109 protein-coding genes, 1 tRNA gene and 5 pseudogenes (1 of these 115 cut by a window edge) are annotated in these 111,555 nt (G+C 71.5%); 61 read left to right on the top strand and 54 right to left on the bottom strand.

Annotation, left to right across the window (positions count from 1 at the left end; translation table 11 throughout):
* From pstB to Saso_RS17480, 10 genes are all read right to left on the bottom strand, one after another.
* Positions 1–99, bottom strand: partial view of a phosphate ABC transporter ATP-binding protein PstB gene (gene pstB, locus Saso_RS17525; RefSeq protein WP_189921350.1) — the 5' end (the start) only. 678 nt of this gene lie to the left of the window's left edge; the window shows 99 of its 777 coding nt (coding positions 1–99); the start codon lies at positions 97–99; the stop codon falls past the left edge of the window.
* A 68-nt stretch (positions 100–167) separates the two neighbouring features.
* Positions 168–1,232: a phosphate ABC transporter permease PstA gene (pstA, locus tag Saso_RS17520; RefSeq protein ID WP_189921348.1), complete on the bottom strand. Its 1,065-nt coding sequence runs from the start codon at positions 1,230–1,232 to the stop codon at positions 168–170.
* Entirely contained in the window at positions 1,229–2,257 is a 1,029-nt protein-coding gene (gene pstC, locus Saso_RS17515) for a phosphate ABC transporter permease subunit PstC (protein ID WP_189921346.1), read from the bottom strand. Before pstC ends, pstA begins: the two co-directional genes overlap by 4 nt.
* A gap of 141 nt (positions 2,258–2,398) precedes the next feature.
* On the bottom strand, positions 2,399–3,526 hold the full coding sequence (gene pstS / locus Saso_RS17510) for a phosphate ABC transporter substrate-binding protein PstS (RefSeq protein ID WP_189921344.1): 1,128 nt from the start codon (positions 3,524–3,526) through the stop codon (positions 2,399–2,401).
* Between the two features lie 256 nt (positions 3,527–3,782).
* Entirely contained in the window at positions 3,783–4,178 is a 396-nt protein-coding gene (locus tag Saso_RS17505; protein WP_189921473.1) for an NUDIX hydrolase, read from the bottom strand.
* 244 nt (positions 4,179–4,422) lie between these two features.
* Positions 4,423–5,559, bottom strand: coding sequence for a CHAD domain-containing protein (locus Saso_RS17500; RefSeq protein ID WP_189921342.1), 1,137 nt, complete (start codon positions 5,557–5,559; stop codon positions 4,423–4,425).
* Entirely contained in the window at positions 5,540–7,771 is a 2,232-nt protein-coding gene (locus tag Saso_RS17495; protein WP_229901234.1) for an RNA degradosome polyphosphate kinase, read from the bottom strand. Before Saso_RS17495 ends, Saso_RS17500 begins: the two co-directional genes overlap by 20 nt.
* A gap of 340 nt (positions 7,772–8,111) precedes the next feature.
* Positions 8,112–9,122 carry an ABC transporter permease gene (locus tag Saso_RS17490; protein ID WP_189921338.1) on the bottom strand — a complete coding sequence of 337 codons (1,011 nt, stop codon included), beginning with the start codon at positions 9,120–9,122 and terminating at the stop codon, positions 8,112–8,114.
* Positions 9,119–10,102, bottom strand: a complete 984-nt coding sequence (locus Saso_RS17485) for an ATP-binding cassette domain-containing protein (protein WP_189921336.1) — start codon at positions 10,100–10,102, stop codon at positions 9,119–9,121. The genes Saso_RS17490 and Saso_RS17485 overlap by 4 nt, the downstream gene beginning before the upstream one ends.
* Entirely contained in the window at positions 10,099–10,569 is a 471-nt protein-coding gene (locus tag Saso_RS17480; RefSeq protein ID WP_229901233.1) for a GntR family transcriptional regulator, read from the bottom strand. Before Saso_RS17480 ends, Saso_RS17485 begins: the two co-directional genes overlap by 4 nt.
* Before the next feature lie 121 nt (positions 10,570–10,690).
* Here Saso_RS17480 and Saso_RS17475 point away from each other — a divergent pair, with 121 nt between their 5' ends.
* The 5 genes from Saso_RS17475 (at position 10,691) to Saso_RS17455 (ending at position 15,649) form a co-directional block, all read left to right on the top strand.
* Positions 10,691–11,242 (top strand): RNA polymerase sigma factor, encoded by a 552-nt coding sequence (locus Saso_RS17475; protein WP_189921334.1) that lies wholly within the window; start codon positions 10,691–10,693, stop codon positions 11,240–11,242.
* A gap of 67 nt (positions 11,243–11,309) precedes the next feature.
* On the top strand, positions 11,310–12,152 hold the full coding sequence (locus Saso_RS17470; protein WP_189921332.1) for a cupin domain-containing protein: 843 nt from the start codon (positions 11,310–11,312) through the stop codon (positions 12,150–12,152).
* Positions 12,153–12,444: 292 nt separating this feature from the next.
* Positions 12,445–13,326, top strand: a complete 882-nt coding sequence (locus Saso_RS17465) for an ABC transporter ATP-binding protein (RefSeq protein ID WP_189921330.1) — start codon at positions 12,445–12,447, stop codon at positions 13,324–13,326.
* On the top strand, positions 13,323–14,885 hold the full coding sequence (locus tag Saso_RS17460) for an ABC transporter permease (RefSeq protein WP_189921328.1): 1,563 nt from the start codon (positions 13,323–13,325) through the stop codon (positions 14,883–14,885). Before Saso_RS17465 ends, Saso_RS17460 begins: the two co-directional genes overlap by 4 nt.
* A 23-nt stretch (positions 14,886–14,908) precedes the next feature.
* On the top strand, positions 14,909–15,649 hold the full coding sequence (locus Saso_RS17455) for an ABC transporter (protein ID WP_189921327.1): 741 nt from the start codon (positions 14,909–14,911) through the stop codon (positions 15,647–15,649).
* 31 nt (positions 15,650–15,680) lie between these two features.
* On the opposite strand, the gene mshD is transcribed toward Saso_RS17455, so the two are convergent.
* Positions 15,681–16,607 (bottom strand): mycothiol synthase, encoded by a 927-nt coding sequence (gene mshD, locus Saso_RS17450; protein WP_189921325.1) that lies wholly within the window; start codon positions 16,605–16,607, stop codon positions 15,681–15,683.
* Positions 16,608–16,853: 246 nt separating this feature from the next.
* On the opposite strand from mshD, the gene Saso_RS17445 reads away from it, so the two are divergent.
* The 4 genes from Saso_RS17445 (at position 16,854) to Saso_RS17440 (ending at position 21,172) form a co-directional block, all read left to right on the top strand.
* The gene (locus tag Saso_RS17445) at positions 16,854–18,656 is read left to right on the top strand and encodes a bifunctional metallophosphatase/5'-nucleotidase (protein WP_189921323.1); all 1,803 of its coding nucleotides are present in this window, start codon (positions 16,854–16,856) and stop codon (positions 18,654–18,656) included.
* A gap of 240 nt (positions 18,657–18,896) precedes the next feature.
* A complete protein-coding gene (locus Saso_RS38775; RefSeq protein ID WP_268253211.1) occupies positions 18,897–19,031 on the top strand; it encodes a hypothetical protein in 135 nt (44 codons plus the stop codon).
* Between the two features lie 98 nt (positions 19,032–19,129).
* A complete protein-coding gene (locus Saso_RS38770; protein ID WP_267926694.1) occupies positions 19,130–19,264 on the top strand; it encodes a hypothetical protein in 135 nt (44 codons plus the stop codon).
* Positions 19,265–19,357: 93 nt separating this feature from the next.
* The gene (locus Saso_RS17440; protein WP_229901232.1) at positions 19,358–21,172 is read left to right on the top strand and encodes an ABC transporter ATP-binding protein; all 1,815 of its coding nucleotides are present in this window, start codon (positions 19,358–19,360) and stop codon (positions 21,170–21,172) included.
* Between the two features lie 63 nt (positions 21,173–21,235).
* Here Saso_RS17440 and Saso_RS17435 read toward each other — a convergent pair whose 3' ends face one another.
* The 7 genes from Saso_RS17435 to Saso_RS17405 form a co-directional block, all read right to left on the bottom strand.
* A complete protein-coding gene (locus Saso_RS17435; RefSeq protein WP_229901231.1) occupies positions 21,236–23,437 on the bottom strand; it encodes a pectinesterase family protein in 2,202 nt (733 codons plus the stop codon).
* 97 nt (positions 23,438–23,534) lie between these two features.
* Entirely contained in the window at positions 23,535–24,998 is a 1,464-nt protein-coding gene (locus Saso_RS17430) for a HAMP domain-containing sensor histidine kinase (protein ID WP_189921321.1), read from the bottom strand.
* Positions 24,995–25,729 carry a response regulator transcription factor gene (locus Saso_RS17425; RefSeq protein WP_189921319.1) on the bottom strand — a complete coding sequence of 245 codons (735 nt, stop codon included), beginning with the start codon at positions 25,727–25,729 and terminating at the stop codon, positions 24,995–24,997. The genes Saso_RS17430 and Saso_RS17425 overlap by 4 nt, the downstream gene beginning before the upstream one ends.
* A 131-nt stretch (positions 25,730–25,860) precedes the next feature.
* Complete coding sequence (locus Saso_RS17420; RefSeq protein WP_189921317.1) at positions 25,861–26,070, bottom strand: hypothetical protein; 210 nt, start codon at positions 26,068–26,070, stop codon at positions 25,861–25,863.
* 29 nt (positions 26,071–26,099) lie between these two features.
* Positions 26,100–27,314 (bottom strand): S1C family serine protease, encoded by a 1,215-nt coding sequence (locus Saso_RS17415; protein WP_189921315.1) that lies wholly within the window; start codon positions 27,312–27,314, stop codon positions 26,100–26,102.
* Between the two features lie 157 nt (positions 27,315–27,471).
* Positions 27,472–28,494, bottom strand: a complete 1,023-nt coding sequence (locus Saso_RS17410) for a LacI family DNA-binding transcriptional regulator (protein WP_189921313.1) — start codon at positions 28,492–28,494, stop codon at positions 27,472–27,474.
* Between the two features lie 105 nt (positions 28,495–28,599).
* Entirely contained in the window at positions 28,600–29,388 is a 789-nt protein-coding gene (locus Saso_RS17405; RefSeq protein ID WP_189921311.1) for a winged helix-turn-helix transcriptional regulator, read from the bottom strand.
* Positions 29,389–29,587: 199 nt separating this feature from the next.
* Between Saso_RS17405 and Saso_RS17400 the strand changes: the two genes are divergently transcribed.
* From Saso_RS17400 to Saso_RS17370, 8 genes are all read left to right on the top strand, one after another.
* The gene (locus Saso_RS17400; protein WP_189921309.1) at positions 29,588–30,427 is read left to right on the top strand and encodes an alpha/beta hydrolase; all 840 of its coding nucleotides are present in this window, start codon (positions 29,588–29,590) and stop codon (positions 30,425–30,427) included.
* Positions 30,428–30,465: 38 nt separating this feature from the next.
* On the top strand, positions 30,466–30,720 hold the full coding sequence (locus tag Saso_RS17395) for a MoaD/ThiS family protein (RefSeq protein ID WP_189921307.1): 255 nt from the start codon (positions 30,466–30,468) through the stop codon (positions 30,718–30,720).
* Between the two features lies 1 nt (position 30,721).
* A complete protein-coding gene (locus tag Saso_RS38285; protein WP_229901230.1) occupies positions 30,722–32,431 on the top strand; it encodes a hypothetical protein in 1,710 nt (569 codons plus the stop codon).
* Positions 32,432–32,562: 131 nt separating this feature from the next.
* A complete protein-coding gene (locus Saso_RS17385; RefSeq protein ID WP_189921305.1) occupies positions 32,563–33,300 on the top strand; it encodes an LmeA family phospholipid-binding protein in 738 nt (245 codons plus the stop codon).
* A 282-nt stretch (positions 33,301–33,582) separates the two neighbouring features.
* Positions 33,583–33,666: a putative leader peptide gene (locus Saso_RS39070; RefSeq protein ID WP_351766844.1), complete on the top strand. Its 84-nt coding sequence runs from the start codon at positions 33,583–33,585 to the stop codon at positions 33,664–33,666.
* Between the two features lie 137 nt (positions 33,667–33,803).
* Positions 33,804–34,643 carry a sulfurtransferase gene (locus Saso_RS17380; protein WP_062645528.1) on the top strand — a complete coding sequence of 280 codons (840 nt, stop codon included), beginning with the start codon at positions 33,804–33,806 and terminating at the stop codon, positions 34,641–34,643.
* Between the two features lie 47 nt (positions 34,644–34,690).
* Entirely contained in the window at positions 34,691–34,978 is a 288-nt protein-coding gene (locus Saso_RS17375) for a DUF1416 domain-containing protein (RefSeq protein ID WP_010351646.1), read from the top strand.
* A 154-nt stretch (positions 34,979–35,132) separates the two neighbouring features.
* Positions 35,133–35,405, top strand: coding sequence for a DUF3099 domain-containing protein (locus tag Saso_RS17370; RefSeq protein WP_189921303.1), 273 nt, complete (start codon positions 35,133–35,135; stop codon positions 35,403–35,405).
* Positions 35,406–35,436: 31 nt separating this feature from the next.
* Here the strand turns inward: Saso_RS17370 and Saso_RS17365 are convergent, their stop codons facing one another.
* From Saso_RS17365 to Saso_RS17350, 4 genes are all read right to left on the bottom strand, one after another.
* Positions 35,437–36,738, bottom strand: coding sequence for a hypothetical protein (locus Saso_RS17365; protein ID WP_189921301.1), 1,302 nt, complete (start codon positions 36,736–36,738; stop codon positions 35,437–35,439).
* Positions 36,735–37,262: an RNA polymerase sigma factor gene (locus tag Saso_RS17360; protein WP_189921299.1), complete on the bottom strand. Its 528-nt coding sequence runs from the start codon at positions 37,260–37,262 to the stop codon at positions 36,735–36,737. Before Saso_RS17360 ends, Saso_RS17365 begins: the two co-directional genes overlap by 4 nt.
* Positions 37,259–37,633 (bottom strand): hypothetical protein, encoded by a 375-nt coding sequence (locus Saso_RS17355; protein WP_189921297.1) that lies wholly within the window; start codon positions 37,631–37,633, stop codon positions 37,259–37,261. Before Saso_RS17355 ends, Saso_RS17360 begins: the two co-directional genes overlap by 4 nt.
* Positions 37,634–37,767: 134 nt before the next feature.
* A complete protein-coding gene (locus Saso_RS17350) occupies positions 37,768–38,130 on the bottom strand; it encodes a DsrE family protein (RefSeq protein WP_189921295.1) in 363 nt (120 codons plus the stop codon).
* 133 nt (positions 38,131–38,263) lie between these two features.
* On the opposite strand from Saso_RS17350, the gene Saso_RS17345 reads away from it, so the two are divergent.
* The 6 genes from Saso_RS17345 to ygfZ all read left to right on the top strand — a co-directional run bounded on the left by Saso_RS17345 (position 38,264) and on the right by ygfZ (position 43,059).
* Entirely contained in the window at positions 38,264–39,088 is an 825-nt protein-coding gene (locus Saso_RS17345) for a hypothetical protein (protein ID WP_229901229.1), read from the top strand.
* Positions 39,085–39,933: a hypothetical protein gene (locus tag Saso_RS17340; RefSeq protein ID WP_189921293.1), complete on the top strand. Its 849-nt coding sequence runs from the start codon at positions 39,085–39,087 to the stop codon at positions 39,931–39,933. The genes Saso_RS17345 and Saso_RS17340 overlap by 4 nt, the downstream gene beginning before the upstream one ends.
* Complete coding sequence (locus tag Saso_RS17335; protein WP_189921291.1) at positions 39,930–40,814, top strand: hypothetical protein; 885 nt, start codon at positions 39,930–39,932, stop codon at positions 40,812–40,814. Before Saso_RS17340 ends, Saso_RS17335 begins: the two co-directional genes overlap by 4 nt.
* A 230-nt stretch (positions 40,815–41,044) precedes the next feature.
* Positions 41,045–41,620 carry a heme-binding beta-barrel domain-containing protein gene (locus Saso_RS17330; protein WP_189921289.1) on the top strand — a complete coding sequence of 192 codons (576 nt, stop codon included), beginning with the start codon at positions 41,045–41,047 and terminating at the stop codon, positions 41,618–41,620.
* Positions 41,621–41,636: 16 nt separating this feature from the next.
* The gene (locus tag Saso_RS17325) at positions 41,637–42,083 is read left to right on the top strand and encodes a Fur family transcriptional regulator (protein WP_189921287.1); all 447 of its coding nucleotides are present in this window, start codon (positions 41,637–41,639) and stop codon (positions 42,081–42,083) included.
* 10 nt (positions 42,084–42,093) lie between these two features.
* The gene (gene ygfZ / locus Saso_RS17320) at positions 42,094–43,059 is read left to right on the top strand and encodes a CAF17-like 4Fe-4S cluster assembly/insertion protein YgfZ (protein WP_189921285.1); all 966 of its coding nucleotides are present in this window, start codon (positions 42,094–42,096) and stop codon (positions 43,057–43,059) included.
* 59 nt (positions 43,060–43,118) lie between these two features.
* Here the strand turns inward: ygfZ and dtd are convergent, their stop codons facing one another.
* On the bottom strand, positions 43,119–43,544 hold the full coding sequence (gene dtd / locus Saso_RS17315; RefSeq protein WP_189921283.1) for a D-aminoacyl-tRNA deacylase: 426 nt from the start codon (positions 43,542–43,544) through the stop codon (positions 43,119–43,121).
* Between the two features lie 159 nt (positions 43,545–43,703).
* On the opposite strand from dtd, the gene Saso_RS17310 reads away from it, so the two are divergent.
* From Saso_RS17310 to Saso_RS17300, 3 genes are all read left to right on the top strand, one after another.
* Entirely contained in the window at positions 43,704–44,270 is a 567-nt protein-coding gene (locus tag Saso_RS17310) for an RsiG family protein (protein ID WP_189921281.1), read from the top strand.
* Positions 44,271–44,336: 66 nt separating this feature from the next.
* A complete protein-coding gene (locus tag Saso_RS17305; RefSeq protein WP_189921279.1) occupies positions 44,337–45,602 on the top strand; it encodes a GNAT family N-acetyltransferase in 1,266 nt (421 codons plus the stop codon).
* 353 nt (positions 45,603–45,955) lie between these two features.
* Entirely contained in the window at positions 45,956–46,864 is a 909-nt protein-coding gene (locus tag Saso_RS17300; RefSeq protein WP_229901228.1) for a winged helix-turn-helix domain-containing protein, read from the top strand.
* Here the strand turns inward: Saso_RS17300 and Saso_RS17295 are convergent.
* On the bottom strand, positions 46,854–47,048 hold the full coding sequence (locus Saso_RS17295; RefSeq protein ID WP_189921275.1) for a hypothetical protein: 195 nt from the start codon (positions 47,046–47,048) through the stop codon (positions 46,854–46,856). The genes Saso_RS17300 and Saso_RS17295 overlap by 11 nt on opposite strands.
* A gap of 153 nt (positions 47,049–47,201) precedes the next feature.
* Here Saso_RS17295 and Saso_RS17290 point away from each other — a divergent pair, with 153 nt between their 5' ends.
* On the top strand, positions 47,202–48,086 hold the full coding sequence (locus tag Saso_RS17290; protein WP_189921273.1) for a winged helix-turn-helix domain-containing protein: 885 nt from the start codon (positions 47,202–47,204) through the stop codon (positions 48,084–48,086).
* The gene (locus Saso_RS17285) at positions 48,035–48,880 is read left to right on the top strand and encodes an HAD family hydrolase (RefSeq protein ID WP_189921271.1); all 846 of its coding nucleotides are present in this window, start codon (positions 48,035–48,037) and stop codon (positions 48,878–48,880) included. The genes Saso_RS17290 and Saso_RS17285 overlap by 52 nt, the downstream gene beginning before the upstream one ends.
* Here Saso_RS17285 and Saso_RS17280 read toward each other — a convergent pair.
* Positions 48,867–49,052, bottom strand: coding sequence for a hypothetical protein (locus tag Saso_RS17280; RefSeq protein WP_189921269.1), 186 nt, complete (start codon positions 49,050–49,052; stop codon positions 48,867–48,869). The genes Saso_RS17285 and Saso_RS17280 overlap by 14 nt on opposite strands.
* A 203-nt stretch (positions 49,053–49,255) precedes the next feature.
* Here Saso_RS17280 and Saso_RS17275 point away from each other — a divergent pair, with 203 nt between their 5' ends.
* Both Saso_RS17275 and Saso_RS17270 read left to right on the top strand, forming a co-directional pair.
* Positions 49,256–50,137: a GntR family transcriptional regulator gene (locus Saso_RS17275; RefSeq protein WP_189921267.1), complete on the top strand. Its 882-nt coding sequence runs from the start codon at positions 49,256–49,258 to the stop codon at positions 50,135–50,137.
* 203 nt (positions 50,138–50,340) lie between these two features.
* Positions 50,341–52,557, top strand: a complete 2,217-nt coding sequence (locus tag Saso_RS17270; protein WP_229901227.1) for an aminoglycoside phosphotransferase family protein — start codon at positions 50,341–50,343, stop codon at positions 52,555–52,557.
* 270 nt (positions 52,558–52,827) lie between these two features.
* Here Saso_RS17270 and Saso_RS17265 read toward each other — a convergent pair whose 3' ends face one another.
* A complete protein-coding gene (locus Saso_RS17265; RefSeq protein ID WP_189921265.1) occupies positions 52,828–53,826 on the bottom strand; it encodes a zinc-binding dehydrogenase in 999 nt (332 codons plus the stop codon).
* Between the two features lie 132 nt (positions 53,827–53,958).
* On the opposite strand from Saso_RS17265, the gene Saso_RS17260 reads away from it, so the two are divergent.
* The 6 genes from Saso_RS17260 to Saso_RS17235 all read left to right on the top strand — a co-directional run bounded on the left by Saso_RS17260 (position 53,959) and on the right by Saso_RS17235 (position 59,254).
* A complete protein-coding gene (locus Saso_RS17260; protein ID WP_189921263.1) occupies positions 53,959–54,588 on the top strand; it encodes a TetR/AcrR family transcriptional regulator in 630 nt (209 codons plus the stop codon).
* A 104-nt stretch (positions 54,589–54,692) separates the two neighbouring features.
* Positions 54,693–56,840, top strand: a complete 2,148-nt coding sequence (locus Saso_RS17255) for a HelD family protein (protein ID WP_189921261.1) — start codon at positions 54,693–54,695, stop codon at positions 56,838–56,840.
* Between the two features lie 68 nt (positions 56,841–56,908).
* Positions 56,909–57,418, top strand: a complete 510-nt coding sequence (locus Saso_RS17250; protein WP_189921259.1) for a GNAT family N-acetyltransferase — start codon at positions 56,909–56,911, stop codon at positions 57,416–57,418.
* Positions 57,419–57,480: 62 nt separating this feature from the next.
* Positions 57,481–57,921, top strand: a complete 441-nt coding sequence (locus Saso_RS17245) for a helix-turn-helix domain-containing protein (RefSeq protein ID WP_189921257.1) — start codon at positions 57,481–57,483, stop codon at positions 57,919–57,921.
* A 150-nt stretch (positions 57,922–58,071) separates the two neighbouring features.
* Positions 58,072–58,746, top strand: coding sequence for a hypothetical protein (locus Saso_RS17240; RefSeq protein ID WP_189921255.1), 675 nt, complete (start codon positions 58,072–58,074; stop codon positions 58,744–58,746).
* A 163-nt stretch (positions 58,747–58,909) separates the two neighbouring features.
* Positions 58,910–59,254 (top strand): DUF2516 family protein, encoded by a 345-nt coding sequence (locus tag Saso_RS17235; protein WP_189921465.1) that lies wholly within the window; start codon positions 58,910–58,912, stop codon positions 59,252–59,254.
* A gap of 92 nt (positions 59,255–59,346) precedes the next feature.
* On the opposite strand, the gene Saso_RS17230 is transcribed toward Saso_RS17235, so the two are convergent.
* The 3 genes from Saso_RS17230 to Saso_RS17220 form a co-directional block, all read right to left on the bottom strand.
* On the bottom strand, positions 59,347–60,852 hold the full coding sequence (locus Saso_RS17230; RefSeq protein ID WP_189921253.1) for a PP2C family protein-serine/threonine phosphatase: 1,506 nt from the start codon (positions 60,850–60,852) through the stop codon (positions 59,347–59,349).
* A 316-nt stretch (positions 60,853–61,168) separates the two neighbouring features.
* A complete protein-coding gene (locus Saso_RS17225; RefSeq protein ID WP_189921251.1) occupies positions 61,169–62,260 on the bottom strand; it encodes a C40 family peptidase in 1,092 nt (363 codons plus the stop codon).
* A gap of 240 nt (positions 62,261–62,500) precedes the next feature.
* A complete protein-coding gene (locus Saso_RS17220; RefSeq protein WP_189921249.1) occupies positions 62,501–63,319 on the bottom strand; it encodes a class I SAM-dependent methyltransferase in 819 nt (272 codons plus the stop codon).
* Positions 63,320–63,662: 343 nt separating this feature from the next.
* Here Saso_RS17220 and mshA point away from each other — a divergent pair, with 343 nt between their 5' ends.
* Both mshA and Saso_RS17210 read left to right on the top strand, forming a co-directional pair.
* Positions 63,663–65,000: a D-inositol-3-phosphate glycosyltransferase gene (gene mshA / locus Saso_RS17215; RefSeq protein ID WP_189921247.1), complete on the top strand. Its 1,338-nt coding sequence runs from the start codon at positions 63,663–63,665 to the stop codon at positions 64,998–65,000.
* Complete coding sequence (locus Saso_RS17210; RefSeq protein ID WP_189921246.1) at positions 64,993–65,541, top strand: type III secretion system chaperone family protein; 549 nt, start codon at positions 64,993–64,995, stop codon at positions 65,539–65,541. The genes mshA and Saso_RS17210 overlap by 8 nt, the downstream gene beginning before the upstream one ends.
* Here Saso_RS17210 and Saso_RS17205 read toward each other — a convergent pair whose 3' ends face one another.
* On the bottom strand, positions 65,542–66,351 hold the full coding sequence (locus tag Saso_RS17205; protein ID WP_189921244.1) for a helix-turn-helix transcriptional regulator: 810 nt from the start codon (positions 66,349–66,351) through the stop codon (positions 65,542–65,544).
* A gap of 196 nt (positions 66,352–66,547) precedes the next feature.
* Here Saso_RS17205 and Saso_RS17200 point away from each other — a divergent pair, with 196 nt between their 5' ends.
* The gene (locus Saso_RS17200) at positions 66,548–67,000 is read left to right on the top strand and encodes a DUF2000 domain-containing protein (protein WP_189921463.1); all 453 of its coding nucleotides are present in this window, start codon (positions 66,548–66,550) and stop codon (positions 66,998–67,000) included.
* Positions 67,001–67,061: 61 nt separating this feature from the next.
* Here Saso_RS17200 and Saso_RS17195 read toward each other — a convergent pair whose 3' ends face one another.
* The gene (locus Saso_RS17195; protein WP_189921242.1) at positions 67,062–68,369 is read right to left on the bottom strand and encodes an MDR family MFS transporter; all 1,308 of its coding nucleotides are present in this window, start codon (positions 68,367–68,369) and stop codon (positions 67,062–67,064) included.
* 163 nt (positions 68,370–68,532) lie between these two features.
* On the opposite strand from Saso_RS17195, the gene Saso_RS17190 reads away from it, so the two are divergent.
* Entirely contained in the window at positions 68,533–69,294 is a 762-nt protein-coding gene (locus Saso_RS17190; RefSeq protein WP_189921240.1) for a phosphoglyceromutase, read from the top strand.
* Between the two features lie 86 nt (positions 69,295–69,380).
* Here the strand turns inward: Saso_RS17190 and Saso_RS17185 are convergent, their stop codons facing one another.
* The 4 genes and pseudogenes from Saso_RS17185 to Saso_RS17170 form a co-directional block, all read right to left on the bottom strand.
* The gene (locus tag Saso_RS17185) at positions 69,381–69,569 is read right to left on the bottom strand and encodes a hypothetical protein (RefSeq protein ID WP_189921237.1); all 189 of its coding nucleotides are present in this window, start codon (positions 69,567–69,569) and stop codon (positions 69,381–69,383) included.
* Between the two features lie 485 nt (positions 69,570–70,054).
* Complete coding sequence (locus tag Saso_RS17180; RefSeq protein ID WP_189921236.1) at positions 70,055–71,287, bottom strand: tyrosine-type recombinase/integrase; 1,233 nt, start codon at positions 71,285–71,287, stop codon at positions 70,055–70,057.
* A complete protein-coding gene (locus Saso_RS17175; RefSeq protein WP_189921461.1) occupies positions 71,287–71,526 on the bottom strand; it encodes a helix-turn-helix transcriptional regulator in 240 nt (79 codons plus the stop codon). Before Saso_RS17175 ends, Saso_RS17180 begins: the two co-directional genes overlap by 1 nt.
* Positions 71,519–72,436: pseudogene (locus tag Saso_RS17170) on the bottom strand (replication initiator); the annotation flags it as partial. The gene Saso_RS17175 and the pseudogene Saso_RS17170, both read right to left, overlap by 8 nt.
* Before the next feature lie 191 nt (positions 72,437–72,627).
* Here Saso_RS17170 and Saso_RS17165 point away from each other — a divergent pair.
* Entirely contained in the window at positions 72,628–73,131 is a 504-nt protein-coding gene (locus tag Saso_RS17165; RefSeq protein ID WP_203833532.1) for a hypothetical protein, read from the top strand.
* 320 nt (positions 73,132–73,451) lie between these two features.
* On the opposite strand, the gene Saso_RS17160 is transcribed toward Saso_RS17165, so the two are convergent.
* From Saso_RS17160 to Saso_RS17150, 3 genes and pseudogenes are all read right to left on the bottom strand, one after another.
* Positions 73,452–74,099 (bottom strand): MAE_28990/MAE_18760 family HEPN-like nuclease, encoded by a 648-nt coding sequence (locus tag Saso_RS17160; RefSeq protein ID WP_189921231.1) that lies wholly within the window; start codon positions 74,097–74,099, stop codon positions 73,452–73,454.
* Between the two features lie 10 nt (positions 74,100–74,109).
* On the bottom strand, positions 74,110–75,228 hold the full coding sequence (locus Saso_RS17155; RefSeq protein ID WP_189921229.1) for a DUF262 domain-containing protein: 1,119 nt from the start codon (positions 75,226–75,228) through the stop codon (positions 74,110–74,112).
* A gap of 306 nt (positions 75,229–75,534) precedes the next feature.
* A pseudogene (locus tag Saso_RS17150) lies at positions 75,535–76,448 on the bottom strand (transposase).
* 157 nt (positions 76,449–76,605) lie between these two features.
* On the opposite strand from Saso_RS17150, the pseudogene Saso_RS39245 reads away from it, so the two are divergent.
* Positions 76,606–76,776 (top strand): annotated as a pseudogene (locus tag Saso_RS39245) (DUF7660 family protein); the annotation flags it as partial.
* A 44-nt stretch (positions 76,777–76,820) separates the two neighbouring features.
* Here Saso_RS39245 and Saso_RS17145 read toward each other — a convergent pair.
* From Saso_RS17145 to Saso_RS17135, 3 genes are all read right to left on the bottom strand, one after another.
* Positions 76,821–77,066 carry a hypothetical protein gene (locus Saso_RS17145; protein ID WP_189921225.1) on the bottom strand — a complete coding sequence of 82 codons (246 nt, stop codon included), beginning with the start codon at positions 77,064–77,066 and terminating at the stop codon, positions 76,821–76,823.
* 569 nt (positions 77,067–77,635) lie between these two features.
* Positions 77,636–77,911 carry a ribosomal protein L7/L12 gene (locus Saso_RS17140; RefSeq protein WP_189921223.1) on the bottom strand — a complete coding sequence of 92 codons (276 nt, stop codon included), beginning with the start codon at positions 77,909–77,911 and terminating at the stop codon, positions 77,636–77,638.
* A 70-nt stretch (positions 77,912–77,981) separates the two neighbouring features.
* The gene (locus Saso_RS17135; RefSeq protein WP_189921221.1) at positions 77,982–79,697 is read right to left on the bottom strand and encodes an FAD-dependent monooxygenase; all 1,716 of its coding nucleotides are present in this window, start codon (positions 79,695–79,697) and stop codon (positions 77,982–77,984) included.
* Between the two features lie 333 nt (positions 79,698–80,030).
* Here Saso_RS17135 and Saso_RS17130 point away from each other — a divergent pair, with 333 nt between their 5' ends.
* Entirely contained in the window at positions 80,031–80,780 is a 750-nt protein-coding gene (locus Saso_RS17130; RefSeq protein WP_372442449.1) for a DUF4232 domain-containing protein, read from the top strand.
* Between the two features lie 27 nt (positions 80,781–80,807).
* On the opposite strand, the gene Saso_RS17125 is transcribed toward Saso_RS17130, so the two are convergent.
* From Saso_RS17125 to phoU, 3 genes are all read right to left on the bottom strand, one after another.
* Positions 80,808–81,056, bottom strand: a complete 249-nt coding sequence (locus Saso_RS17125) for an SCO4226 family nickel-binding protein (RefSeq protein ID WP_189921219.1) — start codon at positions 81,054–81,056, stop codon at positions 80,808–80,810.
* 154 nt (positions 81,057–81,210) lie between these two features.
* The gene (locus tag Saso_RS17120) at positions 81,211–81,369 is read right to left on the bottom strand and encodes a hypothetical protein (RefSeq protein WP_189921217.1); all 159 of its coding nucleotides are present in this window, start codon (positions 81,367–81,369) and stop codon (positions 81,211–81,213) included.
* A gap of 309 nt (positions 81,370–81,678) precedes the next feature.
* Positions 81,679–82,386 (bottom strand): phosphate signaling complex protein PhoU, encoded by a 708-nt coding sequence (gene phoU / locus Saso_RS17115; protein ID WP_189921215.1) that lies wholly within the window; start codon positions 82,384–82,386, stop codon positions 81,679–81,681.
* Between the two features lie 277 nt (positions 82,387–82,663).
* Here phoU and Saso_RS17110 point away from each other — a divergent pair, with 277 nt between their 5' ends.
* Together Saso_RS17110 and Saso_RS17105 are read left to right on the top strand one after the other, a co-directional pair.
* Positions 82,664–84,067 carry a sensor histidine kinase gene (locus Saso_RS17110; protein WP_189921213.1) on the top strand — a complete coding sequence of 468 codons (1,404 nt, stop codon included), beginning with the start codon at positions 82,664–82,666 and terminating at the stop codon, positions 84,065–84,067.
* Positions 84,064–84,744, top strand: a complete 681-nt coding sequence (locus tag Saso_RS17105; RefSeq protein WP_015659563.1) for a response regulator transcription factor — start codon at positions 84,064–84,066, stop codon at positions 84,742–84,744. Before Saso_RS17110 ends, Saso_RS17105 begins: the two co-directional genes overlap by 4 nt.
* Positions 84,745–84,863: 119 nt before the next feature.
* On the opposite strand, the gene Saso_RS17100 is transcribed toward Saso_RS17105, so the two are convergent.
* On the bottom strand, positions 84,864–85,520 hold the full coding sequence (locus Saso_RS17100) for a copper chaperone PCu(A)C (protein WP_189921211.1): 657 nt from the start codon (positions 85,518–85,520) through the stop codon (positions 84,864–84,866).
* A 664-nt stretch (positions 85,521–86,184) separates the two neighbouring features.
* Between Saso_RS17100 and Saso_RS17095 the strand changes: the two genes are divergently transcribed.
* The 6 genes from Saso_RS17095 (at position 86,185) to Saso_RS17070 (ending at position 92,639) form a co-directional block, all read left to right on the top strand.
* Positions 86,185–86,667, top strand: a complete 483-nt coding sequence (locus Saso_RS17095) for a CarD family transcriptional regulator (RefSeq protein WP_003953493.1) — start codon at positions 86,185–86,187, stop codon at positions 86,665–86,667.
* 347 nt (positions 86,668–87,014) lie between these two features.
* Positions 87,015–87,767, top strand: a complete 753-nt coding sequence (gene ispD, locus Saso_RS17090; RefSeq protein ID WP_189921209.1) for a 2-C-methyl-D-erythritol 4-phosphate cytidylyltransferase — start codon at positions 87,015–87,017, stop codon at positions 87,765–87,767.
* Complete coding sequence (gene ispF, locus Saso_RS17085; protein WP_189921207.1) at positions 87,757–88,275, top strand: 2-C-methyl-D-erythritol 2,4-cyclodiphosphate synthase; 519 nt, start codon at positions 87,757–87,759, stop codon at positions 88,273–88,275. The genes ispD and ispF overlap by 11 nt, the downstream gene beginning before the upstream one ends.
* Positions 88,276–88,382: 107 nt before the next feature.
* Positions 88,383–89,783, top strand: coding sequence for a cysteine--tRNA ligase (gene cysS, locus Saso_RS17080; protein ID WP_189921205.1), 1,401 nt, complete (start codon positions 88,383–88,385; stop codon positions 89,781–89,783).
* 102 nt (positions 89,784–89,885) lie between these two features.
* Positions 89,886–90,827 (top strand): 23S rRNA (guanosine(2251)-2'-O)-methyltransferase RlmB, encoded by a 942-nt coding sequence (rlmB, locus tag Saso_RS17075; protein ID WP_189921203.1) that lies wholly within the window; start codon positions 89,886–89,888, stop codon positions 90,825–90,827.
* 135 nt (positions 90,828–90,962) lie between these two features.
* Positions 90,963–92,639 (top strand): DoxX family membrane protein, encoded by a 1,677-nt coding sequence (locus tag Saso_RS17070; RefSeq protein WP_189921201.1) that lies wholly within the window; start codon positions 90,963–90,965, stop codon positions 92,637–92,639.
* A gap of 146 nt (positions 92,640–92,785) precedes the next feature.
* On the opposite strand, the gene Saso_RS17065 is transcribed toward Saso_RS17070, so the two are convergent.
* The 3 genes from Saso_RS17065 to Saso_RS17055 form a co-directional block, all read right to left on the bottom strand.
* Positions 92,786–93,517: a nucleotidyltransferase family protein gene (locus Saso_RS17065; protein ID WP_189921199.1), complete on the bottom strand. Its 732-nt coding sequence runs from the start codon at positions 93,515–93,517 to the stop codon at positions 92,786–92,788.
* Between the two features lie 97 nt (positions 93,518–93,614).
* Positions 93,615–94,085, bottom strand: coding sequence for a hypothetical protein (locus tag Saso_RS17060; RefSeq protein WP_189921197.1), 471 nt, complete (start codon positions 94,083–94,085; stop codon positions 93,615–93,617).
* 236 nt (positions 94,086–94,321) lie between these two features.
* Positions 94,322–95,410, bottom strand: a complete 1,089-nt coding sequence (locus Saso_RS17055) for an ABC transporter ATP-binding protein (protein ID WP_189921195.1) — start codon at positions 95,408–95,410, stop codon at positions 94,322–94,324.
* Between the two features lie 273 nt (positions 95,411–95,683).
* On the opposite strand from Saso_RS17055, the gene Saso_RS17050 reads away from it, so the two are divergent.
* The 3 genes from Saso_RS17050 to Saso_RS17040 all read left to right on the top strand — a co-directional run bounded on the left by Saso_RS17050 (position 95,684) and on the right by Saso_RS17040 (position 97,919).
* Positions 95,684–95,757 (top strand) — tRNA-Thr (locus Saso_RS17050).
* Between the two features lie 80 nt (positions 95,758–95,837).
* Positions 95,838–96,503 (top strand): rhomboid-like protein, encoded by a 666-nt coding sequence (locus Saso_RS17045; protein WP_229901226.1) that lies wholly within the window; start codon positions 95,838–95,840, stop codon positions 96,501–96,503.
* Between the two features lie 9 nt (positions 96,504–96,512).
* On the top strand, positions 96,513–97,919 hold the full coding sequence (locus Saso_RS17040; RefSeq protein ID WP_189921193.1) for an NAD(P)/FAD-dependent oxidoreductase: 1,407 nt from the start codon (positions 96,513–96,515) through the stop codon (positions 97,917–97,919).
* Positions 97,920–97,946: 27 nt separating this feature from the next.
* Here the strand turns inward: Saso_RS17040 and Saso_RS17035 are convergent, their stop codons facing one another.
* Together Saso_RS17035 and Saso_RS17030 are read right to left on the bottom strand one after the other, a co-directional pair.
* Complete coding sequence (locus tag Saso_RS17035; RefSeq protein WP_189921191.1) at positions 97,947–99,446, bottom strand: MFS transporter; 1,500 nt, start codon at positions 99,444–99,446, stop codon at positions 97,947–97,949.
* An 82-nt stretch (positions 99,447–99,528) separates the two neighbouring features.
* A complete protein-coding gene (locus Saso_RS17030; RefSeq protein ID WP_189921190.1) occupies positions 99,529–100,500 on the bottom strand; it encodes a zinc-binding dehydrogenase in 972 nt (323 codons plus the stop codon).
* A 148-nt stretch (positions 100,501–100,648) separates the two neighbouring features.
* Here Saso_RS17030 and Saso_RS17025 point away from each other — a divergent pair, with 148 nt between their 5' ends.
* Positions 100,649–101,353, top strand: coding sequence for a pentapeptide repeat-containing protein (locus Saso_RS17025; protein WP_189921188.1), 705 nt, complete (start codon positions 100,649–100,651; stop codon positions 101,351–101,353).
* A 52-nt stretch (positions 101,354–101,405) separates the two neighbouring features.
* Here the strand turns inward: Saso_RS17025 and Saso_RS17020 are convergent, their stop codons facing one another.
* The gene (locus Saso_RS17020; RefSeq protein ID WP_189921455.1) at positions 101,406–101,906 is read right to left on the bottom strand and encodes a hypothetical protein; all 501 of its coding nucleotides are present in this window, start codon (positions 101,904–101,906) and stop codon (positions 101,406–101,408) included.
* A gap of 58 nt (positions 101,907–101,964) precedes the next feature.
* Here Saso_RS17020 and Saso_RS17015 point away from each other — a divergent pair, with 58 nt between their 5' ends.
* Complete coding sequence (locus tag Saso_RS17015; RefSeq protein ID WP_189921186.1) at positions 101,965–103,416, top strand: M1 family metallopeptidase; 1,452 nt, start codon at positions 101,965–101,967, stop codon at positions 103,414–103,416.
* Between the two features lie 67 nt (positions 103,417–103,483).
* Here Saso_RS17015 and Saso_RS17010 read toward each other — a convergent pair whose 3' ends face one another.
* Together Saso_RS17010 and Saso_RS17005 are read right to left on the bottom strand one after the other, a co-directional pair.
* Positions 103,484–103,666, bottom strand: a complete 183-nt coding sequence (locus Saso_RS17010) for a hypothetical protein (RefSeq protein WP_229901225.1) — start codon at positions 103,664–103,666, stop codon at positions 103,484–103,486.
* A gap of 146 nt (positions 103,667–103,812) precedes the next feature.
* Entirely contained in the window at positions 103,813–104,388 is a 576-nt protein-coding gene (locus Saso_RS17005) for a TerD family protein (protein ID WP_057579155.1), read from the bottom strand.
* Positions 104,389–104,600: 212 nt separating this feature from the next.
* On the opposite strand from Saso_RS17005, the gene arfB reads away from it, so the two are divergent.
* A complete protein-coding gene (arfB, locus tag Saso_RS17000; RefSeq protein WP_189921185.1) occupies positions 104,601–105,038 on the top strand; it encodes an alternative ribosome rescue aminoacyl-tRNA hydrolase ArfB in 438 nt (145 codons plus the stop codon).
* A 131-nt stretch (positions 105,039–105,169) separates the two neighbouring features.
* A pseudogene (locus Saso_RS16995) lies at positions 105,170–106,039 on the top strand (sigma-70 family RNA polymerase sigma factor).
* Positions 106,040–106,075: 36 nt separating this feature from the next.
* Here the strand turns inward: Saso_RS16995 and Saso_RS16990 are convergent.
* A complete protein-coding gene (locus Saso_RS16990) occupies positions 106,076–106,567 on the bottom strand; it encodes a flavin reductase family protein (protein ID WP_372442472.1) in 492 nt (163 codons plus the stop codon).
* 441 nt (positions 106,568–107,008) lie between these two features.
* Here Saso_RS16990 and cdgB point away from each other — a divergent pair, with 441 nt between their 5' ends.
* The 3 genes and pseudogenes from cdgB (at position 107,009) to Saso_RS16975 (ending at position 110,916) form a co-directional block, all read left to right on the top strand.
* Complete coding sequence (gene cdgB / locus Saso_RS16985) at positions 107,009–108,676, top strand: diguanylate cyclase CdgB (protein ID WP_189921183.1); 1,668 nt, start codon at positions 107,009–107,011, stop codon at positions 108,674–108,676.
* A gap of 120 nt (positions 108,677–108,796) precedes the next feature.
* Positions 108,797–109,762, top strand: a complete 966-nt coding sequence (locus tag Saso_RS16980; RefSeq protein WP_189921182.1) for a CBM35 domain-containing protein — start codon at positions 108,797–108,799, stop codon at positions 109,760–109,762.
* Between the two features lie 290 nt (positions 109,763–110,052).
* Positions 110,053–110,916 (top strand): annotated as a pseudogene (locus tag Saso_RS16975) (IS5 family transposase).
* The last annotated feature ends 639 nt before the right edge of the window (positions 110,917–111,555 follow it).

Raw genomic sequence — 111,555 nt, 5'->3', positions numbered from 1 at the left:
CGTCACCGAGCGGGGTTCGACCGTCATCGAGATGTCGTCGATCGCCTTGTGGGATCCGTAGTAGGCGGTCAGTCCGCTTACGTCGATTCGCTTCGCCATTTTCTCTACTTCACTTCCAGTCGGTCGCTGAGGGTGTCCCGTGCGGCTCCGGGCCGCGGATCGCTGCTTCAGCGACCGGTCTTCGGGGCCTTCCAGCGGGCGATGCCGCGGGCCACCAGGTTCAGGATCATCACGAAGGCGATCAGCGTGAGCGACGCCGCCCAGGCACGGTCGTAGGCCGCCGTCGAACCCGCGCTCTGCGAGTACTGCTGGTAGATGTACAGCGGGAGCGAGGCCTGCGCGCCCTCGAAGGGGTTCGCGTTGATGAACGGGTTGCCGAAGACGAGGAGGAGGACCGGCGCCGTCTCGCCCGCGATACGGGCGATCGCCAGCATCACGCCCGTGATGATGCCTCCGATCGAGGTCGGGACTACCACCTTCAGGATCGTGCGCCACTTCGGGACGCCGAGAGCGAGCGACGCCTCGCGCAGCTCGTTCGGGACCAGCTTCAGCATTTCCTCTGTAGAGCGTACGACGACCGGCATCATCAGGATCGCCAGCGCGAGGGAGCCCGCGAAGCCGAAGGGCTGCATGTCGAACATCAGCATCAGGCTGAGGATGAACAGGCCCGCGACGATCGACGGGATGCCCGTCATGACGTCGACGAAGAAGGTGACCGACTTCGCCAGGGCGCCGCGGCCGTACTCCACCAGGTAGATCGCCGTCAGGATGCCGACCGGGGCGCCGATGGCGGTGGCCAGGCCGACCTGCTCCAGGCTGCCGAGGATGGCGTGGTAGATGCCGCCGCCCGGCTCGCTGTCGGCGACGACGCCCATGGAGTGGGTGAGGAAGTAGACGTCCAGGACCTTCACGCCGCGCGCGATGGTCGTCCAGAGGAGGGAGACCAGCGGGACGACGGCGAGGACGAACGCCACCCAGACCAGGCTGGTGGCCACCCGGTCCTTCGCCTGGCGGCGGCCCTCGACCTTGGCCGCGATGCCGTAGGTGCCGAAGACGAAGAGGAGGCCGGCGATCAGGCCCCACTGGACCTTGCTGTCCAGGCCGCCGGCGAGGCCGATGGCGACGGCGAGGACCAGCGAACCGCCCGCGATGGCCCAGGGGGACCACCTCGGCAGGCTCGCCGCGCGGAGCGTGCTCGGGGACTTGTCGGCTACTGCTGCTGCGTGGCTCATGCGTTGGCCCCCGAGTACTCCTTGCGGCGGGCGATGATCATGCGTGCCGCGCCGTTGACCAGCAGGGTGATGACGAACAGGACCAGACCGGAGGCGATGAGCGCGTCACGGCCGAACTCCGTCGCCTCGTTGAACTTGCTGGCGATGTTCTGGGCGAAGGTGCCGCCGCCGGGGTTGAGGAGGCTGGCGTGGATGTCGAAGTCGGGGGAGAGGACGGTGGCCACGGCCATCGTCTCGCCGAGCGCGCGGCCGAGGCCGAGCATCGAGGCGGAGATGACGCCGGAGCGGCCGAAGGGGAGCACCGACATGCGGATGACCTCCCAGCGGGTGGCGCCCAGCGCCAGGGCCGCCTCCTCGTGCATCTGCGGGACCTGGCGGAAGACCTCGCGGCTCACGTTGGTGATCACCGGGAGGATCATCACGGCCAGCAGGACGCCCACCGTGAGCATGGAGCGCGGGGCGCCCTTCTCCCAGGAGAAGACGCCGGTCCAGCCCAGGTAGTCGTTGAGCCAGCCGAACAGGCCGTCCATGTGCGGGACGAGCACCAGGGCGCCCCACAGGCCGTACACGATGGACGGGACGGCGGCGAGCAGGTCGATCACGTACGCGACCGGGCCGCTCAGGCGGCGGGGTGCGTAGTGGGTGATGAAGAGGGCGATCGCGACGGCGATCGGGACGGCGATGACCATCGCGATGACCGACGAGACCACCGTGCCGAAGGCCAGCACCGCGATGCCGAACTTCGGCGGGACGAGGCTGGTGTTCCACTCGAACGTGGTCAGGAAGTTCGCGTCGTCCTTGCTGATGGCGAGGCTCGCGCGGTAGGTGAGGAAGACCGCGATGGCGGCCATGATCACCAGCAGGAAGATGCCCGAGCCGCGGGACAGGCCGAGGAAGATCCGGTCACCGGGGCGGGTGGCTCCGCGTGCCGCGCGCTTCTGCTCCGCCGAGACGGGGGGCGGGGCCGCCGGGGCCGTGGGGGGAGGGGTGTCGTCCGTGTCTGTGTTCTGTGTCGATATGTCCATGGAGGTCTCCGGTCTGCGGAGCCGCCTGCGGTGTGGGGGCGGCTCGGGTGGGGCCGGTTTGCGGGCGGCCCCTGGCGGCGGTGCACCGGACGGGTGCGGTCCGGACCGGGTCGTCCCCGGCGCCGGACCGCACCACGGGGATCAGCTCAGGCCCTCGATGGTGGTGCGGACCTTGGCGATGATGGCGTCGGGGATCGGCGCGTAGTCGATGCCCGACAGGATGCCCTGACCGTCCTCGCTGGCGATGTAGCGCAGGAACGCCTTGGTGGCCGGCAGGGTGGCGGCCTTGTTGCCCTTGTCGCAGGCGATCTCGTAGGTGACCAGGGTGAGCGGGTAGGCGCCCTCGGCCTTGGTGTTGTAGTCCAGCTTCAGGGACAGGTCGCTGCCGGTGCCGACGACCTGCGCGGCGGCGACGGCCTTGGTGGCGCCGTCGGAGGACGGCTTGACCGGGGCCGAGGCGCCCGTGTTGACGGCGACGGTGCCGAGACCGTCCTTGGCGTACGACAGCTCCATGTAGCCGATGGCGCCGTTGGTCTGCTTGACGCCCTGCGCGACACCGGAGGAGCCGGCCGCGGCCTGGCCGCCCTTGGCCTGCCAGGCCTTGCCGCCGGAGTACTTCCAGTTGTCCGGGGTGGCGGCGATCAGGTACTTGGTGAAGTTGTCCGTGGTGCCGGACTCGTCCGAGCGGTGGTACGGCTGGATCTTCAGGTCGGGCAGCTTCGCGCCGGGGTTGAGCTTGGCGATCGCGGCGTCGTTCCAGTTGGTGATCTTGCCGTCGAAGATCTTGGCGATCGTCGCGGCGTCGAGCGTCAGGTTGTCCACGCCCGAGACGTTGAAGGCGACGGCGATCGGGCCGGCCACCATCGGCAGGTCGATGCCCTGGCCGCCGGTGCAGACCGACTTGGAGGCGGCGACGGCGTCGGGCTTCAGCGCGGAGTCCGAGCCGGCGAAGGCGACCTGGCCCTGCGTGAAGGCGGTGACGCCGGCGCCGGAGCCGGAGCCCTTGTAGTTCACCTGGACGCCCGAGCAGGCCTGCGTGAAGTTCTTGACCCACGCGTCGATCGCGTTCTTCTGCGCGGAGGAGCCGTCGGCGAGGAGCTGGCCCTTGGCGTCGTCACACTTGATGGAGCCGGCGGCGGCCGTCGCGGAGGAGCTGCTGCCGCTGCTGGAACCGGTGTCGTCGGAGCCGCACGCCGTGAGGGCCAGGGCGCCGGAGACGGCGAGAGCACCGAGGGAGAGAGCCCGCCGGTTCATGCGCTGAAGCTTCACTTGGGGAAGATCCTTCCAGGAGCCGCCGTCCTGAATTCCGGCGGCGTGCGGAGTGTGCAGAAGTCTGCTCGGCACGGACGCGACCCCCCGGGTCGCGCATCGCACCGCGTAAGGCCGAAATTAGGCAGATCAGGTGAAGGCGCCTACGGGCGCGAGTGAACGGGGGGTGAACCCCTGGGGACGGTGCGGTTAGGTCACGGAACGCTTACGTCGAGGACACGGAGCGATTCCGGCGGCCGCCGGGTCCGTCCGACCGTTATGCCAGGTGCAGGACGCGCAGCAGGGCGTCCACGAGGGTGCGGTCCCTCGGCTGGGTGAGCCGGTCGCGGGCGGCCGGCGGGGGGAGCCACAGGAGGCGGTCGACCTCGTCGTTCGGGGCGAACGACCCGGACACGGCCTCGGCGGCCCAGTAGCGGACCTGCTTGGGGCGCCCGCCTGCCTCGTAGTCGACGGTGGGCAGCCGGGCGCCGGGTACGGCCCGGTGACCGGTCTCCTCCTCGACCTCGCGCAGGGCGCCCGTCAGCGGATCCTCGCCACGTTTGAGCTTGCCCTTGGGATGCGACCAGTCGTCGTACTTGGGCCGGTGGACGAGACACAGCTCCAGCCCGTCGCCCGCCGGGGAGCGGCGCCACAGCACGCAGCCGGCCGCCAGGACCGGGGTGGTGTCGGCGGCGGGACCGGGGGCCGGGGCGGAGCCCGAGGCGCGGTCCGGGGCGGAGCCGGGGTGCGGGTCGCGGTCCCGGCCGGGGGTCCCGGCCGGGACCGCGCGGGCGCCCCGGTGGGGGATCGCGCGGGGGGTGCTGCCGAAGACGCCGTCGAGGGCGCCGCCGTGGGTGCCGCAGGGGGTGCCTGCGGCGTCGTCAGCGGTGCTCACCTGGTCCTCACCACCTGTCCGGTCAGGGTGCGCCGATGGTCTGCTTCTGCCACGAGCGCTGGAACGCGTAGCGCGCCGCCTCCACCTCGTGCCGCTGGTCCGCGTGCAGCACGCCGAGGGCGTACGCCGTCGCGGGCGCGATCCGGGGCGTGCGGGCCGCCTGGGCCGCGGCGGAGGAGGCCTCCGAGGCGTCGCGGTGCCGGTCGAGCGCCTCGCCCGCCGTGAGCAGGCGGACGTCGAGGGGGGTGCCCCGGCCGTGCACGACCTCGCAGGCGTACCGGTGCAGCCGCAGCAGCAGCCGCACCTGGTGCCAGGGCGCGTCCTGGGGGTGCGGGGCCGGGTCCGGGGAGAGGCCGTGGATCAGGGCCTCCGCGTTGTAGGGGCTGCCCGCGGTGACGAGCGGCAGCGCGGTGACCGCGTCGGCGAGGCGTTCCTCGGCGGCCCTGGCCAGGGCCCGCAGGTCGGTGGCGGCCGCGGCGGAGGTGAGCGGGACCTCGCTGGCGAGCACGGCGACCTTGTCCGCGACGGCGTGGAAGCGGGAGGAGCCCAGCGCCTGGAGGGCGCTGGAGTGGGCCCGGGTGCGGGCGAGGGTCAGCTGCCGGTCCAGGAGGGCGCCCGCCTTCGCCGCGCCCACGGTGAGGTTGCCCCGGTCGGGGGCCGCCGGACGGGCCGTCCCGTCGGCGGACGGGCTGCCCGGGCCGACGAGCTGGGGCGGCACCGGTGCCGCGCCCGAGAGCCGGTTCAGCGCCAGCAGCAGCCGCTCCAGGCGGGCCCCGTACGCGTGCTCCAGGGCCAGCGTGCCCGACAGCCAGGCCAGCTCGGGGCGGATGCCCTCCGACCACTCGGGTTCCAGGAGCGGGCGGAAGGTGTGCAGGCTGCCGCTGATCCGGCGGGCCGAGCGGCGCAGGGCGCGCGCCGCGTCGACGCGCGCCGTCGCCCCGCTCGACGCGCCCGCTGCCGTGGCGGTCGTCGTGCCGCCCGGCGCGCCGGCGGCCGTGGAGCCCGCCGGCGCGTGTGACGTGCCGCCCCCCGTCTCCCGGTGCAGACGCAGGGCGCGGAGGAACTCCGTGGCCTGGCCCCGGAGGTAGCCCGCGAGGGCTTCCCCCGTGGTCACGGGCCCGGCCGCGGGGTCCGTCACGTCATGGTGTCGCTGTGCCACGCCGGCGCCTCCGGGCGTCTATGAGCATCTCCTGGACGTTGCGCAGGGGCGCGCCGTCCGCGTCGGTCGCGTGCCGGATCCACTCGCCGTCCGGGCCGAGGTGCCAGGAGGCCGTGGCATCGGACATGCCCGTCTCCAGGAACCGGTTCAGGGACGCCCGGTGGGCCGGGTCGGTGACCCTGACCAGGGCCTCGATACGGCGGTCGAGGTTGCGGTGCATCATGTCGGCGCTGCCGATCCACACCTCGGGTTCGCCGCCGTTGCCGAACCCGAAGACCCGCGAGTGCTCCAGGAAGCGGCCCAGGATGGAGCGGACCCGGATGTTGTCCGACAGGCCGGGCACGCCGGGGCGCACGGCGCAGATGCCGCGCACCCACACGTCGACCTGCACGCCGGCCTGGGACGCCCGGTAGAGGGAGTCGATCAGCGCCTCGTCGACGATGGAGTTGACCTTGATGCGGACGTGCGCGGGCCGGCCGGCGCGGTGGTGCTGGATCTCCTTGTCGATGCGGGCGATCAGACCGTCCCGCAGGGACTTGGGGGCGACGAGCAGACGGCGGTAGGTCTCGCGGCGGGAGTAGCCGGAGAGCCGGTTGAACAGGTCGGAGAGGTCCGCGCCGACCTGCGGGTCGGCGGTCAGCAGTCCGAGGTCCTCGTAGAGCCGTGCCGTCTTGGGGTGGTAGTTGCCGGTGCCGACGTGGCAGTAGCGGCGCAGGGTGTCGCCCTCCTGACGGACCACCAGCGACAGCTTGCAGTGGGTCTTCAGGCCGACCAGGCCGTAGACGACGTGGCAGCCGGCCTCCTCCAGCTTGCGCGCCCACTTGATGTTGGCGTGCTCGTCGAAGCGGGCCTTGATCTCGACCAGCACCAGGACCTGTTTGCCGGACTCGGCGGCCTCGATGAGCGCGTCGACTATCGGGGAGTCGCCCGAGGTCCGGTACAGGGTCTGCTTGATGGCGAGGACGTCCGGGTCCACCGCCGCCTGTTCCAGGAACGCCTGCACGGACGTCGAGAAGGAGTCGTACGGGTGGTGCAGCAGGACGTCCCGGCTGCGCAGGGCCGCGAAGATGTCCGGCGGGGAGGCCGACTCGACCTCGGCCAGGTCGCGGTGGGTGCCGGCGATGAACTTCTTGTACTTCAGCTCGGGCCGGTCGAGGCCGTGTATGCGGAAGAGGCCGGTCAGGTCGAGCGGGCCCGGCAGCGGGTAGACCTCGGCCTCGCTGATCTTCAGCTCGCGCACCAGCAGGTCGAGCACCTCGCGGTCGATGGACTCCTCGACCTCCAGGCGCACCGGCGGCCCGAAGCGGCGCCGCATGAGCTCCTTCTCCAGGGCCTGGAGAAGGTTCTCGGCGTCGTCCTCCTCGACCTCGAGGTCCTCGTTGCGGGTGAGCCGGAAGGCGTGGTGCTCCAGCACCTCCATGCCCGGGAACAGCTCCTCCAGGTGCGCGCCGATGACGTCCTCGATGGGGACGTAGCGGCCCGGCGAGCTCTCCAGGAACCGGGACAGCAGGGGCGGCACCTTGACGCGCGCGAAGTGCTTGTGGCCGCTGACGGGGTTGCGCACGACGACCGCGAGGTTCAGCGAGAGACCCGAGATGTACGGGAAGGGGTGCGCGGGGTCGACGGCCAGGGGGGTGAGGACCGGGAAGATCTGGTGGCGGAAGAGCGTGAAGAGGCGGGCCTGCTCCTTCTCCGTCAGTTCGCCCCAGCGCACCAGGTGGATGCCCTCCTCGGCGAGGGCGGGGGCGATGTCCTCGTGGTAGGTGGCGGCGTGCCGGGCCATGAGCTCGCGCGAGCGGGCCCAGATCATCTCGAGCACCTCGCGCGGCTGGAGGCCGGAGGCGGAGCGGGTGGCGACGCCGGTGGCGATACGGCGCTTCAGGCCGGCCACCCGGACCATGAAGAACTCGTCCAGGTTGCTGGCGAAGATGGCGAGGAAGTTGGCCCGTTCGAGGAGGGGCGTGTTCGGGTCCTCGGCGAGTTCCAGGACGCGTTCGTTGAACGCGAGCCAGCTGCGTTCCCGGTCGAGGAAGCGGCCCTGGGGAAGCTGCGGGCCGTCGTACGGCGCTTCCTCGTAGGTGTCGAGGTCGGCGTCGATGTCGGGCTCGAGATCGGAGACCACGGCGGCGACGGTGTGCGGGCGGTGGGCGGCGATGGAGCCCACGGAGGGCTGCGCGTGCTGGACCTCGGCCTGGGCGTCTGACTGGCTCATGTACCCATTCTTCCGCGCAAGGAGCGTGACAGGCGCGTCGGAACGTGCGGGCGTGATCGCGGTGGTGTCTCGCGGGGGCCGATCTGCCCCGGGAGGCGGCGAAGGCTCGGGCACGGCGGGCTTCATTCGCCGAGCGTCGCAAGGTCGTCTGAACCGATGGTTACGGCGACATGGCGTGCGGGATATCGGGGGGCGGCCCGCGGGGGTCGGAGGCGGCGCGCTCACCGCTTCTCTTCCCGGCCGCTGGGTGGTGTGCGGGGGTCCCTCCCCCCGTGGAGGGACCCCCGCACACCGGACCGGGACGGGTCGGGCCGACCGTGCGGTCGGGCCGGCGGGGTGGTCAGGCCGCCGAGCTGGTCGCCGTGCGGCGGCGCAGGAGGAGGAACGCGGCGGTGGCCGTGAGGCCCGCGACGACCAGCACGAGTGCGGTCGCGGCCAGCTGGAGGGGCCAGAAGTGGGACTCGGGGTGGTACGTGGAGTAGAAACCGGTGGCGTCGAGCCCGGCGTACACCTTGTCGCAGCCGCTGACGACGCCGGTCGGACCGCAGCCGGGGTCGGCGATGTGCGCGCCGGTGGAGGTGACCAGGCCCGAGTCCACGCCCAGGCCCGAGCCGCCGTACCCGTCGGCGAGGCTGGTGACCCGGGTGACGGCGGGCCACAGGTGGGGCAGGACCTGGGAGGTGAGGACCCGCACGACGGCGACGAGGCCGAGGGCGAGCGACATCGCCGGCAGCGTACGGCGCAGCAGCAGGCCCGCGAGGGCGCCGCCGGCCAGGCCGGTCAGCGCGAAGGCGACCGTGGTGGGGCCGTTGGTGTGCAGGGTCATGTCGTCGTACCAGCTCTTGGCGGTGTCGATACGGCCGTCGCCCGCGGACCACATCAGCCGGTGCAGGGCGACCAGCAGGAGGGTGCCCGCGGTGACCAGGACCGCCGGCACGGCCAGCTTGGTGGCCAGCCAGCGGGTCGGCGACAGGCTCTGCGTCCAGGCGAGCTGGGCGGTGCCGTGCTCCAGCTCGCGGCCGAACAGGGAGGCGCCCGCCCAGGCGGCGACCAGGAACGGGAGCCCGGTCAGCGCGGCGGTCGTGTACGCGTACACGTCCTTGTAGCGGACGATCGTGTCCTGGTCGTACCTGCACGGACCGCCGTTGGCGCATTCGTCCCGGTACTGGCGCCAGGCCACGGCGGCCGAGTCCGTCAGCGGACCCCACAGCCACACCAGCGCGAGGGCGAGCACGAGGACCAGGCCGAGCCAGGCGTACAGGGCGGGCCGGTGCAGGCGGAACAGCCAGCGGATCCCGGGGGCGCGGTGCGCGGTGCGCGGGGTGGTCGGCGCGAGGGCGAGTGCGGTCATGCGGCGGCCTCCTCGGCCTCGGCCGGGACGAGCGGGGCGGCCTGCGGGTTGCGCAGGTAGGCGAGGACGAGGTCCTCCAGGGACGGCGCCGAGGTGCGCCAGCCGTCGGCGAGCGGGCCACCGGGCCGGACCAGGGCCGTGAGCTGACGGCCGGTGACCCGGGACTCGACGACGGTGTGCGGGGCCAGATCCGGGGCGGCGCCCGGGCTGCTCGGAGAGCCGCTGGGGGTGCCGGGCGCAGAGCCGCTCGGGAGGCTGACCGGGGACGCGTCCGCGGGGGCGGTGCGGGCGTCCGCGAGGGCGCTCACGCGCGTGTGGGCGGCGAGCAGGTCGTCGATCTCACCGGCCAGACGCACCCGGCCGGCGCCGACCAGCAGCAGGTGGTCGCAGGAGTCCTCCAGTTCGGCGACCACGTGCGACGACATCACGATCGTCGTGCCGTACTGGGCCGCCCGCGCCATGAGCGTGCCCATCAGCTCGTGCCGGGCCAGCGGGTCCAGGTCGGCGAGCGGCTCGTCGAGGAGCAGCAGTTCGGGCCGCTTGGCCAGGGCCAGGGCGAGCGCCACCCTGGTGCGCTGGCCGCCGGAGAGGGAGCGGATCTTCTTCCCGGGGTCGAGGTCGCCCGCCGCCACGATCCGCTCGGCGGCCTCGGCGTCCCAGCGCTCCGGGTTGAGATCGGCGCCGACGAGCAGGGTCTCGGCCACCGACAGCTGCGGGTACAGCGGCTTGTCCTGGGCTACGTAGGCGATACGCGTGCGTGCGGAGGCGGGATCCGTGCCGAGGACGGTGACACGGCCCTCGGTGGGGGCCAGCAGGCCCGCGGCGAGGGCGAGGAGCGTGGACTTGCCCGCGCCGTTGGGGCCGACCACGGCGCAGACGCGCCCGGCGGGCAGGCGGAAGGTGCAGTCGCGCAGCGCCCAGCCCCCGCGTCGGCCGAAGCGCTTGCCCAGCGCGGTTGCCGCCAGGGCGGTGTCGGTCATGAGGGGTCTCCAGGGTTCACGGGATTCAAGTGATGCGGGTCGGGCGGGGCCTGTGGGTCGCCCGGGGTCTGCGAGGTGTGCGGGTCCTGCGCGGTGGCGAAGTGTGCGTCGAGCACGGCGGTGAAGAGCGCGGCCACGTCGTCGCGGTCCAGCGCGGCCTCCCGGGCCCGCACGGCCCAGGCGTCCAGTTCCGCCCGCAGGGGCGAGTCGGCCGGGGCGGTGCTCAGACCGCGCCGCACGAAGGTGCCGAGGCCGCGCCGCGCCTCCACCAGCCCGTCGCGCTCCAGCTCGCGGTACGCCTTCAGCACGGTGTTCGGGTTGATGGCGGTCGCCTCGACGACCTCGCGGGCGGTGGGCAGCTTGTCGCCGGCCCGGAGCACGCCCAGACGCAGGGCCTGCTTCGTCTGCTGGACGATCTGGACGTAGGTGGCGACGCCGCTGTGCCGGTCGATGCGGTATTCGACCACTGGACAACCACCCTTTCACTAATTGAGTAGTGAAAGGGTGGTGCAAGAGGGGTGTCCACGTCAAGAAAAAATCGTGCGGCGGATCGTGAACCGATCGGCGGGGCCCGTCCGATGAGGGAATGTGAGCGAAACGAGAAGCGACGGGGAGCTGCTGCGGGCCATCGCGGCGGACCGGGACCGTCATGCCTTCGAGGAGCTGTACCGGCGGTACGCGCCCTGGCTGACCGCGCGCCTGCGCGGCCGCTGCGCGGACCCCGCGATAGTCGACGACGTCGTGCAGGAGACGTTCCTCGCGGTGTGGCGCGGCACCGCCCGCTACCGCGAGGAGGGCACTTCCGCCGACGCCGCCGGCTGGCTGTGGCGCATCGGCTCGCGCCGCCTGGTCGACGCCGTGCGCGGGGACGGGGCGCGCGGCCGGCTGCGCCAGGCGCTGTCCCGGTTGCGCCACCGCGACGAGGCCTCGGCGGAGGAACGCGTGCTCGCGGGGGTGGAGCACGGGGACCTCGCCGGGGCCCTCACCCGGCTCTCGCCGGAGCTGCGGGCCGTCCTCCAGGCGACCGTCATCGACGGACTCACCACCCGGGAGGCGGCCGTACTGCTCGGCATCCCGCCCGGCACCGTCAAGACGCGGGCGCAGCGTGCCCGCAAGCAACTGCGGGAGGCGCTGGCATGAGGCGGCACGTGTGCGGAGCGTGCCCGTGCGGGCGTGCGGGCGAGGGACAGTCGAGGGAGGTCGTGGCATGACGTGGCATGTGGCTGAAGAGGACCTGCGGGCCTACGCGCAGGGCGAGTTGGCGCCGCCGCTGCTGTGGTCCGCCGACACCCACCTGGCCGGCTGCGCCCGGTGCAGGGCCCTGCTCGCGCGGACCACCGACCCGGTCGCGCTGGACGCCGGCTGGGCGCGGCTGGACGCCGAGCTGGACGCGCCCCGGCCGGCCCTGCTCGAGCGGCTGCTGGTGCGGCTCGGCGTGGCCGACCACACCGCGCGGCTGCTGGCGGCGACACCGGTGCTGCGCCGCTCCTGGCTGCTGTCGGTGCTGTTCCTGCTGGTCATGACCGTGCTCGCGGTGCGGGTCGCGGACCAGCCCCTGTTGTTCCTCGCGCTCGCCCCGCTGCTCCCGCTCGCCGGGGTCGCCCTGTCGTACGGCCCGTCCCTGGACCCGACGTACGAGATGGCCGTCGTCGCCCCGCTGCACGGATTCCGGCTGCTGATGATCCGTACGGTGGCGGTGCTCACCGCGGGCCTGGCGTTCAACGGCCTGGCGACACTGGCGCTGCCGGGGTACGGGCTGTCGGCCCTGGCCTGGCTGCTGCCCGCGCTCGCCCTCACGGCGACGGGGCTCGCGCTCACCGCGCGGCTGGGGCCCGTCGTCGCGCCCGCCGTGGTCGGCGGCGCGTGGGTGTCGCTGCTGGTGCTGGCGGAGAGCCGCACGCCCGCTCACGACACGCTCGCCCCCTTCACCGCGGTGGGCCAGTCCGCCGCTGCGGTGGTCGCGGCCCTCGCCGTCCTGCTGCTCTTCCGCACCCGCGACCGCTTCGACACCCGTCCCCTGGGCGGCTTCCCGAACGGCGGCACCCTGTGAACCACCCCCTCGCCGCCCGGCCTACCCCGGCACCCGCCCGGCCCACCCCGGCACCCGCGAGGCGCTCCGCGGCACCCGCACGGTCCACCCCGGCACCCGCGCTGCGCGCCGGGACGGCGTCGACCGCCGGGACCGAGGGGGCCCATGGGGCCGCCCGACCCGCCCGACCCGCCCGACCCGCCGGGCCCGCCGGGCCCGCCGGGCCCGCCCGGGGCCGGCGCGAGGCGCGCCCGGCCGCCCCCGCGGTCCGCTTCCCGGCTTCGGCCGCCGACTCGACTTCCAGGAGTTCCGCATGACCACCGCATCCGCTCCCGGCCCCGCCACCCTGACGGCCACCGATCTCTCGCTGCGCTACGGCGGGACCCGCGCCCTCGACGGGGTCTCGCTGCGGCTGACGCGGGGCGTCACCGGGCTGCTGGGCCCCAACGGCGCGGGGAAGACCACCCTGTTGCGGGTGCTGGCGACGGCCGTGCCGCCCGACGGCGGTGCCTTCACGGCCCTCGGGCACGACCCCGGCACCACGTCCGGCCGTCTCGGCCTGCGCCGCACCCTCGGCTACCTGCCGCAGACCCCCGGCTTCCACCCGGACTTCACGGCCTTCGAGTTCGTCGACTACGTGGCCATCCTCAAGGAACTGACCGACCGCGGCGCCCGGCTGAGAGAGGTGCGGCGCGTGCTGGAGGCCGTCGACCTCTCGGAGGTGCGCGGCAAGCGGATCAAGCGGCTGTCCGGTGGCATGCGCCAGCGCGTCGCGCTGGCCGCCGCGCTCGTCGGCGACCCCGGCTTCCTGGTGCTGGACGAGCCGACCGTCGGTCTCGACCCGGAACAGCGCATGCGGTTCCGTGAACTGATCGCCCAGGCGGGCGAGGGCCGTACCGTCCTGCTGTCCACCCACCAGACGGAGGACGTGGCGATGCTCTGCCACCGCGTGGTGGTGCTGGCCCGGGGCCGCGTCCGCTTCGAGGGCACCCCGGCCGACCTGACCGCCCGCGCCGCCGGCCGGGTCTGGAGCAGCGCGGAACGCGACCCGAAGGCCCTCGCCGGCTGGCGCACCGGCACCGGCAGCTTCCGCAACATCGGAGACCCGCCGGCCGGCGCGGACCTCCTCGAACCCACCCTGGAGGACGGCTACCTGCTGGCCCTCGACGGCGAGAGCGCGGAGGCGGCCGCATGAGCACCACGACCCCGACGATCACGCAGCCCGCGGGCGAGCGCACCGAGCCGCCCCGCGAGAGCCGCCGGCCCCGGGCCGTCCTCGAGCTCGCCCGCTTCGAGGCACGCGAACTGCTCCGGCAGATCCCGGTCCTGTTCTTCTTCGCGCTCTTCGTCCTGCTCGTCGTGCTGCGGCTGATGAGCAACGACGGCATGGACTCCTACCCCGTCCTGAACACCGTCGACCGCCGCACCCAGACGGCACCCCTGCTGTTCGCCCTGGCCATGCTCGTCTGCACCAACGCGGCCGCGCTGCGCTCGCACAAGCACGGCACGGTGCAGCAGTTCGGGGTCCTGCCCATGGAACCCTGGCAGCGCACCCTCGCCCATGTGCTGTCCGTGCTCCCGTACACGGGGCTCACCGCGCTCGCCGTCGCGGGCGAGTTCACCCGGGAGGCGCTGAAGCCCGGCGCGATCGGACACGGCTCCTTCGGGGAGCTGGCCGTCGGGCCCCTGACGGTCCTGCTGGCCGGGATCCTCGGCGTGCTGCTGGCGCGTCTGCTGCCCTCTTCCTTCGTGCCCATACTCTTCGTCATCGCCGTGTACGTGCTCGGCATCCTGGCCTCCGGGCTCATCGGCTTCCACCACAAGTGGGTGGGGTGGCTCTCCCCGGTGATCTTCTCCGACTCCGGCAGCGGCGCCCCGGTCCCCTCCGGCCTGCTCGGCCGCCCGGCCGGCTGGCACGCCCTGTACGTGGCGGGCCTGTGCGCCGTGCTCGCCTGCGCGGCCCTGCTGGCCGCCGGTGGCCGCACCCGGGCGGTCAAGGCGGCGACCGCGCTGGCCCTCGCGGCCACCGCGGCCGGGGTGGCCGGCCAGCTGCCGCACGACACGGCGGCCCTGGCGGCGGCGCGCAGGACGGCCGGCGAGTCTCCGCAGAAGGTCCAGTCCTGCTCCGAGTACGAGGGCTCGACGTACTGCTCGTTCCCCGAATGGAGCGGTGTGCGGTCCGACTGGGCCGAGGTCGTCGGCCGGGTCCGGTCCGGGGCCGGCGGTGCGGCGGCCGAGGCGCCCCTGACGGTCCGCCAGCGGATCTACGTCAGCGGTGACGGGATCGAGGACGACGGCGCCCTCGAACCGGCCACGGCGCCGGGCCAGGTGACGGTCGGTACCCGGTGGGGCGGCAACCGCGTCCCGGAGTTCGCCGTCGGCGTCGCCTCCGTCCTGGTGGGAGGCTCCGAGGACGTGGTGAACGAGCCGATGTGCGACGCCCGCGCGGTGACCCTCATGTGGCTGGTCCTGGGCAGCGACCCCACCCCGAAGGCCACCTTCCGCGACGTAAGGCTGGACGACAGCATCAGCGGCTCCGGCGTGGTCCTGTCCCCGACGTACGGGCTGAGCCTGTCGGGCGCGCAGACGACGGTGATCCGTGAACTGCTGGAGCGCCCGCGCGCCGGGATGACGGCCCGGGTCAAGGCCCACTGGACGGAACTGACCTCGGCGAGGACGACGACCGCCCAGGCCGCGAAGCTGCTGGGCGTCCCGGTGCCGAAGGAGGCGGAGCAGTGCGACGACGAGGAGTAGTGCGCGCGCGAGGACGAGGAGCAGTGCGGGAGGAGACGGGCGCGGTCCCGGCGGAGCTGCTGCCCGCCCTGGTGCCGCCGGTGTGGCGCAGCCTGCCCTGGCGGGCGCTCGGCACGGCCGGCGGGCTGGGCCTCCTGCTCGCCGCGACGACCCGGCTGCCGGACGACGCCCCCGGCGCGGACGTGGGGCAGCTGGTGCTGCGTCTCACCGCCCTCACCGGAGCGCTGGGGCTGGCCTTCCTGCTGGACGACCCGGCTCGCAACACCACGGCGACCACACCGGTGGGCCGGCCGCGCCGGACCGTGCTGCGCCTGGCTTTCGCCGTCCCGGCGGCAGCGCTCTGGTGGGCGACCGCCCTGCTCCTGACGCCCGCGCCGACCCGTCCCGCATCGGGCCCGGCCACCCTCGAAGCGGCGGGAATGGCCTGCGCCGCCCTCGCCCTCGCGACGGCCGCCGTCCGCTTCACCCGGGCGGCACAAGCGGGCCGGGCCACGGCGATCCGGCTGGGCACCGCGGCCGCGGTGGTGGTGCTGGTCCCGAACCGGTGGGGTCTGCTGGGCACGTCCGCGGATCCCTACTGGGTCGCGACCCAGGTGAGATGGGCGGTGGTCCTGGGGGCGGCCCTGGCGTTGAGCGCGCTGTGGACACCGGAGCCGCTGCGGGCCCCCTGGGGCCGCATACGGGATCACCTCGGCCCACCCCCGAAGGGCGCGCCGCCGCACGGCACTCCCACGGCCCCTGCCGCTCCCGCCTCCACGGACTGACCGGGAGAAGGTCGGCACCGGCTCGCGTCGCTCAGGTCTCGGTGCGGTACATCAGGTCCGTCTCGTGGGTGACGAAGCCGAGCCGCTCGTACACCGACACGGCCGCCTTGTTGTCCGCGTCGACGTACAGCATGGCCGTGGGCAGCCCCTGGGCCGCGAGGTGGCGCAGGCCGATGGTGGTGAGGGCCTTGCCGAGGCCGCCGCCCTGCGCGCCGGGGGCGACACCGAGGACGTACACCTCGCCGAGCTGCTCCTCGGCGTGGACCTTCGTCCAGTGGAAGCCGACGAGCCGCTCGCCGCGGAAGGCGAGGAAGAAGCCGGCCGGGTCGAACCAGGGCTGGGACCTGCGGTCGTCGAGGTCGCGCTGGGTGAGGGAGCCCTGTTCGGGATGGTGGGCGAAGGAGGCGGCGTTGACGGCGAGCCAGGCGGAGTCGTCCCGCCCCGGGACGAACGCGCGCACGGTCACCCCCTCGGGCAGCACCGGCTCGGGCAGCTCCAGGTCGGTCAACGGCCGCCGCATCTGCCGCAGTTCGCGGAACAGGGAGAGGCCGAGCACCTGGGCGAGGTGCCGGGCGGCGGCGTGACCGCCGTGCGCCCAGACCCGCAGCCGCTTGCCGGAGGCGGCGAGCAGGGCGGAGCCGAGCGCCCTGCCGTGGCCGTGGCCGCGGTGCGCGGGGTGGACCACCAGTTCGGCGGCCGGGGCCTCGACCGGGTCGGTGTCCTCCAGCTGGGCGTAGCCGACGAGGTCGTCGCCGACGGTGAGGACCAGGTGGGAGACGCCGTCGCGGGCTCCGCCGTGCAGTTGCAGCCGGCCCTGCTCGGACACCGCCTGCTGGCCGTCCGACCGGGCGGCCTCCGCGAGCAGTTCGAGGACGGCCCCGGTCTGTTCGGGGGAGAGCTCGGAGTGGGTCTCGATCGATCGGGAGCCGGGAATCCGTGCGGTGTCGTCGCTGGTCATGCGTACGAGGGTAAGGGGCGGGCCGGGCAATGTGGCGGTAAGGAGAAAGGCGGAAGGCTGAGCTCCGCAAAGGCAAAGCGAGGGGTAAGCGGGGGCAAAGGGAAACCAGGATGTAACCAAGAACCCCCTGTCGCGCTACGCGCGTTGACTTTAGGCTGCGCCGGACGGGGCCACTCCTCATTCGTCGCCCGGGGCCGTCGGGACCTGGGGACGCAGACATCACAGGCAGACACCTCAGGGGGGCGCATGCCAGCCACTTCCCAGCCGCATCCGAACGGCAGACGTCGTACGTACCGTCTTCTCGCGGCCGCCGCGGGTCTCGCCACCGCAGGTGCCATGGCCGCCGCGCTGCCGGCGGACGCCCACGACGGCAAGCACTCCAAGCCGCTGCCGAGCCGCTACCAGGACGTGCAGCTGCTGTCCTTCAACGACCTGCACGGCAACCTCGAGCCGCCGTCGGGCTCTTCGGGCCGTGTCACGGAACTCCAGGCGGACGGCACGACGAAGACGATCGACGCGGGCGGTGTGGAGTACCTCGCCACGCATCTGCGTCAGGCGCGCGAGGGCAACAAGTACTCCATCACCGCGGCCGGCGGTGACATGGTCGGCGCGTCCCCGCTGATCTCGGGCCTGTTCCACGACGAGCCCACCATCGAGGCGCTGAACAAGCTCGACCTGGACGTCACGTCCGTCGGCAACCACGAGTTCGACGAGGGCGCGAAGGAACTGGCCCGGTTGCAGAAGGGCGGCTGTCACCCGACGGCCGGCTGCTACACGGACAAGAAGTTCAAGGGCGCCGACTTCCCGTACCTGGCGGCCAACGTCCTGGACGAGAAGACCGGCAAGCCCATCCTGAAGCCGTACTTCGTCTGGAAGAAGAAGGACGTCAGGATCGGCTTCATCGGCGTGACGCTGGAGGGCACCCCCGGTGTCGTGTCCGCCGAGGGCGTGAAGGGCCTCAGGTTCAAGGACGAGGTCGAGACGATCAACAAGTACGCCAAGGAGCTCCAGAAGCAGGGCGTGAAGTCGATCGTGGCGCTCATCCACGAGGGCGGTCTGCCGGCCTCGGGGGCCTACAACTACAACTGCGACTCCCCGAGCGCGGGCGGCGGCATCTCCGGCCCGATCGTCGACATCGCGAAGAACGTCACCCCGGCCGTGGACGCGCTGGTGACGGGCCACACGCACGCGGCGTACGCGTGCACCGTCGCCGACCCGTCGGGCAAGCCGCGCACGGTCACCTCGGCCGCGTCCTTCGGCCGCCTGTACACGGACACCACGCTGACGTACGACCGGTTCACCGGTGACATCGCGCGCACGGCGGTGCGGACGGCGAACCACGTGGTCACCCGGACCGTCGCCAAGGCGCCCGACATGACCGAGCTGATCAGCCGGTGGAACACCCTGGCGGCCCCCGTCGGCAACCGGCCGATCGGCTACATCTCCGCGGACGTCCCCAACACGGGCACCGAGTCCCCGATGGGTGACCTGATCGCCGACGCCCAGCTCTGGTACGGCAGGAAGCTCGACCCGGAGACGGACCTCGCGCTGATGAACCCGGGCGGTGTCCGCGCCGGTCTCACCTACGCGGCCAAGGGCAGTGAGGGCGACGGCGTGGTGACCTACGCCGAGGGCTTCACCGTCCAGCCGTTCTCCAACACCGTGAACCTCCAGAACTTCACGGGCGCCCAGCTGATCCAGGTCCTCAAGGAGCAGGTGAGCGGGGCGAACGCGAGCGCGCCGAAGATCCTCCAGCCGTCCGCCAACCTGACCTACACGCTGGACCTGACGAAGAGCGGCGCCGACCGGGTCGTCACGGACTCCATCAAGCTGAACGGCGCGGCGATCGACCCGGCCGCCACCTACCGCGTCTCCACCAACAGCTTCCTCGCGGGCGGCGGTGACGGCTTCACCACGCTGGGCCTGGGCACGGGCGACCTTGTCGGCGAGGACGACCTGACGGCTCTGGAGCAGTACCTGCTCGCCAACTCCTCGGCCGCGGGCCCGCTCGCGCCGCCGGCGGCGAACCGGATCTCGATCACGCAGTAACCCGCACCACCCTCAGCGGTTCACGAGGCGGCCCCGTCACCGACGGGGCCGCCTCTTCGTATTAAGTCCTGTGTGAGTTCCCGTTCGGTTCCCGCCGGCGCCTGAAAATGGTCTCAGCCGCAATTCATCGAGGTCTCAGCGGGATCGGCCTTTTCGGGCTCTGGTGTCCCGTAGTGTTTTCCATGTCGAAAGCGAACGACGCGAAAGCGAAGTGAGCGAACAAACGGAATGGAGAACGCCGTGAGCTTCCACAAGATCGCCCCCGCCAAGAAGGCCCGTAAGGCCGCCGCCGCCCCGGCCCCGAAGCCCGTGGCCAGGAAGAAGGTCGCGAAGAAGGCGCCCGCGGAGCGCCGCCCGGTCTCCCACAAGGGCTGACGCCGCAGCCGTTCCGGTCGGCACTGTTGCAAATCCATGACATATAAACCGGGTAAGAACAACATGTTCGGCGCCTGATGAATGGAGAGGTAATTCCCATGAGTTTCCACAAGATCGCCCCCGTCAAGAAGGCCCGTAAGACCGCCGCCGCCCCGGCCCCGAAGCCGGTGGGCAAGAAGAAGGCCGCGAAGAAGGCCGCCCCGAAGCGCCGCCCGGTCGCGCACCAGGGCTGACAGCGCGCCACGAGGCGGGGCCACCGGTGGAAGCCGGTGGCCCCGCCTCGGCCGTGCCGTTCGTACCCGCTGTCAGTCGAGGGAGTCGTCGACATGAAGGAAGCCCGCGAGGCCTTCCGCCGTTTCTGGCCGCTGACCCGCGGCGACCGCAGATGGATGCTGGTCGTCGTGGCGTGCGTGGTGGTGTCCGCGCTCGCCGAGGCCGCCTCCGTCCTGCTCTTCGCCGACCTCACCGACAACGCCCTCCAGGCCGGTTCGCTCACCGCCTTCTGGGACCCGGCCGGCGCCTGGCTGGGGGTCGCCGCCCTGGGCGCGCTCGTCGGCTACCTGGGCAACTCGCTCGCGACCTGGACGGGGGAACGATTCGTCCTGCGGCTGCGCGCCGGGGTCTTCGGCCACGTCCAGGACCTGCCGCCGCACTTCTTCCAGCGGCACCGCCGCGGCGACCTGGTGGAACGGCTGACGGGAGACGTGGAGGCCATCGAACAGCTGGTCGTCTCGGGGGTGGTGGGCACGGCCTCCGCAGCCTTCTCGGCCGTCTTCTACGCGGCGGCCGCCCTGTGGCTCCGCTGGGACCTGGCCCTGGTCACCTTCGTCCTCGCCCCCCTCTTCCTGCTCGCCGCCCGCCGCTTCTCCGGCCGGATCGGACAGGCCTCCCAGGACGAACGCGTCGCCGACGGCGCGATCACCTCGGTGGTCGAGGAGTCCCTGGGCAACATCGTGCTGACCCAGGCGTACAACCGCCGCCGCGACGAGGAACGACGCCTCGACGCGGAGGCCCGCGCCTGGATGCGGGCCTCGGTGCGGGGCGCGCGGCTGAGCGAGAGGTACGAGCAGCTGGTCGAGGTGGTCGAGACCCTGTGCGTCCTGTCGGTGATCGGCCTGGGCGTGTGGGAGATCTCGGCCGGCCGGATGACCCTCGGCGCCCTGCTGGCCTTCGCCGCGTTCATCGGCTACCTCTATCCACCGGTCCGCAGCCTCGGCCGGCTCGGCCTGACCCTCACCGCGGCCACGGCGGGCGCCGAACGCATCACGGAACTCCTGGACGCGCGGCCGTCGGTGCGCGACCCCGAGGTCCCCGTCCCGTCCTGGCCGGTGCGGGGCCGCGTCGGCGTGCACGGCGTCTCGTTCCGCTATCCCGGCGCGGACCGCGAGTCGCTGACCGACGTGACCTTCACCGCCGAGCCCGGCCAGCTGATCCTGGTCACCGGCGCGAGCGGCGCCGGGAAGTCGACGCTGTCCACGCTCCTCACCCGCTTCTACGACCCCGACAAGGGCGTGATCCGCCTCGACGGGGTGCCGCTCACGGACGTCCCGCTGGAGTTCCTGCGCGAGAACACGGCCCTGCTGCCCCAGCAGACCCTCGTCCTCAACGGCACCGTCCGGGAGAACATCGAGTGCGGCCGCCCGGGCGCGACCGACGCGGAGATCGAGCGGGCGGCCCGGTCCGCAGCCGCCCACGAGTTCATCACCGCCCTCCCCGACGGCTACGCCACCCGCATCGCCCCCGGCACCGCCGCCCTCTCCGGCGGCCAGCTCCAGCGCGTCGCCATCGCCCGCGCGATGCTCCGCGCGGCCCCGGTCCTCGTCCTCGACGAACCCACGGCCGGGCTCGACTCGGTGGCGGCCCGGCAGATCGTGCAGCCGCTGCGCCGGCTCATGTCGGGCCGTACGACGATCATGATCACCCACGATCTGAGCCTCGCCCCCGACGCCGACCGCATCCTGGTCGTCGACGCGGGACGGCTGCTCGACGCGGGAACGCACGACGAGCTGATGACCCGCTGCGGGGCCTACACCGCCCTGGTCGGACCCTGGTCGGCCGCCGCCCCGCCGCGCGCGAGCACGGGGCACCCGGCGGGGGCTCGGGAGCCCCGTCCGGACGACACACCGGTGCTGCGCCGCTGAGCGCCGGGTCCCGGCCGGCTCGGCCCCCCAGCCGGCCGGGGCCCGTCGACTCGGCCCCGAAGGTCAGGACGCCGTGGGTGTCCAGTCGCCCAGCCAGTCCGCGACCTCCTGGCCGGCGGCCTGGGAGTCGCTCAGCTGGGGCCGGTCGGAGCTCGCGGCGCCCGAGCCGGCGCCGGTGTTCCGGTACTCGGCGAACCGGTCGTCCTTCCAGGAGAAGCCGCTCATGTCGGTCCACGGCGTGGTCCTGACCGCGGCGCTCAGAGCGGTGTTGCGGACCGTGGTCTGCGGGTCGAGGCTCGCGTCGCCGCCCGCGTGCCAGGGCCGCCCCAGGTAGAAGCTGCGGTCGGACACGTCACCGCTGATCGTGGAGTTGGCGATCAGGATGCCCTTGCGGTTCGCGGCGGTGCTGGGGGCCGTGACGTAGCCGGCCGAGGTGCCGTTCCAGCGCTTCTTCAGGGTGATGACGGACTTGTCGATCACCGCGGTGGCGCGCCCGAAGATGAAGTCGACGTTGCCGACGACGTAGGAGTTGGTCATGTAGACGCGGCCCAGCCTGTCCTTGGACGCGGTGTCCAGCAGCAGGGTGTCCTGGTCGCCGCTGATGATGACGCCGTCGAGGAACACCTTGTCGGAGGAGGTGCGCAGGGCGACCGCCTGGCCCGCGATGTCCTGGTGGGCCGCCTCGTCGAAGTCGTTGGAGATGGTCAGGTTGCGGGCCTGGAAGTCGTCCGCGTCCACGGCGACGGTGGCGCTGCCGCCGGTGCCGTACGTGCCCGAGCCGTCGGGCTTCGGCGTCCCGGAGGCGTTGTTGTAGACGATCGTGGTGTCCTTGCGGCTGCCGCCGGTGCCCTGGATGGTGACGTGCGGCTTGTTGGACGGCACCTTGACCAGCTCGCGGTACGTGCCCGGCTTGACGGCGATCACGACCCGCGAGGCGTTGTTCGCGGGTACGGCGTTCACGGCGGCCTGCACGGTCGTGTACTGCCCGCTGCCGTCCTTGGCGACGGTGAGCGTGGTGACGGCGGCCGCCTTCGCCGTTGCCGTCGTCGGGGCGGTGCCCGTGGCGGTCGTCGTGGCGGACGTCGTGCCGAGGGAAGTACGGGGGCCGGCGCCCGACTTGAGGAGAGCCGGGACGTCGGCGGCCTTGTCGAGGGTGTACGCGTAGTACGTCCTCGGGTCCCAGGCCGCGCCCGTGCCGCCGCTCTCGTTCTTGCCGGTGGTGGCGGAGAAGACGTTGCCGCGCTGCACGAGGGTGGCGGTGGCGTCCCGGACGACGGGGTTGGTCAGGCCCTGGAAGTAGGAGTTCTCCAGGACCATGTTCGTCCTGCCGCGCGAGTAGTTGCCGTAGGAGGACTTGATGTCCGTCCCCGCCACGTCCTCCAGGAAGTTGTTGTACAGGTGGGCGTGGGCGACGTTGTCCGTGGAGGGGTTGCGCTGCTCGGTCTCGCGGATCCAGTTGTGGTGGATCGTGATGTCGGCGGTGACGTTGTCGGTCCAGCCGATGCCGAACGCCTTGTTCTCCTGGCTCAGTCTGTTCCAGGAGACCGTCAGGTAGGTGGTGTCCTTGCGGCTGTCGATGAGCCCGTCGGCCATGTGCCGGATGTCGTTGTGGTCGATCCAGACGTGGTGGGCGCCGTCCATCTGGATGCCGTCGTAGTCGTGTTCCTTGTCGTTCCAGACACCCTGGTAGGCGTCCCGGATCGTCAGGTTCCGGATGATGACGTTGTGGACGCCCTGCCCGAGGAAGAAGCCGCCGCCGACGATCTGTCCCGACGTCCCGGACCCGATGATCGTCTTGTCCGACTGGACCTTGATCTCTTTGCCGACCGGGTCCATGGTGATCGCCGCCGCGACGACGATGACGTACGGCTCGGCCGCGGTCGCGTACTTCTCCAGATCGGCGAGGGTCTTCACGGTGACGGTCCGGCCGTCCCGGCCGCCGTAGGTGCCGTTCTGCCCGAGGGCGTCGACCGACGCGAAACCGTCGGCCGAGGCGGTGGCCCAGGCGGGCGCGGTGACGGTCGCGGCCGCGGCCCGTGCCTGCCCGGCCGCGCCGAACAGGCCGAGGTCCGTGCCGTAGGCGAGCGTGCCTGCGGCGGTGAGGACGAGGGGCAGGCCGATCGCGAAGGCGGCGCCGGCGCGCCTGCGGTGACGGGGCCCTGTCCTCGCCGCTCCGGCCGGGGAGGTCCTGTCGGGGGACGTGGTCGTCGTGGCCGGTGCGGTCGGGTCGGCCGACCGGGCCGGCCGGCGGCGGTGCTCGCTCATACGGCTGCCTTCCGTGGGGGCGGGGGGAGTTGGTGCGCTCCTGGGTCGCCGCCCGGACCGGAAAGGTTGCCGTACTCACGTACTCGGCCTGCTCGGCCTACGCGGGGACCAAGGGGTCGTCCGGGGGAGGGGTCGGCGCCCCCGGCAGCCGGACCGTCGCCACCGTGCCGCCGCCCTGCGCGCGCGCCAGGGCCACCTGACCGCCGGCCTGCTCCACCGTGCGGGCGACGATCGACAGACCGAGACCCGAACCCGGCAGGGCCCGCGCACTGGGGGAGCGCCAGAACCGGTCGAAGACGTACGGGAGTTCCTCGGAGGGGATGCCGGGGCCGTGGTCGCGCACGGTCAGGGTCCCCCCGCTCAACCGGACGTCGATCGTGCCGCCCTCGGGGCTGAACTTCACCGCGTTGTCCAGGATGTTGACCACGGCCCGTTCCAGCGCGGCCGGCTCGGCCCGGGTGTACCAGGGCTCCAGCGACGCCGTGATGGTCAGCTCCGGGCCACGCAGCCGGGCCCGGCGCAGCGCCGACTCCACGGCGTCCTCCAGCGAGACCACCTGCACGCGCTCGCCGCGCTGGCCCTCGGAACGGGACAGTTCCTGGAGGTCGCCGATCAGCGACGCCAGCTCGGTCATCTGCGCCTTCACGGAGGCGAGGAGCGCCTTGCGGTCCGCCTCGGGGATCGGACGGCCCGTCTCCTCGCTGCGGGTGAGGAGCTCGATGTTGGTGCGCAGGGAGGTCAGGGGGGTGCGGAGCTCGTGCCCGGCGTCCGCGATCAGCTGCTGCTGGAGCTCACGGGAGCTGGCGAGGGAGGCGGTCATGGAGTTGAAGGAGCGCGAGAGGCGGGCGATCTCGTCGTCGGTCTCGTCGTCGACGGGGATCCGGATGCCGAGGTCCTCCGTCCGGGCCACGTGTTCCACGGCCTCGGTGAGCTTGTCGACGGGCCGCAGCCCGGCCCGTGCGACCGCCAGACCGGCGGCCCCGGCCCCGAGGACGCCGATACCGGAGACGAGGAGGAGCAGGAGAGCGAGGTCGTTGAGGGTGGACTGGGTGTTCTTCAACGGGAGCGCGATCAGGAGGCCGGCGTTGGTGGTGCTCTGGGTGGACGGGTCGGAGACGGTGAACCCCGGCAGTGTGAGGACCCGTACGTCGGCACCCTCGGCGTCGGTGCCGTTGCGGAAGACACCGCGAGAGCCGTTCCCCCGCTTGATCAGGTCCATGTCGGCCCGGGTGACGTCGACCGTGCCGACGGAGTACGGCATGACGCAGGACTTTCCGTCCTCCGTGACCACTTGGTAGTAGGTGTTGCGGGGTCCGTTGCCGATGTCCTTCGAGGTCTTCGTGGTGCAGTTGTTGACCGCGGTCATGGCCTGGTCCTGAAGCCGCGGCATGCTCAACGACTTCTGCAGATCCTCGTCGACCTGGTCGTACAGTTTCCCCTGCACGATGAACCAGCAGGTCACCGACACCGCCGCCACCGCGAACGCCACAGCGGCAGCGACCAGCATCGACAGCCGGGCCCTGATCGGCAGGGTCCGCAGCCGCCGGACGACCTTGTTCACTCCGCCCCGCCCTGCCGCAGTACGTACCCGACGCCCCGCACGGTGTGCACGAGGCGCGGCTCGCCGCCCGCCTCCGTCTTGCGCCGCAGGTACATCACGTACACGTCCAGGGAGTTGGACGAGGGCTCGAAGTCGAAGCCCCAGACCGCCTTGAGGATCTGCTCGCGCGTGAGGACCTGGCGCGGGTGGGCCATGAACATCTCCAGGAGGGTGAACTCCGTGCGGGTCAGTTCCACGGGACGCCCGGCGCGGGTCACCTCGCGCGTGGCGAGGTCCATGCGCAGGTCGGCGAAGGTGAGGGCCTCGTCGTCCTGCACGGCGGCCGCGTCGGCCGCCGCGTAGGAGCTGCGCCGCAGCAGGGCCCTGACGCGGGCGAACAGTTCGTCCAGCTCGAAGGGCTTGACGAGGTAGTCGTCCGCCCCCGCGTCCAGTCCGGTGACCCGGTCGCCGACCGTGTCGCGGGCCGTCAGCATCAGGATGGGTGTGGTGTCGCCGGCCCCGCGGATGCGGCGGGCGGCGGTCAGGCCGTCCATGCGCGGCATCTGGATGTCCAGGACGAGCAGGTCGGGCCGGTAGGCCGTCGCCTTCTCCAGCGCGTCCGCGCCGTCGACGGCGACCTCCGTGTCGTAGCCCTCGAAGGCGAGGCTGCGCTGGAGTGCTTCGCGCACCGCCGGCTCGTCGTCGACGATCAGGATGCGCTGGGTGTCACGGTCGCCTTCGGCGGGGCTCATGGCGTGGATTCCTCGGGATGCGGTGGGACGACGGGAGGCCGGACCTGCTGGACGTGCTGAGTGTCCTCAGCCTCGCACGGTTCCCGGTGTGCGCGGGAAGGGCGGATCGCGCGGGCCCGGCCGCGCGGAGCTCAGCCGCGCAGGGCGGCGAGCCGGTTCAGCGGCACCTTGCGCCGGTGCGGGCGGGCCGCGGTGGTGCGCAGACCCATCAGCTGCGGGGCGGCCACCTCGGGCGCCCGGTCGGACGCGAGGGGAGGGTGCAGTTCGTACGCCACGTCGAGGGCCAGGCCGAGGTCGGCCGCACCGCAACCGGTCACCGTGTGCGAAACCTGCTTGATCATGACGTGCTCCCTGGCTCGGTGGTGTGGGCTCAGCTGTCGGAGCCGCCGGCCCGCAGGGTGGCGAGGTCGGCCTTGACGGTGTTGATCGGGATGGCGAAGCCGAGGCCGACGCTGCCCGCGTCGGAGGAGGACGAGTCCGCCGCGGCGGAGTACATGGCGGAGTTGATGCCGATGATGTTGCCGCCGGCGTCGATGAGCGCGCCGCCGGAGTTGCCGGGGTTCAGGGAGGCGTCCGTCTGGAGCGCCTTGTAGGTCGTCGTGGACGTACCGGTGTCACCGTTGAACTGCTGGCCGCCGAACTGGAAGGGCCAGTTGCCGCCGCCCTGACCGCCCTGGCCCTGGCTCTGGCTCTCGTCCGTCGAGACGGTCACGTCCCGGCTCAGCGCGGAGACGATGCCGCTGGTGACGGTGCCGGTCAGGCCCTCGGGGGAGCCGATCGCCACGACCGTGTCGCCGACCTTGACGCCGTCGGAGTTGCCGAGGGTCGCCGGCTTCAGGCCGGACGCGTTCTCCAGCTTGATGAGCGCGAGGTCCTTCTTGCTGTCGGTGCCGACCACCTGGGCGGTGTACGACCTGCCGTCGCTCGTCTTCACCTTGATGGAGGTGGCGCCGGAGATGACGTGGTTGTTGGTGATGATCTCGCCTGCGCTGGTGATGATCACGCCGGAGCCGGTGGAGGTCCCGTTGCTGAGCGTGGCGCTGACCTCGACGACGCTCGGGCTGACCGCCGCGGCGATGGTGGCCACGTCACCGGTCTTGCTGGAGGGCACCACGCTGGTGGTGGTGGAGGAGGAGACCACCTCGGACTTGCCGGTCAGCTCCTGGATGCCGTAGGCCGTGCCGCCGCCTATCGCGGCCGCGACGATCGCCACGGCGGCCAGGAGCGCGAACGGGCCGCGGGCGCGCTTCCTGCCGGCCGGGCCGGGCTCGGCGGCCACGGGGGTGAGGAGAGCGGTCCCGCCGCCGTTGCCGCCGCCGGCGCCCGCGGCCGCCGGGGTCTGCCACACCGCGGTGGGCTCGACGACCGGCTGCCCGTACGGGGGCTGCCCATAGGGGGGCTGCGCGGGCTGCTGCTGGGTGGGATGGGTGACCGGCTCGTACGCCGGCGGCGGCGGCCACTCCGGGTTCACCGGGGAGGAACCCACGGGGGAGGCGGAGGCCTGCTGCTGGGCGCCCTCGTACGGGGCCTGGTACGGGTTCTCGAAGTTCTCGTACTCGCCGCTGCGGCGGATGCTCTCGGTCATGGAAAGAAGCTTCCCGCGCGACCATGAGAGCTTCCTGAGTGCTTGCTGAGAAGCCCGCCAGAACCTCGTATGCCCGATATAAAGACCGGCCCCGCGTTCGTGCGGAGCCTCTCAGCAACGTCTCAGAGACGCGTCGTACGGGGCTCGCGCGCGGCCGCTACTCGCAGCCGCAGGAGCCCCGGACCACCAGCCGCGACGGGAACACCTTCAGCCGCTCGCGCCGTGACCCCGCGACCCGCAGCCCGTCGTCGAGGACCAGGTCGACGGCCGCCCGGGCCATCGCCGAGCGGTCCGATGCGATCGTTGTCATGGGCGGGTCGGCGAGGGCGGCTTCCTTGATGTCGTCGAAGCCGATGACGGCCAGCTCGCCCGGCACGTCGATGCGCAGCTCCCGGGCCGCTCGCAGCAGGCCGATGGCCTGGTCGTCGGTGGAGCAGAAGACGGCCGGCGGCCGGTCCGGGCCCGCCAGCAGCTTGAGGGAGACGCGGTAGGCGTCGTAGCGGTTGTACGGCGCCTCGAAGAGCCGGCCCTCGGTGCTGAGACCGGCCTCCTCCATCGCGCGCCGCCAGCCCTCGACGTGGTCGGAGACGGGGTCGCCGACGGACGGGGTGTCCGCGGTGCCGCCGACACAGGCCACGTACGGGTGGCCGTGCTCCAGGAGGTGGCGGACGGCGACCTGGGCGCCGCCGAGGTCGTCGGTGACGACGGCGACGTCGTCGATGGCCTCGGGGCGTTCGTGCAGCAGGACCACCCGGGCGTCCCAGGCGTCGATCTCCGCGGCCGCCAGGTCGTTCAGCGCGTGGCTGACGAGGATGAGGCCGGAGACGCGCATCCCGAGGAAGGCGCGCAGGTAGTGGACCTCGCGCTCGGCGACGTAGTCGGTGTTGCCGACCAGCACCATCTTCCCGCGCTCGGAGGCGGCCTGCTCGACCGCGTGCGCCATCTCGCCGAAGAACGGCTGGCGGGCGTCCGGGATGATCAGACCTATGAGGTCGGTGCGCCGGGACGCCATGGCCTGGGCGACCCGGTCGGGCCGGTACCCCAGTTCCTTGATCGCTGCGAGAACGCGCTCGCGCGTGGCCGGGGCGACCGGCCGGGGTCCGTTGTTGATGACGTAGCTGACGACGGCGGTCGAAGTCCCCGCCAGTCGCGCCACATCGTCCCGAGTCACCTTGGCCACGCGCGGAGTCTACGCGGATGGACCCGTGCTGGGCAGGGCGTACAGAGGCTTGCCAGGGCGCGGGCGGCGCCCTCTTCGGACGGGCGCCCGGCCTACCGGCGGGTACTACGCCTCCGCCGAGACCTCTTCGGCGTCCCGGGCGGTCAGGTTGTCCGCATTGTCGTCCTTTGCCCGCTCCGAGCGGTCCGCTTTGGCCTTCGCGTCGTCGCCGCCGCGCTCGCCCTTCTCGGGCGTAACGAATCGATAACCGACGTTCCGGACGGTTCCGATGAGCGACTCGTGCTCGGGGCCGAGCTTGGCCCGCAGCCGCCGTACGTGCACGTCCACGGTGCGGGTGCCGCCGAAGTAGTCGTAGCCCCAGACCTCCTGGAGCAGCTGGGCGCGGGTGAAGACGCGGCCCGGGTGCTGGGCCAGGTACTTCAGCAGCTCGAACTCCTTGAAGGTGAGGTCCAGGACCCGGCCCTTCAGCTTGGCGCTGTAGGTCGCCTCGTCGACCGACAGGTCGCCGTTGCGGATCTCCATCGGGGAGTCGTCGTTGACGATCTGCTGGCGGCCCATGGCCAGCCGCAGCCGGGCCTCGACCTCGGCGGGGCCCGCGGTGTCCAGCAGGACGTCGTCGATGCCCCAGTCGGCGGTGACGGCGGCCAGGCCGCCCTCGGTCACGACCAGGACGAGCGGACAGCCGGGGCCGGTCGAGCGCAGCAGCTGGCACAGGCTGCGCACCTGGGGCAGGTCGCGGCGGCCGTCGATCAGGATGACGTCGGCGCCGGGGGTGTCGACGAGGGCGGGTCCTTCCGCCGGGGCCACGCGCACGTTGTGCAGCAGCAGGCCGAGGGCGGGAAGCACCTCCGTCGACGGCTGGAGAGCGTTGGTCAGGAGCAGCAGAGAACTCATACGTCCGGTTCCTCCTCGGTCCCTGCGAGGACATTGCGGCACTGCGCTTTGCGGCACTGCTCTGCGATCCCGGGGGCCGTACACCTGAGGTCACCTGGCGTTTCCCGCCCGGTTCCCATTTCGTATACAACGCTTCCGAAAGCACAAAAGGACCCGGGGGCAACGCTGCCCGAGTCCTCTGTCCAGCAGAATAGCCCACATGAGCAGCGGTCCGGCAGGTCATGTGGCACGTTCCACCGTCCGTCCGAATTCCGAGACGGGCACGTGCGCACCATTGCGGACGTTTCTGCCCACCGCCGACGGGATTTCCGTCGATTCCGTATACGAACCGGGTGCGGTCGTATACGACACCTCCCGTCCATGCACCGATCACCCGGTGTTCGTCGTGGCCCACGGGTTCACCGGCGACGTGGACCGCCCGCACGTGCGGCGCGTGGCGTCCGCCCTCGCCTGCCACGGCGCCGTCGTGACCTTCTCCTTCCGGGGGCACGGCCGCTCCGGCGGACGCTCGACGGTCGGCGACCGCGAGGTGCTCGACCTGGCCGCCGCCGTGGAGTGGGCGCGCTCGCTCGGCCACACGCGCGTGGTGACCGTCGGCTTCTCGATGGGCGGCTCGGTGGTCCTGCGGCACGCGGCGCTCCACCCCGGGACGGTGGACGCCGTGGTCTCGGTGAGCGCCCCCGCGCGCTGGTACTACCGGGGCACCGCCCCCATGCGCCGGCTGCACTGGATGGTCACCCGCCCCGCGGGCCGCCTGGTCGGCCGCTACGGCTTCCGCACCCGTATCCACCACCGGGACTGGGACCCCGTCCCGCTGTCCCCGGTCGAGGCGGTGCCGAGGATCGCGCCCGCCCCGCTGCTGATCGTGCACGGCGACCGGGACGGCTACTTCCCCCTGGACCACCCCCGGATGCTCGCCGGGGCCGCCCCGGGCCACGCGGAACTGTGGGTGGAGCCGGGCATGGGCCACGCCGAGCACGCGGCCGGGGACGGCCTGCTGGCCCGCATAGGGGACTGGGCGGTCGCGCGGGCGGGCTAGCCTGACCGTGTACACAGCCGATCCGATCGAGGAACCAGATGCCCAAGGTGACGGTGCGCTACTGGGCGGCCGCCAAGGCCGCGGCCGGGGTCGCCGAGGAGCCGCACGACGCGGCCACGCTCGCCGAGGCGCTCGACGCCGCGCGTACGCGACACCCCGGTGAACTCGCGCGTGTCCTGCAACGATGCTCGTTCCTCGTCGACGGTGACCCCGTGGGCACCCGCGAACATGAGACGGTACGGCTGGCCGACGGCGGCACGGTCGAGGTGCTCCCGCCGTTCGCAGGAGGGTGAGATGACCGACCAGCCGTACGACCACCAGGGCCACCAGGGCCCCGAGGGGTACGACCCGTACGCCCAGCAGCACCCCCGGCCGACCCGGCAGCCCCGCCAGGAGTGGCCGGGACAGCAGCAGGGACAGCGCGGGCAGGCGTACGAGGACCCGCAGGCCCACCTCCAGCACACGCAGCAGTGGCAGGGGCAGACCTGGGAGACCAGCGTCCAGCCGCCGGTCGCCCCCGCGGACCCGGCCGCGACCGCCTATCTGCCTCCGCAGACGGGCGAGACCCCGAACCACGGCGCTCCCCAGCAGGCGTACGGCGCTCCCCAGCAGGCCTACGGCGACCCGCAGCAGGCCTACGGCCATCAGCAAGCCGGCCACGGCTCCCAGCAGTCCGGTCACGGTTCCCGGCAGGACGCCTACGGCTCCCAGCAAGCCGGCCACGGCTCTCAGCAGGCCGCTTACGGCTCCCAGCAGGCAGCCCTCGGCCACGAGCCGGCCGCCTACGACCTCCGGCACTCCGCGTATGGCGGCCCGTCCGGGCACGGCGGCCCGTCCGGGCACGGCGGCCCGTCCGGGCACGGCGGCCCGTCCGGGCACGGCGGCCCGTCCGGGCACGGCGGCCCGTCCGGGCACGGCGGCCCGTCCGGCTACGGCGCCACGTCCGGCTACGGCGCCACGTCCGGCTACGGCGACGCCCCCGCCCACGGCGGCCCCGGCGTGAGCGCGGCCCCCCTGCCGCCGGAGAACCCCGCACAGGCGGGCCACTGGCAGAGCCCTGCGCAGGACCACGCCCAGGCGGCGAACCGGCAGGCCCCGACGCCCCGGACCGCTCACCGGCCTACCGCCTCCGCTCCGTCCGCACCCTCCGCCCACGCCCCCGCGGGGACCCCCGCGCACACCCCCGACCAGGACACCGGGAGCACCGGCATGAGCTACGGCCCCGCCACCCTCGCCGGCAACGCCCGCGTCACCGACGCCCAGCGGGCCCGGCTCGAAGGGCGTTCGCCGATCATCGAGCCCGGGATGCAGCCCGCCGCGCTCACCGCCGTCCTCGGCCTCCTCCTCTCGGGTGCGGCGGCCGTCGGGTCGTACGCCCTGCTCGTGCCGCTCGTCGTGCTCCAGGCCGTCACGGCGGCGGGCTGGTTCCGGCTGAACGGCATGTGGCCGGCCCGCCAGGGCATCGCCCTCGCCTTCCTCGGCGCGCTGGTCTCGGACGCCGCGCTCCTCGTGGCGGGCCGGGAGAACGCGCCCGCCGCGATCTTCGGCACCCTGGGCGTCTGGGTCCTGCTCTGCCTGGTGCTCCAGCTGCGCTCGCACGCCGACCCGGACGAGCGGATGTACGGCCTGATGGCGACCGTCGCGTCCTCCGCGCTGGCGGTCCTCGCCACCGGGCACCTCGGCGCCGAACCGGACGCGGTGACGGTCGGCGCGGCCGCGGTCGCGGTCGCCGTGCTGGCCCGGGCGCTGCCGCTGCCCACCCCGGCCTCCGTCGTGGTGGCCCTGCTCGCCGCGGCGGGCGCGGGCATCGCGGTCGGCGGGATGACCGGCATGGGCGCCAAGGGCGCGCTGCTCGGCGCGGGCGCCGCGGTCTGCGCGCTCGTCGGCCACCGGGTCGCGAGCTACGACTACCCGTCGCGGTTCGTCCACTTCACGGCGGGCGTGGCCCTGCCGCTGGCCGCGGCCGCGCCGGCCGTCTACGTGCTCGGACGGGCGCTGGCGTAGCGGTAAGGGGCAAAATCCGGTGATGGTCTGTCACAGGTGATCGACAAAACGAGGGGTGACCCCGCCGCGCGGGGTTACCTTGAACCGTTGTCAATGAACCGTTCAGGCCATCCGGGTGGGGGAACTACCGCATGCGTGCGCTTCGAATACTGCTGGTCGTCGTCGTGGTCCTGGGCGGCCTGTTCGTGCTCGCGGACCGCCTCGCCGTGAACTTCGCGGAGGGTGAGGTCGCCGACAAGCTGAAGTCCCACGAGGGCCTCGCCACCACTCCGGACGTGTCCATCAAGGGCTTCCCGTTCCTGACCCAGGTCGCCGGCGGCTCGCTGGACGACGTCGAGGTCGGCATCAAGGACTACGAGGCGGCGACCGGCACCGACGGCCGCTCGATCCGCATCGACGACCTCCAGGCGGACATGAAGGGCGTCGAGTTCTCCGGCGACTACAGCTCCGCCACCGCCTCCAGCGCCTCCGGCACCGCGTCCATCACCTACGCGGAGCTGCTGAAGACGGCCAAGTCCGAGCCGACGCAGGTGATGCGGGGCGTCACCGCCAACGTGGTCGGTCTCTCCGACGGCGGCAACGGCAAGGTCAAGGTCGCCGTCGAGGCCACCGTGCTCGGCACCAAGCTGCCGCAGCCCGTCTACGTCCTGAGCACGGTCACCGTCCAGGGCGACACGGTCCGGGTGCACGCCGACTCGCTGCCCAGCTTCGGCGGGGTGCGGGCCGCCGAGAGCGAGGTGCGCTCGATCACCGACTTCGAGCAGAAGATCGACGACCTGCCCGGCGGGATCAAGCTGGACCAGGTGCAGGCGGGGAAGAACGGTGTGGAGATCTCGGTGAAGGGTTCGAACGTCAAGCTGGCCGGGTAAGGCTGAGCACTGGGCCGACCGGAACCGTCCGGAACCGGCCAGACCTGACGAGGACCGGCCGGAATCGGCCGGTTCCGGCGGGCGGCCGTCCCGTGGTGGACGGCGAGCGTCCGACAGGCGAGACGACACCGTCCGCACCACAGGGGTGACGACGGACACAAGCGCCCGGAAGCCGTGCGGGAACGGCCCGGGCGCCTTCCATGTCTCGGCATCCGGACGATCGCATCTCACCATTCGGCACACTGGTGACACGCCCGCCCGTCCGTCCCTACGATCGTCGGCATGATGCAGCGACAGGCGGATCTCACGAAGCGGCGGGCAGTAGACCTGTGCCGCGTCGCCGCCATGCTCTGTCGCACCTTCTGAGCGGAAGCGCCGCCGGCCTTCCGCACCTCCCGGCGCCCTCGTCCGAGGGCATCCGTGCGCCGGCCGCCGGCGAGACCCGGCCGCGCACCTCTCTTTCTTGCACACCCCCGCCGCAACTGCCCCGGAGGAGAACGAGCATGAGCCGCAGTGACGTCCTGGTCGACGCCGACTGGGTCGAGGCCAACCTCGACAACGCCGACATCGCCATCGTCGAGGTCGACGAGGACACGTCCGCGTACGAGAAGAACCACATCCGCAACGCCATCCGGATCGACTGGACCAAGGACCTCCAGGACCCGGTACGCCGTGATTTCGTCGACCAGGAGGGCTTCGAGAAGCTCCTGTCGGCCAAGGGCATCGCCAACGACACCCTGGTGATCCTCTACGGCGGCAACAACAACTGGTTCGCGTCCTACGCGTACTGGTACTTCAAGCTCTACGGCCACGACAACGTCAAGCTTCTCGACGGTGGCCGCAAGAAGTGGGAGCTGGACGCCCGCGAGCTGGTCGAAGAGGTGCCCGAGCGCCCCGAGACCTCCTACCAGGCCAAGCCGCAGGACAAGTCCATCCGTGCCTTCCGTGACGACGTGGTGGCGGCCATCGGTTCGCAGAACCTGGTCGACGTGCGCTCGCCCGACGAGTTCAGCGGCAAGCTGCTCGCCCCCGCGCACCTGCCGCAGGAGCAGTCGCAGCGTCCGGGCCACGTCCCGTCCGCCCGCAACATCCCGTGGTCGAAGAACGCCAACGACGACGGCACCTTCAAGTCGGACGACGAGCTCAAGGAGCTCTACGCCGACGAGCAGGTCGACCTCGCCAAGGACACCATCGCGTACTGCCGCATCGGCGAGCGCTCGGCCCTGACCTGGTTCGTCCTGCACGAGCTGCTGGGCGTGGAGAACGTCAAGAACTACGACGGCTCCTGGACCGAGTACGGCTCCCTCGTCGGCGTCCCGATCGAGCTCGGCGCCAACAAGTAATCCCACCACCCGACCGACCTTCCGGTCAGACCCCTCTGGAGAAGCACATGTGTGGAGCGAAGGCCGGCGGCCCGGACGCCTCGACGATCAAGCCCGGTGAGACCACGATCCAGGGTCAGGTGACCAGGGACGGCGAGCCGGTGACGGGCTACGTCCGCCTCCTGGACTCGACCGGCGAGTTCACCGCGGAGGTCCCGACCTCCGCCACCGGACAGTTCCGCTTCTACGCGGCCGAGGGCACCTGGACCGTCCGCGCCCTCGTTCCCGGCGCCACCGCCGACCGCACGGTCGTCGCCCAGCAGGGCGGCCTCGCGGAGGTCGCGATCGCGGTCTGAGCCAGGGCTCGGCACGCACGACGAGGGGCCGTGCCCCACGGGTCGAGGGACCCGTGGGGCACGGCCCTTCCGCCTGCCCGGCCCCGCTCGCGTCCGCCCGCCCCGCCGGACCTCGCGGCTGCCGGATCCGCCGTGCCGGTTCTACCCTGGACGTATGTACGCCCGCCGCCGGCACGTCTACTTCGCGATGATGGGGACCTGCATCGCGCTGTTCGTCCTGGCCTGGGGAGTCGTGCGGATCTGGTCGATCCCCGTGGCCGTCGGGATGTGCGTGGTCGCCATGGTCATCCCCCCGCTCGCCGCGATGGTCGCCAACCGCCGCGGCCCCGAGGACCGCTGGTGGGACGACCCCTCGGGCGACCCGAAGTCCGACGAGTGGTGGGACGAACTCGACGGCAAGAAACGCCGTCCCCAGGACAGACCCTAGGCCGGGCCCGGCGCCCCGTCCCGGACACGGTCTACGTCTCGGCCGACCCGCGGGTCCCGCCCCCCGGATCCTCCTCCTCCGTGGAGCCGGGGAAGAGCGCGGGGGACGGGCCTGCGGCGCGCGCAGGCGGCTCCCGGAGCGTCCTCGACGTCCGTTCGATGGAGTCGAAGGCGACCGAGACCTCACCGGCCACGCCCTCCAGCCGTGCCGGGAGCCGGTCGCGGACGCGTGCCCACTCCCCGCGGTGGGTTCGCGAGAACACGGTCAGTACGGTGATCGGCGCCTGCGATCCCGTCCTTCGGTACTCGCCCACCAGCAGGTCCCGTCCGGCGGTGGTCTCCCGGAGCAGGCGGAGCAGCACCTGGCGCAGGTCGTCCCCGTACGCGTCGCCGTCGACGGGCCCGGAACGTCCGGCCCGCGCGTTCTGCCGGGCGATGTCCTCTTCGAGTTCCCGCAGTTCGACCAGCCTTCTGGCGGCGAACTCGAGGTGGAACGCGCCGCGCTCGGTGTCCCCGTCGGCCATGTCGAGACGCCAGTCCTCGGCCCGCAGCTTCACGCCGTACAGCGCGTCACCCGGCAGCGCGTCCGTGCTGGAGGCCGCGAGCCCGCCGAAGGCGCCGAACCCGACCGCCATGACCAGGCCCAGCGCGGCGAGCGTACGGCCGAACCGCGACCGGCGCCGGAGGGACGCGGCCGGGCCGGGCCGCCCGCCCCCGCCCGGGCCGCGGACACGGCCTCGTGCGGACCGCCGCCGTGCGCACTGTTCCGGCAGGACGGGCACGGCGGGATCCGCGAGGGAACCCTCATGGAGCATCTGCTCCATGGCGGCCACCAGCTGTGCCCGTTGGACGACCTTGACCTCGGGATCCAGCGCGGGAGACGGCAGTGATCCGAGACCGCTCGCCAGAGCGACGAGCCGGGACTGCTCGGTGTCGTCGCCGGCCCGCTCCGGGTGCGGTGCGTCTGCTCCTTCCCCGTGCGGATCCCGGCGGGTCTCTTCCAGGGCCCGGGCGAAGGCGGTCACACGGCGGTGCACCATGACACCGACCGCGCCTTCGCCGGGGGAGTCCGCGGCCACCCGACCGTGCGACCGGGCGGCCGGCGTGAGGGCTCCCGTCGTGCTGGACGTCGCCGTGGCGGCGCCGGTGGCGGTGACGGCAGGCGCGGGACGGACCTGCGCCGCGGCCCTGATCCTGGCGAGCATGGCCGTCTTGGCCTCTGCGGTGAGCAGCGGAAGGTGGGAGGCGAGATGGTCCTCGGCCACCGCGATCTGCGCGGCGACCGACGGATCCAGGTGGATCCCGGACCTCGCGTCGGGTGTCTCCTCGGTCATCGCTCCTCCTCCCTCGTGGTGAGGAACTCCCGGAGCCGTCGAGCGGCATGGGTGAGTTGGGTGGTCACGGTGCTGCGGCTCTTGCCGAGTTCCTCGGCGACCTGGTCCGGTGGCTTGTGCAGGAACCAGTGCATGACGGCGACTTCGCGCACGGCCGACGGAAGCTCCTGGAAGGCGGCGATGACGTCGTCATGGATGATCTTTCCTTCGAGGGGGTCGGCCGTGGTCTCGCGCGGCCTGGCGGCGCGCAACCGCTCGTGCAGACGGACCTCCCTCACCCGCTCGCGGTGGTGTCCGTTGACGCCGTGCAGGAGGACCTTGAACAGATAGGCGGCCGGGTTCTCGATCGTGTCCCATCGGGTGAGGACCTGGACGAACGCCTCCTCGACGATCGCTTCGACGTCGGCGCCCGGTGCGCGGACGTGGACGAACTTCACGGCCTGTTCGTAGGAGGTGTCGAACAGCTGGGTGAACGCGGCATGGGACCCGTCCGGGGTTCTGCCGTCGCGGTTCCGCTCGGTCACCGGCCCCCGCCCGCTTCACCCGCGGTGCCTGCGTCACGCACGGCGGAGGGGCGGGGCGTCCCGCGCAAGGGGGTGGCGGAACCGGTACCGCACCGGCGGCGGCGCGGCGGCCGGGGCGCGGGGATCCTGCGCGGGGAGCGGGCGGGCCCGCAGCCGTCGGTCCAGGCCCGCGGCAGGTGGAGTTCCCAGATCAGGACCGAGCCCGCGCGCGAGCGGTGCTCTTCGCGGACGGTACCGCCGGTGCGGGCGAGTTCTCTCAGAACGGCGCAGTGGAGCCGCTGACGAGAACGGTCGCGGACCCACAGGCAGATCGCCCGCGTGTGAGCCAGCAGACCGACCACCAGGATCGCGCTCGGGGCGAGATGGTGCACGATGGTTCGTCCTTCGATGCGTGGGGAGGAGGTAACCCTGACGCAGAGAAGAGGCGAACGGGGTGCCGTCTGACGACCCGGCGGTAATCGGAAGAATGGGCGACGCGTCACCCGGTGCACCCGCCCCGCCGGCCTCAGTACACGAGTGCCTGGGTGTCGTCGGCCAGGGCCTCCTGGACGAACACCTGGGCTCCGGCGATGCGGACGCCCTCGATGACGTCCTTCTCGGTGATGTCCCGGCGGGCCGCGCACTGGGTGCACAGGGTGAGCCGTCCGCCGGCCAGGATCGACTCGAGCAGACCGGGCAGCGGAGCGGCGTGCGGCAGCTCGAACTCGGCGGCCCGGCCCGGCAGCGCGAACCACGCGGACTCACCGGTCAGCCACAGGGACACCTCGACCCCGCTGGCCACGGCGACGGCCGCCACCGTGAACGCCTGAGAGCACCGCTCGGGCGCGTCGGCCCCCGCTGTCACCTTGATCACGAGCTTCTTCGCCATACCTGAATCGTAATCAACTCCGCCACAACTGCCGGTGTTGATCATGGGTCTCCTGTGAAGCGCGAGACGGAACCACGCGCTTCGAGCTTCAGAGGGGGATGTAGTGGAAGGTCCGGAAAGGGCCGAAGAGGGAGTGGGTGCGACAGGGTCCGCCGAGTCCGCCGAGTCCGGCGGGCCCGCGGAGGAAGAGGCGGTCGCGCCGGCGGCCGTGGCGGCGGACACCGGGGACGACGTGCCCCGGGCGCGGCCCCGCAGGCGCGGACGGACGGCCGCGATGCTCGCCGCGGCCGCGGTGCTCGGGGTCGTCGCCGGTGCCTGCACCGGGTATCTGGTCCAGGCCGGACGCGCACCGACCGCGCTGCCGCCGCTCTCCCAGCCGGTCGTCGCGCAGGCGCAGGGCGAGGCCGAGCCGCTGTCGGCGGCGCAGGACCGGCGGGTCAGGACGGACGGAGATCTGCGCAAGCTGCTGATCCCGCGTCCCAAGGGGACCGAGGACAACCCGTCGGCGGTGGACGACGAGGGCTGGGCGGACCTCGCGGCCTACGCCGAGCGGTACAAGGGGCCGGCGAGCACGTTCGACAGCCTCATAGACGACGAGTTCCGCCGGGCGGCCGTGACCTCGTGGCGGGTGGGCGACGCGTACACGGTCGACATCGCCCTCGTGCAGTTCCGCCAGGAGAGCAAGCCTGCGGCGTCCGAGTGGGCCGAGAACGGCGACTACTGGGCGGACAAGGAGGGCGACACCCGCCGCTGGCCCCTTCCCGGCACCGGCGAGGGCACCGGGACGGTGTACGTGCACGACGCGCCCGAGCGGAAGGCGGGCTACCTCCCGCTGTACTCGGCCGAGGCGCACGCCTGGCGCGGTGACATCTACATGGAGATCCATGTCTACGGCAGCGAGCCGATCGCCAAGGCGAAGATCATGGACCTGGCGGAGCGGCAGGTGGGCAAGCTGTGAGCGGGCAGATCGTGAGCGAGAACCCCGGGGAGCGTGACACCCCCGAGCCCGTCGCCGGCGGGAAGTCGGGCCGTGGGGCCGGGCGGGCCGGACGGGGCGGGCGGATCGCCGCCGTGGCCGGGACCGTGCTGCTGGCCTGCGCCCTGCTCGGCGGGGTCGGCTGGACCGCCGTGACCGTCCAGGACGCCGACCGGGAACCCGGCAGGCCGACCTGGAAGTTCCCCCCGGCCGCCCCGGACGGCAAGAACAAGAAGGAGACACCGGACGGCGCGTCCGAGGCGGGGCTGAGCGCCCTGCTGGTGCCGTTCGGCACCGACGGGTACGACCGCGGCCCCGACCTCCGGGAGTTCGGGGCGGACGCCGAGTTCAGCGGAGCGCAGGCCACCGCCCTGCGCAAGGAGTCCATCAAGGACCTGCCCGGCTCGTCGCGCCGCAAGCTGGAGAAGCTGATCGACAAGGAGCGCATCAAGGGCATGGCGATGCGCAGCTATGTCGTCGAGCGGCCCGAGTACAACGTCACCGACGCGATCTCGTTCAGGGTCACGCTGTCGCGCCTGGAGAGCAGCGCGGCCGTGCGCCGGTCGGCGACGTCGTTCAACGCCTTCCTCGCCGCCATGGACGTCCTGCGCAAGGGTCCCGCGATCGAGGGCCACCCGGACGCCCGGTGCTTCCTGACGCCCAAGGGCAAGGACGAGGCGCTGGGCGGCGCGCTCTGCACCGCGTACGTGGGAGACGTGCTGGTCAGCGTCACCGCGGCCGCCCCCGACCCGGTCGACGGGAAGTTCGTCGCGAAGTTCTTCACCACCCAACTCGACCGCATCGACGACCCGGGACAGGCCGTATGACCACCGACCGACCGCACGAGCCCGCCACCGAAGGCCCGGCGCCCGGTACGGCCCCCGGTCCAGCCTCCGCACAGAACGGCCCGCAGGATCCGGTCGCGCCTGTCGTCGCGGCCGCGCCGAAGGATCGCCGGGTGCTCCGGGCCGTCGCGCGGTGGACCGCCGTCGTCACGGTGTTCGCCGCGCTCGGGGCCGGGACGGCGTACGGCATCACGAGCATGGAGCGCACGGACCTGCCCGGTCTCGCCACCGGGTCGGACGGGCGCTGGGCGTACCCGGAGATCACCCGGCCGCCGCTGCCGTCCGGCAGCCCCGGCCCGTTCGACACCGGGAACTGGGCGATGGCCCACTACGCCGACCTGCGCGAACTGGTGCTGCCCGCGCCCGAGGGGGCCGTGGACGACAAGGCGCTGCGCGGCACCGACGGCTGGCTGCCGATGAAGGACTTCCTGGCCGTCTTCGCGGCGAAGGAGGACCGTGACGAGGTCGGCCGGCTGCTCGTCGACAACGGGCTGCGGCACACGGCGGCCCGCGGCTGGACCACCGGGGACGGCACCAGGACCCGGGTGTACCTGCTCCAGTTCGACACGGGGACGGTGGCCGACCGCGTCTACGGCAAGCTGACCTCCTACGGCGGCCCCCTGTACGCCGTCGCCGGCGCCACCGACGTCCGGTTCGACGACGGGTACCCCACGGCCGCCGACCCCGGGGACCTCATCCGGTACTCGTACGACGAGGTGAAGCCGTACGGGGCGGAGCACCTGCGGCAGACGTACCTGCGCGCGGGCGACGTCGTCGCCGTGGTCCTCCAGTCCCGCAAGGGCACCGCCGCGGCCGTCCCGTTCCAGCAGACCGTCACCCTCCAGAGCCAGCTGCTGGACTGAACCCGTCGGGGAGCACCTCGCAGGGAGGGCCGGCCCCCGGCCGCGTAAGCTGGGGGCCGGCCCTGTTGTACGTACCCCGAAGCACGCTCATCCGAGGAGCACCCCGTGGAGATCTTCTTCGAAGCCCTGCTGGTCCTGGTCTGCGTCGGCGTCCTCGCCTTCGCCGGTCTGACCGTGAAGAAGCTGTACCAGGGCCAGCGCTGACCGACCACGTCCAGGAACTGTCACTCATGATCGAGATTCCGTCCGACCTCCACAAGGACCTCGTCCCCCTCGCCTTCCTGCTGGGCACCTGGGCGGGCGCGGGCGTGCACGACTTCCCCGGATCGGAGAAGTGCAACTTCGGCCAGGAGGTCACCTTCGGCCACGACGGCCGCGACTTCCTCGAGTACCACTCCCGCACCTGGGTCCTGGACGGCGACGGCAACAAGGTACGGCCCCTGGAGTCGGAGTCCGGCTTCTGGCGCATCGACGCCGACCGCAAGGTCGAGGTGACCATGGTCCGCGACGACGGCGTGGTCGAGATCTGGTACGGCGAGCTCGCCGACAAGAAGCCGCAGATCGACCTGGTCACCGACGCGGTGGCCCGCACGGCGGCCTCCGGCCCCTACACCGGCGGCAAGCGGCTCTACGGCTACGTCAAGAGCGACCTGATGTGGGTCGGCGAGAAGCAGACCCCCGAGGTCGAGCTGCGCCCCTACATGTCGGCGCACCTGAAGAAGGTCGTCACCCCGGAGGAGGTCGAGCGGTGGGCCAAGGCCCTCCCCGACGACATGCCGGACGACGGGATCGCCTTCTTCAAGTAGTCCTAGACTCTTGGGTGTGGTGAGCACTGAAAGCACTGACTGGAAGAGCGACCTGCGGCAGCGCGGCTACCGGCTGACGCCGCAGCGCCAGCTTGTCCTCGAGGCCGTGGACACCCTGGAGCACGCGACCCCCGACGACATCCTCGTGGAAGTGAGGAAGACGGCGTCGGGGGTCAACATTTCCACCGTGTACCGGACCCTGGAGCTCCTGGAGGAGCTCGAGCTGGTCAGCCACGCGCACCTGGGGCACGGGGCGCCGACGTACCACCTGGCGGACCGGCACCACCACATCCACCTCGTCTGCCGGGACTGCGGCAACGTCATCGAGGCCGATGTGCAGGTGGCCGCCGAGTTCCGGGACAAGCTGAGCGAGACCTTCGGTTTCGACACGGACATGAAGCACTTCGCGATCTTCGGCCGCTGCAAGGACTGCACGCTCAAGGGTTCACATACCAAGTCGTAGGCTTGGGCCCATGAAGAGCCCCCTGCTGTCCCTGCCCGGCGCCGTCCCCGCCGAGGGTGTGGACGAAGGCGTCGCCGGTCACTACGGCGACCTGTTCCGCGAGCAGCGCGCCCTCGCCGACGGCGCCGGCTTCGTCGACCTCTCGCACCGCGGAGTGGTCGCCGTCTCCGGTGAGGACCGGCTGAGCTGGCTGCACCTTCTCCTGACCCAGCACGTCACCGACCTTCCCGTCGGCGAGGCCACCGAGGCGCTGATCCTGTCGGCGAACGGCCACATCGAGCACGCGCTCTACCTGGTGGACGACGGCCTCACCGTCTGGATGCACGTCGAACCCGGCACCCGGGAGGCGCTGCTCGCCTACCTGGAGTCGATGAAGTTCTTCTACCGGGTCGAGGTCGCGGACCGCACCGCCGACCTCGCGGTCGTGTACCTCCCCGCGGGCTCCATCACCCCCGTCCCGCCGGGTGTCGTCGTCCGGGAGACCGCGTACGGCCGGGAACTGTTCCTCCCGCGCGTCGATCTGGAGGCGTTCGCCGAGCAGGCGGGTCCGCCGGCCGGGATCCTCGCCCACGAGGCTCTGCGCGTCGAGCAGCACCGCCCGCGTCTCGGCTTCGAGACCGACCACCGCACCATCCCGCACGAGCTCGGCTGGATCGGCACCGCCGTGCACCTTCAGAAGGGCTGCTACCGGGGACAGGAGACGGTGGCCCGGGTGCAGAACCTCGGCAAGCCGCCCCGCCGTCTCGTCTTCCTCCACCTCGACGGCAGCGAGGTGCACCTCCCGGCCGCGGGCACGGAGCTGCGCGTCGCCGACGAGGACCCCGACGGTCGCAAGATCGGTTTCGTCACCACGTCCGTACGCCACCATGAACTCGGGCCGGTGGCCCTGGCGCTGGTGAAGCGGAACGTGCCGGTGGACGCGCCGCTGCTGGCCGGCACGACGGCAGCCGCTCAGGAAACGGTCGTGGAACCTTAGACCCCGGACCCCGGAACCCGGACCCCGGACCCCGGAACCCGGACCCCGGAACCCGGATCCTAGACCTCGATCAGGACGGTGAACGGGCCGTCGTTCGTCAGCGCGACGCGCATCTGCGCGCCGAACCGGCCCGTCGCCACCGTCGCGCCCAGCGCGCGCAGCCGTGCGACGACCTCGTCGACGAGCGGCTCGGCCACCGCGCCGGGCGCGGCCGCGTTCCAGGTGGGGCGGCGGCCCTTGCGGGCGTCCCCGTACAGCGTGAACTGGCTGATCACCAGCAGCGGGGCGCCGATGTCGCTGCACGACCTCTCGTCGTGCAGCATGCGCAGGGACCAGAGCTTGCGGGCGAGCTGTGCCGCCTTCTCCTCGGTGTCCTCGTGGGTGACCCCGACCAGGACGCACAGGCCCTCGCCGTCGATCTCCCCGACCGTCTCGCCGTCCACGACGACGCTCGCGCCGTCCACCCTCTGCACCACCGCTCGCATGCGGACCATGATGCCGGGTGCCGGGCACGGACCCGCGAGGGGCCCAATTCTGATCCTCGAGCCCCTATCTGGGGCCGTTCGGGGGGACTCGGTAACCGGGCGGGCACGCGGAGTGGCACGATGCTTCCCACACGCCGGTCGAGGGGACGGTAGAGGGACATGAGCACACCGAGTACCGGGCGGCCCACGACACACCGGCCGCCGGCACAGCGCCACGACAGCCCCGTGCTGCCCGCGGAACCACCCGAGCACGACCTGACCCGGCTGGGACTGCCCGAGCTGCGCACCCTGCGCCGGGACGCCCAGCGCGACGAGGCCGACCTCAGCTACGTACGGCGGCTGCTCCAGGGCCGTATCGACATCCTGCGCGCGGAACTGGCCCGGCGCTCGCCGTCGGGCGCGGCCTCCGTGGTGGAGCGGCTGTCGGAGATCCTCACCGACGCCCCGGCCCGCCACCGTTCATCGGCCCGGCACGTCACGCTGGGCACCCCGCACAGCGAGGAGTACCGGATCCTGGCCGCGGACATGCTCGCCGACGTCGAACTCTCCGACCTCGACGCCCGCACCGACCCCGAGCTGCACGAGGCGATGGCCCGTCTCGTCGGCTACGAACAGCAGGTGTCGAGCCGGCGCCAGCGCCTCCAGCGGACGGCCGACGACTCCGGCGCGGAGATCACCCGCAGGTACCGGGAGGGCGAGGCACAGGTCGAGGACCTGCTGGTCTGACACCGGCGGGGGCGGCGGCGGGAAAAATCTTCGCGTCGGGCGCCCGCCCCTGCCTACGGTGATCCCATGAACCGCCGAGCCACCCCGCAGCCCCTCGACGTCCGCCCGGTCACCGACGCGGAGCTCGCCGACTGGACCCGTGCCGTGAACACGGGTTTCCTGCGGCCGCCCACCGTCCCCGACCGGATGCTCGCCGACCGCCGAGTCGCGTTCGCCGGCTCACGTGTGTCCGGCGCCTTCGACGGGGGCCGGTGCGTGGCGACGTTCCGCTCGTTCGACCAGGAGCTCACGGCGGTGGGCGGCGCGGCCGTCCCCGCCGACGGCATCTCCAACGTCACCGTCGCGCCCACCCACCGCCGCCGTGGTCTCCTCACCCGTCTGATGGCCGACGACCTGGCGGCGGCGAAGGAGCGCGGGGACGTGGTGGCCACGCTGATAGCGGCCGAGTACCGGATCTACGGCCGGTACGGGTTCGGTCCCGCCACGACGATGACGGAGTGGTCGATCGACGTGCCCCGGGCCGGCCTCGACCCGCGCTGGGCGGGTCCGCTCGACGGGGGCCGCATCGACTTCGCGGACGGCGAGGAGATCCGCCGGCTCGGTCCGCAGCTGCACGAGCGGCTGCGCCGCGAGCGGGCGGGGGTGATCGACCGGAACGAGCACTGGTGGGCGGCGCGCACCGGCCGTTTGTGGCTGTACGGCGACGCCTGGGTCGAGCCGTTCTTCGTGGTCTACCGTTCGGCGGACGGTGTGGTCGAGGGCATGGCGTCCTACCGGACGGACGAGAAGTGGAGCGACGCCAAGCAGCCGCTCAACACGGCGGCGGTGAACTGGCTGACGGCGGTGACCCCCGCCGCGGAGCGCGCGCTGTGGCACTACCTGTGTTCCATCGACTGGATCGCCACGGTGAGGACGGGGTGGCGCGCGCCGGACGACCTGCTGCCGCTCCATCTGCCGGACCCGCGTGCGGCGAGCATCACCACGCAGGCGGACTGGCTGTGGGTGCGCGTCCTGGACGTCGTCAGGGCCCTGGAGGCGCGCACGTACGCCGCGTCGGGCGTCTCGGTCCTCGAGGTCGTCGACCGGGCGGGCCTGGCCGGAGGCCGCTTCCTGCTGGACGCGACCCCCGACGGCGCGTCCTGCGCGCCGACCACCCGGGACGCCGACCTCACCCTGGACGTGGCCGACCTGGCCACGCTGTGGCTGGGCGACGAGACCGTGGGGCGGCTGGTGTCGCTGGGCCGGGTCCGGGAAGAACGAGCGGGCGCCGCCCGGGAGGCCGACGCCCTGCTGCGTACGTCCGGGCGCCCCTGGTGCCCGGACATGTTCTGACGGCTCCTTCCTGCTGCCTCGGGCGCCTGCGGACCGGCGTGCCTGAGGGCCGGTCCGCCCGGTCACCGGTGCCGGTGTGGTGCGGGTATCCGTAGCTGTTCGGTTGTGGCTGTGCGATCGGTCTGAAGTTGTGGCTGTGCGGGTGATGTTCAGTTGTGGCTGTGCGTCGGTGCCGACTGCTCGGGCTCCCGGCTCCCCTCCGGAAGGAAGCCCGACCGGCCAACCGTCTGAAAGTTTGACCATGTTGTTGAAGTTGGCTGCCAACTTCACTGTACTTATGTCCGTTTGGAAGCGTCCTATAACCATCTCTCTTTGAACTGCCCAAAGATGGCGGGAAGTTGTACTGTGCGGACGTGGAGCCGGAACATGCCTCCGTCAATGGGCGGAGGAGGGCGGAGCGGCCGCAGCGCTCGCACCGCGAGGTGGCCGACGAGCTGCGCACCCGGATCAGGACCGGGGTGCTGCGGCCCGGGCAGCGCATGCCGACGCAGGCCAAGCTGGCGGACGAGTTCGGTGTCGAGCGCGGTGCCGTGCGCCAGGCGCTGCGCATCCTCCAGTCGGAGCGGCTGCTCACCGACGTCTCCAAGGGGAGCCCGGCGACGGTCGCCCCGCGGCCCGGCGGGGCAGGTTTCGCGGCCGGCTCCGCCGTCGCCCCGCAGCCCGCGATGGTGGGGCTGCCGCCGAGGATGACGGAGGCCTTCGCGGCCGAACACGTCGAGGTCGACGCCCTGTGCCTGACCGCGGTCTCGCTCACCGCCGCGATCGGCGAGCCCCTGCGTCAGATCCATGCGGGGCAGCTGAAACCGGCCAAGATCGACGTCCGTGTCCTGTTGCCGTCCCGCAACATCGACCTGGCGTTCCCGGCGCCGGTGGACGTCGCGGAGACCGGGCGGCTCCAGCGGCGCTGGCTGTCCCACCGCAACGCCCAGGGCCAGGTCCTGCGGCACAACCTGCTCACGCTGCGCTCCACGCACGGCATCGACGTGCACGTGACGTTCCGGGCGCTGCCCTTCACCCCGCCCGTCAAGCTGTACCTGCTCAACGGGACGGAAGCGCTGTTCGCCTACTACACGGTCAAAAGACGCGAGCAGACGGTCGACCAGCGCCCCCTGGAGATGTACGACGCCGAGGGCACGCGGTCGGTGCTGTTCGCCTTCGAACAGGGCGCCGGCCCGCGTGACACGACGTTCGTGGAACAGTCCCACCTGTGGTTCGACGCGCTGTGGGACACGATCAGTTCGGATCTGGTGCTCACGAGCTGACGGCGGGGCCGGTCGCGAGGAGGGCGAGGATCACGGCGCCGGCGGAGCTGACGAGCGGGCTCTTGGCCTTGATGCCGACACTGAGCAGGAGCAGGCCGAGGGCGCCGGCGGTGCCGTACTTCCACTGGATGGTCTGCTCGACGCCGACGACGAAGGCGGCGCAGAGGAGGACGAGGACGGGCATGGTGGTTCCCCCCTTCGGAGACGGGAGCGGAAGGCAAACCTTTTGCCAACTCGCTCAAGTTGGTTGCCAACTATGACTATGTTGTCCCCACTTGGTGGCAACTGCTAAACAACTTCCAAACAACTCCCGCCAGATGGATGTAAGTTGTAGCGTTTGGTCGTGACCCAGGAGAACGTGGCAGTGAACGGCAGCAGCAGGTTCACACCCCGCGACATCGCCGATGCCCTGCGCGAACGCATCCGCGCCGGGGAACTCAGGGCCGGCGACCGGCTGCCGACCCAGGCCGAGCTCGCCGACGAGTTCGGCGTGGAGCGCGGCGCCGTACGCCAGGCCCTGCGGGCACTCCAGGACGACGGGCTGCTCACCAACGTGAGCAAGGGCAGCCCCCCGCGCATCGCGGAGCCTCCGGCGCCGGACCACGGTGAGCCCCAGCCCACGATGGTGGGCCTCGCCCCGCGCCTGACCGCGGCCTTCGCCGCCCCCCATGTGCGCATCGACGCGGCCTGCCTCACCGCGGAGAGCCTCATCCCGGCCCTGGGGGAGCCGCTGCGGCTGATCCACGGAGGGCAGTTGAAGCCCGCCAGGATCGACGTCCGCATCCTGCTGCCCTCCCGGGACATCAGTCTCGCCTTCCCCGTCCCGGTCGAGGCGCGCGGCGCCGACGACGAGGACCCCGTCCACCAGCGCTGGCTGGCGATGCGCAACGCCCAGGGCCAGGTGCTGAGTTACAACCTGCGCGCACTGCGCTCGCACGGCGTGGACGTCGACATCACCTTCCGCGCGCTGCCCTTCACGCCGCCGGTGAAGCTGTACCTCCTCAACGGCCAGGAGGCGCTGATGGCGTACTACATGGTCACCCGCCGGGAGGAGGCCACCGACAACGGAACCCTCGACATGTACGACGTTCTCGGCACCGAGTCCCTCCTCTTCTCCTTCGACAAGGCCGCCGGTCAGCGCGACGCCGCGTTCGTGGAGGAATCCCAGAAGTGGTTCGACGCCCTCTGGGAAACCATCACGACGGACCTGACACTCTCCTAGTGACTCCTGATACGACGCAGACTGAACAGGTGGCAGCCGACACCGGGAACGGGACGACCGACGACACGGGGAACACGACGGGGAGCGGCGGGGGGAGCGCGAGCGCCGATCTGCGGGAGATGATCACCCGCGCGAGGGTGGTCCTGTGGGATTTCGACGGGCCGATCTGCCGGCTCTTCGCCGGTCACTCGGCGGAAGGGGTGGCCGACGGTCTCGTGGAGTGGCTCGAAGGGCGGGGTCTGCACGGCCTGCTGACGGAGTCCGAGCGGGAGTCGCTGGACCCGCACGTCGTGCTGCGCGCGGTGGACCGCCGGCATCCGGGCAGTGACCTGGTCACGGAGCTGGAAGAGCGGCTCACCCAGGAGGAACTGAAGGCCACGGCCACGGCGATGCCCACGGCGTGGGCGGACCCGCTGATCCGCACGCTCGTCGCGCTGGGGCTGCGGCTGGCCATCACCACGAACAACTCGCCGCAGGTGGCGACCGCCTATCTGGCGGGCCGCGGCCTCACCTCCTGCTTCGCGCCGCACGTCTACGGCCGCACCCAGGAGCTGAGCCACCTCAAGCCCGACCCGCACTGCCTGAACCGGGCGCTGCGCGCCATGGGTTCGGCGCCCGGCACCGCGCTGATGATCGGCGACACCCCCTCCGACTTCCTGGCCGCTCGCGAGGCCGGCGTGCCCTTCCTGGGCTACGCGCGTAACGAGCGCAAGGAGAAGACGCTCAGGGGCGCGGGCGCCACGGCGGTGGTGAACTCGCTGGAGACGGTGCTGACCGCGGTCAGACCGGCCTGAGCAGCAGGAGCACGAGCACGACGGCCGCCCCGACGGCGAGCACGTCGTGCCGGGCCCGCACGCCCACGGCCACGGTGAACATCAGCATCACGCCCACCGCCCCCAGTCTGGCCCGGACGGTCAGCCCCGCGAAGAACGCGAGGAGTTCCCAGAGCGCCGATAACAGGAGCACGACCTTCCACCTCCTTGCCATTCTCGGTGAACCCTGCAAGTACCGGTCCAATTGGACTGGTTGTCGTGAACTGGATTTCCCCTGGCCGGTTGATCCTTAATCGGTCTGCGCCGTCCGGGACTTGTACGGCAATCGGAGGCAGACTTGTCCGGTACTTGTCTGAGATTGGTTTGCCATGGGACGGGCGGCGGTACGGTCGCCCTGTGGAGACGCACACGAATGCCGACAGCGGCGGCCGGGAGTTCCACCGGGTCGCCGACGATCTGCGCGCCCGGATGACGAACGGGACGTATCCGCTGCGCTCGTTCCTGCCGTCCCAGCGCGACCTGGCCGAGGAGTTCGGGGTCTCCCGGGACACCGTCTCGCGCGTGATGCGGGAACTCGCCAACGAGGGCTGGATCGAGTCCCGTCAGGGCAGCGGGTCCCGGGTGGTCAAGACGCAGCGCATACAGTCCTCCACGCCCAAGGCCACCCGGCAGCTCCAGGGAGCCACCCTGGGGCCCCTGCTCAGCGAGGCGTTCGAGCAGCCGGAGGTCACCCTGGACGTCTACACGCTGACGTCGGAGTCGCTGGACGCGCACATCCGGTTGCAGGCGGAGCGGATCCACCAGCGCTCCATCGCCCCCCAGCACATCGGGCTGCGGATGATCCTGCCGTCCGAGGAACTGGTCCTGCCCTACCCGCGGGTCAAGGACGACAAGGACGACGACCGGCTGCGCAACCGCCTGCACGACATCACCGGCCGGCACACGGAGTCGCTGCGCGGTGTGCTGAGGGACCTGCGGACCGAGAAACTCGTGCCGTCCGTCGACATCCAGATCCGGCACGCCCCGCTGACCCCCACCCTCAAGCTCTACCTCTTCAACGGGGTCGAGGCGCTGCACGGCCCGTACGAGGTGATCCAGCGGCAGATCGACGTGGGCTCGGACGGCGAGATCGAGGAGATCACCGCCCTCGACGTCCTGGGTCTCGGCGCCACCCTCAGCCATCAGGTGAAGGACGCCGACCCCAACTCGCCGGGCACGGTCTTCGTCGACACCTGGCAGTCGTGGTTCGACTCGGTCTGGAACTTCCTCGCCGAATAGCGGGGTCCGGGTGCGCTAGCATTCCTCAATCGCGCGAGCAATTGCTCCCGTCCATCCGTATGAGTAGGCGAACAAGCCGGTCCTCTACGGCCCGACGTGGGTGAGTGGCAAAACCACCGAACGGCTCAGCCGGTCATCACTCCGGTCGTGCGGCGCGTTTACCGTTTGCCCTACCCTGCCCAGCGCGAATACCGGAGCGGCCAGTGGTCGACCACCTTGTTCCCCCTCGTCACCTCGGGGAACGAGCCGCCGAGGACGTTCCCGCGGTGCTGCGCGCCTTCGTCAGGGCAGCCGAATCGACCCAGGAATCCAGCGGCCATCACAATCGCAATTATGTGCTGCCGCTGACGGAGGCCGTCGCGCCCGTGGTGGGCCGCGCCCCGGGCACCTCGGTCATCGTGCGCATCAGACGGTCCGAGGCCCTGCCCGTGGTGATCAGGACCTGGCAGGAAGAAGCGGCGATCCTGGACGCCGTGCGCAGCGCCCTGCCGCACGCGCCCGCCTGCCTGATCAAGACGCCGGACTACTCCATCCACAGCCATGTGGAAGGCGTACCGCTCTCCACGATCTGCGGAAACGGTAAACCTGTCGACACCCTGCTGATGAAGGCGCTGGCCGGGCTGCTGGCCCAGATGACCCGGGTGCGCCGGCAGGCACTGCCGCCGCTGCCCGCAGGCTGGCCCGCGAACCACGGCGACAGCCGGGCCTTCCTGAAGACCCTGGCCCTGTGCGCCGACGAACAGATCCGCAAGCCCAACTGGCAGGAGTTCGGTGGTCTGTTCAAGGCGCTGGGTATCGCCGACGACGCCCTGCTCCGGCTCGCCGAACGGGTGCCCGCGATGACCCGGCGGCCGTACAGCCTGCTCCACGCCGACCTGCACCGGGACAACCTGATCGTGTCCTACGACGGCGACCCGCCGCTCGTCTGCGTCGACTGGGAACTGGCCACCTACGGCGACCCGCTGCACGACCTCGCCACCCACCTGGTGCGGATGCGCTACCCGGACCACCAGTGGGACGAGGTGATCGACGCGTGGGCGAAGGCCATGGAGGAGTGCCGGCCCGGCGCGGTCAAGGGGCTCGCCAAGGACCTGCGCCACTACATCGCCTTCGAGCGGGCGCAGTCCGTCTACCCGGACGTCATGCGGGCCGCGCGGTCGTTGCAGCAGTCGTCCATGCGCAAGAGCATGGACGAGGCCACCGCGGAGGTGCGCAGGGCCCTGGAGACCGCGGCGGAACCCCTGCGGCTCGGCGACGTCCCGCGGAACGCCGAGATCGAGCGGGCGCTCTTCCGCTGGCTGGGGTCCCGCCAGGACGGAGGCGCCAGCGGGCAGCACTGGGAGAAGACGGCCTCCGCCTGGCAGCCGGACCGGCGCCTGCCCGAGAACCCGCGCTTCCCCGAGTCGGCGGTGCGCGAGGCGCTGCTGGCCGAGGGAGCCGCTCCGGCGGGCCGGGTGTTCAAGGGGACCGCCCACCTCAACTCCGTGGTCTGCGTCGAGGGACTGGCCACTCCCGTGGTCGTGCGCCGCAGGCTGCCCAACGTCTCCCGGCTCGAACCGAGTCACCTCAGCGAGCACACCGTCCTGCGGGCGATCCAGGACTCGGGTGTCCCGGTGGCGGCGCCGAGGGTGCTGGCCCTGGGCGAGAGCTACCCGGACGACGCCTTCAGCATCCACACCTACGTCGGTACGCGCATCGACCAGCCGCCCAGCCACCCGGTGCACGGTCTGCTCCCGCACGAGGCGGACGCGCTGGTCGACCAGCTGTGCGCGCTGACCCGGGTGGATCCGGCGTCCGTCGATCCGGCTTCGGTCGACACGGTCGTCGGCGTCGGCGACTTCTGCGAGTGGCTCAAGGAACAGCTGATCGGACTCGTCCGGGACCTGCCGAAGGAGTCCCTGCAACTGGCCCGCACCCTGGGGCTGCCCGACGAATGGCGGCTGCGGGAGATCCTGTCCGGGTACCGGGTGAGCGTGCGGACCCCGGCCCTGCTGCACGGCGACCTCAACCCGTGGAACCTGGTGCGCCGCAACGACGGGCTGGCGCTGACCATCATCGACTGGGAGATGGCCCTGGTCGGCGACCCGCTCTACGACCTGGTCCGGCACATGCACCTGACGCCCACCCGGCCGGAGATCCGCACCCGGATGTTCCGGCGGTGGGAGGCGAAGCTGCCGAAGAAATACACGAGGGACCGGCACAAGGACTGGACCGTCTACCGCCGGATCGAGACCATCCGCTCCGCGTACATCGACCTCGTCCGTCTGACGACCAGGACCAGTCTGGACGCCCCCAACGTGCGCCGGGCCGTGGACTCCTACGCCGAGACGCTGGCCACGGCCACCGCCTCCCTCGGCCTCCCGACCCCCAGAACCACCAACCCCTACCTCGAAAGAGCCCTGACCCGCGGACGAACCTGACCCCGCCGAGGGCGAGGTTTCCGCAGGCCCGGCACCGGCGAGAGCGTGGCTCCGGGGCCGACGCCGAGGCGGGTGCGGGCCCGGCTTCCGCAGGTCCGGCGCCGGTGGAGGTGCAGTTTCCGCAGTTCCGGCGCCGGTGGGGGCGCTGGTCCGGGGGTGCGGGCGCCGACGTAGGGCGGGCTCCGGCGGGTCCGGTGCCGCCGAGGGCCCGGTTCCGGCGGGTCCGCCGCCGGCGTGGGGTCGGTTCCCGGGAGCGGGAGCGGGGGCGGGTCATGGGGAGAGCAGCACCTTGCCGACCAGTTGCCGGCCCTCGATCGCCGCGTGTGCCGCCGCGGCCTCGGTCAGGGGGAACCGGGCGCCGATCACCGGCCTCAGCCGTCCCGCGGCCGCCTCGGCCAGCACCAGCGCGGTCAGTCGCCGCGCCTCGGCGGGCGCGAACTGCACGTCGGCGATCCCGAACAGCGTGACACCCCGGCGTGCCGCCTCCGCCGGGTCCACCTCGGCGAAGCCGCCCGTGGGCGCCCCGTGCGCGGAGAAGCGTCCGCCGTCGGCGGTCAACGGGAAGGCGGCGAGGCCGAGTTCGCCGCCGACGCCGTCCAGTACGACGTCGGCGCCGGCCTCCTGCCCCCCGGTCGCGGCCTCGCCCGCACCGGCCCCCGACGCCTCCCGCGCCCGTTCCACCCAGCCGCTCTCCGTCACGTCCACGACCGCGTCCGCCCCCAGCTCCCGCACCAGCGCGGCCTTGCGGGCTCCGCGCACCGCGGCCACCACCCGGGCGCCCCGGGCGCGGGCCAGCTGGATCAGCAGGGTGCCCATGCCGCCCGAGGCGCCGAGGACCAGGACGCGGTCGCCCGGACCCACGGCGGTGAGTTCCAGCAGGCCGGCGGCGGTCACCCCGTCGTGGACGAGGGCGGCGGCGGTGCGCAGGCCGAGGCCGTCCGGGACCCGGGTCGCCGCCGTGACGGGGGCCGTCACCAGTTCGGCGTAGCCGCCGTCCACGAAGGACGTCACCCGGCGGCCGAGCCACTCGGCGTCCACCCCGTCGCCGACCGCGGTCACGGTCCCGCAGACGCCGCTGCCGGGGACGTACGGCGGTTCGACGTCGAACCAGGCCCGTGCGCGGCCCGCGCGGATCTGGGTCTCCACATGAAGGGTGTCGGTGTGGGCGACCTCGATCAGGATCTCGCCGGGACCCGGGACCGGGTCCGGCAGCTCCACCGTGGTCAGGACCTCCGGTCCGCCGAACGCCTTCACCTGTGCCGCTCGCATGCCGTACCTCCGCTGTGCCGCCGTTGGATGCGTGTGCATGCAGTCTTCGACCTCGACCGCGGTCGAGGTCAAGCGGTGCCGGGCCCGGGTGCGGCCGGGAGGCGGCCGGGGGCGGACCCGTACGCTCGGTCCATGAGCGAGACGGGGCTGCGCGAGCGCAAGCGGCAGCGGATGTACCAGGCCGTGTCGGACATCGCCGTCCGGCTGTTCCTGGAGCGCGGCTTCGACGCGGTGTCCGTCGCCGAGGTGGCCGCCGCGGCCGAGATCTCCAAGCCGACCCTCTTCCGGTACTTCCCGGCCAAGGAGGACCTGGTCCTGCACCGGATCGCGGACCACGAGCAGGAGGCGGCGCGGGTCGTCGCGGCGGGACGTGCGGAGGGGGTGGCGCCGCTGCCCGCCCTGCGCGCGCACTTCCTGGCCGGCCTCGCCGCCGGGGACCCGGTCACCGGCGTCAACGACCACCCGGCCGTCCGCGCGTTCTACGACCTCCTGTACGGCACCCCGTCCCTGGTGGCCCGGCTGCACGGCTATCTGGAGCGCTCGGAGGCGGCCCTCGCCGACGCCCTCCGCGACGATCTGCCCGGCGCCCTGGAGGCGCGGCTGGCGGCCGGTCAGATCGTCGCCGTCCGGCGGATCCTCGCGGAGGAGAACTGGCGGCGGGTCGCGGCGGGGGAGCCGCTGGAGGAGGTGCGCCGGGACGCGGGCGCGGCGGCGGAGCGGGCCTTCGCGACGCTGGAGGCCGGGCTGCCGGGGCTCGGCTGAGGAGGCGGCCACCCGATCCTCGTTCCCGTACCCGCCCTACTCGATTACTCGCCATACTCGGTAAAAAATGTAACTCGGTAACGTTTTCTGGTTACCCTTGCCGTATGACGGCACCCGAAACCGCCGCCGAGGGCGGCCCGAAGGCCCCCGAGGACCCCGGCACCGCGCTGCACCGCGAGCGGGCCCACCACGACGCCTGCCGCGCCGCCCTCGCCGCGATGGTCGAAGGCGCCGACCGCCAGGTCGTCACCGGCGAGGACGTCTCCGCCTCCGGCGCCGACGCCGAGGTCCTCGGGTACCGGCTGCGCAGTCACGCCAAGGCCCTGCACGAACTGCCCGAGGGCCCCCTGTTCTTCGGCCGGCTGGACTTCGCGCACGGCACGGGCGGCGACCACGAGGGCCTCGCCCACCACATCGGCCGGCTCCGCATCAGCGAGCACCCGGCCGCGCCGCCCCTCGTCGTCGACTGGCGCGCCCCCGTCTCCCGCGCCTTCTACCGGGCGAGCGCCCGTGATCCCCAGGGCGTCGCCGTCCGGCGGCGGTTCGGCTGGGCGCCCGGCAGCCGGGGCGACTCCGCCGATCTCACCGGCCTGGAGGACGAGCGCCTCGACGGGAGCGGACGCCCGGACGGCGCCTCGCGTCCCGGCGCCGAGGGTCCCGACCGGGAGGGTGCCGACGGCCGCGGCGGGGCCGGGGCGCCCGGCGGGATCGTCGCCCGCGAGGTCGAACGGCCCCGGGTCGGCCCCATGCGGGACATCGCCGCGACCATCCAGCCCGAACAGGACGACCTCGTCCGCGCGGAGCTCGCCGGATCGGTGTGCGTACAGGGCGCGCCCGGGACCGGCAAGACCGCCGTGGGCCTGCACCGGGCGGCCTACCTCCTCTACACCCACCCGCGCCGCATCCAGCGCGCCGGCCTGCTCATCCTCGGCCCCAACCGGACCTTCCTCTCCTACATCGCGGAGGTGCTCCCCTCCCTCGGCGAGACGGGCGTACGCCAGTCGACCCTGCACGAGGAGATCGCCCGCCGTCCGGCGACCGGCACCGACCCCGACGCCACCGCCGTCGTCAAGCACGACGCCCGGACGGCCGAGGTGCTGCGCCGCGCGCTGTACGGACGGGTGCGGGCCGACGGCGCACAGGACCTGACCGTGCCCGACGACTTCGGCCGCCGGCGGATCCCGGGCGCGGAGCTGGCGAGGATCGTCCACGGCGTGCTCGACGAGGAGCCGCCGTACGAGGTCGGACGCGAGCGCGTGCGCAGCCGCATCGTGCGCCTCCTCCGGGAACGGGTCGAGCGCGGCAGCGGGCCGCGCCCGGCCGCGTGGACGCGCCGCGTCGAACGGTCCCGGCCGGTGAGCGCCTGCGTGGAGGCGCTGTGGCCGAAGGCGCGCCCGGAGGAGTTGCTGGCCGGGCTGCTGTCGGACGAGGAGCAGCTGGCGCGGGCGGCGGACGGCCTCCTGGACCCGGCCGAGCAGCGGGCCCTGCTCTGGCGGCACCCGCCCCGCTCGCCCAGGTCGGCCCGCTGGTCGCCCGCCGACCTCGTGCTCCTCGACGAGATCGCCGGTCTCCTCGCACATCCCCAGGGGTACGGCCATGTCGTCGTCGACGAGGCCCAGGACCTGTCCCCGATGGAGTGCCGCGCGGTCGCCCGCCGGGTCCGGTTCGGCTCGCTCACGGTCCTCGGCGACCTGGCGCAGGGCACCACCCCGTGGGCGGCCGTCTCCTGGCCCGCGCAACTGGCCCACCTGGGCAAGCCGGAGGCGACGATCGTCCCGCTCACCACGGGTTTCCGCGTCCCGCCCGCCGTCCTCGCCCTCGCGGGCCGCGTTCTCGACCTCCTGGACGCCGACGTCCCCCGCGCCGACTCCCTGCGCCGGGACGGCGTACTGCGCGTGCGGCGGGCGGCCGACGGCGGCCTGCGCGCCGCGGTCGCCGCCGCAGTGCGCGAGGCACTTCCCCTGGAGGGCTCGGTCGGTGTCATCGCCGCGGACCACCAGCTCGACGGGATCCGCGCCGCCCTGGCCGCCGCCGGCATCGAGGCCCGTGGCCCGGACGACCCCGCCGCCCGGGTCACGGTGGTCCCGGCGACCCTCGCCAAGGGGCTCGAGTACGACCACGTCGTCGCCGTGGAACCGGCGGCCGTCGCCCGGTCCGAGCCCCGCGGCCTCAACCGCCTGTACGTGGTCCTGACCCGCGCGGTCTCCCGCCTGGACGTCGTCCACGAACAAGCACTCCCCTGGGAGACATGAGCCCCGGAAGCCCCGCGCGTCGTGGAATCCGATGGACACGGGTCCGTGCGTCGCCGAGGATCTCCTGCATGATCCGTGCCGCCCACGAGGACGACGTCGCCGAGATCCGCTCGATGATTGGCGAACTCGCCGCTTACGAACGGTCCGCCGACCAGGCCCGGGTGAGCGCGGCCCAGCTTCACGAGGCGCTGTTCGGCGAGCATCCCGCCGCGTACGCGCTCCTCGCCGAGGACGACAGGACGGGTGCCGTCTCGGGCTTCGCCCTGTGGTTCCCCCGCTTCTCCACCTGGACCGGAACCCGCGGCATGCACCTGGAGGACCTCTACGTGCGGCCCGCGGCCCGGGGCGCGGGACACGGCAAGGCGCTGCTGGCCGCCCTGGCGGCGATCTGCGAACGGCACGGCTACGAGCGCTTCGAATGGTGGGTCCTGGCCTGGAACGAGCCGACGATCGGCTTCTACAGGTCCCTCGGCGTGGAATTCCTGGAGGAGTGGACGGTCTGCCGGCTGAGCGGCGACCCCCTCAGGAGACTCGCCGCGGCCTCACCGGCAGCGGCGGAGACCCTCCCGGCCCCGTGACGCGACACACTATTGCAAGCACCTGCTTGCAATAGTTAGCGCGGTGGGTGCACAGTGGAGGCATGGCATCGCTCAACGTCGGCAATCTCGGTGAGTACCTGCGCGAGCAGCGGCGCAACGCGCAGCTGTCGTTGCGGCAGCTCGCCGATGCCGCCGGGGTGTCCAACCCGTACCTGAGCCAGATCGAGCGCGGGCTGCGCAAGCCGAGCGCGGAGGTGCTCCAGCAGGTCGCCAAGGCCCTGCGGATCTCCGCGGAGACGCTGTACGTGCGCGCCGGCATCCTCGACGCGGAACGGGACGGGCAGGAGCACCGGAAGGACGGCGCGACCCGTGCGGCCGTCCTCGCCGATCCCACCCTGACCGAGCAGCAGAAGCAGGTGCTGCTCCAGATCTACGAGTCCTTCCGCAAGGAGAACGGATTCGTCGACGGCGGTGACGACGACGGTGCGGCGGGCCCGCAGGACCAGGAGAACGAACCCGGTCCGCAGCAGACGGCCGGTTGACCGGACCAGGGGACCGGCCGCCCCGCTGCGAACCTCCATGACCCTCAGCCGAACAACGACGTAAGTGATGTACACGCCGTACGCGGTACCTGTGGCGCATACGGCACACGCGACCCACACGACGAACGTGAATCCGGGAGGACCTTCACCATGGCCATCACCGACGACCTGCGCAAGACCTTCAGCGACCCGACTCCGTTCTACTTCGCCGCGGGCACCGCCGATCTGGCCCTCCAGCAGGCGAAGAAGGTGCCGGGTCTGGTGGAGCAGCTGCGCACCGAGGCCCCGGCCCGCTTCGAGGCCGTCCGCAACACCGACCCCAAGTCCGTGCAGGAGAAGGCCGGCGCCCGCGCCAAGGAGGCGACCGCCCGGGCCAAGGAGGCGCAGGAGACCCTCCAGGCCAGGGTCACCGGCTTCATCAGCAACCTCGACGGCGACCTCAAGAAGATCGGCAGCACCCTCGACGCCGACCTGAAGAAGTTCGGCGAGTCCGCCCAGGACCTCGCGCTGCGCGGTGTCGGCGTCGCCGCCGAGTACGCCGTCAAGGCCCGTGAGACGTACGAGAAGGTCGCCGAGCACGGCGAGCAGGCCGTGCGGACCTGGCGCGGCGAGGCCGCCGAGGAGATCGAGGAGCTCGCCATCGCGGTCGAGCCCGACGCGGCGCCCAAGCCCCGGCCCGCGGCCCCGGTCGTGGTCAAGGAGGAGCCGAAGCCCGCTCCGGCCGCCGCCCAGGCCGAGCCCGCCGCGGTGAAGAAGCCCGTCGCGAAGAAGGCTCCGGTCCGCAAGCCCACCGCGGTGAAGAAGACCACGCCTCCGGCGAAGTGAGACCGCCGGCCGGAACGGACACGGCGGACGGGGACATACGGTCACGGGCCGGGCACTCGGGGAGTGCCCGGCCCGTTGTACGGGTAGCGGGAGTGCGGTTGCGGGTACGGTGACCGCGTAAGGACGAGCGAGTCGAATCGCGTCGAGTCGGGTGGTGGACGTTGTGCTGATCCAAGGCTTCGCCGGGCTGCTGTGGCTGCTCTACCTCGCCATGCTGGTCCTCGCCGTGGTGGCGCTGGTGATGGCCGCTCTGTTCCGCGACGACGCCTACCGGGCCGCCGACAAGCAGAACAAGGGCTTCTGGCTGATCATCCTGGGCATCGCGGTGGCGGTGAACCTCCTGGTGCCGATGCTCTTCCTCCAGCTCGCGGGACTGGTCGCCACGATCGTCTTCTTCGTGGACGTACGGCCCGCCCTGCGCGCGGTGGGCGGAGGCGGCGGCTGGGGCCGCAGGCGCGGCGGCAGCAGCAGCGACGGCCCGTACGGCCCGTACAACGGCGGCCGGTAGCCCGCCGCCCGGGTCGTAGCCCCGACACTTCCGCCCCGCCGCCCCCGTCCAGGGGCGCGGGGCGGCTCTGTTGCCGGGCCCTGCCGCGGTGGTTACCGGGTCGCGACCCGGTCCAGCAGGACCACCGCCACGTCGTCCGTGAGCTCGCCCCCGTTGAGTTCGCGCACCTCGTTGACCGCGGCCCGCAGCAACGCCTCGCCGCTCAGCCCCTCGGAGAGCTGGCGCCGGATCATCTCCACCATGCCGTCCTGGCCCAGCCGCTCCCGGCCCTCGCCGATCCGTCCCTCGATCAGGCCGTCGGTGTAGAGCATCAGGCTCCACTCGGCGCCCAGCTCGACCTGCATCCGCGGCCAGCGGGCGCCCGGCAGCAGACCCAGCGCGGGGCCGTTGTTCTCGTACGGCAGCAGGCGCGCGGGCCGGTCGGGGCGGGCGATCAGCGGTGCCGGGTGCCCGGCCAGGCAGAGGCCCGCCCGGCGGCCGTCGGGTGCGATGTCCACCGTGCACAGCGTCGCGAAGATCTCGTCGTCGTCGCGCTCGTGTTCCAGCACCTGCTGGAGCGTGTTCAGCAGTTCGTCCCCGCACAGACCGGCCAGCGTCAGCGCCCGCCAGGCGATGCGCAGTTCCACGCCGAGCGCCGCCTCGTCCGGGCCGTGCCCGCAGACGTCGCCGATCATCGCGTGCACGGTGCCGTCGGGCGTCCGGACGATGTCGTAGAAGTCGCCGCCGAGCAGCGCGCGCGAACGGCCGGGGCGGTAACGGGCGGCGAAGCGCAGCGGGGAACCCTCCAGGAGAGGGGTGGGCAGCAGGCCGCGCTCCAGGCGGGCGTTCTCCTGCGCGCGCAGCTTGCCCTCCGCGAGCCGCCGCTCGGCCGTGTCGGAACGTTTCCTCTCCACCGCGTACCGGATCGCGCGGCTGAGCAGCCGGCCGTCCAGTTCGTCCTTGTAGAGGTAGTCCTGGGCGCCCACGCGCACCGCCTCGGCGCCCCGCCCGGCGTCGCCGGACGCGGTGAGCGCGAGCACGGCGTGCCGGGGGGCGAGCCGGAGCACGTGCCGCAGGACCGCGAGCTCGTCGTCGGACTCGCCCGCCCTGCCGGGGGCGGGCAGTGCGAGGTCCAGCAGGATGCAGTGGACGTCATGGGTCAGCAGCCGCTCGGCCTCGGTGAGGTTGCGGGCGGTGCGCACCCGGATCGGCCTGCCGTCCGCGTCGAGCAGGTCGTGCACGATCGGCGCGGCCGTGGGGTCGTCCTCGATCAGCAGCAGGGTGAGTGTCGTGTGGGCGGCGGTGGCCACGCCGGTGGTGCTGACGCCGGTGGTGTTCACCACGGCCGTGCTGACGCCGGTGGTGCTCGCACCGGTCGTGTTCACGCCAGTGGTGCTCACACCGGTGGTGGCGACCTCGGGGTGGACGCCGTCGGCGGGCGTGGCGTCGAGCGCGGTGCCGCGCGGGTTGTCGTCGTCGTGCGTGGTGCGGTTCTCGGCCTTCGTCGCCTCGTTGCGAACGGTTTCCTCTTCGGAGGGGCCGCCTGCTGTGGGCGCGGCCTGCGCCTGACCACTTTCCACGGCCGGGATCGCTCTCTGCCGCGGTACGGGTACGGGCATCGTCCTGGTTCCTTCCCTCCCCCCGAGGGCATGGCGGGGACGAGGGACCTCGACCCACCGACGGGGACCATAGCGGCAGAAGGCGCCGCAGCGGAATGGTGTGAGACAGGGGTCTTGATCTCTGGCCACTGTCATATGCCGCGTTCTGTACCGCATTTGGGCACCGTGGGTGTGGCGCGGGGATGACGAACGTCACGTCGGCACGGCGTTTGCCGGCGGGGCCGGGTGCCCTGGGTCACGTGGTGGCGGTCACCCGCGGTGTCCGTGGGAGGCGTCCCGGCGTCCTGGCGTCCCGGTATCCGGCGGCAGCCGGACCTCACGCGTCCGGCCGGACCACCCCGAGTATCGGCATCGAACCCGCCCCCGCGAGCGTGACCGTGCGGCCGGGACGCGGGGCGTGGATGATCGAGCCGTCGCCCACGTACAGCGCGACATGGCTCGCGTCGTCGAAGTAGATGATCAGGTCGCCGGGACGCATGTCCTCGATGGCGATGTGCGGCAGTTGCTTCCACTGCTCCTGCGACGTGCGCGGGATCGGCCGGCCCGCGCTCCGCCAGGCCTCCGAGGTCAGTCCGGAGCAGTCGAAGGCCTTCGGGCCCTCCGCGCCCCACACGTACGGCTTGCCGATCTGCGCGGTGGCGAACTGCACGGCCTGCTTGCCCTGTACGGACGCGGCGCTGTTGATCTCGTCGAGGACGCCGGTCCCCAGCCAGGCGGTCTGCGCCTCCTGTGCGACCTTCGCCTCGAGCTGCTCAAGGCGCTCCTTCTCCTTCTTCTCCAGCTGGGAGCGGAGTTTCTCGGCCGCCGAGATCTGCTTCTCGATCCGCTTCTGGGCGGCCGCCTTGGTCTTGCGGCCCGCCTCCAGCTTCTTCCACTGGGCGGAGGCGTCCTTGGAGTACTGCACCAAGTCCTGCTGGGTGCGGCTGAGTTCGCCGATCAGGCCCTTGGTGGCGCGCTCGCCCTGGCGCACCCGTCCCGCTCCGTCCAGGAACTCCGACGGGTCGTCGCTCAGCATCAACTGCGCCTCGTCCGGCAGGCCGCCGGTGCGGTACTGGGCGCGGGCCGCGGCGCCCGCGCGGTTCTTGAGGTCGTCCAGTTTCGCCTGGCCCGCGACGATCTTCCTGGCCAGCTCGACGATCTCCGCGGACTGCTTCTTCGCCGCTTCCTCGGCCGCGTTGTAGGCGTCGGTGGCCACCGCGGCGTCGTGGTACAGCGCTTCGAGCTTGGTGCGGACCGCCTCGAGGTCCTTGTCGGACGCGGTGGAGGGCAGCGGCGGGGTCGTCGCCCCGGCCGTCGGTGACGGTGTGGGGCCCGGAGCGGCGAACGCGGCGCCGGGTGCGCCGAGCACGGTGACCGCGCAGACCACCGCCACAGCAGCCGCGAGCAGGCCGTGCTTGCCCGTACCCATACCCCGTCCCCCAACCCCTGATTAACCGTCAGTAACTTACGGTGCCCGGGGGATCGTGCCACGTCACGGCCGAAAACTACAGAGGCGGCGAAGGAACGGCGGAGCGCTCCTCGGCCGAGACGGTCCTTCCCCTCTTCCCCACCCGCCCATGACGATCTCCCCGCCAGTGTGACGAACGACTCACGCAGATCGTTCCCGGCGTCCGCCGGGGCGTCCCGGGGCGGGAGTTCGGCGTCCGGGTCAGGCGCGGGGCGCCAACGCCTCCCACCGCACCGTGACTTCTCCCTGCCGCCACCGCACCGGGCCGTCCGTCACGGGCCAGTCGGCCGTCAGGTCGCGCACCGCGCGCATCCAGCGCTGACGCGCGCCGTACGACGCGTAGGGCGCGGCGGCCGCCCAGGCCCGGTCGAAGTCGCGCAGGAAGGCGTGCACCGGCTCACCCGGCACGTTGCGGTGGATCAGCGCCTTGGGCAGCCGCTCCGCCAGGTCCGAGGGCCGTTCCAGCGAGCCCAGCCGCGTCGCGAAGGTGACCGTGCGCGGGCCGCCGGGGCCGAGCGCGACCCACACGTGACGGCGTCCGATCTCGTCGCAGGTCCCCTCGACGAGCAGTCCGCCGCGGGACCCGGTCGCCGGATCGGCCGGCGCGAGCCGCGCGCACAGGCGCTCCCACACGGCCGCTACCTGGTCCTCGTCGTACTGCCGCAGCACGTTGGCGGCGCGCACCAGGTGCGGCCTGCCGGGCACCGGGATCTCGAAGCCGCCGTGCCGGAAGACGAGTCCGTCGCGCTCGTAGGGCCGGGCGGCCGCCACCCGGGCCGGTTCGATCTCGACGCCGACGACACGCGCGCGTGGCGCGACGCAACGCAGCCTGCGCAGCAGCTCGACGGCCGTCCAGGGCGCGGCGCCGTACCCGAGGTCGACGGCGAGCGGATCGTCGGCGCGCCGCAGTTCGGGGCCGTGGGTCGCGGCGATCCAGCGGTCCATGCGGCGCAGCCGGTTGGGGTTCGTGGTCCCGCGCGTGACCGTGCCCACGGGGCGGGCGGGAGCGCGGGATGTCATGGGTACGAGGGTAATGCGGCCCCTTCGTCGCCCCTCCCGGAGCGGCCCGGACCGAGGGCGGAGGGGAGGCGGGGGCCGGGACCGGAGGGGGGCGGGGCTTGGGACCGGGGCAGGCGGGGCCGGGGGCCGGAAGAGGCGTCCCGGCGCCGGACGAGGCGGGCTCACGCGCCCGCACGCAACGCACACCCGGCTCGAACGGTTGAGCGATGCGCGGTAATGACTGAGCAAAAACCGTTTCTTTCCGAAAGCCGCCAGGAATGGGAACGACTTCCTCCGGTGTTGCACCCCCTTGGAGGGCCCCACACCCTCTTTCCGGCATGCCCGCAGCAAGGAGGAACGCCCCGTGAGCCAGTACGCCAACAGGCTCGGGCGTCGCTCTTCGGCGGCACCCTCGCGGCTCAGGCTCCACCGCCGCCCCCGCCGCGTCGCGATGCTCTCCGTGCACACCTCTCCGCTCCACCAGCCCGGCACCGGCGACGCGGGCGGCATGAACGTCTACATCGTCGAACTCGCGCAGCGGCTCGCCGCGATCAACATCGAGGTCGAGATCTTCACGCGCGCCACGACCGGCGGCCTCCCGCCGACCGTCGAGCTCGCGCCCGGGGTCCTGGTCCGGCATGTCGACGCCGGCCCCTACGAGGGCCTCGCCAAGGAGGACCTGCCCGCCCAGCTGTGCGCGTTCACGCACGGCGTGATGCAGGCATGGGCCGGCCACCGCCCCGGTTACTACGACCTCGTGCACAGCCACTACTGGCTCTCCGGCCACGTCGGCTGGCTGGCCGCCCAGCGCTGGGGCGCCCCCCTGGTGCACGCCATGCACACCATGGCGAAGGTCAAGAACGCCAACCTGGCCGACGGCGACACCCCCGAGCCCGCCGCCCGGGTGATCGGCGAGACGCAGATCGTCTCCGCCGCCGACCGACTCATCGCCAACACGGCGGAGGAGGCGGACGAACTCGTTCGGCACTACGACGCCGGCCGCGGCAAGGTCGCCGTGGTGCACCCGGGCGTCAACCTCGACCGCTTCACCCCGGCGGACGGCCGGGCCGCCGCCCGCGCCCGCCTCGACCTGCCCCAGGACGCCCTGGTCCCGCTCTTCGCGGGCCGCATCCAGCCCCTGAAGGCCCCCGACGTCCTCCTGCGCGCGGTCGCCGTCCTGCTCGACGAGCGCCCCGAGCTGCGCTCCCGCATCGTCGTCCCGGTCGTCGGCGGCCCCAGCGGCAGCGGCCTCGCCAAGCCGGAAGGCTTGCAGAAGCTGGCCGCGCGGCTGGGCATCGCGGACGTCGTGCGCTTCAGGCCGCCGGTCGGCCAGGACCAGCTCGCGGACTGGTTCCGCGCGGCGTCGCTGCTGGTCGTGCCCTCCTACAGCGAGTCCTTCGGGCTCGTCGCGATAGAGGCGCAGGCGGCCGGCACCCCGGTCCTCGCGGCCTCCGTCGGCGGCCTGCCGGTGGCCGTGCGGGACGGCGAGACGGGCTTCCTCGTGCGGGGGCACGACCCGGCCGCGTACGCGCGCGTGCTGGAGCGTTTCGCCGACGGCCCCGACCTCCCCGCCCGGATGGGCGCCGCCGCCACCGCGCACGCCCAGAGCTTCGGCTGGGACACGGCGGCCGCCGCCACCGCGGACGTCTACGCGGCCGCGACCCAGGCCCACCGCCGTCGCGTACGCTCCGAGCATGGGTGACGTGGAGAAGACGGCCGCACAGGTCATCGAGGGGTTCCTGGACGACGCCGAGCTGGAGTGGGAGAGCCCGGCCCCCGGCACCTACGTGGTCCAGCTCCCCGGCACCCGCAAACTCAAGACGACCGTCTCCCTCATCGCGGGCCGCCACTCCCTCTCCCTGAACGCCTTCGTCATCCGTCACCCCGACGAGAACGAGCCCGGCGTCCACCGCTGGCTCCTGGAGCGCAACCTCAAGCTGTACGGCGTCGGTTATGCCGTCGACCAGCTCGGCGACGTCTACGTCACCGCCCGCCTTCCCCTCGCCACGGTCACCGCCGACGAGCTCGACCGCCTCATGGGCCAGGTCCTGGAAGCCTCCGACGGCGCCTTCAACACCCTGCTGGAACTGGGCTTCGCGAGCGCCATCCGCCGGGAGTACGAGTGGCGGGTCTCCCGGGGCGAACCGACCCGCAACCTGGACGCGTTCGCGCACCTGACGCAGCGCTCCACGCCCCCGGCGGACCGGACCGCCCCGGCCGATCCGGCGAGCCCGGCGGACTGATCAGCGGGCGGAGGGGTTCCGGCCGTCCCCGTACCGCCCCGGGGTTACCCCCACCAACTTGCGGAAATGCCGCGTCAGATGGGCCTGGTCGTAGAAGCCGGCCGCTGCCGCGACCTCACCCGGTGGCCGCCCGTCGAGCAGCAGACGGCGGGCCAGGTCGACGCGGCGCGCGGTGAGGTACTGGTGCGGGGCGATGCCGTACGCCGCGCTGAACGCCCGTACCAGATGCGCCGGATGGGCCTGGACGACCCCGGCGGCCTCGTCCAGCGTCAGGCCCTCGACCACGCGTGCGTCGAGCAGCTCCCGCAGGCGGCCCGCGAGGACGGGGTCACGGCGCGCGGGAGCGGTGTCCCGTCCCGTGCGCAGATGCTCCCGCAGCCGTTCGCCGATCAGCGTCAGCCGGCTGTCGGCCTCCAGCTCGTCGCCGGGTCGCGCGAGCGCGCGGTGCAGCCGGCCCACTCTTCGGCGCAGCACGGGATCGCGCAGGTCGGGCGCGTCGACGGCGGCCCCGATCAGGTCCTCGCCGAGCACGCCGGCGTCGAGGTACAGGACCCGCTTGCGGAAGCCGCCCGAGGTGGCGGGCGAGCCGTTGTGCGGTACGTGCGGCGGCAGCAGGGACACCGTGTCGTGCGGGGTGCCGTGCTCGTGCCGGTCGAGGTCGTACCGTACGGCGCCGTCGTCCACGATCAGCAGCGTCCACGCCTCGTGGACGTGCATCGGGTACGCGTACTCGGTGAAGTGGGCGTGGAAGACCTCGACGACGCCCGGGACGGCCGGGCGCCAGGCGGAGACTTCCTGCCGGGCTGCCATGCAAAGAACGTACAAGACCAGGTCGGACCGCGATCGGCAGTCTCACCGTATGACCACGAGCACGAACACCGGCACGACGACCATCGGCACGACGAGCACCGGCACGACGAGCACCGGCACGCCGGCCCCCGCCACGACGACCGCCGCTCCCACGACGACCGCCGCTCCCACGGCGACCGCGACCGCGGCCACGGCGATCGCGGCCACGGCGACCGCCCCGGCCCCGGGCGCCGGACCCGTCCGCTTCGACACGAAGATCGCCGTACTGCTGCGCGAGGACCTGGCCACCTGGCAGCGGCTGAACGTCACCGCGTTCCTGGTCAGCGGCCTCGGGTCGGCGTTCCCCGAGGTGATCGGGGAGCCGTACGAGGACGGCGACGGCGTGCGTTGTCTGTCGATGTTCCGCCAGCCGGTCCTGGTCTTCGAGGGCACGAAGGAGACGCTCACAGCCGCCCACGCGCGCGTGCTCTCCCGGTCCCTCCCGCGCGCGGTGTTCACCGGCGACCTGTTCGCCACCGGCAACGACCGGGACAACCGCGCGGCGGTGCGCGCCGTGCGCACGGCCGACCTGGACCTCGTCGGCCTGGCGGTCTACGGACCGAAGAACGCGGTGGACAAGGTACTGAAGGGCGCCCGCATGCACCCGTAACCGGCGGGGTGCGGACGGGCGCCGGAAAGCGGACGGCGTCGCGGTGGGCGCCCGCCGGACGTCAGGCGGCGCTGCCCTCCGCCGCCGGTTCGGGCGCGGCGAGCGTACGACCCTGGGAGGAGGACTCCCCGGGCGTGGGCGTGGGCGCGGGCGTGGGCGCGGGCTCGCCGGGCGAGGGCAGCCGACGCATCAGCACGGCGTACCAGATCCCGGCGGCCGTGCCGACCGCCGCGCACATCCCCCACAGCCACTCCGCCCCGAACCGGTCGATGACGGAACCGGACATCACCGGGGCGATCAGGGAGGCCAGGGCCCAGGAGAGCGTGTACATGCCCTGGTAGCGCCCGCGTCCATGGGTGGGGGAGAGGCGGACGACGAGCCCGGTCTGGGTCGGCGCGTTGACGATCTCCGCCAGGGTCCACACGCAGACGGTGAGCGCGAAGACGCCGACCGACCCGGCGAACGCGGTGAGCCCGAACCCGTACCCGGCGAGCACCGAGGAGACGACCAGCAGCCGCCGGGGGTCCCGGTGCTCGATGAACCGCGTGACCGGGATCTGGAGCGCGACGATCAGCACGCCGTTGACGGCGATCGCCATGCCGTAGTCGGCGGGCGTGAACCCGGCGGCGCCCATCGCCACGGGCAGTCCGACCGACCCCTGCTGGAAGACGAGCGCGACGAGGAACGACAGTCCGACGACGCCCATGAACCGCCCGTCGCGCAGCACGGTCCCCAGCCCGACGCTGTCCTCTCGTACAGACTTCTCCTCCCGTACCGGCCGCGACTCGGGCAGCTTGAGGAAGACGACGACCGCGCACACGAGGGTCATCCCCGACTCGAGGAGGAACCCGGCCCGGTAGCTGACCTCGGCGATGAACCCGGCGGCCATGGAGGAGACGGCGAAGCCGAGGTTGATGGCCCAGTAGTTCAGCGAGAAGGCACGGACCCGGTCCTCGGGCCGCACGATGTCGGCCATCATCGCCTGCACGGCCGGCCGGGAGGCGTTGGAGGCCAGCCCGACGAGGAAGGCGACGCCGGCGATCGCGACGGGATGCTCGACGAAGCCCAGCAGCGCCACCGAGGCGGCGGTCGCGGTCTGCGCGACCAGCAGCGTGGGCCGCCGTCCCAGCCGGTCCGCCATGACCCCGCCGCCGAGCGACGAGACGACCCCGCCCAGCCCGAGCAGGGAGGCGACGAGTCCGGCGTAGGAGGCGGAGTAGCCGCGGTCGAGGGTCAGGTACAGCGCCATGAAGGTGGCGACGAAGGCGCCGAGCCGGTTCACGAGGGTGCTGGTCCACAGCCACCAGAACTCGCGGGGCAGCCCGGAGAGGGTCTCGCGGACGGCACGTCTCAGGACGGCGACGGACATGGCGGATCCCCCGGGATGTAAGTGGCTCAGGCGGCTCTCAGAACTTACGAGAGAAGGCGCGCGGGAGGCCACTCGATTAACAGATCCCGTCAACCGTCAGCGGGGCTGTCCGCTGTACGAGCGGGCGCACAACGGATCGGAGCGGTGGATTACGCTCATACGCATGGCCGACGCACCGTACAAGCTGATCCTCCTCCGTCACGGCGAGAGCGAGTGGAACGCGAAGAACCTGTTCACCGGCTGGGTGGACGTCAACCTCAACGAGAAGGGCGAGAAGGAGGCGGTCCGCGGTGGCGAACTCCTGAAGGATGCCGACCTCCTCCCCGACGTGGTCCACACGTCCCTCCAGAAGCGCGCGATCCGCACGGCCCAGTTGGCCCTCGAATCCGCCGACCGCCACTGGATCCCGGTCCACCGCTCCTGGCGCCTGAACGAGCGGCACTACGGTGCCCTCCAGGGCAAGGACAAGGCCCAGACCCTCGCGGAGTTCGGCGAGGAGCAGTTCATGCTCTGGCGCCGCTCCTACGACACCCCGCCCCCGCCGCTGTCGGACGACTCCGAGTTCTCCCAGGCCGCCGACCCGCGCTACGCCTCCATCCCCCCGGAGCTGCGCCCGCGCACGGAGTGCCTCAAGGACGTCGTCGTCCGCATGCTCCCGTACTGGTACGACGGCATCGTCCCGGACCTCCTGTCCGGCCGCACGGTCCTGGTCGCCGCCCACGGCAACTCGCTCCGCGCCCTGGTCAAGCACCTGGACGGCATCTCCGACGCCGACATCGCGGGCCTGAACATCCCGACGGGCATCCCGCTCGCCTACGAACTCGACGCGGACTTCAAGCCCCTGACCCCGGGCGGCACCTACCTCGACCCGGAAGCAGCCGCAGCAGCGATCGAAGCGGTGAAGAACCAGGGCAAGAAGAAGTAACGCGACACCGGTAAGCCCCCGACCTGCGCCTTCTTGGCAGGTCGGGGGCTTTTTGGTGGGGCTGGGCCGCCCCTGGGCCGTCGAAGCTAGATGAGACGGACGGTCACCCGGACGGACACCAGGAAGGCCATCGACAGTGAGAGGGCGGGGTGAAACCCGGCCCACAGCCCTGATGCAGCCTCACTCACGCCGATGAGTCCGAAAGGCAGTGCTCTGGGGGTGAGCTCGATGCGCAGGCTGCGGCGTGGCACGATGGACCTCTCCACGTGGTTCATGAGTCTCCTTTGGTAGGGGTATCGAATGTGCCCATGGAGAGGAGAGGTCGCCCATGCCCGGGCGGCCTCTCCGTTATTCGGGTAGCCGGACACTACCCCGGCGTCTCCTTTAATTCCAAAGGCTCAGCTCAGCCGCTATATCTACCCTATTAGACGGGGGGTCTCGGGTGTTGATCTTTCCCTGCCCTGGGGGGCGCATCTTGGCTATGGCTTCAGGGATCTGTTACGGATCCGGGCCATGAGGCAGCAGGTAGTCAGCTTTGACGAGGTGAGGCGCCGTGCCGTCAAACTTGACTACCGTTTTGCGCAGAGGATTCAGTATTGGTGATTCTGAAAGCGAGCGGATTTGGTACGTGCATTTGGTGATGCGGGATTGCGGCGCATGTTTTGGTGTCGCGCAAATGAATCGCTTAATGTGGATGACGTAATGTGAATCGCGTAATGCGAATCTGCTTTCATGGTTTGCGTGGCTAGCTTTGTGAAAGCTACGCTCGCAAATCACCAAAGACGGCAGCCACAGCCTTGCGGGTCCGCTCTTGGCTCGACGGCATGAGGTGCGCATACACGCGGAGCGTCAGGCCCGGGTCCGCGTGGCCGAGGTACTCGGCGAGAGCCTTGATGTTCTCCCCGGCGTCCAAGAGCACTGAGGCGTAGAAGTGTCGGAGCGCGTGCATGCCGTTCTCGCGGGACTCGGTGTACGACTCGCCAGGCTTCCGCTCGGGGATCACCCCAGCCGAAGCCAGCGCCCGCTTCCACGCCTCCTCGTTGAGCGACGTCCGCCAGACGTGACCACCGCGCGGCCCGGTGAAGATCAGCCGCTTGGTGATCAGAGGCCCGCCCGCCACCTTCCACGGCAAGGTGATGTCGACCGGCGGGAACCGCTTCATATGGGCGCGCAGGGCATCAGCGACCGGCCCAGGAAGCGGCACATCCCGGAGCTTGCCACCCTTGGGCGGGGCGAAGACGGCCTTGCTTCGGCTCAGCTTGAGTTGCTGGACCACGTGGAGCGTGTCCGACTCGAAGTCGATCGCGTCGACGGCCACACCGAGGATCTCGCCCTGCCGCAGGCCGCAGCCGCCACCCAGGTCGACCATGGCCCGGAACCGCTCGGGCATGCCGGCCCGGACGACGAAGACCCGTTCCGGTGTCCAGGGAGCGACGCGCCTGTCATCGACGGTCGGCGGCCGGACCGATCGAGCCGCACACGGATTCCGGGGAAGGTGCCCGTCATCCACGGCCGCACTGAGGGCGGCACGCACGTTGGAGTAGATGGTGCGGGCGTATGAGCCCCGGATGCCGTTCTCGCTAAGCTGCCGCACCCAGTCCCGGATGTGCGCAGGCTGGAAGGAGCCGAGCGGTCGCGATCCCAGGTACGGGAAGGCATGCAGCCGAAGCTGTGACTCCATCGAGGCCTGGGTGTTCGGATCGGCCCCCTGAGTGGATACCCACGCCTCGGTGTACTGCTGGAAGGTGATCCGAGCGGCACGCGGGTCGATGTACTGTCCGCGTGCCATGTCGGCCTCGGTGTGGGCGAGCCACTGGTCAGCAAGCCGCTTCTGTCTGTCGGGGAAGCTCTTGGACTTCTCCGTACCGTCCGGGCCGACGTACCGAGCGCGGTAGCGCGCGCCCGAGCCATTGCGCTCGCTCTTCACTCTGCGGGCCTTACCGTCAGGCCCAACCTCGTTCTTGTACCAGCGGTCTTGGATGTGTCCGGCCATCAGGCAGCCGCTCCCTCACGCCGGGAGTCCACCCAGGCGCGCACGTCGGCCGGGTCGAAGCGGAGGTGCCGGCCGACACGGAACCCACGGGGCCCGGTGCGCTTACGTCGCCACTGGTAGACCGTCTCGACACTGGGCAACTCGAACATCTCCACCAGGTCGTCAGGCGTCAGGTACCGCGAGGGCAGGGTGCGCGGTTCGGTGGGCACGTCGGCCAGGGCGAGGCGTCGGCTAGCCAGGGGTGGGTTCTCCTTCGGTTCCGGGGGCGGGTTCGATGGACGCGGCCAGCCAGGCTTCAGCGTCGGAGAGGCCGGTTCCGGCGAAGACCCAGTGCGCGAGCACGTACGTCGTCTCGGGGGCGGGTGCGTTCGCTGCGGCTTGGGCGCGTCGCCATTCGGCGCGAGCGTCGCGGAGGGCACCGAGGGTGGTGGAGTAGCGGCGGGACTTGGTGGAGAAGTGGCCGCGGAAGCCGAGCATGTGGGCCCAGGCACGCAGGCGGAGGTGTTCGAGGTCCTTGCGTGCGCTGAGAGCCCAGGCGGTTCGGATCAGGCGGCAGGCGTGGTCGCTGATGTCGAGCTGAGCGAGTTCGGCGACGAACTTCAGCGGCCGGTCGAGAGCTCCGGTGGCCGTCTCTGCGCCCTTGGTGGCGTACTTGGCGATGTAGGCGGCGACAGCGCGTTCGGTGAGCTCTTGGCCGTCGTCGAAGTCGGCGGATCGAATGGTGCGGACGTCGAGTTGGCGGCCGAAGACGAAAGTGTGGGCGCGGCCGTCGATGGTCGAGCCGTCGATCTGGACCTTGGACGCGGCAGCGCCGATGGCGTCGGTCAGCAGCTCGGCGGTTGCCCAGGCCGGGGGCGGGGTGTCCCCGCCGGTTGGGCCGTCGATGCGGATGACGGCGTGAAAGTGGACCGCACCGCGCTTCTGGTATTCGGCGACCTTGGCGAACGAGACGCGTGCATGGTCGCGGAGCTCCCGCTGTGACAGGCCCGCACGCTTGCTGACCTCTCGGCGCAGGTAGATGGAGAAGCGTCGCCAGAGGGGCCCGGCATGCGCGTTCCAGAGGACGGCGGCCTCGTAGTCGTAGGTGTCCGGGTTGAGCGGGGTGCCGAGCGCTTCGTCCTCTTGGTCGTGGGGGGTGCCGCAGCGGACGAGGAGTTGGCCGGCCGGGAGGTCGGTCGAGTCGAGGCGGTGGAGGATGCGGCCGCACACGCATCACGTGGACGGTTCGACCAGCGCGTTTCCTGCCGATGGCGCATCGACAGAACCCGGAACTCCCATGCTGTGGGCACGACTTCAAGCCCGGCACCATAAGGCGAGGCCCGGGGTGAGGCTAGTGCTTGATGATCAAGCATCAGGTAATGCTTCGCGCCGGGTGTCTCCACCGTGGCTTACTGGCCTCCATGGTGGACCGTTTCCCTGAAATCAGCTCCGTTGAGGAGTTCATTCGGCTGCGGGCGAGCGAGGATCCGACGGAGTACAACCGCTCGGCGTGGGCGCCACTGCCGCTGGCAGTCTGGTGGGACCTGGTACGTAACCATCCCAACATGCGCATCTGGGCTGCCCACAACAGAACGGTGCCGCCTCAGATCCTGGCCGAGCTGATCAAAGATCCCGACTGGCGAGTCCGAGACCGGGTGGCCAGCAAGCGCAACTGCCCACCGGAGCTACTGGAACAACTGGTCACCGATCCGCATGACTCGGTGCGCAGGCTCGTCGCAGGGCACCCGCGCTCGTCGCGGTCGACGGTGGCTCAGTTGGTCGATGACCCATGGCCGGCCATTGCGCAGGAGGCCCGCGCACGCCTGGCTAACTGGTTATCCGCAGAGCCACCCGAGCCTTCCTGAGTCGACCACCAGTCGGGCACAGCAAAGCCCAGGCAAGCGGTGCCACGCCTCAGGGACGCTGCAGCGTCAAGCATCTCCCGGGACCGGACAACGCCGCACGACCGACTGAGTTACAACTTTCTCTACTGGTTGGACAACGCCGCACGACCGACTGAGTTACAACTTTCTCTACTGGTTCAAGGCCCGCGCACGGCGCGGGAGCGCGCCGCCTCTGCGGCGCGGCCTGCCTCCTGTCTCCGCCTCGGCTGGCCGCGCCAGGCGGCGCGCTAGCGGCAGCGGGCATGAAGTGGGAGACACCCTCTGCGGCTGGGGCGGTCGGGCTATTGCTCGACGAGGTAGCTTTTTTGCGTTGCTGAATTTAGGATCTGGTTCGAGATGTCGTCCATCATCTTAATGATTTCTACTCGTACGTCATCCCAATCGGTAAGCCTGATGTAATCTTCCTCGCCATGAGCGATCCTGTTACGTGCCGCTAGTAGCTGTTCGTCGATCAGGTCTTCATAAGGTGAGTAGCGAGAAAAGTCACAGCCGACGGAACAAAGAATGTCGCACAGTCGATCATAGTTGAGGTTTGAGAAAGTTCTCACTGCGTCGCGATTGGTAGGAATTCTGGCCCGGGATGAAGCGTCCTCGCGAACATCTCGAATGAGGGCTGCGTGTATTTCGGCTTTGTTTGTTGTCTCGAATTCTTCAAGCCGCGCCCTCATGGCGAGCGCTGCCAGCTCAGGTCGGAGCTGAAGGTAGTTCAACTTAAGTGAGGCAAGGTAGCAGAGGTAGGCGTGGGCGGAATTCTTGACGAATCCTTCCCAGTGTGCGTAGAGGAGTGCGATGGATGCCCGCAAGAGTGCTGGTTGAACTCTGAACTCTGCTCTCTCGACTTGTCCTTTGAATACGCTAAGCTCCTTTTTTCGCCAGCCGAGGTCGGCTGAAATGTAGTCGTAAAGGCGCTCCGTCGTGCGGATCTTCATCTGGTCTGCCTTAGGGGCGGAAGAAATCCTTAGCGGCGGGAATGGTTGCGGGGATGCGTGTGGTTCCGCGTACGCCACCCCGAGCCTGCGATCGGAAGAAGTCTTCTGACCACATCGCCTCCACGCGCTCGCGGACTGATGCCGCCCGAGGATCATCCTCTAGCCGCTGCCATGCTTGCAGGTTGGTTGCGACACCGACCGTGACGGCTTCAAACGCCGATACGGAGAATCCGCCGAGGAATTTTTCCTTCGTGCTGTCGTAACGCCGGAATGACTCTGATTCCAATGACGTGGCGAGGAGGGAAAATGTATCGCGGAAGACCTTGCCCCAGCTGGCTTGGTCGAAACTTGCTTCGCCCGCCAGGCTAAGCATTTTCTCCGTCAGGAATAGATCGACGCTCTCCATGTCTTTGAGCTCTTGAAGGGTGCTTGAGATGAGACTCAGGAAGCGGCAGACAAGTTCCAGATCGTATTGCTCATCGGCCGCGCGGCTGGAGATTAGTGCGCATGCATTGAAGTTTGAGTCCTTCCGCAGCTCGTCTAGCCAGAGGAAGAAGCTGCGGTTCTTCATGATGAGCTGGCAATTCCTGACCTCTTGAGCTGAGGGCGCCTCGCCGCCAGAGTTCAGGCGATCAAAGAGTTCATACTTCGCTTTTTCATCACTCTCTGGCAGGAGAATTTTGAAGTCGAGCTTGCTCCTCTTGAAAGACACTCGCTGGCCAGGAGTCAGGCTGGAGTCTTCATCCGTACCTTCGAAGGTCAAGCCATTCAAGGAAGGGAGGTAGCGCGTACCGTGAAGCTCACTTGCGGGCATAATGTCCCCCTTCTCTTCATCTCGCAGTTCTCCCATAAATTCAAGAATGGTTGACAACCTCTGAAGGCCATCGATTACTTCCCACACCCCATCGTGCCTCTGCATCACAAAAATCGAGGGAAGAGGGATTCCTAGGAGAATGCTCTCGATCAGTCGTGATTTCTTCGAAATGCTCCACCGGAAGAGGCGTTGAAATTCCGGACGGATTACCAATTCACGGTCTCGGTAAAGGTTCACGATTTCACCGATAGACATGGCGTAGGCGTCTGCCTTAACTGTGGAGCGGCCAGCCTCAATCTCGCCTTGCAGGGTCATGTCGCGCTCTCTCTAATTCGGTAGACCATGGCGCAGGTCATCATTCCATCCCGGAGAGCCGGAGGGCATGGTCCGGACGGGTTTCTCCAGAGTAGCTTCGGGCGGAGCCGTCCTCGTGCCACAGCCGCGCCACATCGTGCGGTCAACCACGGTCAACGACGGCTCGCAGCAGTCGAGATGCGCCGTTCGCCTGGGCTGCCGCTAGGGCCGTAGTCACCTGGGCGGACATGTCGCCGACCACATCCGCCCTTACGAGTTGGTGCGTGATAGCGGGTGAGGCGTGTTTGGCCTGGTCGTGGACTGTGTTCAGGTGATGCTGGTGCGGTCGGAGACGAGGCCGGCGATGGCGCGGTAGGTGTCGGGCAGACGGTCACGGCGGTGGGTCCAGCGAGTCAGTTGCCTCCAGCGTTTGTGGTCGGCGAGGGCGTGTTCGACGGTGATGCGGTCGGAGGAGTGCCCGTGGCGGTCGCGTTCCCACTGTTCGACTCGGTCGGGCAGTGCTCCGGGCCGGGGTTTTCTGGGTGGTGTGATGGCCTGCCCGCGGTGGTCGCGGCTCAGGCCGAGGTAACCGTCGTCCAGGAGGACCTCGACGTCGGGGAAGTGCTGGAAGCAGACGGCGATGCCCTCGTTGCGGGCGGCCGTAGCGTCGTGCATACGTCCAGGTCGCAGGGCATCGGTCCATAACGTGCGGCCACGCCAGTCCGCGATCACGGTGGCCTTCATCGTGTTCTGCTTCTTCTTGCCGGAGACGAACGCGCGCCGGCCACCACGTCCGGCCGGTGGCCGGCGGACCTGGATCTCGGTGGCGTCCAGGCGCAACTCGAACCCCTCGGCCTGAGCGTAGGCGAACACATCCAGCAGCGTCCGCAGACGCAGGCCAGGGCGGTCGGGGACCGCGCATCCCCGCTCAGCCAGGAGTCGACGTATCTCTCCGATCGCGCGGGTGATGGTGGAGCGGTCGACGCCGAACAGGAGGCCCAGCACCGAGTGCGGCAGGTCGTGCCGCAGATGGATCAGTGTGGCCATCAACCGGTCGACGAACACCAGCCGATGGCGGGCGCCGGCACCCGTGGCCCGCTTCCGGACTCCACCGCGTGCAGCATGACGGCGGTCCTCGAGGCCGGCCTGCCACGGAGTCGCCAACTCCTCAACCAGGCGGCTATATGACGCCGAGAGACTCCCGTGAACAGCCGATGCGCCAGCACCGCCCGATTGACCATGATCGCCACAGTCGGATCATGCCACCAGCCAGGCGCGACACCTCACCCGCTATCACGCACCAACTCGTAACAAGGCGGTGCTCACCAAGCTTCCTGAGCACGTCGACAGCAGAGAGGCCCTGGCCGTCTTTGTTCGCTCGTTGAACGCAGCCACGCCGAGGACGGAAGCTCATGGGAGAACGCGGACCTCCCGAGCTTCTTGGAGGCTTTGGCGGCAGGGGTCGATGACGCCGATGGCTGGTACGGCAATGCCAGCCGCGAGCTGCCGGTCAGTGGCGTCTGGACCTTCTTCGCACGAGCTCTGCAGGCTGCGACCATCTACGAGTAGTCCGCGCTGTGGCGAACGAACCAGGGCGATGGCAAGCTCTCTTGCTAGGCTGGCGGCCCCTCGGCATCCCTGCGGCTGGACACGACGTGCCGTGCGATCGTGGACAAGGCCAGCTCGCGATCCTCGTCAACCACAAGCCAACCCTTGCCCAGGAGCGCTTGCAGCACTGGGCGAACCTCATCACCCAGTTCCTTCGCCAAGTCGTCATCCGTGGGGGAAAGGCCATCCTGGACGAGGCTCGCCACGCGGAACACGACGACTTCCTCCCCCGCTGTGATGTTGAAGTCCATGCCGTGAAGGTATGCGAGCCCCTTGGCCGCGACAGGCCGAGGGCCGTGTCGTCACGGGCCGGCCGTCACGGCTTGCTTTGGCCGACGGCAGCGACAGCGTGGCTGAGGCTCGTGGGGGTACAGCGAGGCACACGCGTGCGTGATCTGTCGGCGCACCCGCCGTCGTGGCTGACCGTCGTCGGCTGAGGTTCAGACGGGGTGTATCGAGTGTGCCGGCCGTCATTCGAGTGGGGCGAAGCTGGGCCGTCCCTGGGCCGTCCAAGGATGCTCGACAGTGGCCAACAACGACCAACGACGACTACTAGGCGCACGAGCCCACCATCCCTGAGCAGCGGAAACGCAGGTCACCAAGATCCCCGGCAAGACCCAGGGCAAGAAGAAGTAACACGACGCCCGTAAGCCCCCGACCTGCGAGTCTTTCGCTGGCCGGGGGCTTTTTGGTGGGGCCGAGGGACTCCGTCACGATGACGATCTCGCATTCGAGGAAGTCGTGACCGGACTCGGACGGCAGGTAGAACGGTTGCAGAACGCATCACACCCCTGAGGATCTACGGCCCGGAGCTTCGCACTCAGAGCTTCGGAAAGTCCGGTTGGGGCTGCTCCTTCGCCTCTGCCGCGGCCCCCGCTTCGCGGAGGGCCGCGACGGCCGCCGCCGCATCCCGCTCGGACACGCAGGTGAGAACGACGGCGGGGACCTGCGTGGCCAGAAGCTTGCTGCGCCACAGGCTCAGTCCCGTCAGCCGGCGGACGACCTGGACGACGGCCATCACGCGGACGCCAGGATCGGTGAGGACAACGTCATGAGGCACGTCGTCGCACACCAGCAAGAAGTACGCGTCTGCCATGGCCCCCCCCGGCTCTCCTCCGGTTCGGAGCGTACGAGCCCTCGGCGGTGATGTCGCGGCGTTTGGGCCGTCAGGGGCGTGCCGGTGAGGTCGACAGGGTCGTCAGCCAGGTGTGGAGGGCGGGGGGTGTGGTGGGTTCTGTCAGGGGGAAGCGGGTGGCCAGGTGGCCGTCCGGGCGGAGGATGAAGGCCGTCGGGCCGTCGGGGCGGTAGAGGCGGGCGAACTCGCCGGCCGCGTCGCGGTACGCGGCGACGGGCAGGGCGTCGGGGGCGGCGGGCGCCGGTGCGGTCTCGCGGGCGAGTACGGCGATGACCTCGAGTGAGGGCCTGGCCGTCCCGTCCGCTTCCCACAGGCCGCGCACGGTCTCGGCGGCCGCCGTCAGGTGGGCGGGGTCGGCCGCGTACAGCACGATCACGTGGCCGACGCGTCCGCGCAGCACGTCGAGCAGGCGCCAGGCGTACGCGGACGCGGGGGCGGTCAGGCCACCGCAGTCGGGGGCGCGGTCGCCGGGGTGCGGCGCGCCGGGCGGCACGTCCGCGGCAGGGGCGAGCGGGCCGTCCCGGTAGCCGACGAGCAGTTGCGCCTCGCGGAGGAGCACGGTGCGCGGGTCGTCGGGGTCGGCCTCGATGCCCCGGGTGGCGTGGCGGACCGTACGGCCGACGACCTCCTCGCCGACCGGACGGCGTTCGGCGTCGTACGTGGTCAGGAGGGCCGGTCCGGCCTCTCCCCGGATGACGAGGGCCAGCTTCCAGGCCAGGTTGCAGGCGTCCTGGATGCCGGTGTTCATGCCCTGGGCGCCGGTGGGCGGATGGATGTGGGCGGCATCGCCCGCGACGAAGACGCGCCCGTCGGCATAGCGATCCACGATGCGGTGGCTGATCCGGAAGACGGAGGACCAGCGCAGCCGGGAGAGGACCGCGGGGACCGGGGCCAGCCGGTCGACCACGGCCTGGAGGTGGTGCAGATCCGGGGCTCGGCCCTCATCTGTGGTCAAGCCGTGGGCTACGCCGTCGCCGTCGCCACGGGCGGCCGTCGTCGACGGTGTTCCACCGCCGCCCGTCCGCGTCGAGAGTTCCGGCGGGACGAGCATCGACATGCGGTAGCGGCCGGTGCCGGGCAGGGGCACGCAGACCAGTACGTCGTCCGGCGTGCCGTCGGCGCCGTGGTGGACGGAGCGGATGCCGTAGCCGTGCGGCAGCGCCCAGTCGGCTTCGACATCGCCGAGCATGTACTCCTCGTCGAAGGCGGCCCCCTCGAACGTGAGGCCCAGCCCCTTGCGCACGGTGCTGTGCGCGCCGTCGCAGCCGATGAGGTACCCCGCCCGCACCTCCTCGTCCGTGCCCGACGCGGTGCGCAGGCGCGCGGTGACCCCGCCGTCGTCCTGGGTGAACGACAGCAGTTCGGTACCGCGTTCGACCCGTGTGCCGAGGCCGGCGACGTACTCCTCCAGAAGGCGCTCGGTGTCGTACTGCGGCAGCGCGGCGAATCCGTACGGCACCTCGGGCGGCAGCGTGAGGTCGAGCCGCGCCCGCTCCCGGCCGTTGACGTAGACCAGCTGACCGCGCAGCACCGCGGCGGCCTCCAGCATCGTGCGGGCCAGGCCCATCCGGTCCCAGATCTCCAGGGTGCGCGGCTGGATGCCGACCGCCTTCGCGTACGGGAGCCGGGCCGGCAGCCGGTCGACGAGCCGGCATTTCACCCCGTGCCGGCGCAGCTCGGCGGCGGCGCTCAGTCCGACCGGGCCGGCGCCCGCGATCAGCACGTCGGTCGTTGTGGTGTGCGCCACGGATGCCTCCAGGTGCTGCGGTGCCTGGCCCTGCCGTCCCGTGATCCATGGTCACCGCACGGCGTCCGGTCGGCGAGCCGGGCAGACCACAGCCACAGCCACAGCCACGGCACGGGTCACGCTCCGCCGCTCGGCCGAATGACGGGGCCTGGGCGGTATGGCCCGTTATCGTCACCGATGGGTAACAGGTCGGCGCTCGGGAGAACCTGTACGTCGGTCCGTTCTGTCTGGGTTGTCATCCGGGCTGTCGTCCGGGTTGTCGGAAGTCGGTGCCGTGGGGTCACGCCCCCGGCGGTTCGGTTCGGGGGCAGCATGCGGCACGCGAAGAGCGACATGAGCGGGAACGGAGACAGGGACGTGCGGGTGAACGGGAGCGGGAAGCGGTTCGGTGTCCGGGGTTCCGTGGCGGCGGTCGTCATGGCCTCCGCGGCCGCCCTTGCCTTGACGGGGTGCCAGTCGGGCGGTTCCTCCAGCGCCTCCGTGAGTCCCGGGCACGTCGACCCGCCCTCCGCGAGCGCGCCCTCCGCGAGCGCCCCCTCCGCGAGCGGCGTGACCACCTCGCCCTCCGCCGAGCCCGCGGGCTCCGCCTCGTCGCCGGCCGGTGACGTCGGCGCGGACGTCACCGAGGCCGCCGCGGCCACGCCTACCTGCAAGGCGGGCGGTCTCGAGGTCACCGCCCACCAGGCCGCCCACCGGCCGAGCGGAACGGGGACCGGGGCCGCGGTCGTCGAGTTCACCAATACCTCGGCCAAGTCCTGCCGGCTCAAGGGTCACCCGTCCGTCGCGGGAGCCGGCAACGGGTCTCCCGGGCACAATTCCCCGCTGGCCGTCACGCCCAAGGGATCCGCGTCGGCCGTGACGCTCGCCCCCAAGGGCAGGGCCTGGGTGAAGCTGACCTTCGTGCAGGTGCAGGGGGAGGGCGACGGGTACTGCGCCTCCGGTGCGGACCCCGTGGTGTATCCCACCCTGGTCGTGGGTCTGCCCGGGTCGGGCAAGCACCAGGTCGCCCTGGACGACGGGCAGTTCGCCGAGTGCGACAACAAGGTGACCGCCACCGCCGTGTCGGCCGTCGAGCCCTCCTGACACGCACCGCCGTCAGATCGTCAGCCGTCAGACCGTCAACGGCACCGGGTGGATCTCGTCCGCCATGTGACCGGTGCGCTCGTGGACGCGCTGTACGGCATCCGCCGACGGCGCCTCGGAGAGGCAGTAGACGGTCCCCGACTCCGGGTCCGCCCAGGCCCGTTCGAAGTGCACGCCCTCCTCGCCCTCGATCGACAGGTCCGCCTGGTGGGCCTCGAGGAGTTGGTCGGCGGTGATGCCCTGCATGTTGTGGTGGACGTCCATGAAGCGGGCCATGACGGTCCACCCCCTTCCGGTCTCGTGCCGTGCCGCCCCTTCACCTCCATGCTGCGCTCGCACCCCCTCCGCGGCGACCGGTGGGACGTGACGAGGGGCTCCGGAGCCGACGCCGGCTCCGGAGCCCCTCGTCACGTCCGTTCGCCGGGCGTCCTCAGCCGCACTGGCACGGGTTGCCGGACTGGCAGCCGCAGCCGCACCCCGAACCGCAGCCGCACGCGCCGATGAGCATCAGGTTCCGGATCTCGGCGGGCTGTTCGGTCGGGCGTTCCTGCGCGGGGTCGGGCGTGGGAGTGGTGGGGGACTCGGCCATGGGTTCCTCCCGGAGACATAGGGCCTGTCGTAGGCCCTGTGTCCATTGCATGCCCGTTCCGCTGGGCGCATCAACGGCTCAACGGCGCACGGCGGTCTGCGCGCGCCGCCGAGCGCGGACGGGCGCGCCCCGTCAGGAACGGCCGCACTCCGGCGGACCGGCCGCACTCCCGAGAGAGCCCGCACGCGCACCCGGCCGCCGAGGCCCTCGTCCGGGATCCGGTCGTTCGTCCGCCACGGCCCTCGTCCGGGATCCGGCCGTCCGGGCGTCGGCCGTTCGTCCACCGCGGCCGGCGCCCGGACGCCGGGGTCAGGCCCCCTCGGCTCCCGCGGCCGGCGCCGGCTGGATGTCCGGCTGGATGTCGGGCTGGATCTCGTCGGCGTGCTCGCCCGTCACCAGGAACACCACGCGCTTGGCGACGGCCACCGCGTGGTCGGCGAACCGCTCGTAGTAGCGGCCCAGCAGCGTCACGTCGACGGCCGTCTCGATGCCGTGCTTCCAGCGGTCGTCCAGCAGGTGCTGGAAGAGGGTGCGGTGCAGGAGGTCCATGGCGTCGTCGTCCGACTCCAGCTGGAGGGCCAGATCGACGTCCTTGGTGACGACGACCTCCGCCGCCTTCGCCATCAGGCGCTGCGCGAGCTGACCCATCTCCAGGATCGTGGCGTGCAGGTCCTGCGGCACCGCGCGGTTCGGGAAGCGCAGCCGGGCCAGCTTCGCCACGTGCTGGGCGAGGTCGCCGGAGCGCTCCAGGTCGGCGGACATCCGCAGGGAGGTGACGACGATCCGCAGGTCGGTGGCGACCGGCTGCTGCCGGGCCAGCAGCGCTATCGCCCGTGCCTCCAGGTCGTGCTGGAGCTCGTCGACCCTCTTGTCGGCCTCGATGACGCTCTCGGCGAGCTTCAGGTCGGCGTCGAGAATGGCGGTCGTGGCGCGTCCGATCGCCGACCCGACCAGCCGGGCCATCTCCACCAGGCTGTCGCCGATCGAGTCCAGTTCCTCGTGGTACGCGTCCCGCATCAGGGTTCCCTCTCGTACGTCGTGCTTGGGGTTCGGGTTCGGTTCCGGGGGCCAGAACCGGCCGCGAACCGGGCCGGAACCGGCTGTGGCACCGGCGCCGACCGGCCGTGGAACCGGTGCTGCGAACCCCACGGTGCCACGGTCCGCCCCGTACGCGTCGGTTTCCGTCACCTCAAATGAACCACCACTGGCTCCAAGGTGAACTCTGGGCGACGAGTGTTCGAGGTCGCACCTCGACAGCTGTGGCCAGGACCGATCGCGTGCCTAACCTGGTGGCATGGACGTGAACGCGGCGGTCGCCGCAGCAGCAGCGATCGCCGGGGTCCTCACCGGTGTCATCGCCGTGCTGGCGTTCCGCTGGAGCGAGCGCGAACAGAAGCGCCCCACGCGCACCTCGCTGCACACGGACCCGGTGCTTCCGCCGGGTGTGGACACCGTGCTGTCCGTGCTCCGCTCCTCCGCCGTCGTGCTCGACGAGGCCGACGCCGTCGTCAAGGCCAGCTCCGCCGCCTATGCCCTCGGGCTGGTGCGGGGCGGCCGGCTCAGCGTCGAGCCCATGCTGAAGATGGCCCGGGACACCAGGCGCGACGGGGAGATACGCCAGGTCGAGCTGGACCTTCCCCGGCGCGGGACCGGGCGCGGCGAGGCTCTCGCCGTGTCCGCCAGAGTGGCCCCGCTGGGCTCCCGGCTGGTCCTCCTGCTCGTCGAGGACCTCACCGAGGCCCGTCGGATCGAAGCGGTCAGGCGGGACTTCGTGGCGAACGTCAGCCATGAGCTGAAGACGCCGGTCGGGGCGCTCTCCCTGCTCTCCGAGGCCGTCATGGACGCCTCGGAGGACCCGGAGGCGGTGGAGCGGTTCGCCGGCCGTATGCAGATCGAGGCCACCCGGCTGACCAGCCTGGTCCAGGAGCTCATCGACCTGTCGAGGGTCCAGAACGACGATCCCCTCGAGGACGCCGAGCCGGTCGGCATCGACGAACTGGTCGCCGAGGCCGTCGACCGGTGCCGTCACCAGGCCGGGACCAAGCAGATCACCATGGCCGCCGGAGGCACCGCTGACCTGCGGGTCTGGGGCAACCGGGGGCAGCTGGCCGCCGCCCTGGGCAACCTCGTCGAGAACGCCGTGAACTACTCGCCCGCCCGGACCCGCGTCGGCATAGCCGCCCGCCGGGTGAACGCACCGGGCGGGGACCTGATCGAGATCGCCGTGACCGACCAGGGCATCGGCATCTCCGACAAGGACAAGGAGCGCATCTTCGAGCGCTTCTACCGGGTCGACCCGGCCCGCTCGCGCCAGACGGGCGGTACGGGTCTGGGGCTGGCGATCGTGAAGCACGTGGCCGCCTCGCACGGCGGCGAGGTCACGGTGTGGAGCGCCGAGAACCAGGGCTCCACGTTCACCCTGCGGCTGCCGGAGGCGGGCGCGGCCCGTGACCGCGCGCAGCGGCTCCCCGGTCCGGACGAGGCCGACGACATCGACGACGACATCGACGACGACGTCGACGACCTGGACGACCTCGACGGGGCCGGCCACTCCTCCTCCGGCCACTCGTCCTCTCCCCACTCCTCCTCCGGCTCCGGCCACTCCTCCCCTCACCGCTCCACCCAGACATCCCCCCGCGCCTCATCCCCCGATTCGTCCGCGTACCGGACGCTTTCCGCCCCGGAGGTCCTTCCGTGACCCGAGTGCTCGTCGTCGAGGACGAGGAGTCCTTCTCCGACGCCCTGTCGTACATGCTCCGCAAGGAGGGCTTCGAGGTCGCCGTCGCGACCACAGGGCCCGACGGACTCGACGAGTTCGAGCGCAACGGCGCCGACCTCGTGCTCCTCGACCTGATGCTGCCGGGGCTGCCCGGTACGGAGGTGTGCCGTCAGCTGCGCGGCCGCTCCAACGTCCCCGTGATCATGGTGACCGCGAAGGACAGCGAGATCGACAAGGTCGTCGGCCTGGAGATAGGAGCCGACGACTACGTCACCAAGCCGTTCTCCTCGCGCGAGCTGGTCGCCCGTATCCGGGCCGTCCTGCGCCGCCGGGGCGAGCCGGAGGAGGTGACCCCGGCGGCCCTGGAGGCCGGTCCGGTCCGGATGGACGTCGACCGGCACGTCGTGACGGTGTCCGGCTCCAAGGTCGACCTCCCGCTCAAGGAGTTCGACCTTCTGGAGATGCTGCTGCGCAACGCCGGGCGGGTCCTGACCCGTATGCAGCTCATCGACCGGGTCTGGGGCGCCGACTACGTGGGCGACACCAAGACGCTCGACGTGCACGTCAAGCGGCTGCGCGCCAAGATCGAGCCGGACCCGGGAGCCCCCAGGTACCTGGTCACGGTCCGCGGCCTCGGCTACAAGTTCGAGCCGTAGGCCGTCGGGCCGTCGGGCCGTCGGGCAACACGAAGGGCGGCACCCCGTGCGGGGTGCCGCCCTTCGTCAGTGCCGGTGGCCGGTCCGTGCCCGCCGGGCCGGATCCGCCCGTGGCGGGGTCACTGGCCGGCGGCCGACTCCGACGCGGAGGCCGAGCCGGACGGGGACGCGGAGCCGGACGCGGGGGTCCCGCTCTGCGAGCCCGACGGCGAAGCGGAACCCGACGGCGACGCGCTCCCGGAGGGTGACTGCGCGGCGCTCGGGATCGCGCTCGGCCCCCACGAGGAGAAGTAGCTGCCGGCCGGCACGACGAAGGCGCGCAGGCTGACCGCGCCGGTCTCGCTGAAGGTGAAGGTGACCTTCTGGGCGTCGCCGTCCTCGAGGGACTCGTGGCTGTCCTTGAAGACGGCGGAGGCGTTGTCCTTGCCGCCGATGACCAGCGAGCCGTGGGCGGGCACGGTCACGTCGCCCTTGCCCTTGGCGGGCTTGAGCTCGGCGGACCCGCCGCCGTCGAGGGCGATGGACTGGAGCGTCTGCGCCTTGTCGCCGCCGTTGAAGACCGTCGCCGCGATGACGGCGGGGCCGGTCGAGTCGGGCTCGGGCTGGGTGATGACGACGACGTTCTGGAGCCTGATGTCGCCGACGTGGACGGCGGCGTTGTCCGGCTTGATCTCCAGGGTCTGGGCGTCGTTTCCGGCGCCGCAGGCGGCGAGCGAGGCGATCGAGAACGCGATGGCGGAAGCGGCGAGGACGCCGCGTCGAAGGCTGCTGCTCACGGCGGCGGCAACTCCTTGTACACGCGGGCGGCTTTTCCTTTGAACAAAGCCGTCCTAAGGGTCTGTCAGCAGGCCTCAGGTTACCGAGCCGCTCCCGGGCCGCCGCACCCGACCCGCCTCTGAGGCGATCCCGTGCCCCTACGGACGCTCCGGGCGGTCCGCGGCACCCGCTCTCCCGACCGTCCCCGGTGGCCCGCTCCGGACGCGTGAGCCACCATGGGCCACATTGACATCGGGCGTCTTCTTCCTGCTCGCCCGCCATTCACATAACCGCGGCAGTCGTCCGACCGGGGATTTTCGGTGAAGGAATGCGAGGCGGTCCCCGGAATTGATCACGGGCCGGACCGAAGGCGCGATGATCAATTCCGGAAACGGCCCGTATCCGGCCACGTGAACCGAACGGAGTAGCGGAAGTCGCACTCCAGGAAGCGGACATTTGTGGACGTTCGGCCGTCCGGGCGGCGCTCCGGATGCGTGTAACGTGCGCGTTTCTCCCCCCTCGGAGAGCCGCTCCGACCTGCGAATACCTGCTTCCGCAGACCCTCCGCAGCACGTTCCTGTCGCTGTTGTCAAGCCCCGAGATATGCCCTGACCTGCGAAAACGCCATTCAGAACCCGCAGTTTCCGTGTTACCCTGGATAGCCACGGAAGGGGTACCTGTCACATGACGTTCAAGGTTGGCGACACCGTGGTCTATCCCCATCACGGGGCCGCGCTGATCGAGGCCATCGAAACTCGCCAGATCAAAGGCGTGGACAAGACCTACTTGGTGCTGAAGGTCGCCCAGGGCGACCTGACGGTACGTGTGCCAGCGGACAATGCGGAGTTCGTCGGCGTACGTGATGTGGTCGGTCAGGACGGGCTGGACCGGGTCTTCGAGGTGCTGCGCGCGCCGTACGCCGAGGAGCCCACGAACTGGTCGCGTCGCTACAAGGCAAATCTGGAGAAGCTCGCCTCCGGCGATGTCATCAAGGTCGCGGAAGTAGTGCGTGACCTGTGGCGTCGTGAGCGCGAGCGCGGACTCTCCGCCGGTGAGAAGCGCATGCTCGCCAAGGCCCGCCAGATCCTGGTGAGCGAGCTCGCTCTCGCGGAGAACACCAACGAGGACAAGGCCGAAGCCCTGCTCGACGAGGTCCTCGCGTCCTGAGCCCGCTCGGGTTCGACAACGTTCTCGAGTTCCCGATGCCCGTCTGCGGACCGGCCTCGGCACGCTGAAGAACACTGATATGCCGCGGTGCCCGATGACGTATGACCCGTCGCCGGGCGCTGCGGCATGTTCGCGCTCGGACACCGCCGTACGCCCTGCCCCCACCCGGGGGGCGGTCGGTCGTTTTCCGCCCCTGGAAACGCCGACCGATGCTTCGATACCTGGTGCGCCGGGCCCGGGCTGTCACCCCGACCTGATCGTCACGGAAGGGTCAGGTCAAGGCGTCGCGCCCGGCACTTCCCAGGCCATACCCACGCCAGGCCGGAACACAAACCTGACAGGAACCGATGTCTGACGATTCCCGCCCCACCCCCGCGCCCGCACGCACGGCCGCGGTGATTCCGGCCGCCGGCCGGGGTGTCCGCCTCGGTCCGGGCGCCCCCAAGGCGCTCCGCACGCTGGGCGGCACACCGATGCTGATCCACGCGGTGCGCGCCATGGCCGCCTCCCGCGCCGTCTCGCTGGTCGTCGTCGTGGCCCCGCCGGACGGCACCGCCGAGGTGAAGTCGCTGCTCGACGCGCACGCGCTGCCCGACCGCACCGACTTCCTGGTCGTCCCCGGCGGCGACACCCGGCAGGAGTCCGTGCGGCTCGGGCTGGAGGCGCTGCCGCCCGGCCACGACATCGTCCTCGTGCACGACGCCGCCCGGCCCCTCGTCCCCGTCGACACGGTGGACGCCGTGATCGAGGCGGTACGGGACGGAGCCCCGGCCGTCGTCCCCGCGCTTCCGCTGGCGGACACCGTCAAGGAGGTCGAGCCGGCCCGTACCGCCGGGGACCCCGAGCCGGTCGTCGCCACCCCCGAGCGTGCCCGCCTGCGTGCCGTGCAGACCCCGCAGGGCTTCGACCGCGAGACGCTGGTCCGCGCCCACGGGTCGGTCACGGACGACGTCACCGACGACGCGAGCATGGTCGAGCAGCTGGGGCTGACGGTCGTCGTCGTCCCCGGTCACGAGGAGGCGTTCAAGGTGACCCGCCCCCTGGACCTGGTCCTCGCGGAGGCGGTCCTGGCCCGCAGGAGGCTCAACGATGGCTTCTGAGACGCCCCCCGCCGCGCCGGTGCTCCCGCAGGTCGGCATCGGCACCGACATCCACGCCTTCGAGGAGGGCCGCGCACTGTGGTGCGCGGGCCTGAAGTGGGAGGGCGAGGGCCCCGGACTGGCCGGGCACTCCGACGCGGACGTCGTCGCGCACGCCGCCTGCAACGCCCTCTTCTCCGCCGCCGGCCTCGGCGACCTGGGGCAGCACTTCGGCACCGGGCGCCCCGAGTGGTCCGGCGCCTCGGGCGTCACCCTGCTCACCGAGGCGGCCCGCGTGGTCCGGGAGGCCGGCTTCGTGATCGGCAACATCGCCGTCCAGGTCGTCGGCCCCCGCCCCAAGATCGGCAAGCGGCGCGACGAGGCCCAGAAGATCCTCTCCGCGGCGGCGGGCGCCCCGGTGTCGGTGTCGGGCGCGACGACCGACGGGCTCGGCTTCCCGGGCCGGGACGAGGGGCTGATGGCGATCGCGACGGCGCTCGTGGCGCGCACCGGCGCACCCGCCGGCTGACCTCGCGCCTGCCGGGTGAGCCGACATATGCCATGGCATGTCACGAATATGTGGCCCTTGCGGGGAAGGGGCTCGGGGCATCGCCTCGCGCCCACTACCCTGGAGAGGTGACCATTCGCCTGTACGACACCAGTGCCCGGCAGATCCGTGACTTCGCCCCGCTCCAGCCGGGTTGTGTCTCGATCTACCTGTGTGGTGCCACCGTGCAGTCGGCCCCGCACATCGGCCACATCCGCTCGGGCCTGAACTTCGACATCATGCGGCGCTGGTTCGCCCACCGCGGCTACGACGTCACGTTCATCCGCAACGTCACCGACATCGACGACAAGATCATCGCCAAGTCGCACGACCAGGGCCGTCCCTGGTGGTCGATCGGGTACGAGAACGAGCGCGCGTTCAACGACGGCTACCAGGCGCTGGGTTGCCTGCCGCCGACCTACGAACCGCGCGCCACCGGGCACGTGCCCGAGATGATCGAGATGATGCGCGGGCTGATCGAGCGCGGTCACGCCTACGAGTCCGAGGGCAACGTCTACTTCGACGTGCGCTCGTTCCCGGGCTACCTGGAGCTGTCCAACCAGGACCTGGACGACCTGCGCCAGCCCTCGGGCGACGGCGAGACCGGCAAGCGCGACCAGCGCGACTTCGCGCTGTGGAAGTCCGTCAAGCCGGGCGAGCCGAGCTGGGAGACCCCCTGGGGCCGCGGGCGTCCCGGCTGGCACCTGGAGTGCTCGGCGATGGCGCACAAGTACCTGGGCCCCGTCTTCGACATCCACGGCGGCGGCCTCGACCTGATCTTCCCGCACCACGAGAACGAGATCGCCCAGGCCAAGGCCTACGGCGACGAGTTCGCGCGGTACTGGGTGCACAACGCCTGGGTCACCATGGCCGGCGAGAAGATGTCGAAGTCGCTGGGCAACAGCGTCCTCGTCTCCGAGATGGTGAAGCAGTGGCGCCCGATCGTGCTGCGCTACTACCTCGGCACGCCCCACTACCGCTCGATGATCGAGTACAGCGAGGAGTCGCTGCGCGAGGCCGAGTCGGCGTTCGCGCGGATCGAGGGCTTCGTGCAGCGCGTCGTCGAGAAGGCCGGGGGAGTCGTCGAGCCGGCGGCCGAGGTGCCGCCCGCCTTCGCCGAGGCGATGGACGACGACCTGGGTGTCCCGCAGGCCCTGGCGATCGTGCACACGACGGTCCGGCAGGGGAACTCGGCCCTCGCCGCCGACGACAAGGAAGCCGCCGTGGCCCGCCTCGCCGAGGTCCGCGCCATGCTCGGCGTCCTCGGTCTCGACCCGCTCGACGCCCACTGGGCCGGTGAGGAGAGTCGGGGCGAGGACCTGCACGGCGTGGTCGACAGCCTCGTACGACTCGTCCTCGACCAGCGGGAGTCGGCCCGCGGGCGCAAGGACTGGGCGACCGCGGACGCCATCCGTGACCAGCTCACCCAGTCCGGTCTGGCCATCGAGGACGGCCCGCAGGGGCCGCGCTGGAGCCTCGGCCCGCGGTAGGGCGGCCCCGGGGCCCGTCCTTGATCGACTGTGCCGCCCGGCCTTCCGGGCGGCACACTGCATAAGACGTACGTACGAAAAGCTCACGGAGACGAGAGACTCATGGCAGCCAACAACCGCCGCATGTCCGGCAAGAAGGGCGCGCAGGTCGGCAGTGGCGGCCAGCGGCGCAAGGGTCTGGAAGGCAGGGGGCCGACGCCGCCCGCCGAGATGCGCAAGAAGCACAAGGCGAACCGCATCGCGACCGCCAAGGCCAAGCAGGCCGCCCGCCGGCCCGCACCGCGCGGCCGCGGCGGCAAGGGCACGTCCGAGATGGTCGTCGGCCGCAACCCCGTCGTCGAGGCGCTGCGCGAGGGCGTGCCCGCGACGACGCTCTACGTGCAGCAGTTCATCGACAACGACGAGCGGGTGCGCGAGGCGCTCCAGCTCGCCGGCGAGCGCGGCGGCATCCACCTCATGGAGGCCCCGCGTCCCGAGCTGGACCGCATGACCAACGGCCTCAACCACCAGGGGCTGGTCCTCCAGGTCCCGCCGTACGAGTACGCGCACCCCGAGGACCTGGCGTCGGCCGCCTACGACAACGGCGAGGACCCGCTGATCGTCGCCCTCGACGGGGTGACCGACCCGCGTAACCTGGGCGCCGTCGTCCGCTCCGTCTCCGCCTTCGGCGGCCACGGCGTCGTCGTCCCCGAGCGGCGTGCGGCCGGTATGACGGCCGGTGCCTGGAAGACGTCCGCGGGCACCGCCGCCCGCACCCCGGTCGCCCGCGCCACCAACCTCACCCGCGCGCTGGAGGCGTACAAGAAGGCCGGCATCGCGGTCGTCGGCCTGGCCGCGGACGGCGAGCACGAGGTCGGTTCGCTGGCCGCCCTGGACGGCCCGGTCGTCATCGTCGTCGGCAGCGAGGGCAAGGGCCTGTCCCGGCTGGTCGGCGAGACCTGCGACTTCCGCGTCCGGATCCCGATGCCGGGCGGCGCGGAGTCCCTCAACGCCGGTGTCGCGGCGGGGATCGTGCTGTACGAGGCGGCCCGGCGCAGGAGCTGACGGGGCGAAGGCCGCCCGGTGGGTGCGCGCGGGTTCACCCGAACGGGTTAATCCCGGGGAGTAGTGCAACCTTGACGGAGTCCGGACAGATCCGGCGGGTCAAAGCAGTGTCCTAAACACACGTCACTCGGTTAGATGAGTGTGGACACCAGAACACCCCGCACACCCACGGGGGACCGCTCGTCGGGATTCGACGACGCTCCCGCGCTGAGCATGGTGAAGGTGCCGAGCGATCCGGCGCAGATCATCGTCAGCCACGCGAGCTTCCGCGTGCAGCTGGGCGCGTCGGCGCGGCGTAACCAATCCCCGCGGATCGCCCGGCACGTGAGCGCCATCGATGACACCGCGCGCATGGCCGCCGTCGGGGCGGTGGGCCGAGCGGGCGCCGCGTCCGGTGGCCGTCGGCGGGCCGTCGTCTGGAGCGGCAGGTCCGCGCCCGACGACACCGGCGCCCACCGACTGCTCCAGGCCGTGCGGGCAGGCAGCGTCGGCCACGGGGAACCGCCCGCGGCCGACGCCGGAGCCACCCAGGTCATCCCCCGCGTCGGCGCGGGCGCCCGGGGTTACGACGGCGGCCTCGCCGCGCAGACCCTGGAGACGCCGGTCGTCGGCGCCCAGCGGGCCCCGGTCGGCGGCGAGCAGCGGATCCTGCCGAACATGCGCGGCGTCGGCAGCGCCTACGACGAACCCGCCTACGACGACGCCCGGTTCGAGGACTTCGGGGACGGCGGCGCCGATCCCGAACCGAGGCCGCGCGGCCGGCGGCAGGCCGAGGACCCCGCCCGGCACGCCTACTTCCCGGGCCGCCGGATGAACCTCGGCGTGGTCCTGCTCCCGCTGCGCATCTTCCTCGGCTTCATCTCCATCTACGCCGGCATGGGCAAGCTGTGCGACCCCGTCTACTTCGACGGCGGCAAGCGCGGCTCCATGGTGAAGTGGCTCGACACCCTGCACCCGTGGGAAGTGGCCGAGCCGCTGCGCCAGTTCGCCCTGCACCACCCCGTCGGCTCCGGCCTGGTCATCGCCTTCCTCCAGGTCGTCGTGGGCGTCCTCACCGTCCTCGGCTGCTGGCAGCGGGTCGCCGCGGTGGTCGGCGCCGGGCTCTCGGCCGCGCTCATCGTCACCGTCAGCTGGAAGACCGTCCCGGTCTACGACACCCCCGACATCATCTACCTCGCCGCCTGGTCGCCGCTGATCATCGCGGGCGCCCCCGTCTACTCGGTCGACGGCCGGCTCGCCGCGGGCGCGTGGCGTCGTCTGGGCCCGCGCTCCGATCTGTGGGAGCTGCGCCGCTACGTGCTGCGCCGGGGCGCCCTGGTCACGGCGATCGCCGTCGGGCTGACCCTGCTCGTCGGCTCGCTGCTCGGCGGTGCCGTCCGCGACGCCGACCGGGTGATCGTGCCCGGCCCGGGCGAGCCCCCGCGCAACGAACTGCCGGGCTCCCCGCTGCCGCAGAAGTCCGGCTCGCACAAGGCCTCCCGCGAGCCGTCCGCGTCCACGTCCCCCACGCGGGGCGCCGCCTCGGCCGCTCCGACGGCGGGCACGGACAGCGAGCCCGAGGAGTCCCGCGACTCCGGCACCAGGGGCGGCTCCGGCGCAGGCGCGCCCAGCCAGACCCAGGGCACCGCGGGGCAGGCGCCGCGCGAGCGCTCCACCACCCCGCAGGAGCGCGCCCCGGCCACCAGCTCGGGTCCCTCCTCCGGCGGTTCGGCCACCTCCGGCGGTTCGACCGGGGGCGGTGGCGGGAGCGGTTCGGACGGCGGCTCGTCGTCCTCGGGCCAGCCGGGCCTGGTGGGCGGGCTGCTCGGGTAGGGCGGTTCGTCCCAGAGACGACCGAGGGTGCCGTGCGCGGGACAGCGCACGGCACCCTCGGTCGTCCGGCGGCGCGGACGTCGGCATGGGCCCGCCGTCGGGCGGGCGCCGGCGGCCTCGCGGACCGCGGGGCCGGTGAGCGGCCGTCAGCGGTGCGAGGCGGCCAGCTCCTTCGCCGCCTCGGTGAGGTCCTTGGCGGTGTCGATGGCCCGCCAGTACGCCCCCTGCGGGATCGGGTAGCCGGCCAGCCGCCGTTCCCGGGCGAGGTGCGGGAACGTCGTCCGCTCGTGGTCCCCGCGCTCGGGGAGCAGCCCGGCGAACGCGGGTGAGAAGACGTAGAGGCCCGCGTTGATCTCGTACGTCGTGGGCGGCGCCTCGATGAAGTCCGTGATGTGGCCGAAGCCGTCGGTCTGCACGGCGCCCCACGGGATGCGGGGGCGGGCCAGCGCGAGGGTCGCTATGGCGTCGCGCTCGGTGTGGAAGTCGGCCATCTCGCGCAGCGAGAAGCGGGTCCAGATGTCACCGTTGGTGGCGTACCAGGGCCGATCGGGGTGGGGCAGGTGGGCGGCCGCGTACTTCAGGCCGCCGCCGCGGCCCAGGGGCTCGCTCTCGACGACGGTGGTCACCTTGACGGGTAGGTCGGCCGAGTCCAGCCAGTCCTGGAGGACCTCGGCGAGATGGCCGCAGGAGACGACGACGTCGGTGACGCCCTCCTCGGCGAGCCAGTCGAGCTGATGGCCGATGATCGGCGTCCCCGTGCCGGGGATCTCGACCATCGGCTTGGGCCGGTCGTCGGTGTACGGACGCAGCCGGGACCCCTGGCCACCGGCCAGGATGACGGCTTGCGTGGGGCGGGACGCGGCGTGCGGATCGGTCATGCCCGCACTGTACGTGCCGCTTGTCCCGGGGCGTGCGGCTCCCCCGGCGGGAGGGAACCGCACGCCCCGGTCCGGTCCGGGGCCTGGCCCCGGCGGGTCAGCCGCGTGCCGCCAGGACGCCCGAGGCGAAGGCCGTGTCGCACACCGGGCGGGCGTACGACTGGGCGCGCGACGGGCCGTAGATGCGGACGGCCGCGCGGCCGAGGGCGCGGGCGATGGAGGAGCAGTGCCTGGCCAGCGACGGCTTGCCGTTCACGGCGGCCTGGAGGTGGGTCAGGGCGACGCCGGGGTCCTTCTGCCGGAGCTCGGTCAGCAGCCGGTCGCGCAGCACGTCCTGCGGGGCCAGGGCGGCCTTGCGCGAGGGCTGGTGCGCGGTGGAGACGTCGGAGGCGGTGAGCACCGAATCCGAGGGGTTCCCCGACCAGTTGACCCGGGTGACCGCGAGGGTCCCGGAGAGAACCATGACGACGGGCAGGACGAGGGCGAGCGAGCGGCCGATCCGGCGGGCTGGGCCGCCCCGGCCGCGGCTCGTGCGCTGCGTGGTGGAGTGGTTCGCGGAGTGCTTCACGCGTGAGAGGGTAGCGCGGAGTGATGATTTGGCGACATTTAGTCACCCGGACGGGGGATGAAGACGTGCTTCCTTTTGGGTAGGGGGTTGACGAGTGTCCGCGAAATGTCTGCTGTCGGCCGGTTCGGCAGAGGTGCGGCGGGCATGCGGAAGGGGCCCCGCAGCAGCTGCGGGGCCCCTTCCGCGTCGACCGGACGGCCGTCGGCCGTCGGTGGTCGGGCGATGGATCGGGTGGATCAGTCGGAGAGGCGCGCGCCCGTCGACGTCGAGAACACGTGGGTCTCGCCCGCGCGCGGGACGACGTGCAGCGTGCTGCCCTTCTCCGGGACGTCACGGCCGCCGACGCGGACGACGATGTCCTTCGACTCGGCGCCGACCTTCGCGGTGCCGTAGACGAAGGCGTCGGAGCCGAGCTCCTCGACCACGTTCACGACGACCGCGACACCCTGGTCGGAGTCGGCGCCGGCCACGTCGAAGTGCTCGGGGCGGACACCGACGGTGACCGTCTTGTCGGTGGCGGCGGAGAGCGCGTCACGCTGGACCGGGACCACCGAGTTGCCGAACTTCACGCCGCCGTCGGCGATCGGCACCTCGACGAGGTTCATCGCCGGGGAGCCGATGAAGCCGGCGACGAAGAGGTTCGCGGGACGGTCGTACATGTTGCGCGGGGTGTCGACCTGCTGGAGCAGACCGTCCTTGAGGACCGCCACCCGGTCGCCCATGGTCAGGGCCTCGACCTGGTCGTGGGTGACGTAGACGGTGGTGATGCCGAGGCGGCGCTGGAGCGAGGCGATCTGCGTACGCGTCGAGACGCGGAGCTTGGCGTCCAGGTTGGACAGCGGCTCGTCCATGAGGAAGACCTGCGGCTCACGCACGATGGCGCGGCCCATCGCGACACGCTGGCGCTGACCACCCGAGAGGGCCTTGGGCTTGCGGTCCAGGTACTCGGTGAGGTCGAGGATCTTCGCGGCCTCCTCGACCTTCTGCCGGATCTCCGCCTTGTTGACGCCGGCGATCTTGAGCGCGAAGCCCATGTTGTCGGCGACGGACATGTGCGGGTAGAGCGCGTAGTTCTGGAACACCATGGCGATGTCCCGGTCCTTCGGCGGCAGGTGGGTGACGTCGCGGTCGCCGATGCGGATCGCGCCGCCGTTGACGTCCTCGAGCCCCGCGAGCATCCGGAGCGAGGTGGACTTGCCGCAGCCGGACGGGCCGACCAGGACGAGGAACTCGCCGTCCGCGATGTCGATCTCGAGCGCGTCGACGGCGGGCTTCGTGGAGCCCGGGTAGATCCGGGTCGCCTTGTCGAACGTAACAGTGGCCATGGTTCTGAGGCCCCCTTCTACCGGCAGGAACGTGCCGGACGATCCGTTGTAGGAAGGTGGTTGGTGTAGTCCACATGAGCGAACTGGGTCAGGACGGTACCTGGCGTTTCCCGGCCTGTCAGTACCCGCGGGCATGTGAACTTCACGAAAATTCTCGGGCGGCGCACCCGCGCGCTCCCGGGGGGCCGCTCCCGCCGCACAAGTGCGTGGCCCGGGGAAACCGGGGCTGTGTACAGTGGACCCGCCCTCACGCGCGACGTCGTCGCGCGCGGTGCCTCCTTAGCTCAGCTGGCCAGAGCAGCTCACTTGTAATGAGCAGGTCGTCGGTTCGAATCCGACAGGGGGCTCTTTCGAAAGCCCAGGTCACAGCTCTTCCGGCCTGGGCTTTGCGCTGCCCGTCGCGGGTCGTTCGCCGATACTGGGCACCGTGAGACTGCGCAGGGGCGTGTCCGAGGCGGGACGGGGGATCTGGGCGTACGTGCGCAGCGCGCCCGGCACCTATGTGTGGCTGACCGTCCTGTTCGTCACGACGGTCGCCCTGCACCACATGTCGCCGGAGTTCGAGCAGGAGTTCCTGCGCCGGCGGTCCACCAACCTGCACGAGCTGTCCCGGCATCCGGTGCGGGTGCTGGTGGCGAGCGCGATGTGGATCGACGGCGGGTCCTGGCTGCCGTACGTGGTGCTGTACTCCGTCTTCCACGCCCGGGCCGAGCGCTGGCTGGGGACGGCGCGGTGGCTCGCGGTCTGCGCGGCCGCGCACGTGCTGGCGACGCTGCTCAGCGAGGGGGCGCTCGCCAAGGCGATCCGGGACGGGCTCGCGCCGCGGTCCGCGGCCGACACCCTCGACGTCGGTGTGAGCTACGCGCTGTCGGGGGTGGTGGCGGTGCTGGTCTACCGGATCCGGCCGCCCTGGCGGTACGGGTACCTCGCGGGCGTCGCCGTGTTCTACACGGTGCCGCTGGTGGCCGCGCCGACCTTCACGGACTTCGGCCACTTCGTCTCCTTCCTCGTCGGGCTGGGGTGTTATCCGCTGGTCGGAGGGCGCGAAAGAGTACGGGATCCGAAGGAGACAGCGCCCGCGCCGCCGGGTTAACGTCCGGCCATGAGCAGCTCGGCGAGCGGTGTCGTGAACGGCGGGATCTCCTTCTGGTACGCGGACGACGGTCTGCCGGCGGTGCGGGAGCCGCTCGCCGGTGACGTCTCCCGCGACGTCGTGATCGTCGGCGGCGGATACACCGGACTGTGGACGGCGTACTACCTGAAGAAGGCGGTGCCCGGCCTGCGGATCACCGTCCTGGAGCAGCGGTTCTGCGGCTACGGCGCCTCGGGGCGCAACGGCGGCTGGCTGTACAACGGCGTGGCCGGCCGGGACCGGTACGCGAAGCTGCACGGTCACGAGGCCGCCGTACGGCTCCAGCGGGCGATGAACGACACTGTCGACGAGGTCGTCCGGGCGGTGGCGGAGGAGGGTTTCGACGCCGGTGTCCACCGGGGCGGGGTGCTGGAGGTGGCCCGGACGCCGGCCCAGCTGGCCCGGCTGAAGGAGTTCCACGCGCACGAGCTGTCGTACGGCGAGCACGACCGTGAGCTGTACGGGGCCCGGGAGACGGCCGAGCGGGTGCGGGTGGCGGGCGCCGTGGGGTCGGCCTGGACCCCGCACGGTGCGCGGGTGCACCCGGTGCGGCTGGTCAAGGGGCTCGCGGCGGCGGTGGAGGCGCTGGGGGTGGACGTCCGTGAGTCCACGCCGGTGACGGAGATCCTTCCGGGCCGGGCGGTGACGCCGTACGGGACCGTGCGGGCGCCGTACGTGCTGCGCTGCACGGAGGGGTTCACGGCCGCGCTGAAGGGGGAGCGGCGGACCTGGTTGCCGATGAACTCCTCGATGATCGCCACCGAGCCGCTCACCGAGGAGCAGTGGGCCGCGGTCGGCTGGGAGGGGCGGGAGGCGCTCGGCGACATGGCGCACGCCTACATGTACGCCCAGCGCACCCCCGACGGCCGGATCGCGCTGGGCGGGCGCGGGGTGCCCTACCGCTTCGGCTCGCGGACGGACAACGACGGGCGGACGCAGCCCGGGACCGCGCGGGCGCTGCGCGAGATCCTCGTCGGCTTCTTCCCGGCGCTGGCCGGGGTGCGGGTGGCGCACGCCTGGTCGGGGGTGCTGGGCGTGCCGCGCGACTGGTGCGCGACGGTGACCCTGGACCGGGCGGCGGGTGTCGGCTGGGCGGGCGGCTACGTCGGCTCGGGCGTCGCCACCGCGAACCTGGCCGCGCGGACCCTGCGCGACCTGGTGCTCCTCGACTCCGGGCAGTCCGGCCGCACCGCGCTCACGGACCTCCCCTGGGTCGGCCACAAGGTGCGCCGGTGGGAGCCCGAGCCGCTGCGGTGGCTCGGTGTGCAGGGCATGTACGCGACGTACCGGGCGGCGGACCGCCGGGAGACGGAGTCCCGTGCGGCCGGATCGTCGAGGCTGGCCCGGGTCGCGGACCGGGTGGCGGGGCGTCACTGACGCCGCTCGCCGCCCGGACGGGGGCCGTCAGCCCACCGACTCCGGTACGGCCGCCTGCGCGGGGGCGTGTCTGGGAGGTCCCGTCGTGACCATCAGGCCCGCCACCAGGCCGGCCAGCAGCATGATGCCGGCGGCCCACCAGATGGCGACCGTGTAGCCGTGCACGGTGCCTTCCGCCGCGACCTGCGCCTTGCGGGCGGGGCCGGTCAGGTGGGCCGAGATGTAGGCCGCGCTGCTGGTGGTGGCGATCGTGTTGAGCAGCGCGGTGCCGATGGAGCCGCCCACCTGCTGCGAGGTGTTGACGGTGGCCGAGGTGACCCCGGCGTCCTGCGGGGCGACCCCGGCGGTGGCGGTGGCGAAGACCGGCATGAAGGTCAGGCCCATGCCGAGCCCCATCATCAGCAGCGCGGGCAGGATCTCGCTGGTGTACGAGGAGTGCACGGTCATCCGGGTCAGGATCACCATGCCGCCCGAGGCGAGGAGCATGCCGGGGACCATCAGCACGCGCGGCGCCACGCGGCTCATCAGCCGGGCGGAGATCTGGGTGGAGCCGATGATGATCGCGACGGTCAGGGGGAGGAAGGCGAGACCCGTCCTGACGGGGGAGTAGCCGAGGATGACCTGGAGGTAGTAGGTCATGAACAGGAACAGCCCGAACATGCCGATGACGGCCAGGCCCATGGTCAGGAAGCAGCCCGCGCGGTTGCGTTCCTTGATGATGTGCAGGGGCAGCAGCGGCACCCGTGCCTTGGTCTGCCACCACACGAAGACCGTGAGCAGGAGGATCCCGCCCGCGAAGAGGGCCAGCACCAGGGGATCGGTCCAGCCGCGCGGCTCGGCCTCGCTGAAGCCGTAGACGATCGCCACCAGGCCGCCGCAGCCCAGCAGCGCACCGGGCACGTCCAGACGGGCGCCCGGGTGGCCGGGACGGTCGTGGAGCAGGACGAGGGCGCCCAGCACGGCGATGACGGCGATGGGCACGTTGACGTAGAGGCACCAGCGCCAGTCCAGGTACTCGGTGAGCAGGCCGCCGACGATGAAGCCGATCGCGGCCCCGCTGCCGGCCAGGGCGCCGTAGATGCCGAAGGCCTTGCCGCGCTCCTTCGGGTCGGTGAACGTCGTGGTCAGGAGGCTGAGCGCGGAGGGCGCGAGCAGGGCCGCGAAGACGCCCTGGAGGGCGCGGGCGCCGAACAGCATGCCCGAGCCGGTGGCCGCCCCGCCGAGCGCGGAGGCGACGGCGAAACCGATCAGCCCGATGACGAAGGTGCGTTTGCGGCCCACCAGGTCGGCGATCCGTCCGCCGAGCAGGAGCAGGCCGCCGAAGGCGAGCGTGTAGGCGGTGATCACCCATTGGCGGTCGCCGTCGGAGATGCCGAGGTCCGCCTGGGCCGAGGGCAGCGCGATGTTCACGATCGTCGCGTCCAGGACGACCATGAGCTGGGCGAGAGCGATGATCACCAGGCCCCACCAGCGGCGGGGGTCGGGTGCGGTGTCGGCGGAGGATTCACCTGTCCGGGTGACACTCATCTGGACAGAACACCATGGATCGGGGCGTATCGCATCCGGGGTGGATCGCGTCCTGGGGCGGTTCGTGTCCGGGCCGTGCCGGTCAGGGGACCAGGACGACCTTCCCGACCGTCGCGCGCGACTCCAGCGCCCGGTGCGCGGCGGCGGCCTCGGCGAGCGGGAACCGGTGGACCGCGGGGTCCAGCCGGCCCGCGGCGGCCTCGGCGAGGGCGCGGGTCTCCAGGGCCCGCAGACCCCCCGCCTTCTCGATCATCACGGGCCCCAGGACCGACCGGGAGACCCCCTCCACGAAGTGCCCCTTGCCGCCGCGGACGCCTTCGGCGGACCACCCGAAGACGAGGTGCCGGCCCGTGGGGCCCAGGAGACCGACGGCCGCCCGGGCGACGTCCCCGCCCACCCCGTCGAGCACGACGGTCGCGTCCCGGCCGCCCAGCCGGTCCCGGACCCTCGCCGGCCAGGCGGTGTCGGTGTAGTCGACGGCGACGTCGGCGCCGTTCGCCGCGACCAGCGCCGTCTTTTCCGGGCCGCCCGCCAGCCCGACGACGGTGCCGCCCGCGTTCCTGGCGCACTGCACGAGGAGGGTGCCGATCCCGCCCGCCGCCGCCGGGATCACCGCGACCGTGCCGGGTCCGAGCTCGGCGAACTGAAGGATCCCCAGCGCCGTCCGGCCCGTGCCGATCATGGCGACGGCGCGGGCGGGGTCCAGTCCCGCCGGGATCTCGTGGAGACGGCCGGCGTCGGTGACGGCGCGCTCGGCGTACCCCCCGGGTGCGAAACCGAGGTGGGCGACCACCCGTCTGCCGAGCCAGCCGTCCGCCGTCCCCTCGCCGAGGGCCTCGACGACACCGGCGATCTCCCGGCCGGGAACGGTGGGGAGCACCGTCGGCGTGGGGGCGGGACCCTGGTGGCCCTCGCGCAGGGCGGTGTCCAGCAGGTGGACGCCCGCCGCCTCGACGGACACCAGGACCTGGCCAGGCCCGGGCACCGGGTCGGCGACCTCCTCGTGACGCAGGTTCTCGGCGGGGCCGAAGGTGTGCAGGCGGACGGCGCGCATGGGAGCTCCCCCGGTGGGTGCGGGTGCGGGTGCGGCCCGGGCGTGGTGCCGGGCGCCGTCCTCCAGCCTTCAACCTGAACCTTGCTCGAGGTCAAGGGCGCTGCGGGCCGGGCCCGGGATTGTCAGTGGCGGGGTGCAGCATGGGGGCATGGTGAGGACGGGTACCGGCAGGACCGGCGGCGGTGGCGGCAGGGCCGGTGCGGCGGTGAAGGGCGCGCGGCGTCCCCAGGTGCGGCTGCCGGCACTGGAACCGCACGCGGACGCGGGGCTGGAGCCCGACGGCGACTACGACGGCGTGGAGCTGCGCGACCTGGACCTGGCCGGGCAGGACGGCGGGGGCGCCCGTTTCATGGACTGCGCCCTGACGGGCTGTGCGCTGGACGAGACCCGGCTGCGCCACACCCGTTTCCTCGACTCGGTCCTCACCGGCCTGCGGGGCGTCGGCACGGACCTGGCGGAGGCGACCCTGCGCGATGTCGAGCTGATCGACGCGCGCCTGGGCGGGACCCAGGCGTACGGCGCCGTCCTGGAGCGGGTCGTGATCCGCGGCGGCAAGATCGACTACCTGAATCTGCGTCAGGCGCGGCTGCGGGACGTGGTGTTCGAGGCGTGCGTGCTGGTCGAACCGGACTTCGGCGGCGCCCGGCTGGAGCGGGTGGAGTTCGTCGACTGCGCCCTGAGGTCCGCCGACTTCACCGCGGCGACCCTGGCGGACGTGGATCTGCGCGGAGCGGTGGAACTGGGCATCGCGGGCGGCGTGGACCGTCTCTCGGGAGCGGTGATCAGCGCGGCCCAGCTGCTCGATCTGGCGCCCGTGCTGGCGGCGGAGCTGGGGATCAGGGTGGAGGGCTGAGGAGCCCAGAGGGAGGTGGGGGGAGGGCCGCCGGAGAAGGCCGCCCCGGGGGTCATCGCAGCCGGGGGAAGCGGGACTGGAGCGTCCAGATCGCCGGGTTCTCGCCCAGGTCCTCGTGCAGGTCGGTCAGGTCGGCGAGGAGGTCGTGCAGGAAGTCGCGTGCCTCACGCCGCAGTTCGGCGTGGGAGAAGGTGAGCGGGGGCTCCTCCGCCGGCATCCAGTCGGCCTCGATGTCCACCCAGCCGAAGCGGCGCTCGAAGAGCATGCGGTCGGTGGACTCGGTGAAGTCCAGTTCCGCGTACTGCGGGCGGGAGGCGCGCGAGCCCGCCGGGTCCTGGTCGACCTGCTCCACGATGTCGCACAGCGCCCACGCGAAGTCCAGCACCGGCACCCATCCCCAGGCCGTGGACACCTCGCGGTCCGCCTTGGTGTCGGCGAGGTAGACGTCACCGCAGAACAGGTCGTGGCGCAGGGCGTGGACGTCCGCGCGCCGGTAGTCCGTCTGCGGGGGGTCCGGGAAGCGGTTGGAGAGGGCGTAGCCGATGTCGAGCACGTAGGCGATGGTGTCACGCCCCCGCGCCGGGACCGGCCGCCCCCATAGGATCACGGACATGTCCCGATCCGTGCGTCTTGTCCCGGCGTTGGCCGCCGTGCTGCTCCTGCTCGCCGCGACCGCCTGCGACGACACGGCGGCGCCGGACTCCACGGGCGCGCCGGGCCTGGACGACCCGTACTTCCCCGAGGCGGGCAACGGCGGCTACGACGTCTCGCACTACGGCCTCACCCTCGCCTACACCCCCGAGGGCAACCGGCTCAGCGGCACCGCCGTGGTCACGGCCCGCGCGGGCCGTGACCTCTCCGCGTTCGACCTGGACCTGGCGGGCATGACGGTCGAGGAGGTGACCGTCGGGGGCGTCCGGGCGGACTTCCACCGCGACGGCCAGGAACTGACCGTCCGCCCGGCCGGCACCCTGTCCGGGGGCGAGACCTTCGAGGTGCGGGTCCGCTACTCGGGCAGCCCGCGGACGATCACCGACCCGGACGGCTCCAAGGAGGGCTGGCTGCGCACCGCGGACGGCGCGCTCGCCCTCGGCGAACCCACCGGCTCCATGACCTGGTTCCCGGGCAACCACCACCCCTCCGACAAGGCCGCGTACGACATCGCCGTCACCGTCCCGAAGGGGCTGACGGCCGTCTCCAACGGCGAGTTGAGGAGCGAGCGGGCGACGGACGACGGACGCACGACGTTCGTCTGGCACACCGGCGAACCGATGGCGAGCTATGTGGCGACCGTCGCGATCGGCCGCTACACCGTCACCCGGTCCACGGCCACCCGTACGGCGGGCCCGGAGATCTGTCCCGGCGCGGTGTCCCCGGCGCGGACCGGCCTGCCGGTGTACGTCGCCGTCGATCCGTCGCAGGTGGCGGCGAGCCGCGCCGTGCTCGCCCGGCTCCCCGAGGTGATGGAGTGGGCGGAGTGCAACTTCGGCCCCTACCCGTTCTCGTCGGCCGGCGCGATCGTCGAGCGCCCCGGGGACGCCGCGTACGCCCTGGAGACGCAGAACCGTCCCGTCCACCCGGGCGCCCCCGACCTGCCGACCTTCGTCCACGAGATCGCGCACCAGTGGTTCGGGGACTCGGTCACCCCGGAGAACTGGCGGGACATGTGGCTCAACGAGGGCTTCGCGACCTACGCCGAGTGGCTGTGGGCGGAGGACGACGGCGGGCCCAGTGCCCAGGAGAGGTTCACGGAGCTCTACGACCACGGTGAGGACGAGTTCGAGGACCTGTGGGACTTCGCGCCCGGGAAGCCGACGAGCGCGGCGGAGATCTCCGACGACCCCGTCTACCAGCGCGGCGCGATGGTGATCCACCGTATCCGCAGCACCGTCGGCGACGACGCCTTCTACGACCTCGTCCAGGGCTGGGCGGCCGCCCACCGCCACGGCAACGCGAGCACCGCCGACTTCACCTCCTACGTGGAGCGCCGGGCCCCGGACCACGACTTCACGCGGATCTGGGCGGACTGGCTGTACGGCGAGGGCAGGCCGCCCCGCCCCTGAGTGCCCCGCCCCTGAGTGCCCCGCCTCTGAGTGCCCCGCCTCTGAGCGTCCGGCCCGGCGGGTGCGGTCAGCGCAGCGGCTTGCGCGGCACCGCGCAGGGGCGGCCCCGTTCGAGGTCGGGCCGGTGTCCGACGACCCGGTGGCCGAGCGCGGTCCAGAAGGCGAACGCCCCGGGGTCGGCGGGGTCGGGGTGGCGGTCCAGCGTGATCACGACCCCCACCAGCCGCCCTTCGCCGCGGGCGAGCAGCACCCGCGCCCCGTCGTGCGCCAGTTCGCGTGCCAGGGCCGCGGCGACCTGCTCCGGGCGGATGTCGTCCGGGTCGGGGAAGCCGCGGAGCCCCCGGCCGGCGGCCGGGGGCTCCGTCGCCGCGAGCGGCGTGCGCGGGTGCCGGTGACTCAGACGCTGACGCCGAAGTCCTGGGCGATGCCCACGAGGCCGGACGCGTAGCCCTGGCCGACCGCGCGGAACTTCCACTCGGCGCCGTTGCGGTAGAGCTCGCCGAAGACCATGGCCGTCTCGGTGGCCGCGTCCTCCGAGAGGTCGTAGCGGGCGATCTCGGCGCCGCCGGCCTGGTTGACGATGCGGATGTAGGCGTTGCGGACCTGGCCGAAGTTCTGCGAGCGGTTCTCCGCGTCGTAGATCGAGACCGGGAAGACGATCTTGTCGATGTCGGCGGGGAGGCCCGCCAGGTTCACGTTGATCGCCTCGTCGTCGCCCGCGCCCTCGCCGGTGCGGTTGTCGCCGGTGTGGACGATGGTCTGGTCCGGCGTCTGCTTGTTGTTGAAGAAGACGAAGTGACCGTCGGAGTAGACCTTGCCCTGGAGGTTGACCGCGATCGCGGAGGCGTCGAGGTCGAAGTCCGTGCCGGTGGTGGTGCGGACGTCCCAGCCGAGGCCCACGGTGACGGCGGTCAGGCCCGGAGCCTCCTTGGTGAGCGAGACGTTGCCACCCTTGGACAGGCTTACAGCCATGGTTGGGAGTCCTTCCCTCGTTGCGTACGGCTTCGTACGGGGCTTCGTACGGGCACGAAGCTACAGCTATCCCTATGAACGCAGCCAAGGGTGCTCAAGGTTCCCCGCCACTCCGCGTTTCTTTACTTTCTTTACCGAGCCGGCCCTGGCGGCCGTGACGGGGTCGAGGCATCGGGATATTCGCGTGACGTGGGAGCGGCGGGGGCGGGAACATGGTGGGCATGTCCGGTCCCCATGTCGTCCGCGGCTCCGTCTCCCTGCCCGAGGCCGAGCTCATGTGGCGTTTCTCGCGGTCCTCGGGACCGGGCGGGCAGCACGTCAACACCAGTGACTCGCAGGTGGAGCTCCGCTTCGACCTCGCGCGCACCGAGGCGCTGCCCGAGGTGTGGAAGGCGCGGGCGCTGGAGCGGCTGGCCGGCCGGCTCGTCGATGGCGTCGTCACCGTGCGGGCCTCGGAGCACCGTTCCCAGTGGCGCAACCGCGAGACCGCCGCGGTGCGCCTCGCCGCCCTCCTCGCCGAGGCCACGGCCCCGCCGCCCAAGCCGCGCCGCCCGACCAGGATCCCGCGCGGGATCAACGAGCGCAGGCTGCGGGAGAAGAAGCAGCGGGCACAGACGAAGCGGGGCCGCAACGGGCGGGACTGGTCCTGACCGCGCCCCCGCGCGCGTGCCCGCCCTCGCGCGCGGGTCCGCTCCCGTGGGCGCCGGTCCATCTGTCACATCCCGGGCCCGGCATCCGTCAGTCGGCCGACAGCCGAACACGACCAGGGATGTGACCGACGATGGCATCAGGCGACGACGACTTCCTCGCCGGGCGTTTCGAGGCGCACCGCGGCCGCCTGCGGGCCGTCGCGCACCGCATGCTCGGGTCGGCCGCCGAGGCCGACGACGCCGTGCAGGAGACCTGGGTGCGGCTCAGCCGCAGCGGCGGCGCCGCCGCGGGCAGGGAGATCGACAACCTGGCGGGCCGGCTGACGACCGTCGTGGGCCGGGTCTGCCTCGACATGCTGCGTGCGCGCCGCTCGCGTGCCGAGGAGCCGTGGGAGAGCGGGCCGCCGGCCCTGTCGTCCGAGGCGGCCGATCCGGCGCACGACGCGCTGCTCGCCGACTCCGTGGGTGTCGCGCTGCTGGTCGTCCTGGACACCCTCACGCCCGCTGAGCGGCTGGCCTTCGTGCTGCACGACCTGTTCGGCGTGCCCTACGAGGAGGTCGCGGCCGTCGTGGACCGCACCCCCGAGGCCGCGCGGCAGCTCGCCAGCCGGGCCAGGCGCCGGGTGCGGGGCGCGCGGGAGCCGGACGCCGACCTCGCCCGGCAGCGCAAGGCCGTCGACGACTTCCTGGCCGCCGCGCGGTAGGGGGACTTCGAGGGGCTGCTCGCCGTCCTGGACCCGGACGTGCTGGCCCGCTCCGAGGCCGGTGTGGCCACGGGCGCGGCGCGGGTGGCGGCGGGCGCGACGAGTTACGCGTCCCTCGCGGGCGTGGCCCGGCCGGCCCTGATCGACGGCGTGGTCGGAGTGGCGGTATTCGTCGGTGGCCGGCTGGAGCGCACGCTCGGTTTCCTGTTCGTGGGCGGCGGCCGGATCGCCGTGATCGACATCGTGACCGACCCCGCGCGGTTGGCCCGTCTCGACGTGGTCCTGCGTCAGGTGTGAACGGCGTCCGGGCGCCGGCCGCCGGCGGTGAGGGGATCAGCCCAACTGCCGGTAGCGGCCCCGGAAGTACAGCAGCGGGCCGCCGTCCGCGCTCGGCGCCGAGGCGGTCAGCACCCGTCCGACGACGAGCGTGTGGTCGCCGGCCGGGACCCGCTGCTCGGTGCGGCACTCCAGGGTCGCCAGGGCGCCGCCGAGCAGCGGCGCGCCGGTGGCCTCGCCACGCGTGTACGGGAGGTCCTCGAAGAGCAGCCGGTCGCTGATGCGGCCCTTCATGGCGAAGCGGCCGGCGATGTGGCGCTGGTTCTCGGAGAGCACCGACACCGCCCACGAGGGCTGTTCGTCGAGCAGGTCGTCCATCCGGGAGCCCGTGCGCAGGCCGACGACCACCAGGGGCGGGTCGAGGGAGACCGACATGAAGGCCGTCGCGGTCATGCCGACGTCCTCGCCCTCCGGCGCCCCGGGGTCGTCCGGGTCCAGGGACGGTTCCCGGGCGGTTACCAGGACCACGCCGTCGGCGAGCCGGGACATGGCGGCGCGGAACTCGTCGTTGCTCACCCCCTCAGCATGCCTGGGGGGAGTCGTCGACACGGTCGTGAGCGCATGGGGATCGAGTACGTCTGGGGGCACGTCCGAAACGCTAGTGTCCCGCCGACGGCCCCCGCATCGGACCTCCGCCCGAGTAGGGTCGTAGGACCGCGGACCGATCCCCCGACCCCGTTTCGGTGTCTGTGCGTGTTCAGGAAACACACAGGAAAACGCGGAAACTCTACTCAAATGTTCATGTTCAGCTGTGACTTGAGTCACAAGACGCATTAATTGTTGACCCTGTGTACCGAGTGGGCAGCGCGCTGTGATTCAGTGGCGGAGGCGTCACAAGGAGACACACACCGACAACACAGCACCAGAAACGACGTTACGCCGAAGACAACCCTTGATTCGCTGCGAAGTCTCGGGGGGAGGGCGAAACACATGGAGACCGAGTCGGAGCCTTACGTCCGCCTTGCGTCCCTGCGACAGCTGCACCAGGTCATGGCCGAGATGAACACGGCCCGCAGTCTGGCCGACACCTTGCAGACCGTCGCGGACGGAGTCGTCACGGCACTCGGGTACGAACTGGCGTGCGTCAATCTCGTACGCCCGGACAACAATCTGGTGGTCGCCGCCTTCGCGGGCAACCCCGCCGCCGAGGCCCTCATCACCGGCCGGGTGGGTTCGCGGGAGTCCTGGGAGCGGCGCCTGGCCATGGGCGAGACCTGGGGCGACCTGGTCTTCATCCCGCACACCGAGGGCTGGGTCCTCGACGACGACGACGTCCCCCAGTGGTACACCGACGGGCCCGCGCCCCGCTTCGAGGACGAGTGGCATCCCTCGGACCGTCTCTTCGCCCCCATGTACATGCCCGCGGCGCCCGGCAGCGGGGGAGCCTGCGGCGAGCTGATCGGCGTCCTGTCGGTGGACCGGCCGCGCAACGGCCGCCGTCCCGGCGCCTGGGGACGCGAAGCGCTCCAGATGTACGCCTTCCAGGCCGCCATCGCGATCAGCAACGCGCGTCTACGCGCGAATATGCAGCGGGCACTGGTCAGACTCGAACGCGAGCAGCAGGCGCTGCGCGCCAGCGAGGAAAGCTTCCGGCAGGCCTTCGAGTACGCCCCCTCCGGCATGGCGATAGCCGAGATGGGCGGCGACCAGCACGGCCGAATACTCAGGACCAACGACGCCCTGTGCCGGCTGCTCGGCCGCCCCGCCTCCGCGATGCGCCGGTACTCCTTCTCCGACCTCGTGCACCCCGAGGACATAGGCACCCTGCTGCGCACCTCCGCGGAGGGCGGGCGCGCGGAACTGCGCCTCGGCCGCCGCGACGGCACCTACGTCTGGGTCAGCCTGCGCAACTCCGTCGTCGCCGACGCCGCCGACGGGCCCCGCTTCCTCCTCACCCACGTCGAGGACATAGAGGACCGCAAGCGCCGCGAACTCCAGCTCGCGCACCGCGCCTCGCACGACTCACTCACCGGCCTGCCGAACTCCGCCGAACTGCGCTCGCGGCTCGCCGCCCGGCTCTGCCAGCGCCCCCAGTCGACCCACCCCGCCGCCGTCGACGCCATGGACACGGCCTACGGCCACGCCGCCTTCGACGCCAACGGCCACGGTTTCGACTACCGGCCCGGCGGCGCCGAGTCCTTCGACGGCTACGACCACCACGTGCACACCGCGGCGCCCGAGGAGGGCCAGGACGACGGCACCAAGGGGCTCGCGGTCCTCTTCTGCGACCTCGACGGCTTCAAGTCGATCAACGACCGGTTCGGCCACAACGCCGGCGACGCGGTCCTGATCGAGGTGGCCCGCCGGCTCTCCCGCCAGGTCCGCGACGGCGACACGGTCGCCCGGCTCGGCGGCGACGAGTTCGTGATCCTCGCCGACGGTCTCGGCCGCGCCGACGCCGCCGACCTCGCGGTACGCCTGCGCAACGAGATCATCCAGCCGATCCGTGCCGAGGGCAGGGCCGTGCGGGTCGGCGCCAGTTTCGGCATCGGCTGGGCACATTGCGGGATGACCGCGGACGAAGTGCTGAAGTCGGCCGACGAGCGTATGTACGTCGAGAAACGATCTCGTCCCAAACAGCACAGACGGGCCGGATGATCACCAGGTCAGGGGGCTGTTGCGAGCTGACTCACCCGTTTGGGTCATCGGAGGGGGGTAGGCTCGCGAGTCTGACCGCACCATCGCATCCGACCCGCACCTGCTGAGGAGTACCAAGGGATGACGTCCGGCAACAACGGGGCCAGCACGCCCGAGGACGACGACCCGTTCGGCTACCTCTACGCCGACGGCCAGGCCAACGGCGCCCAGCCGCCGTCCGGGGGTGGCTACGGCTACCCCAACTCGGTCAGCAGAGTGCGCGCGGTCGGCGAGCGCCAGTACGGCCAGCAGTCGCAGCAGCAGACCGCGCAGTACGGGCAGTACGGCCAGTCGCAGACGGTCCCTCAGCAGCAGGGCGCGTACGGCCAGCCGAACGCGCACTACGCCGCGCCCGAGAACTTCGGCGCGGGCGGTGGCCCCTCCACCGGCCGCCAGGCCGCGCAGAACGGCGGCGGCCGCGGTCGCGGCCCCAACACCAAGGGCCTGCTGATCGGCGCGGTCGTGGTGGTCGCCGCGGTCGTCATCGGCATCGTGGCGGTCATGGCGAACGGCGACTCCGGCACCGACGACAACAAGGCCGGCACCCAGACCTCCCCGACAGCCTCCGCCCCGCAGAGCGCGTCGCCCAGTGAGAAGGCTTCAGGCGACGCGAACGAGGCCGAGCTGCCCAAGGCCGACGCGAAGGCGCTGAATTTGACGGGCGGCACAACCACAGCATCCGAAGTGAACGGTGCGAAGGCGGATGGTGGGATCTACGTCACGGATTTCAATCACGTCGGTGCGGCCGTAACCTGGAATGTCAGCGGAATTCCCAAAACGGGCAAATATACATTGTATGTGAACTATGGGGTGCCCGGTAAGGATGCGGATGCCACGCTCACGGTCAATGGCGCAGCGCAGACCCGCCCCCTGAATATGAAAAACTTCGCCAAAGCTGCAGAGGGTGACTATGAGAAGGGGTGGACCAACACTTGGGGAAACATCACCCTCAATAAGGGCACCAACAGTATCATGATCTCGTGTGAGCAAGGTAACGCCTGCGACGCAAACGTCGACCAGCTGTGGCTTGAAGCAGGTTGGAAATAGAGGCGGTTCTATGCCTAGCGGAACGAATCTTTTCCGCTTGATATGTCGGCGCGCTTGATATTATCGACAGGATTTACGGTCACTGTCGCGACAAGTAATTCGGGAGTACGTCGACCTCCGAGCCCCGTGGATTCATTCATCTATCCCCTTGACGGGGCGTGAATACGGTTGTGTCAGATCGCGGAAACTAACGCCGGGATGGCTACTAGGCCACTGACGGCCGCGATGGTGCGGTCGCAGTGCTGTTTCCCGCTTCATCAAAGATCATCAAGTTGGTGGATCATGGTGGGGTGATACGCCGCCACGAACTCACTGACTCAGAGTGGGAGTTGCTCGCTCCGCTCATACCGCGAGCCGCGACAGGCCGTCCGCGCGTGGAGGACCGGCGGGTCATCAACGGGATGGTCTACAAGATCCGGACCGGGATCTCCTGAGGTGACCTGCCGGAAGGCTACGGGTCATGGCAGACGGTCTACACCCGCTTCCGCCGTTACGCCCTGGACGGCGTGTTCACCCAGGCACTCCAGCAGGTCCAGGCCCACGCCGACGCGGCTGGCGACATCGACTGGCTCGTTCAGATCGACTCCACGATCGTCCGCGCCCATCTGCACGCCGCCGCCACGGGGCGAAAAGGGGGATCCACCGGCCGGACGAACCATACGATCACGCCCTCCGCCGATCCCGAGGAGGCCTGACCACCAAAGTCCACCTCGTATGCGACGGACGCGGGCGGCCCCTCGCCACCTTGCTGACGCCCGGCCAACGCCACGACAGCATCTGCGCACGCCCCCCTCCTGGAACGGATCCGGGTTCCGCGAGCTGGCCCTGGACGGCCTCGCTGCCAGCCCGACCGGGTCATCGCGGACAAGCCCTACGGCTCACGCGGCTTCCGCGCCTACCTGCGCCAACGCGGCATTACATGCACCATCCCGGAAAAGAACGACCAACGGCAACACCGACACAACCGCGGCCGTCGCGGCGGCCGTCCTCCGGCATTCGACCGGCAGATCTACCGCCGGCGCAACGCAGTTGAGCGGTGCTTCAACCAACTCAAGGGCTTCCGAGGCATCGCCACCAGATACGACAAAACCGCCACCTCTTACGAGGCAGCGGTCAGTCTCGCATCATTCCTGCTCTGGGCAAGATCCGTTTGAAGACGGACCCTAGCGAGCTGGCGCCTTGGGCGGCGAGGAAGCGGTCGAGGTTCGTCGCCGGTCAGGGTGGCCACGCCCTGCCGTTCGTTGATTTGGGTACCCGCAAGGGGTGCCTTATATCGGTCGTCGCCCGATATAAGGCACCCCCCGCCCAAGAATCCCGCAAACGAACTACACGTCTAGCCTTGGGTGAAGAAGGGGTGCGTCGATGGTTGGATCGCTCGTTTCCCCAGGGGTGTCATTCAGTATTAATGCTTCAGTCTCTGGATGATGTATGGTTAGGCCCAGTTCGCGCAGGCGTTGAGAATGGTATCGCCCTCGAATCTGCCTACCTGTACACCCATATCAAAGAAACCGCCGCGGTCCGTAGCGGTGAAGTCCCATGATTGCGTGGATCCTGCCCCATTGTAATTGGCGTGCCACGCCCAGTATTTAATTGTTCCAGTGGAGTCTTTCGTGATCAAGCGGACTCTGACGTGGTGGCCGTCGGCGCTAGTGTCCCACGCTCCCAGGGAGCCACCTATGAAATCTGAGGCCCCGTTGTAGTTGCTTATGGACACGTCTCCGTTGGCGCCAGTTGTCGTGCAGTTTGCGAAGAGATTCACGGCTGATGCGGGAGTGGCTGAGATGACTCCGAGG

Origin of the sequence: Streptomyces asoensis (assembly GCF_016860545.1) — a bacterium.
Classification (GTDB): domain Bacteria; phylum Actinomycetota; class Actinomycetes; order Streptomycetales; family Streptomycetaceae; genus Streptomyces; species Streptomyces asoensis.
The sequence above is the reverse complement of the archived record's forward strand: the minus strand, read 5'-3'. Positions and strand labels throughout refer to the sequence as shown.

Bases quoted from the DNA above. Each gene is read 5' to 3' on its own strand.
- pstA (WP_189921348.1), bottom strand. From the start codon at position 1,232: ATGAGCCACGCAGCAGCAGTAGCCGACAAGTCCCCGAGCACGCTCCGC.
- pstC (WP_189921346.1), bottom strand. From the start codon at position 2,257: ATGGACATATCGACACAGAACACAGACACGGACGACACCCCTCCCCCC.
- Saso_RS17495 (WP_229901234.1), bottom strand. From the start codon at position 7,771: ATGAGCCAGTCAGACGCCCAGGCCGAGGTCCAGCACGCGCAGCCCTCC.
- Saso_RS17490 (WP_189921338.1), bottom strand. From the start codon at position 9,122: ATGACCGCACTCGCCCTCGCGCCGACCACCCCGCGCACCGCGCACCGC.
- Saso_RS17485 (WP_189921336.1), bottom strand. From the start codon at position 10,102: ATGACCGACACCGCCCTGGCGGCAACCGCGCTGGGCAAGCGCTTCGGC.
- Saso_RS17470 (WP_189921332.1), top strand. From the start codon at position 11,310: ATGACGTGGCATGTGGCTGAAGAGGACCTGCGGGCCTACGCGCAGGGC.
- Saso_RS17465 (WP_189921330.1), top strand. From the start codon at position 12,445: ATGACCACCGCATCCGCTCCCGGCCCCGCCACCCTGACGGCCACCGAT.
- Saso_RS17460 (WP_189921328.1), top strand. From the start codon at position 13,323: ATGAGCACCACGACCCCGACGATCACGCAGCCCGCGGGCGAGCGCACC.
- mshD (WP_189921325.1), bottom strand. From the start codon at position 16,607: ATGACCAGCGACGACACCGCACGGATTCCCGGCTCCCGATCGATCGAG.
- Saso_RS17445 (WP_189921323.1), top strand. From the start codon at position 16,854: ATGCCAGCCACTTCCCAGCCGCATCCGAACGGCAGACGTCGTACGTAC.
- Saso_RS38770 (WP_267926694.1), top strand. From the start codon at position 19,130: ATGAGTTTCCACAAGATCGCCCCCGTCAAGAAGGCCCGTAAGACCGCC.
- Saso_RS17440 (WP_229901232.1), top strand. From the start codon at position 19,358: ATGAAGGAAGCCCGCGAGGCCTTCCGCCGTTTCTGGCCGCTGACCCGC.
- Saso_RS17435 (WP_229901231.1), bottom strand. From the start codon at position 23,437: ATGAGCGAGCACCGCCGCCGGCCGGCCCGGTCGGCCGACCCGACCGCA.
- Saso_RS17425 (WP_189921319.1), bottom strand. From the start codon at position 25,729: ATGAGCCCCGCCGAAGGCGACCGTGACACCCAGCGCATCCTGATCGTC.
- Saso_RS17420 (WP_189921317.1), bottom strand. From the start codon at position 26,070: ATGATCAAGCAGGTTTCGCACACGGTGACCGGTTGCGGTGCGGCCGAC.
- Saso_RS17415 (WP_189921315.1), bottom strand. From the start codon at position 27,314: ATGACCGAGAGCATCCGCCGCAGCGGCGAGTACGAGAACTTCGAGAAC.
- Saso_RS17405 (WP_189921311.1), bottom strand. From the start codon at position 29,388: ATGAGTTCTCTGCTGCTCCTGACCAACGCTCTCCAGCCGTCGACGGAG.
- Saso_RS17400 (WP_189921309.1), top strand. From the start codon at position 29,588: ATGAGCAGCGGTCCGGCAGGTCATGTGGCACGTTCCACCGTCCGTCCG.
- Saso_RS17395 (WP_189921307.1), top strand. From the start codon at position 30,466: ATGCCCAAGGTGACGGTGCGCTACTGGGCGGCCGCCAAGGCCGCGGCC.
- Saso_RS38285 (WP_229901230.1), top strand. From the start codon at position 30,722: ATGACCGACCAGCCGTACGACCACCAGGGCCACCAGGGCCCCGAGGGG.
- Saso_RS17385 (WP_189921305.1), top strand. From the start codon at position 32,563: ATGCGTGCGCTTCGAATACTGCTGGTCGTCGTCGTGGTCCTGGGCGGC.
- Saso_RS39070 (WP_351766844.1), top strand. From the start codon at position 33,583: ATGATGCAGCGACAGGCGGATCTCACGAAGCGGCGGGCAGTAGACCTG.
- Saso_RS17380 (WP_062645528.1), top strand. From the start codon at position 33,804: ATGAGCCGCAGTGACGTCCTGGTCGACGCCGACTGGGTCGAGGCCAAC.
- Saso_RS17375 (WP_010351646.1), top strand. From the start codon at position 34,691: ATGTGTGGAGCGAAGGCCGGCGGCCCGGACGCCTCGACGATCAAGCCC.
- Saso_RS17370 (WP_189921303.1), top strand. From the start codon at position 35,133: ATGTACGCCCGCCGCCGGCACGTCTACTTCGCGATGATGGGGACCTGC.
- Saso_RS17365 (WP_189921301.1), bottom strand. From the start codon at position 36,738: ATGACCGAGGAGACACCCGACGCGAGGTCCGGGATCCACCTGGATCCG.
- Saso_RS17350 (WP_189921295.1), bottom strand. From the start codon at position 38,130: ATGGCGAAGAAGCTCGTGATCAAGGTGACAGCGGGGGCCGACGCGCCC.
- Saso_RS17335 (WP_189921291.1), top strand. From the start codon at position 39,930: ATGACCACCGACCGACCGCACGAGCCCGCCACCGAAGGCCCGGCGCCC.
- Saso_RS17330 (WP_189921289.1), top strand. From the start codon at position 41,045: ATGATCGAGATTCCGTCCGACCTCCACAAGGACCTCGTCCCCCTCGCC.
- ygfZ (WP_189921285.1), top strand. From the start codon at position 42,094: ATGAAGAGCCCCCTGCTGTCCCTGCCCGGCGCCGTCCCCGCCGAGGGT.
- dtd (WP_189921283.1), bottom strand. From the start codon at position 43,544: ATGCGAGCGGTGGTGCAGAGGGTGGACGGCGCGAGCGTCGTCGTGGAC.
- Saso_RS17310 (WP_189921281.1), top strand. From the start codon at position 43,704: ATGAGCACACCGAGTACCGGGCGGCCCACGACACACCGGCCGCCGGCA.
- Saso_RS17305 (WP_189921279.1), top strand. From the start codon at position 44,337: ATGAACCGCCGAGCCACCCCGCAGCCCCTCGACGTCCGCCCGGTCACC.
- Saso_RS17295 (WP_189921275.1), bottom strand. From the start codon at position 47,048: ATGCCCGTCCTCGTCCTCCTCTGCGCCGCCTTCGTCGTCGGCGTCGAG.
- Saso_RS17265 (WP_189921265.1), bottom strand. From the start codon at position 53,826: ATGCGAGCGGCACAGGTGAAGGCGTTCGGCGGACCGGAGGTCCTGACC.
- Saso_RS17260 (WP_189921263.1), top strand. From the start codon at position 53,959: ATGAGCGAGACGGGGCTGCGCGAGCGCAAGCGGCAGCGGATGTACCAG.
- Saso_RS17255 (WP_189921261.1), top strand. From the start codon at position 54,693: ATGACGGCACCCGAAACCGCCGCCGAGGGCGGCCCGAAGGCCCCCGAG.
- Saso_RS17250 (WP_189921259.1), top strand. From the start codon at position 56,909: ATGATCCGTGCCGCCCACGAGGACGACGTCGCCGAGATCCGCTCGATG.
- Saso_RS17245 (WP_189921257.1), top strand. From the start codon at position 57,481: ATGGCATCGCTCAACGTCGGCAATCTCGGTGAGTACCTGCGCGAGCAG.
- Saso_RS17240 (WP_189921255.1), top strand. From the start codon at position 58,072: ATGGCCATCACCGACGACCTGCGCAAGACCTTCAGCGACCCGACTCCG.
- Saso_RS17230 (WP_189921253.1), bottom strand. From the start codon at position 60,852: ATGCCCGTACCCGTACCGCGGCAGAGAGCGATCCCGGCCGTGGAAAGT.
- Saso_RS17225 (WP_189921251.1), bottom strand. From the start codon at position 62,260: ATGGGTACGGGCAAGCACGGCCTGCTCGCGGCTGCTGTGGCGGTGGTC.
- Saso_RS17220 (WP_189921249.1), bottom strand. From the start codon at position 63,319: ATGACATCCCGCGCTCCCGCCCGCCCCGTGGGCACGGTCACGCGCGGG.
- Saso_RS17210 (WP_189921246.1), top strand. From the start codon at position 64,993: ATGGGTGACGTGGAGAAGACGGCCGCACAGGTCATCGAGGGGTTCCTG.
- Saso_RS17205 (WP_189921244.1), bottom strand. From the start codon at position 66,351: ATGGCAGCCCGGCAGGAAGTCTCCGCCTGGCGCCCGGCCGTCCCGGGC.
- Saso_RS17195 (WP_189921242.1), bottom strand. From the start codon at position 68,369: ATGTCCGTCGCCGTCCTGAGACGTGCCGTCCGCGAGACCCTCTCCGGG.
- Saso_RS17190 (WP_189921240.1), top strand. From the start codon at position 68,533: ATGGCCGACGCACCGTACAAGCTGATCCTCCTCCGTCACGGCGAGAGC.
- Saso_RS17185 (WP_189921237.1), bottom strand. From the start codon at position 69,569: ATGAACCACGTGGAGAGGTCCATCGTGCCACGCCGCAGCCTGCGCATC.
- Saso_RS17180 (WP_189921236.1), bottom strand. From the start codon at position 71,287: ATGGCCGGACACATCCAAGACCGCTGGTACAAGAACGAGGTTGGGCCT.
- Saso_RS17165 (WP_203833532.1), top strand. From the start codon at position 72,628: ATGATCAAGCATCAGGTAATGCTTCGCGCCGGGTGTCTCCACCGTGGC.
- Saso_RS17160 (WP_189921231.1), bottom strand. From the start codon at position 74,099: ATGAAGATCCGCACGACGGAGCGCCTTTACGACTACATTTCAGCCGAC.
- Saso_RS17155 (WP_189921229.1), bottom strand. From the start codon at position 75,228: ATGACCCTGCAAGGCGAGATTGAGGCTGGCCGCTCCACAGTTAAGGCA.
- Saso_RS17145 (WP_189921225.1), bottom strand. From the start codon at position 77,066: ATGGACTTCAACATCACAGCGGGGGAGGAAGTCGTCGTGTTCCGCGTG.
- Saso_RS17140 (WP_189921223.1), bottom strand. From the start codon at position 77,911: ATGGCAGACGCGTACTTCTTGCTGGTGTGCGACGACGTGCCTCATGAC.
- Saso_RS17130 (WP_372442449.1), top strand. From the start codon at position 80,031: ATGAGCGGGAACGGAGACAGGGACGTGCGGGTGAACGGGAGCGGGAAG.
- Saso_RS17125 (WP_189921219.1), bottom strand. From the start codon at position 81,056: ATGGCCCGCTTCATGGACGTCCACCACAACATGCAGGGCATCACCGCC.
- Saso_RS17120 (WP_189921217.1), bottom strand. From the start codon at position 81,369: ATGGCCGAGTCCCCCACCACTCCCACGCCCGACCCCGCGCAGGAACGC.
- phoU (WP_189921215.1), bottom strand. From the start codon at position 82,386: ATGCGGGACGCGTACCACGAGGAACTGGACTCGATCGGCGACAGCCTG.
- Saso_RS17110 (WP_189921213.1), top strand. From the start codon at position 82,664: ATGGACGTGAACGCGGCGGTCGCCGCAGCAGCAGCGATCGCCGGGGTC.
- Saso_RS17095 (WP_003953493.1), top strand. From the start codon at position 86,185: ATGACGTTCAAGGTTGGCGACACCGTGGTCTATCCCCATCACGGGGCC.
- ispD (WP_189921209.1), top strand. From the start codon at position 87,015: ATGTCTGACGATTCCCGCCCCACCCCCGCGCCCGCACGCACGGCCGCG.
- ispF (WP_189921207.1), top strand. From the start codon at position 87,757: ATGGCTTCTGAGACGCCCCCCGCCGCGCCGGTGCTCCCGCAGGTCGGC.
- rlmB (WP_189921203.1), top strand. From the start codon at position 89,886: ATGGCAGCCAACAACCGCCGCATGTCCGGCAAGAAGGGCGCGCAGGTC.
- Saso_RS17070 (WP_189921201.1), top strand. From the start codon at position 90,963: ATGAGTGTGGACACCAGAACACCCCGCACACCCACGGGGGACCGCTCG.
- Saso_RS17065 (WP_189921199.1), bottom strand. From the start codon at position 93,517: ATGACCGATCCGCACGCCGCGTCCCGCCCCACGCAAGCCGTCATCCTG.
- Saso_RS17055 (WP_189921195.1), bottom strand. From the start codon at position 95,410: ATGGCCACTGTTACGTTCGACAAGGCGACCCGGATCTACCCGGGCTCC.
- Saso_RS17040 (WP_189921193.1), top strand. From the start codon at position 96,513: ATGAGCAGCTCGGCGAGCGGTGTCGTGAACGGCGGGATCTCCTTCTGG.
- Saso_RS17035 (WP_189921191.1), bottom strand. From the start codon at position 99,446: ATGAGTGTCACCCGGACAGGTGAATCCTCCGCCGACACCGCACCCGAC.
- Saso_RS17030 (WP_189921190.1), bottom strand. From the start codon at position 100,500: ATGCGCGCCGTCCGCCTGCACACCTTCGGCCCCGCCGAGAACCTGCGT.
- Saso_RS17025 (WP_189921188.1), top strand. From the start codon at position 100,649: ATGGTGAGGACGGGTACCGGCAGGACCGGCGGCGGTGGCGGCAGGGCC.
- Saso_RS17015 (WP_189921186.1), top strand. From the start codon at position 101,965: ATGTCCCGATCCGTGCGTCTTGTCCCGGCGTTGGCCGCCGTGCTGCTC.
- Saso_RS17005 (WP_057579155.1), bottom strand. From the start codon at position 104,388: ATGGCTGTAAGCCTGTCCAAGGGTGGCAACGTCTCGCTCACCAAGGAG.
- arfB (WP_189921185.1), top strand. From the start codon at position 104,601: ATGGTGGGCATGTCCGGTCCCCATGTCGTCCGCGGCTCCGTCTCCCTG.
- Saso_RS16990 (WP_372442472.1), bottom strand. From the start codon at position 106,567: ATGTCCCGGCTCGCCGACGGCGTGGTCCTGGTAACCGCCCGGGAACCG.
- cdgB (WP_189921183.1), top strand. From the start codon at position 107,009: ATGGAGACCGAGTCGGAGCCTTACGTCCGCCTTGCGTCCCTGCGACAG.
- Saso_RS16980 (WP_189921182.1), top strand. From the start codon at position 108,797: ATGACGTCCGGCAACAACGGGGCCAGCACGCCCGAGGACGACGACCCG.